General features: G+C 44.2%; 75 protein-coding genes, 1 tRNA gene and 2 pseudogenes (1 of these 78 cut by a window edge). 50 read left to right on the top strand and 28 right to left on the bottom strand.

Translation table 11 applies throughout. The annotated features are described in order from the left end of the window. Positions 1-209: 209 nt before the first annotated feature. The 9 genes from O9X84_RS06095 to O9X84_RS06055 form a co-directional block, all read right to left on the bottom strand. Positions 210-770: an EF-hand domain-containing protein gene (locus O9X84_RS06095; protein WP_269518746.1), complete on the bottom strand. Its 561-nt coding sequence runs from the start codon at positions 768-770 to the stop codon at positions 210-212. 449 nt (positions 771-1,219) lie between these two features. Then, positions 1,220-1,759, bottom strand: coding sequence for an acyloxyacyl hydrolase (locus O9X84_RS06090; RefSeq protein WP_269518745.1), 540 nt, complete (start codon positions 1,757-1,759; stop codon positions 1,220-1,222). Between the two features lie 170 nt (positions 1,760-1,929). After that, complete coding sequence (locus tag O9X84_RS06085) at positions 1,930-2,754, bottom strand: transporter substrate-binding domain-containing protein (RefSeq protein WP_269518743.1); 825 nt, start codon at positions 2,752-2,754, stop codon at positions 1,930-1,932. A gap of 66 nt (positions 2,755-2,820) precedes the next feature. Beyond that, positions 2,821-5,979: an error-prone DNA polymerase gene (locus O9X84_RS06080; protein ID WP_269518742.1), complete on the bottom strand. Its 3,159-nt coding sequence runs from the start codon at positions 5,977-5,979 to the stop codon at positions 2,821-2,823. 7 nt (positions 5,980-5,986) lie between these two features. Beyond that, a complete protein-coding gene (locus O9X84_RS06075) occupies positions 5,987-7,483 on the bottom strand; it encodes a Y-family DNA polymerase (RefSeq protein WP_269518741.1) in 1,497 nt (498 codons plus the stop codon). Then, on the bottom strand, positions 7,483-8,187 hold the full coding sequence (imuA, locus tag O9X84_RS06070) for a translesion DNA synthesis-associated protein ImuA (RefSeq protein WP_269518740.1): 705 nt from the start codon (positions 8,185-8,187) through the stop codon (positions 7,483-7,485). Before imuA ends, O9X84_RS06075 begins: the two co-directional genes overlap by 1 nt. 382 nt (positions 8,188-8,569) lie before the next feature. Then, positions 8,570-9,082 (bottom strand): hypothetical protein, encoded by a 513-nt coding sequence (locus O9X84_RS06065; RefSeq protein WP_269518739.1) that lies wholly within the window; start codon positions 9,080-9,082, stop codon positions 8,570-8,572. After that, positions 9,079-10,836: a DUF885 domain-containing protein gene (locus O9X84_RS06060; protein WP_269518738.1), complete on the bottom strand. Its 1,758-nt coding sequence runs from the start codon at positions 10,834-10,836 to the stop codon at positions 9,079-9,081. The genes O9X84_RS06065 and O9X84_RS06060 overlap by 4 nt, the downstream gene beginning before the upstream one ends. A gap of 39 nt (positions 10,837-10,875) precedes the next feature. Beyond that, entirely contained in the window at positions 10,876-11,211 is a 336-nt protein-coding gene (locus tag O9X84_RS06055) for a DUF1820 family protein (protein ID WP_032097277.1), read from the bottom strand. Between the two features lie 189 nt (positions 11,212-11,400). Between O9X84_RS06055 and O9X84_RS06050 the strand changes: the two genes are divergently transcribed. After that, positions 11,401-13,068 (top strand): M28 family metallopeptidase, encoded by a 1,668-nt coding sequence (locus O9X84_RS06050; RefSeq protein WP_269518737.1) that lies wholly within the window; start codon positions 11,401-11,403, stop codon positions 13,066-13,068. A 62-nt stretch (positions 13,069-13,130) separates the two neighbouring features. On the opposite strand, the gene O9X84_RS06045 is transcribed toward O9X84_RS06050, so the two are convergent. The 3 genes from O9X84_RS06045 to coaBC form a co-directional block, all read right to left on the bottom strand. Further along, positions 13,131-13,883 carry a glycosyltransferase family 25 protein gene (locus O9X84_RS06045; protein ID WP_269518736.1) on the bottom strand — a complete coding sequence of 251 codons (753 nt, stop codon included), beginning with the start codon at positions 13,881-13,883 and terminating at the stop codon, positions 13,131-13,133. A 55-nt stretch (positions 13,884-13,938) separates the two neighbouring features. Continuing rightward, positions 13,939-14,526 carry a nucleoid occlusion factor SlmA gene (gene slmA / locus O9X84_RS06040; RefSeq protein WP_269518735.1) on the bottom strand — a complete coding sequence of 196 codons (588 nt, stop codon included), beginning with the start codon at positions 14,524-14,526 and terminating at the stop codon, positions 13,939-13,941. A gap of 192 nt (positions 14,527-14,718) precedes the next feature. Continuing rightward, positions 14,719-15,933 (bottom strand): bifunctional phosphopantothenoylcysteine decarboxylase/phosphopantothenate--cysteine ligase CoaBC, encoded by a 1,215-nt coding sequence (gene coaBC, locus O9X84_RS06035; RefSeq protein WP_269518752.1) that lies wholly within the window; start codon positions 15,931-15,933, stop codon positions 14,719-14,721. A gap of 187 nt (positions 15,934-16,120) precedes the next feature. Between coaBC and radC the strand changes: the two genes are divergently transcribed. The 5 genes from radC (at position 16,121) to O9X84_RS06010 (ending at position 20,944) form a co-directional block, all read left to right on the top strand. Then, positions 16,121-16,798, top strand: coding sequence for a RadC family protein (gene radC / locus O9X84_RS06030; RefSeq protein ID WP_269518734.1), 678 nt, complete (start codon positions 16,121-16,123; stop codon positions 16,796-16,798). A 94-nt stretch (positions 16,799-16,892) separates the two neighbouring features. Further along, positions 16,893-17,261, top strand: coding sequence for a hypothetical protein (locus O9X84_RS06025; protein WP_269518732.1), 369 nt, complete (start codon positions 16,893-16,895; stop codon positions 17,259-17,261). A gap of 130 nt (positions 17,262-17,391) precedes the next feature. Then, complete coding sequence (locus O9X84_RS06020; protein WP_269518730.1) at positions 17,392-18,084, top strand: YjbF family lipoprotein; 693 nt, start codon at positions 17,392-17,394, stop codon at positions 18,082-18,084. Then, entirely contained in the window at positions 18,081-18,845 is a 765-nt protein-coding gene (locus O9X84_RS06015; protein ID WP_269518728.1) for a capsule biosynthesis GfcC family protein, read from the top strand. The genes O9X84_RS06020 and O9X84_RS06015 overlap by 4 nt, the downstream gene beginning before the upstream one ends. Next, positions 18,842-20,944, top strand: coding sequence for a YjbH domain-containing protein (locus tag O9X84_RS06010; RefSeq protein WP_269518727.1), 2,103 nt, complete (start codon positions 18,842-18,844; stop codon positions 20,942-20,944). Before O9X84_RS06015 ends, O9X84_RS06010 begins: the two co-directional genes overlap by 4 nt. On the opposite strand, the gene O9X84_RS06005 is transcribed toward O9X84_RS06010, so the two are convergent. Continuing rightward, on the bottom strand, positions 20,907-21,035 hold the full coding sequence (locus O9X84_RS06005) for a hypothetical protein (protein ID WP_269518725.1): 129 nt from the start codon (positions 21,033-21,035) through the stop codon (positions 20,907-20,909). The genes O9X84_RS06010 and O9X84_RS06005 overlap by 38 nt on opposite strands. Positions 21,036-21,475: 440 nt before the next feature. Here O9X84_RS06005 and rpmB point away from each other — a divergent pair, with 440 nt between their 5' ends. The 4 genes from rpmB (at position 21,476) to mutM (ending at position 23,469) form a co-directional block, all read left to right on the top strand. Then, complete coding sequence (gene rpmB / locus O9X84_RS06000) at positions 21,476-21,712, top strand: 50S ribosomal protein L28 (RefSeq protein ID WP_032094753.1); 237 nt, start codon at positions 21,476-21,478, stop codon at positions 21,710-21,712. An 11-nt stretch (positions 21,713-21,723) separates the two neighbouring features. After that, positions 21,724-21,879, top strand: coding sequence for a 50S ribosomal protein L33 (gene rpmG, locus O9X84_RS05995; protein WP_013786148.1), 156 nt, complete (start codon positions 21,724-21,726; stop codon positions 21,877-21,879). 315 nt (positions 21,880-22,194) lie between these two features. Continuing rightward, a complete protein-coding gene (locus tag O9X84_RS05990; protein WP_269518724.1) occupies positions 22,195-22,656 on the top strand; it encodes a hypothetical protein in 462 nt (153 codons plus the stop codon). A gap of 3 nt (positions 22,657-22,659) precedes the next feature. Further along, on the top strand, positions 22,660-23,469 hold the full coding sequence (mutM, locus tag O9X84_RS05985; protein WP_269518722.1) for a bifunctional DNA-formamidopyrimidine glycosylase/DNA-(apurinic or apyrimidinic site) lyase: 810 nt from the start codon (positions 22,660-22,662) through the stop codon (positions 23,467-23,469). Between the two features lie 46 nt (positions 23,470-23,515). Here the strand turns inward: mutM and coaD are convergent, their stop codons facing one another. Next, complete coding sequence (gene coaD, locus O9X84_RS05980; protein ID WP_032094750.1) at positions 23,516-24,004, bottom strand: pantetheine-phosphate adenylyltransferase; 489 nt, start codon at positions 24,002-24,004, stop codon at positions 23,516-23,518. A gap of 168 nt (positions 24,005-24,172) precedes the next feature. Next, positions 24,173-24,901, bottom strand: a complete 729-nt coding sequence (locus tag O9X84_RS05975; protein ID WP_269518720.1) for a 3-deoxy-D-manno-octulosonic acid kinase — start codon at positions 24,899-24,901, stop codon at positions 24,173-24,175. A gap of 122 nt (positions 24,902-25,023) precedes the next feature. Between O9X84_RS05975 and O9X84_RS05970 the strand changes: the two genes are divergently transcribed. From O9X84_RS05970 to glpG, 8 genes are all read left to right on the top strand, one after another. Next, positions 25,024-26,028, top strand: coding sequence for a glycosyltransferase family 9 protein (locus tag O9X84_RS05970; RefSeq protein WP_269518719.1), 1,005 nt, complete (start codon positions 25,024-25,026; stop codon positions 26,026-26,028). Between the two features lie 102 nt (positions 26,029-26,130). Continuing rightward, entirely contained in the window at positions 26,131-26,601 is a 471-nt protein-coding gene (locus O9X84_RS05965; protein WP_269518718.1) for a hypothetical protein, read from the top strand. Continuing rightward, a complete protein-coding gene (locus tag O9X84_RS05960; protein ID WP_269518717.1) occupies positions 26,598-27,773 on the top strand; it encodes a hypothetical protein in 1,176 nt (391 codons plus the stop codon). Before O9X84_RS05965 ends, O9X84_RS05960 begins: the two co-directional genes overlap by 4 nt. Positions 27,774-27,781: 8 nt before the next feature. Beyond that, positions 27,782-30,265 carry a putative bifunctional diguanylate cyclase/phosphodiesterase gene (locus O9X84_RS05955; protein ID WP_269518716.1) on the top strand — a complete coding sequence of 828 codons (2,484 nt, stop codon included), beginning with the start codon at positions 27,782-27,784 and terminating at the stop codon, positions 30,263-30,265. A 140-nt stretch (positions 30,266-30,405) separates the two neighbouring features. Continuing rightward, complete coding sequence (locus O9X84_RS05950) at positions 30,406-31,602, top strand: glycine C-acetyltransferase (protein WP_269518715.1); 1,197 nt, start codon at positions 30,406-30,408, stop codon at positions 31,600-31,602. Beyond that, positions 31,599-32,624 (top strand): L-threonine 3-dehydrogenase, encoded by a 1,026-nt coding sequence (gene tdh, locus O9X84_RS05945; protein ID WP_269518714.1) that lies wholly within the window; start codon positions 31,599-31,601, stop codon positions 32,622-32,624. Before O9X84_RS05950 ends, tdh begins: the two co-directional genes overlap by 4 nt. Next, positions 32,624-32,935 carry a thiosulfate sulfurtransferase GlpE gene (glpE, locus tag O9X84_RS05940; protein WP_269518713.1) on the top strand — a complete coding sequence of 104 codons (312 nt, stop codon included), beginning with the start codon at positions 32,624-32,626 and terminating at the stop codon, positions 32,933-32,935. The genes tdh and glpE overlap by 1 nt, the downstream gene beginning before the upstream one ends. Positions 32,936-33,166: 231 nt before the next feature. Continuing rightward, a complete protein-coding gene (glpG, locus tag O9X84_RS05935; protein WP_269518712.1) occupies positions 33,167-34,069 on the top strand; it encodes a rhomboid family intramembrane serine protease GlpG in 903 nt (300 codons plus the stop codon). Positions 34,070-34,101: 32 nt separating this feature from the next. Here glpG and O9X84_RS05930 read toward each other — a convergent pair whose 3' ends face one another. Further along, entirely contained in the window at positions 34,102-34,518 is a 417-nt protein-coding gene (locus O9X84_RS05930; protein ID WP_269518711.1) for a flagellar basal body-associated protein FliL, read from the bottom strand. Between the two features lie 308 nt (positions 34,519-34,826). Here O9X84_RS05930 and O9X84_RS05925 point away from each other — a divergent pair, with 308 nt between their 5' ends. Together O9X84_RS05925 and ubiA are read left to right on the top strand one after the other, a co-directional pair. Then, a complete protein-coding gene (locus O9X84_RS05925) occupies positions 34,827-35,423 on the top strand; it encodes a chorismate--pyruvate lyase family protein (protein ID WP_269518710.1) in 597 nt (198 codons plus the stop codon). Positions 35,424-35,446: 23 nt separating this feature from the next. Continuing rightward, positions 35,447-36,307 carry a 4-hydroxybenzoate octaprenyltransferase gene (gene ubiA / locus O9X84_RS05920; protein ID WP_269518709.1) on the top strand — a complete coding sequence of 287 codons (861 nt, stop codon included), beginning with the start codon at positions 35,447-35,449 and terminating at the stop codon, positions 36,305-36,307. An 83-nt stretch (positions 36,308-36,390) separates the two neighbouring features. Here ubiA and ubiK read toward each other — a convergent pair whose 3' ends face one another. Further along, positions 36,391-36,639 (bottom strand): ubiquinone biosynthesis accessory factor UbiK, encoded by a 249-nt coding sequence (gene ubiK, locus O9X84_RS05915; RefSeq protein ID WP_269518708.1) that lies wholly within the window; start codon positions 36,637-36,639, stop codon positions 36,391-36,393. Positions 36,640-36,759: 120 nt separating this feature from the next. Here ubiK and rep point away from each other — a divergent pair, with 120 nt between their 5' ends. After that, on the top strand, positions 36,760-38,775 hold the full coding sequence (rep, locus tag O9X84_RS05910) for a DNA helicase Rep (RefSeq protein WP_269518707.1): 2,016 nt from the start codon (positions 36,760-36,762) through the stop codon (positions 38,773-38,775). Positions 38,776-38,843: 68 nt separating this feature from the next. On the opposite strand, the gene O9X84_RS05905 is transcribed toward rep, so the two are convergent. Continuing rightward, positions 38,844-41,444 (bottom strand): sensor domain-containing phosphodiesterase, encoded by a 2,601-nt coding sequence (locus tag O9X84_RS05905; protein WP_269518706.1) that lies wholly within the window; start codon positions 41,442-41,444, stop codon positions 38,844-38,846. A 104-nt stretch (positions 41,445-41,548) separates the two neighbouring features. Continuing rightward, a complete protein-coding gene (locus tag O9X84_RS05900) occupies positions 41,549-41,956 on the bottom strand; it encodes a c-type cytochrome (RefSeq protein ID WP_032094734.1) in 408 nt (135 codons plus the stop codon). Between the two features lie 246 nt (positions 41,957-42,202). Between O9X84_RS05900 and O9X84_RS05895 the strand changes: the two genes are divergently transcribed. From O9X84_RS05895 to O9X84_RS05885, 3 genes are all read left to right on the top strand, one after another. After that, positions 42,203-42,279 (top strand) — tRNA-Arg (locus O9X84_RS05895). 202 nt (positions 42,280-42,481) lie between these two features. Next, positions 42,482-43,678, top strand: coding sequence for a zinc metallochaperone GTPase ZigA (gene zigA / locus O9X84_RS05890; protein ID WP_442864513.1), 1,197 nt, complete (start codon positions 42,482-42,484; stop codon positions 43,676-43,678). 1 nt (position 43,679) lies between these two features. After that, positions 43,680-44,321, top strand: a complete 642-nt coding sequence (locus O9X84_RS05885; RefSeq protein ID WP_269518703.1) for a DUF1826 domain-containing protein — start codon at positions 43,680-43,682, stop codon at positions 44,319-44,321. 387 nt (positions 44,322-44,708) lie between these two features. Here O9X84_RS05885 and O9X84_RS05880 read toward each other — a convergent pair whose 3' ends face one another. Beyond that, a complete protein-coding gene (locus O9X84_RS05880; RefSeq protein WP_269518702.1) occupies positions 44,709-46,046 on the bottom strand; it encodes a nitrate regulatory protein in 1,338 nt (445 codons plus the stop codon). A 427-nt stretch (positions 46,047-46,473) separates the two neighbouring features. Between O9X84_RS05880 and O9X84_RS05875 the strand changes: the two genes are divergently transcribed. From O9X84_RS05875 to mobA, 13 genes and pseudogenes are all read left to right on the top strand, one after another. Further along, positions 46,474-47,337, top strand: coding sequence for a formate/nitrite transporter family protein (locus tag O9X84_RS05875; protein ID WP_269518701.1), 864 nt, complete (start codon positions 46,474-46,476; stop codon positions 47,335-47,337). A gap of 3 nt (positions 47,338-47,340) precedes the next feature. After that, positions 47,341-49,050, top strand: a complete 1,710-nt coding sequence (locus tag O9X84_RS05870) for a bifunctional protein-serine/threonine kinase/phosphatase (RefSeq protein ID WP_269518700.1) — start codon at positions 47,341-47,343, stop codon at positions 49,048-49,050. Positions 49,051-49,347: 297 nt separating this feature from the next. Then, the gene (gene nirB / locus O9X84_RS05865) at positions 49,348-51,897 is read left to right on the top strand and encodes a nitrite reductase large subunit NirB (protein WP_269518699.1); all 2,550 of its coding nucleotides are present in this window, start codon (positions 49,348-49,350) and stop codon (positions 51,895-51,897) included. Between the two features lie 9 nt (positions 51,898-51,906). Continuing rightward, a complete protein-coding gene (nirD, locus tag O9X84_RS05860; protein ID WP_269518698.1) occupies positions 51,907-52,263 on the top strand; it encodes a nitrite reductase small subunit NirD in 357 nt (118 codons plus the stop codon). 23 nt (positions 52,264-52,286) lie between these two features. Beyond that, positions 52,287-53,768: pseudogene (locus O9X84_RS19635) on the top strand (molybdopterin-dependent oxidoreductase); the annotation flags it as partial. Between the two features lie 3 nt (positions 53,769-53,771). Continuing rightward, positions 53,772-54,410 (top strand): annotated as a pseudogene (locus tag O9X84_RS19630) (molybdopterin oxidoreductase family protein); the annotation flags it as partial. Positions 54,411-54,578: 168 nt separating this feature from the next. Next, positions 54,579-55,067 carry a (2Fe-2S)-binding protein gene (locus O9X84_RS19625; protein ID WP_442864512.1) on the top strand — a complete coding sequence of 163 codons (489 nt, stop codon included), beginning with the start codon at positions 54,579-54,581 and terminating at the stop codon, positions 55,065-55,067. Next, a complete protein-coding gene (gene cobA / locus O9X84_RS05850; protein ID WP_269518696.1) occupies positions 55,064-55,963 on the top strand; it encodes a uroporphyrinogen-III C-methyltransferase in 900 nt (299 codons plus the stop codon). Before O9X84_RS19625 ends, cobA begins: the two co-directional genes overlap by 4 nt. 393 nt (positions 55,964-56,356) lie before the next feature. Then, the gene (locus O9X84_RS05845; RefSeq protein ID WP_269518695.1) at positions 56,357-57,760 is read left to right on the top strand and encodes a CmpA/NrtA family ABC transporter substrate-binding protein; all 1,404 of its coding nucleotides are present in this window, start codon (positions 56,357-56,359) and stop codon (positions 57,758-57,760) included. A gap of 107 nt (positions 57,761-57,867) precedes the next feature. Beyond that, complete coding sequence (locus tag O9X84_RS05840) at positions 57,868-58,785, top strand: ABC transporter permease (protein WP_269518751.1); 918 nt, start codon at positions 57,868-57,870, stop codon at positions 58,783-58,785. A 29-nt stretch (positions 58,786-58,814) separates the two neighbouring features. Further along, positions 58,815-59,663, top strand: a complete 849-nt coding sequence (locus tag O9X84_RS05835; RefSeq protein WP_269518694.1) for an ABC transporter ATP-binding protein — start codon at positions 58,815-58,817, stop codon at positions 59,661-59,663. Between the two features lie 91 nt (positions 59,664-59,754). Then, positions 59,755-60,966 carry an alginate export family protein gene (locus tag O9X84_RS05830; protein ID WP_442864509.1) on the top strand — a complete coding sequence of 404 codons (1,212 nt, stop codon included), beginning with the start codon at positions 59,755-59,757 and terminating at the stop codon, positions 60,964-60,966. A gap of 15 nt (positions 60,967-60,981) precedes the next feature. Continuing rightward, the gene (gene mobA / locus O9X84_RS05825; protein ID WP_269518693.1) at positions 60,982-61,614 is read left to right on the top strand and encodes a molybdenum cofactor guanylyltransferase; all 633 of its coding nucleotides are present in this window, start codon (positions 60,982-60,984) and stop codon (positions 61,612-61,614) included. Position 61,615: 1 nt separating this feature from the next. Here the strand turns inward: mobA and O9X84_RS05820 are convergent, their stop codons facing one another. The 3 genes from O9X84_RS05820 to O9X84_RS05810 form a co-directional block, all read right to left on the bottom strand. Beyond that, the gene (locus tag O9X84_RS05820; protein ID WP_269518692.1) at positions 61,616-62,389 is read right to left on the bottom strand and encodes an Npun_F0296 family exosortase-dependent surface protein; all 774 of its coding nucleotides are present in this window, start codon (positions 62,387-62,389) and stop codon (positions 61,616-61,618) included. Between the two features lie 244 nt (positions 62,390-62,633). Then, complete coding sequence (locus O9X84_RS05815; RefSeq protein WP_269518691.1) at positions 62,634-63,869, bottom strand: ABC transporter permease; 1,236 nt, start codon at positions 63,867-63,869, stop codon at positions 62,634-62,636. Beyond that, positions 63,863-64,579: an ATP-binding cassette domain-containing protein gene (locus O9X84_RS05810; protein ID WP_269518690.1), complete on the bottom strand. Its 717-nt coding sequence runs from the start codon at positions 64,577-64,579 to the stop codon at positions 63,863-63,865. The genes O9X84_RS05815 and O9X84_RS05810 overlap by 7 nt, the downstream gene beginning before the upstream one ends. 93 nt (positions 64,580-64,672) lie before the next feature. Between O9X84_RS05810 and O9X84_RS05805 the strand changes: the two genes are divergently transcribed. Genes O9X84_RS05805 through O9X84_RS05795 form a run of 3 tightly spaced genes read left to right on the top strand, consistent with a single transcriptional unit; the run spans position 64,673 to position 66,369 of the window. After that, a complete protein-coding gene (locus tag O9X84_RS05805) occupies positions 64,673-65,236 on the top strand; it encodes a DUF3299 domain-containing protein (protein WP_269518689.1) in 564 nt (187 codons plus the stop codon). Positions 65,237-65,244: 8 nt separating this feature from the next. Beyond that, a complete protein-coding gene (locus tag O9X84_RS05800) occupies positions 65,245-65,682 on the top strand; it encodes a hypothetical protein (RefSeq protein ID WP_269518688.1) in 438 nt (145 codons plus the stop codon). Positions 65,683-65,697: 15 nt separating this feature from the next. Continuing rightward, entirely contained in the window at positions 65,698-66,369 is a 672-nt protein-coding gene (locus O9X84_RS05795; protein ID WP_269518686.1) for a DUF3299 domain-containing protein, read from the top strand. Between the two features lie 37 nt (positions 66,370-66,406). Here the strand turns inward: O9X84_RS05795 and O9X84_RS05790 are convergent, their stop codons facing one another. The 4 genes from O9X84_RS05790 to O9X84_RS05775 are packed head-to-tail and all read right to left on the bottom strand — an operon-like array spanning position 66,407 to position 68,302. Further along, positions 66,407-66,802 carry a MerC domain-containing protein gene (locus tag O9X84_RS05790; protein WP_269518685.1) on the bottom strand — a complete coding sequence of 132 codons (396 nt, stop codon included), beginning with the start codon at positions 66,800-66,802 and terminating at the stop codon, positions 66,407-66,409. A 21-nt stretch (positions 66,803-66,823) separates the two neighbouring features. After that, positions 66,824-67,225, bottom strand: coding sequence for a MerC domain-containing protein (locus tag O9X84_RS05785; RefSeq protein WP_269518684.1), 402 nt, complete (start codon positions 67,223-67,225; stop codon positions 66,824-66,826). Beyond that, positions 67,218-67,706: a Fur family transcriptional regulator gene (locus tag O9X84_RS05780; protein ID WP_269518683.1), complete on the bottom strand. Its 489-nt coding sequence runs from the start codon at positions 67,704-67,706 to the stop codon at positions 67,218-67,220. Before O9X84_RS05780 ends, O9X84_RS05785 begins: the two co-directional genes overlap by 8 nt. Next, positions 67,703-68,302: a ZrgA family zinc uptake protein gene (locus tag O9X84_RS05775; RefSeq protein ID WP_269518681.1), complete on the bottom strand. Its 600-nt coding sequence runs from the start codon at positions 68,300-68,302 to the stop codon at positions 67,703-67,705. The genes O9X84_RS05780 and O9X84_RS05775 overlap by 4 nt, the downstream gene beginning before the upstream one ends. Before the next feature lie 118 nt (positions 68,303-68,420). On the opposite strand from O9X84_RS05775, the gene O9X84_RS05770 reads away from it, so the two are divergent. The 4 genes from O9X84_RS05770 to O9X84_RS05755 all read left to right on the top strand — a co-directional run bounded on the left by O9X84_RS05770 (position 68,421) and on the right by O9X84_RS05755 (position 74,365). Continuing rightward, positions 68,421-70,961 carry a TonB-dependent receptor gene (locus tag O9X84_RS05770; protein WP_269518680.1) on the top strand — a complete coding sequence of 847 codons (2,541 nt, stop codon included), beginning with the start codon at positions 68,421-68,423 and terminating at the stop codon, positions 70,959-70,961. 31 nt (positions 70,962-70,992) lie between these two features. Then, positions 70,993-72,378 (top strand): 5-methyltetrahydrofolate--homocysteine methyltransferase, encoded by a 1,386-nt coding sequence (locus tag O9X84_RS05765; RefSeq protein WP_269518679.1) that lies wholly within the window; start codon positions 70,993-70,995, stop codon positions 72,376-72,378. Positions 72,379-72,462: 84 nt separating this feature from the next. Beyond that, entirely contained in the window at positions 72,463-73,314 is an 852-nt protein-coding gene (locus tag O9X84_RS05760) for a 5'-nucleotidase, lipoprotein e(P4) family (RefSeq protein WP_269518678.1), read from the top strand. 28 nt (positions 73,315-73,342) lie between these two features. Then, positions 73,343-74,365: a CobW family GTP-binding protein gene (locus O9X84_RS05755; RefSeq protein WP_269518677.1), complete on the top strand. Its 1,023-nt coding sequence runs from the start codon at positions 73,343-73,345 to the stop codon at positions 74,363-74,365. Between the two features lies 1 nt (position 74,366). On the opposite strand, the gene O9X84_RS05750 is transcribed toward O9X84_RS05755, so the two are convergent. After that, positions 74,367-75,269, bottom strand: coding sequence for a LysR substrate-binding domain-containing protein (locus tag O9X84_RS05750; RefSeq protein ID WP_269518676.1), 903 nt, complete (start codon positions 75,267-75,269; stop codon positions 74,367-74,369). A gap of 98 nt (positions 75,270-75,367) precedes the next feature. Between O9X84_RS05750 and O9X84_RS05745 the strand changes: the two genes are divergently transcribed. The 6 genes from O9X84_RS05745 to O9X84_RS05720 form a co-directional block, all read left to right on the top strand. After that, a complete protein-coding gene (locus tag O9X84_RS05745) occupies positions 75,368-76,492 on the top strand; it encodes a TauD/TfdA family dioxygenase (RefSeq protein WP_269518675.1) in 1,125 nt (374 codons plus the stop codon). 10 nt (positions 76,493-76,502) lie between these two features. After that, positions 76,503-77,129, top strand: coding sequence for an HD domain-containing protein (locus O9X84_RS05740; protein ID WP_269518674.1), 627 nt, complete (start codon positions 76,503-76,505; stop codon positions 77,127-77,129). Positions 77,130-77,600: 471 nt separating this feature from the next. Next, the gene (locus tag O9X84_RS05735) at positions 77,601-79,001 is read left to right on the top strand and encodes a sugar porter family MFS transporter (protein ID WP_269518673.1); all 1,401 of its coding nucleotides are present in this window, start codon (positions 77,601-77,603) and stop codon (positions 78,999-79,001) included. A 519-nt stretch (positions 79,002-79,520) separates the two neighbouring features. Further along, positions 79,521-82,427, top strand: coding sequence for a TonB-dependent receptor (locus tag O9X84_RS05730; RefSeq protein ID WP_269518672.1), 2,907 nt, complete (start codon positions 79,521-79,523; stop codon positions 82,425-82,427). 69 nt (positions 82,428-82,496) lie between these two features. Then, positions 82,497-84,059 carry a tryptophan halogenase family protein gene (locus tag O9X84_RS05725; protein WP_269518671.1) on the top strand — a complete coding sequence of 521 codons (1,563 nt, stop codon included), beginning with the start codon at positions 82,497-82,499 and terminating at the stop codon, positions 84,057-84,059. Positions 84,060-84,068: 9 nt separating this feature from the next. After that, positions 84,069-84,302, top strand: the beginning of a protein-coding gene (locus O9X84_RS05720) for a SapC family protein (protein ID WP_269518670.1). Its footprint extends 501 nt past the window's final position; only the first 234 of its 735 coding nucleotides appear in the window; the start codon lies at positions 84,069-84,071; the stop codon falls past the right edge of the window.

Raw genomic sequence — 84,302 nt, 5'->3', positions numbered from 1 at the left:
GATAGGGCATTCATGGTTGTTTGGTCTCAGTGATGTTTGGCGATTGATCTGATCACCAAACGTCATGAATGTTCCCTTCTTTTTTATCTCACTGATTTTGCTATTTTATTTGTGGGGATACCTCAGGGTCAGAACCCATTTTTGCAGTCGCTAACAATGAACGATGCTAGACGTATGGAAATAAATGTGGTTCTGACCCCCTTTATTGCTTATTCAGATTCTATTTTTTCGAAATATGCACGATATTCAATTCTAGTGATTTCTTTATCACCATTAGTGTCCATATCTGAAATATTTCCTTCCACTTGACTAGCCTCCAGCTCCTTCGTTGAAAGTGAACCGTTACTATCCTTATCAAGATCCGTGAACCTGCTGTCAGCGGTGGCAGACATTTGAGAACGAAGCTCTTTATTCTTTTCAGAGATCATTTCACCACCTTCTAATGCTGACATCTTCTTTTGTTCAGACATTAAAGGTTGTGCTGCAGTTTGCGTATTTGCTGATGTAGTAGTGTCGTCATTGAACATACTAGGCTGTTCATTTACGAAAAGATTAAACTCTGCACGGCTTACTTTGTTATCGCCATCAGTGTCCATTTTCGTTAGTAGTTTGGGATGTAAGGTACCTTTAGCTTCGGCTTTAGTGACAAATCCGCTGCCGTCCATATCGAGTGCGCTAAAGCTTTTCTCGATCTTAGTTTCGTGATGGCTTGCCAAAACTGATGTTGAAAGTACAGTTCCTATTACTACGGTAAGCGTGGCAATTTTCATAATATAAATCCTTCTATGTCTATAGTGTCTCAATTTACAGAGTTGACCATTAATGAGCTAACCTACGAGATACAAATTACCAGTATCTCTATAAATCTTATTTGTGTTTAAGCATTTACTTTTAACTTTCCAATTTTTCACATTAGGTAATTCACGACTTGTGCCAAGAGCTTAACCTGCTGTTTTTATTGTTAATTTAGTAGAGCTATCATTATTTTTTCTGTCAAAGATTGTTAAAAGGAAACAGTTTATGAAAATGCTGCATAGCAGCGACATAGCAGCGACATAGCAGCGACATAGCAGCGGCATGGCAGCAGCATAGCAAAGGGCATAAAAGGCATATCAACAATGATACATTGATGGGTAGGTGAGCTTAATATACTGTGTTGTGATGAAATGTGCTTAGCGTAAAGTTCACGACCATAGGGCTAAGCACACGTTATTTTGATTTAAAAATGGTAGGCGTAGGATAGGTTTAGGAAGTCTAAGCCAGGGTTATCACTATTCAATCCGCCGTTTGAAAAATGCATGTACCTCACAGCGATATGCTGTGTTTCATCTAATTCAACATATACACCAAGTCGGTCTTCAAACTGATAGTTAGAGCCAATGTCTTTACCAGCCACTTCTTGATCGCCGATATAGCTTGCACCAATACCGGCTTCAAAGTAGAGAGGGTAGCGATCAGCGATGGTTGTAATTTGTTTCATAAATACAGGGGTTAACGAAACTGCATAGCTTGTGCTTCTTGTATTATTCTCTCCATATTCCCACACTACTGCGCTAGCTTCCCAGTAGAGTTTTAAATCACCAAACCACTGGGTAGTAATATTTTGGGTAAATGGCCGATAGGCAAACCTAAATCCATCTATTCCATCAAATCCGTGCATGTAATCAGCACTTACAGTTTGTTTGGCCGAAAGGGTATTGGTGGTAAATAGTAATGAAGGGAAAAGTAAAACGTAGAATAAAAGTGTAAAACGGTTCATATGTACTCCTTAATGATAAGAAGTTTTAGCAAAAAAGTGGCCAAGTAAGATAAATCAATAAAAACAGTGTTTTACAGGTTTGTTGGAGAGCGAGGTGGTGATTTCTATAGTTAGATTTTCTCAGCTAAAGAAGTTTTTACACAGTGCCCAAATACTTGCACTCTAAACACTTAATTTGCGAGTGCTGGGTCTTTTTTCCATATGTCACTTGGACTTAATTGTTGCTCATTCACTAGTGAGTCAAAGAGTTCAGAGAGTGGTATTATTGAATATTTAATTCTTATGCTTTCTATCAGTTTAGGATTGGATGTAATAAAACGGTTGAGTTCGTCAATGATAGTCTGCTGCCTTAGGGTGGAAATACTAAAGGAGACTTCATTGTGTGGTAGGGTGAGGTCTAAAGTAACATCATCATATTGTGGTAAAGATGCAGTTGAAAATTGAGCCACGTGATACTCTAAATCTAAAGCATCAACTTTTTCTTGTTGAAGTAAGGCAAATCCCTGCGGTACATCTTTTACTGAGGTGAGTAAGGTGTCGCCATTATTGACTCTCTCTTGCCAGTTTACGGGGGTAAAACCGAGTGGCATGGCGAGGTTCTTTACTGCCGCTATGCCTCTGCCTGCTTTCTTCTTTTTTACAATAGTACCGGTTACCGCTTGAGTCAGAGGGAGCGAAAAGCTTTTATCATTATTGTTAGTAATATTGTTATACCATCTTTTGCTATCAGGATAGACGAAGTCAATATTCCCTTTTGCTAATTCCATCTGAAGCCTTCTGATTGGTAGAGCGACATAAATAAATTCGTGGCCTGTTGCGTCAGAAAAGGCTTCAAGTATTGCCCATCCAACGCCCTTATCCACATCTGAATCGAAATCGTAATGGGGAAAATAAGATAAGTTTTGAGCGCCCACAATAAAACGTTCGGCAAAAACACAAGAGCTGCCTACCAAGCTAAATACTGTAAAAGCAAACGCCGCTACCCATTGCTTCAAATTATACTCCAAAAAGAAATTACTATTTAAGTGGCACTAGCTTCTATGAAGATAACACAGATTTCTTTAATGAAAATCGCGAGATGGAATAATAATCGATCCTAGCCAAGGGGTTCTATCAATCAGTTTGCCTGCAATAACGTGTACAACTCCTTCTTTAGAATGTTCAACAATACCGTTGACTTGTAGCAGTTTGGCTTTCAAAAATACTTTCTGCTGAGCTCTAGCAGTGGCTTGCCACACAACAACATTCACATTACCCGTATCATCTTCCAAGGTAAGGAAAGTAACGCCAGATGCTGTACCAGGCGCCTGCCTACCAGTTACAGCGCCAAGTATGCTCACCACTGAACGGTTTGGTTTATGAGAAAGGGTGTGTGCCCAGCTAATCTTCTTAAGGTTTTTATGTTGTTTGAGCAATGAGATAGGGTGATTATCAACAGATAGCCCAGTGGCTGCATAATCTTCAAGCAAGTTTTGGGCTGCTGAGGGAGCATTGCACAAAGGTTGAGAAGATTGGGAAGGTAGAGAGGGTTGGGAAGGTAGAGAGTGCAGCGGCTCACCGTCTTTTGCGCTTTTATTGTCAGCATTATGGTTTGATGTAACATCTTCAAAGAGGGGAAGGCTGGCTTGGCTATCCATCATCTGCCACCGAGTTTCATACCTATTGCCAGAAATTAACTTAAAAGCATCGGCACTTGCGAGCGCCTCTAATTCGTTACTACGTAGCTTTATTTGCCTAACCTGATTTACACTGCTAAAGCCATTTTTAGGGCGCTGACTAACGACGGCATCAGCGCCTTCTTTACTAAGCCCTTTAATGAGAGTTAATCCTAAACGCAGTAGCTTTTGTTCACCATCTATCACCATTATATGTTCTACATTGGAATTATTAACGCAAGGCGGTAATACTTTAATACTGTGTCGTTTAGCATCTTGAACTAATTGCGATGGCGTATAAAAACCCATAGGCCAACTGTTGAGTAACGCCACGTAAAATTCCACGGGGAAATAAAACTTTAGCCAGCAAGACACATAGGCTAATACTGCAAATGATGCAGAATGAGACTCAGGAAACCCATAACCCGCAAAGCCTTTAATCTGCTCAAATAGGTTGTGCGCAAAAGTACTGTCATAGCCTTTATCCGTCATTCCCTTAATTAATTTATCTCTGAATTCAAATATGCGACCGTCTTTTTTCCAACTAGCCATTGCTCTTCGCAGCTGATCAGCTTCGCCGCCACTAAACCCTGCCGCCACCATGGCAAGCTGGATGACTTGCTCTTGAAAAATGGGTACACCCATTGTGCGAGATAATACGTTTTCAACTTCCTTGGAAGGGTAGGTCACTGTTTCATTACCATGACGTCGAATAAGATAGGGATGTACCATATCGCCTTGAATTGGACCTGGCCTTACTATGGCGATTTGCACAACAAGGTCGTAATATTTACGGGGTTTAAGGCGCGGTAACATCGTCATTTGAGCCCGTGACTCTATTTGAAAAACGCCTACGGTATCGGCTTGGCAAATCATATCAAAGACTTGTTTGTCATCACCTAGCTTAGTAATAAAGGGAATGCTCACGTCTACTGGAAACTGCTTATTGATGAGTTCAAATGTTCGGCGTATCGCGCTCAGCATACCAAGGGCCAGTACATCCACTTTAAGTAAGCCAAGGGTTTCTATATCGTCTTTATCCCACTGAATAATAGTACGTTCTGGCATTGCTGCATTCTCAACAGGAACCAGCTCGTATAGTGGCCCTGCGCTTATTACAAAACCTCCCACGTGTTGTGAAAGGTGTCGGGGTGTGCCTAACAACTGTTCTGTTAAATCAATAAGAAGGCTCACCCTTTTATTACTAGGGTCTAAACCAAGGTCGGCTAACTGAGACTTCCAAGGAATTACCTTGTCCCGTCGATTAATTTGCTTTACGACGAAGTCGAGTTGAGATTCACTGAATCCTAGTGCTTTACCCACGTCTTTCAAGGCCGACTTAAAACGGTAGCAAATTACAGTAGCCGCAATAGCAGTCCGCTCTCTGCCGTACTTTTTGAAAATGTACTGAATGATTTCTTCGCGTCGTTGATGTTCAAAATCTACATCGATATCGGGAGGCTCGTTGCGCTCTTTTGAGATAAACCGTTCAAAAAGAACATTGATTTGGCGAGGATCTACAGCGGTTATTTCAAGGCAATAACACACGACAGAGTTAGCAGCTGAGCCTCGGCCTTGATATAAAATACCCTGCTGTTTAGCAAACTGCACAATATCGTAAATAGTGAGAAAGAAGTATTCGTACTCTTGCTCTTTAATGAGTACTAGCTCTTTTTCTATAATTTGCCTTATCTCGGGCTGTAAACCTTCAGGAAAGCGCAGTTTAATTCCACGTTCAACACACGCCCGTAAATATGAGGTTGGTGTGTAGCCCGAAGGCACCAATTCTGCTGGATATTGGTAGCGTAATTCGCTCAGTGAGAAATGACATTGTGAGGCCAGTTTATTGGTATTAGCAACCCACTTTTCAGGATACAGTTTTTTAATTTTCTGCGTGGTTCGCAAGCTTCTTTCTGCATTACTCAGCGCGGCGCGCCCTATTTCATCTACAGGCTTATGTGTTCGTGTGGCGTGCAACACATGCTGAAGTGGTAAGCAGTCACTATGGTGCATAAGTACACCGGTACAGGCTATAACTGAATATCCATATGTTGCGTGAAGATAGTTATAGTTTTCAAACCTATGATGATCTAATCCATCGAGTAGTCGCTGCGCACCAATATGAACCTGAATCGCCGACTGCTTTTCTAGCCAGCTTGCCCAGTGGTCGTCGTACTCCTTTTTACCGGACGGCAGCCATATAAACTGGCAATGCTTAATGGTGCGCAAATCCCACTCTGCCAGTTTGTATTCGCCTTTTTCAGAGCGCCTACGGGCATTAGTAATAATTCGGCATAACTCGCTGTACGCTTCTTTACTTGGGCATAGCAATACAAAAGAAAGAGACTCATCAAATACAAAGTAGCTACCTATAATAAGTTTTATCGGTAAACGCTGATGAGTTATCTCATCAAATGCGCGTACCACCCCCGCCACCGAGCACTCATCGGTTATAGCAATAGATTGGTAACCTAAAAACGAAGCGGTAGTCACTAACTCGGCAGGGGAAGATGCACCCGTTAGAAAGCTATAATGACTTTGACAAAAAAGCTCGCTGTAATTCATAACAACCCTAACTGAAAAGACCCTGTGCCCACCACTGATTATCTTCGTCTTTAAATATCAGCATGCGCACTCCATATAAGGTTTGAGCAATAAAATAGTCACGTTTTCGAGGTGTTTCATGCCACCATTCACTGTGAAGTCTTACAGGTCCAAAGCAGACTTTCGTTGATTGAGTGAGTGGTTTGGGGCTGTCGAATAGAAAAGTGGGAACAATGTCTGAAGTAAATGTTGATGCAGGCGTGCTAGATGAAATTTCAGCATTCGACATAGTCTCAAACTGATGTGTATCTGACACTTTTGGCTGAAAAGTACATTCTTCCCCTAATTTTGCGTTCAACCGTCCAATTAATTGTTTCTGAGCTACCTCGTTAAAGCGATTGCTGAAAAAGTCACCATTGCTGCCTTCAATCGTTTCGACGTTGTCGCAGCGCAGGGTTATCGACACTGCTGGCTCAGGTAACACTTCGTTCTCAATACGCAGTGTGAGTAACGACAGCCAGCTGTCGACGGTGCTTTGTGGTAGCGCTGACTTTATTTCTAACTGCGTTGATGGGTGCTCTCGAAAATCAATTTGAAAGCAGAGTGTGGACGTTTGTAAATTTCTGGCGCGTAAGTAGTGGGCAAGGTAGCCCAGCAGCTTTTCCATAAAAGGAGTGAGATGTTGCGTGTTTTCAACATCAAAAGGGAGAAGCGTAAAGTGCTCAAAGTGCTCTGCAGGCCGAAAAAGGGTGACATGAGGAAAGGTTTCTCCCCGTAGGGCAGTGAGGTATGAAATGGTGTTGTTATCGAATCGTCTGCCAAGTTCATGTACAGGCATGGCAAGTAATTGATGAACATGACGTATGCCCACACGAGTCAGCGCTTCTTTTGTTTTTTTATCCAACGCAGTTAATGACAGCGAGCATTGCGATAACCTATGTTTGATGTTGTCACAATCACACTCATAGTTATCAACGCCATTTAAAGCCAGTATTCGTGCGGCTTCAATAGACCAAGCTGTAGCGAAGTGGTAGCTCACTTTTGATAATTTAAGTTCATGGGTGATAGTGCTCCACAGCTCTTTGTGACCGCCATAGTAATGCACTAAATTATCAAGTCGTATAGCCAGTGTATTGTGGGTGTCTAAGACAATATCGGAAACAAATGGATAAAGTTGGTGGGCTAGTTGTACAAGAGTGAGGCGTTCATTGTCTTCACTAAAAGGAATAATACATACTTGAGGACATAATGCGGCAGCCTGAGCAAGCCCGTGGCCTATCTCTATACCTTGCTGAAGTGCCCCGTTATTTCGCTGAACAATGCGATTTGTTTTTTCACAATAAACAATAACAGCCGGTATTTGTGTTTTGCCCGGTTGGTGTAGCCCATTCGCCGATTCACCTGTTCTTTTATGTCGTACTTCGTTTTGCGTGTTGTATTGAGGGCTATTGCCCGCACTCAAACTCGCTTTTTCATGCGTATCCAAGGTGATTTGATGAAAATACAGGTAGGCCCACAACATCATTAACTCACTGAGTGAAGTACATGACGTTTTACTTTGTTATGTTCAACTGCCCACTTGATTGCTCGGTTGTTCGCAGTCCAGTCGTTATGTATGGCAATATTATCTTTTGGCCAGCCGTGGCGCTGCTTTAGCACGCTGACTTCCAACGCCTGTTGTCGATAGTTAAGGCATAAATCTAGAGAGATAGGTAATGTCTGCAGTGCTGCGCTGTTGAGCATACTGCTTCTGTTAGGACTGGTGAAAAGAAGACAAAGTGCATCGTTATGTGTTGCTGCTACTTGTAGACGTCTAGCTTCCTTTGTATTTACCCCATTGCTCCACAAAATAACGCAATGGCAGGCCGTACTCTTCAAACACTGTTCAGTTGCCCACAGTGACTCTTTTTCAGTACTGGGCTTTATAATTAAAACCTGTTTAACATCAATTCCAAATGTTGCTAACCAAGGGGTTTGAATATCTCCTGGCGGGTTTACAAATACAATCATCTTATGCGAGCGTTGCTTGCTGATGACTTGTTTGAATAGAGAGAGTTCGCCAATGCCAGTTAGTGTGCGTATACGAACCACGCCAGAGGTTGAAACGCCACCGTTTAGCGCTTCATCTAGCTGATCAAAACCCAACGAAAACCGCTCTTCTTGCTGACTCTGCTCTCTAGCCCGCCAAATATGCGGGTGGTTTTCCAACGTAGATAATGACTTATTCATAACACCAACTAATACTGTATATGTGTACAGTATTATAGTGAGAGGTAAAGTCTTTTCAAGATAAACCGGCGCCTTTCTACTTCGTAGCTTGCTAACCTACTGATTATTTTAAAAAGGGAAGACATTAAATTTCACTTCACACTTTTTATGAGCGAGAAACTGATAATAAAGACAGACATAAAAACTGCCCGATGAATGTGGCAATAAAAAAGTAATAAAGAAAAAAATGGGGACTTTAATAGCACTAATAACGAAAAAGCTGCCTGTAACAGCAGCTTTCAATTATTGCGCATTAGTTAAGTGACTTATACCCAGTTATACCGAGGCTCAGTTATGACGACAATAGGTTATGCCGAGAGTAGGTTATGCTGAATCTGGGCCGTTAGGATGCCTTTTTAGCTTGTGCTGCGTCTTGAGAGTCGCTGCTGCTTTTTACCGAAGTGACAGCTTGGCAAAACGCTATAAATCCATCGGCTGTGTTCTTAGACCACAACATTCTAAGGTTACTGGGTAAGTCTTTTACAACGAGCTGTATTCCTTCTAAAGAAATCTCTTCATTACTTAACGCTTTTTTAAGAGACTCTTCCAGCGAATCGCCTTTTTCGCAGCAGTTCATCACAATGGTTGAAAAGTACGTCATCAAGGGTAACAAAGCATTATACTGATCTTGATTAATAAGCCTGCTTTTATACAGGCTCTGCAAACGCTGCGTCAGGTTTTTTTCCAAAGCATCAGTCACTAATACCAGGTTGCGCTGAGCGTAATTGACCTTGCTGTTGCTCTGCTTATTGGAAGAGCGGGAAAGTATTAATTCTTTCTGAAAGTTTTGGGTGCGTAGCACGAAATAAATCAAAAGCAGAATGAGTACCCCGATAACACCAAATGCAACAATCATAGTTTTTTAGCCTTTTGTTCCTTTATAAACGTATTAATACGCTGTTCTAAGATGAAAAGTGGAACTGAGCCATTCTCTAATACAGCTCGGTGGAATTTACGAACGTCAAAGTGTTCGCCTAATTCTGCTTCTGCTTTTCCACGCAGCGCTTTTATTTTTATTTCGCCTATTTTGTAAGACAGCGCCTGGGCAGGCCACGATATATAGCGGTCAATCTCAGTATTAACGTTGTGCTCAGATAATGCGGTATTTTCCATCATATAGTCTACCGCTTGCTGACGACTCCAGCCCATAGTATGCATACCTGTATCAACGACTAAACGGCATGCACGCCACATTTCATAACTTAAACGGCCAAAGTTATCGTAAGGGTCTTCATAAATGCCTGCTTCAATACCAAGAAATTCTGAATATAAACCCCAGCCTTCACCAAATGCCGAAATATACGTATTGCGGCGAACCATGGGAAGATCCTCAAGCTCTGCTGCTAATGATATTTGTAAATGATGCCCTGGCACAGCTTCATGAAGGGTTAATGCAGGCAGTGCATACAAAGGGCGCTTATCAAGAGCATAAGTGTTTACCCAGTAGTAGCCGGGCTGATCGTCCCTACTTGGGTGAATATAGCGCCCAGTGGTGTACTTTGGCGCAATGGCATCTGGCACTGGAGCAACACCGTAGGGGGTTCTGGGTAGGTATTCAAATAATTCCGGCAGTTTGGCATCCATTTTTTTAGCAATAAAAGACGCCTCTTTCAGCAGCTCTTCCGCGCTGGTGGCATAAAACTGAGGGTCTTCCCGTAAAAATGTAATGAATTCGTTTATTGAGCCATCAAACGCTAAGTCATCAACAATCTGCTGCATTTGCGCGCGAATTCTCGCTACCTCAGATAAGCCCAGTTCATGGATCTCTTTTGGGCTCATATCTGTGGTTGTGTAATGTTTAGCTCTGTTTGCGTAATAGTTAACACCATCAGGCCATTTCTCTGCGGCTATGTCATCTCGAGCACCAGGAATATAGTCCTTCACCATAAAGTCATAAAACGCTTGGTAAGCCGGTAGTACAAAATTGCGTACTGCTTGCTGGCCTTGTTTTTTCAATGCTGCTTTTTCTGTGTCGCTAAAATAGTCTGGAAAACGAGTAAAGGGCCCGTAGAAGCTGCTTTCTTTCACGTCGCTCACTAAATACGTTGAAATAGAATCTTCGAAACCGTTAAGTACGGCGCTAGGTTGGGTATATCCCTCTGCTAATGCCTGTTTCATATAGTCAATTTGCTGCTTGAAATAGGGTTTTAGCGCCTGTAAGCGACTGATATACGCCTCGTAATCTGCTACGCGCTTAAACGTAGACAGGTTTGGCAAAGACGCCATGGCGCTGTGAAAACCGTATTCTGAGTTAATGGGAACAAGGTAAGAGCGATACGTGTACTGGTCTATATAGTTTGCCAACCTGTACCGCTGCATCAATAAAGCAATAAACGCATCTTGCGATAAATTGCTTCTTTCATAATGCGCCAGTTGGTTTTGGAACTTAAGCCAATTTTTATGCTGACCACTCAGCCCTTCAGGAGATATATCAGGCAGTGCATGCGCAAGGTTTGTATTACCTTGGCGAGAGGCAAGCAGTGGGGATACAGACATTTCATACTGCCAAATGTTATCGAGCAGTGTATACAGACTTTTATCATCATAGCTTTTGGCTGATAAGCCGAGGCTGCAAAGTAAAAGCGTAGCGGCAAGAAGCAAGCGATACATAAGGGTCTCCGGTAACCTTAACCGGAAAACCCCGGCGCGTTACTCTTTAGTTGGTGTATAAATTGGACTAGGAAATTGAGTTACTTTATCAGATTTGTTTTCTAATTGAGTAATTTTGGCAGAACCTTTTTTCTTTACAGCGTCAATGCGCAAGACATTGTGCATAGGAATATAGGTTTTTGTGACTTCTGCAAATTCAGATTTTAACTTTTCATGGCTAGGGTCGAGTACTACGCTGGTATGCGTATCCCAGACAAAATCCCCAATTTCAACAAAGCCAAATAGACTTCCTTGCATGAGAGTTTTTACATATAGCTCGTATCGCTCACCATTGCTGATGAATTGAATACGATATAACAATGCTTCGTTAGACATGGACAGCTCTTATCAGTTAAAAATTACGATTAAATTTTATAACGACTCTACTATGCGAGCAATGGCAGAAAACCCGTGTTAAACAAAATGGGTTGCATAGCAATGCCCCTATGAACTGAGTTAACATGTTACTTACAGCGACAAGCATGTAATAAACATTTTTGCGTAATAAAAATTTGGTGAACTAAAATGATAAAAAAACTACTACTAGGTAGTGCAATAACGGCAATGACTTTCGCCGCGAGTGCACACAATCATTCAACGACAGAACATTCCTCAAAAGCCCATGCATCAACTGAGGGGGCATTTAGCCCAGATACTCAGCGAATTAAATCTCACCTTTTCTTTTTAGCTGACGATTTACTAGAGGGACGTGATACCGGCTCTCGTGGGCACGATATTGCTGCGCTTTATATTGCAACAGAGTTTGCCAAATATGGTTTAACGCCGGCCGGCACTGACGGGTTTATTCAAGATGTATCATTTCGCAAGGCAAACTTAGTTCAAGAATCTCCTCAGTTTACGTTGACGAAAAACGGCAGTACCGTAGATTTCGCCTATCCAAAACAATACCTTGCTGGTCCTAGCTTATTGAACGTAGATGCGAAGGTAAGTGGTGAAATGGTCTTCGTGGGCTACGGAATTGTTGCCGACGAACTGTCGCACAACGATTATGAAGGCGTAGATGTAGACGGAAAAATTGTTGTTGCGCTAGCGGGTAAGCCGAGTGATTTCCCATCAGAAGAAGGGGCGCATTTTGCATCGGGTTATCAAAAGCAAAAGTATGCTGTAGACAATGGTGCCATTGGCATGATCACTATTACTACCCCGAAAAATGAAAAAGTGCGTCCTTATCAAAGCCGTTTAAGTTACATCCATACACCACGCATGGCATGGCTAAACGATGACAATGAGCCGGCAAACAGTTTTCCTCAGCTTAAAGGCGGCGCTTACATGAGTGAGGGGGCTGCTCGCACGTTATTTGAAGGCGCTGAGCGCAGTTTAGACGACGTTTATGCTGACCTTGAGGCTGACAAAGTACCAAAAGGTTTTGCGTTACAAGGCACCGTGGATATCAGTAAAAAGAGTGTGCATGACACCATCACAAGTCCTAACGTAGTTGGGATGTTAGAAGGTTCAGATCCGAAGTTAAAAGATGAATACGTCGTATTTTCTGCTCACTCTGACCACATAGGCTTTGCGAAAACCGTTAAAAAAGACAACATCAATAACGGCGCGATGGACAATGCCTCAGGCACCTCAGTGATGCTAGAAACGGCTCGCCTTTTCAGTGAGATGAGTGAAAAGCCTAAGCGTTCTATCTTGTTCGTTTCTGTAACGGGTGAGGAAAAAGGACTGCTAGGTGCCGACTATTTCGCACGCAACCCTACGGTACCAGTAACGTCTATGGTGGCTAATGTGAACCTAGATATGCCTATTCTTACCTATGAGTTTGCGGATGTTATTGCATTTGGTGCAAACCACAGCGATTTGCAGCAATCGGTGGAAAAAGCGGCGGCAAATGCTGATATTGAACTAAGCCCAGACCCATGGCCTGAACAAGCCCTGTTTACGCGCTCAGATCACTATGCGTTTGTTAAGCAAGGTGTTCCTTCGGTGTTTATGGTGCCAGGTCTTAAATCAAAAGATCCCAGTGTAGATGGCAGCAAAGTGTTTGGGCAGTTTTTGTCGACTCACTATCACAAGCCTAGCGATGATATTAACCAACCCTTTAATTGGAAAGCGGCTGAAACCTTTACCAAGGTGAATGCTCAAATAGGTTGGACGTTAGCCAATCAAGAAGATAAGCCTCAGTGGAATGAAGGTGATTTCTTTGGGGAAACGTTTGGTAAATAAGTTTGCTACACGATGAAACAAACACTAATCGGTATCACCTATAGGTGATACCGATTGTATCGTTATTCTCCCAAGCGGATAATTTTCGTTAAATCTGCTGAAATTTTTTTGCGTTCAAAATACATTTTTACACGAAATTTAAGGTTTCTCCAAAAAGTACTGTGATTTGAATGTCGCCCACTGTTTACTGCTTCGATTTCACTATTAAATGTTTTGTCTTGAGTAAATGGGTAAGGACGAATACCTGTAACACTGATCCCTACTTCGCTATGAATCTGCATATCTACATCTACTGCTCTAAAAAACAATTGGCGCTGAAGAAGCTTTTTTGCACCTGATAGGCTTAATGCATATGCTGCAGCACAATTTGGGACTTTTAAAAAATTACCAATCGAAGTATTACAATCCAATGATTTTGAATCGACAAAGGCCTTATTGCGACTATCAAACAACTTTATCATTTCCCAGCCACGAAGTTGATCGATGTGCTGCAGGATACGAGGAAGTGTTACATCTATACATAAATCGTCTTCCAAGATTAGGCAGTATGGCATTTTCTCTTCAACCATTTTCTGCCAGATCCTTTTATGGCTTATATAGCAACCGATTTCTCCAATCGTAAGATTCCTGTGGTGATGTTTGCGATTTGCAACAGGATCGTACCATAGCTTTATTTCATCCTCGCTGAGTTCACATCCCACTGTAGCATCAAAGCGAGTTACACTGAGCCCAAGCTCTTTTAGGTTTGACGATGTCGACTCCCAACGCTCGCTCGAACATTTCATGTTGATTACAAATATAGGAAAGCTATTCATACAAATTTCACGGGTAAAAATCGTAATCTACTGTGTCAGTGATATAGGTGTTTTTCTATACAAACATTTGTTTAAAGGCTGCCCACTGCTCGTTGAACTGCTCGGTAGGTTTGCGTGTGAATCCGCTTCTGATAAACAAGTTTATGCGCCCATCAGTGTAACAAATTAGCATGTTTGCAATAATGGCCTCATCGGCAGAAAGGGTTTTACCTTCTCTGAGTTTTCTCTCTCTAAGCACTTGCTTTAACTGAGTTTCTAGGCGCTCAAAAAGTTTTGCGATACGGGCTCGTAACCTATCTTGTTCTCCCATTAACGCATCTCCATTAAGAATACGGGTTATACCCGGGTTTTTTTCTGCAAAACCAAGGATAAGGTGCAAAATCATTTGGCAACGAGTTAACGAGTCTTTTTCTTCGTTTACAATCTTGTTGATGCGCGTAAACAAGGTTTCTTCTATAAACTCAATAAGACCTTCGAACATACGAGCCTTACTTGGAAAGTGACGATAAAGGGCGGCTTCAGAAACCCCCACTTTTTCCGCTAATTTTGCTGTAGTTATACGCTGACCTGGGTTGGTTTCTAGCATTCCAGCAAGTGCTTGCAGAATTTGCGCTCTGCGATTTGTTTTTTTGACTGCAGGCATGACGAAATGACTTCCTCCGCAACCGAGTAAGTTCTACCCGGGTTCCTTGTTAAGTTGGCTAATGCCAAAACGTTATCGTTTTATTGTTATTATTTATCAAGCCTACCACTTTCTGTTGTGGCAGCTTTCTTAAACCGTGTTTCTATTAATCAGCATGTTGAGTTGCTGTTATCGACACATTAAAGATGTCGTTTAATTTTTTTCGATTTCACTAAGCCGTGTTGTTATCAGCGATATTAATTGATGTGCTAATTCACTTTTGCTGGTGGCGGGTAACTTTTTATCGCCTCCGTTCCACAAAACATGAAGTGCGTTGTTGTCGCTATTAAAGCCTAAGCCGTCTGCTGTTATGTCGTTAGCCGCTATCATATCAAGCTTTTTATTGGTCAGCTTTTGGCGGGCATATTGCTCAACATCTTGGCTTTCAGCCGCAAAGCCTACGCAAAACGGTCTGTTATCTTTACGTGAAATTGTAGCTAGAATATCAGGGTTTTTTGTAAAAGTAAGTGTTAACTCATTATCTGATTTTTTGATTTTATTTTCAGCCACACTTACCGCTTTATAATCGGCTACCGCAGCTGTACTGATGAAAATATCTGCCTTGTGCGCGAATTGTTCACAAGCATTTAGCATATCATCTGCCGTAGTAACATCTATACGCTCGCATCCTCGTGGTGTTTGAAGCGAAACTGGGCCTGCCACCAAGGTGACTTCAGCCCCCGCGTTCACGGCAGCTTCTGCAATAGCGAACCCCATTTTTCCAGAGCTATGGTTAGATATATATCGCACGGGGTCCAAAGGCTCTCTTGTTGGCCCTGCTGTAATTAAAACGTGTTTGCCACGAAGCTCAGCAACTGCGTGCCGGTTGACTGTTTGACTTACAATAGAGGCAATTTCTACTGGCTCCATCATCCTTCCTGCGCCCAAATCTCCACAGGCCTGCTCGCCGCTTGCTGGACCAATAAAATTAACTCCGTACTGGGCTAATCGTTCTACATTATGCAGTGTCGCCGGCGCTTTCCACATTTGTTGATTCATTGCGGGTGCAATAAACACGCTGGCTGTGGTGGCAAGATACAGTGTAGTTAATAAGTCATCCGCCATACCAATGGCTAATTTGGCCAATACGTTTGCTGTGGCCGGGGCAATAAGTAATATGTCTGCCCACTTCGCCAGTTCGATATGTCCCATTGCTGCTTCTGCTGCGGGGTCTAGCAAATGCTGGTGAACTGGATTACCCGATACAGCTTGAAGAGATAACGGACTGACAAACTCTGTTGCCGAGGCTGTTAGTACAACGCGTACGTTAGCGCCTAAAGCGGTGAGTTTGCGTACAAGATCGGGTGTCTTATACGCTGCAATGCCGCCAGTAACGCCAAGCAGTACATTTTTATTTGCAAGAGACATAGTCATATAAATACGGATTGAAACGAATAGTAGTGATACACGCATACTAAACTATCATGAAGCTAAAATCTGGGATAGGTAAACAAAAGTAGGTGTGTAGATTTCACTCATAAACCCGCCTTGAAGACAGTCGCTGCTGATTTGAGTTTTCGATATAACATGCTTTCACGTTAACTAGAGTAAGAAAATGACGATTAAAGCATGGCCATTTGGTGAGAGACCAAGAGAAAAGTTGCTAACTTCGGGGGCACAGAGTCTCAGTGATGCTGAGTTAATTGCGGTGCTATTTGGCAAAGGAGTAAAAGGAAAGTCAGCAGTAGAGCTTGCCCACGACATGTTAAACGAGCTTGGTACATTACGAGAGGTTGTCACTGTTTCAGAAGAGCGCTTTACATCGTTAAAAGGTATTGGCCGCTGCAGCTATGCGCAATTTCAAGCCGCATTTGAGATTTTTCGTCGCAATTTAGAAATACAGCTTACGCGGCAAGATGCATTTCATAATGTCGATGACACAAAACAATATTTACAAGCTAAGCTTAGAGATTGCGAGCAAGAAAAGTTTGCTCTTTTAATGCTCAACAGTCAGCATCAACTTATCGCATTTAGAGTGATGTTTACTGGCACAATAAATAGTGCAGCGGTGTACCCCAGAGAACTGATAAAGCAAGTGATGAAAGACAATGCTGCCGCTGTGATCCTGGTACATAATCACCCTTCTGGTATAGCAGAACCAAGCCATGCAGACATTCGATTAACGAGCGAGATCAAAAGTGCAATGGGAATGATCGACGTGCCTGTTCTAGATCATTTTGTTGTTGGCGACAAAGAAACTATTTCTTTTGCACAAAGGGGCTTGCTATCATAGCAACTTAAGTCATTTTTTTTGATTATATTCTAGTCAAAGCGTTCGGAATGATTTAACATAGGATATTAGTGGGTATTTTTATTAAAGGACTGTTATGAAAAAGTCGATTATCGCATTATTTGCAGCTGCAACAATGGTAGCTGGTGTTAACGCGCAAGATGGTGAAGGTGGCGCAGGTACTGGCGGCGCAGGTGCTGTAACTGGCGGAACTATAGCCACTGCAGCAATTGGTTTAGGTATTGCTGTTGGTATTTCAAACAACGCCTCGGCTGATGCACCTACTGTAGATCCAACTGATCCAACTGATCCAGTTGCTCCTACCTGTGAAGGTTCAGATCCACTAGTAGACGATGTATGTGTTGGTACAACTAACACTGTAACGGTTACTACATCTGGTACAACCACAGCAACAACTACAGTAACTGTTCCAGTGACATTTACTTACGCTCCGACAGTACAGTAAATAAAACGTATTTTTTAAAAGCCGCTTTAATTAGCGGCTTTTTTATTGCTAAAACGTTATAAAAAACAGTTAAAACAGTTAAAACAGTTAAAACAGATATACCTAATTTCCCTTTCGTCGGCGCATTCAAATGAAATCATATTTTTCCTTGGCCACTATTGGCTTTCTTATGCTCACTATTTCTGGTTGTTCAACAACCACGCTTGCTTACTACAACACGTTAAAATTAGCGCTAAAAGACAGAACGGTAACCTATACCGTTGAAGAGATCGCGAATAGCAAAGCCGATCTTATGCAGATTAAAGCCGGAGACCGTGATAATGCCTCATTGGCGTTAGCTTATATAGATGGCGATCGCTATCGCTGGGTTTCGGCTGATAAAGTCATCTTCACTATGCATCACGGTATTATTGTTAAAACAGAAGGGTTAGATAACGACATCTTCTATACGGGTAACCTTCAACACAATCCATTGGGTGGAAACGATACGCTTAATTTTAACTGGAAGCGTAAAGTCGATGTGTCTGAGGTCGGTTTTGGACTAGCTGTAGATTCAGCATGGCGTGTAGAAGGTGAAACAAGCCGCACCTACTTTGACTACTCAGTTCCCCTTATAAAAATAGTAGAGACAGTGTCGTTCCCTGACTATACCCCCTTTATTGATGTAGGGCTGTCGTGGGAAAACACGTATTTTCTGCATAAATCCACCAAAGAGCTTTTGGCTTCAACACAAAAGTTTAGCCCTATTGGGGATACCTACGAAATGGTGTACTTAAGCCGCATTGTTCGTCAGATGAATAAGGCAGGAGCAGAAATACAATGAAAGGGCTAAATTACATTCTATTTGCTGCTATCGCGCAGTTTTTAAGTATGACTTTTTCGCAGGCTGCTGCAGCTCAAAGCGACCTGGTTACAATAATGATCAACAAACAAACCTATCAATTTGATAGAACCATTAGGTTATCGAGCGCACTGTCAATTGTTGCGGACAACGGGCAATGGTACTGGCCGACAGCTGCAGCATTTGATTTGACCAACCCTAAAGCAGAGCATGAAAAAGAAGTGGTGTTGTCTAGCATTAGGGAGTTGTTAACTCACTTCGATAAAACCAGCAACACACATAAAGCGCTGAACAGCTTATACGGGCAAGTGGCACAGTGGACGGTGTCTACCCGTCTAGATATGCCCATATCCTATAACCGGTCTCGTTTATTTTTTGAAGATAATCCTATGTTTCAGCCCGGCAAGTATTGGTTGCGACTGAATGGTCGGCCCAATGTGCTTCATTTTTCTGGTGCGGTAGTGAAACCCGGTGCATATCAACATCAAAGCGATACGTCTGTTTACACAGCGTCGCACAAATTGGCTAAACTTGATGATGCAGACAAGAGTATTGTTTACGTTATACACCCAAATGGTGAAGTTGAGCCCAAAGGCGTTGCCTATTGGAATCTTGACTTTTCACAGTTGATGCCGGGCAGTCAGGTTTACGTACCTGTTTCATCAGAGCTATTCAGTAATAAAATAAATCAGCTTAATCAGCGGGTTGCCGCTTTAGCAGTACACAGGGTTCTTCCTCAATGAGTGCGTATTTTCCTTCAAAAAGAACAACACTAGCGCTGGTTGTGGGCAGTGTGTTATCGACAACAACGCAAGCAGACACGCAAATAAACGTAACGCCTTCACAAATGGTGCAAGGTGGTAACGGTCTTATACAAACGCCAACGGCTCGTATGCGCGAGCAAGGCGGCATGGCTATAAATTACACCGATAATGGAGAATATCGTTTTTGGTCTGTGAATATACAGCTCTATGATTGGATGGAGGCGACTGCTCGTTATACCGATGTGCGTACACAGCTCTATAGCCCAGTTGAATCATTTAGCGGAGACCAAACGCTCAAAGACAAAGGCTTAGACGTTAAGTTTAGGTTGTGGAAAGAAAGCTATTACTTACCGGATATTAGCGTTGGGTTTAGAGATTTTGGTGGAACCGGCTTTTTTGAAAGTGAATATATCAACGCCAGTAAATCTGTAGGCCCGTTTGATTTTCATTTAGGGTTGGGATGGGGCTATCTCGGTACTGCGGATGATATTTCTAATCCGTTTTGCGAGCTAAGAGACAGTTTTTGCGAACGCCCTGGAGGCTTTTCCGGTAGAGGCGGAAAAGTAGATTACGATCAGTTCTTCAAAGGTACAGCCTCATTTTTTGGTGGTATTGAATATCAAACGCCTTGGGAACCGCTCACGTTGAAGCTAGAGTTTGAAGGGAATGATTACTCCGAAGACCGGGCTGGTGAACTTGAACAAGATTCTCGTTGGAATATTGGTGCGGTTTATCGATACAAAGACGTCGACTTTTCTTTTAATTATCAGCGTGGCAACACCATTGGGTTTGGCTTAACGTATCGCTTCAATATGAATACAGCCTCGCAGCTGAAATTCGATAAAGAGCCGCGGTCGTTAATGGCAAGGCGCCCGCCTAAAAAGATTGAAGACGTTAATAAATCAGCACTGTATAACGACATGTTTCGCGATGCTGGCTTTGTACTTTCTGATGCAGAATTAAATGAGAACGAAGCAACGTTTTATGGCACGCAAGTGAATTACCGAGATCAAGACGAAGCAATAGAGCGAATTGGTCGCGTAGCGGCCTCTGAGCTGCCAGATACGGTAAAAACCTATCATATTGTAGATAATCGTGGCGGTCAGCCAATGGTCGATACTCAGGTAGACGCTGAAGCCTTTATTGCAGCAGCGCGCTATGAATCTGTAGATGCTGATATTAAGCAAACCTACATAAGAACTGAACCTTCTCAAGAGGTATTAGACGCTTATGAACCTGAAAATACCAAAGGGTTATTTTATAGCGCAGACTTTTTCTTTACTCAGTCTTTTGGTAACCCAGAAGATTTCTACCTCTACCAAACTGGTTTTTTACTAGGCGGTGGATATGCGTTTGACGAGAAATTTTCAGTACGAGGTAGTGCTCGTGTAACCTTGCTTGATAATTTCGATAAGTTTAATTATCTAGTCGATAATGAAGAAGTCGCCTTGCCCAGAGTAAGAACGCGGGTAAGAGAGTATGTTTCTGAAAATGACGTATGGCTAGATACTGCTATTTTGCATTACAAGGATAGACTATCTGAAAATCTATTTGGGCAGGCTTATGCGGGTTATCTAGAAACCATGTTTGCTGGTGTCGGCGGCGAAATAATGTATCGCGAAGTGGATAGTAATATCGCCTACGGCTTAGATATTAACTATGTAAAGCAGCGCGACCCGTTAAAACAAATGGCGTTGGAAGACTACGACGCTATCACCGGACATGCGAGTGTGTATTGGAAGCCCGAATTTTTAGATGACACCCAAATAACCGTGAGTGCAGGGCAATTTCTTGCAAAAGATAAAGGTGTGAATATTGATTACGCTAAGCGTTTTGACAGCGGAATTATTGTGGGCGCATTTGCAGCTTTCACGGATGTATCGTCAGAAGAGTATGGGGAAGGGAGTTTTACGAAAGGCTTCTATATCTCAATTCCAACCGACTTATTTTTGCTACAGCCCTCAAAAGGACGTGGTTTCTTCCCTTGGGTACCCATCTCTCGAGATGGCGGTCAAATGCTACAGCGACCTGCAAGGTTAATTAATCAGACCGAGATAAGAGCGCCGTTTTACGACTAGAAAAGGGAGCTTTGCTCCCTTTTATAAAATTCAATTCCTCAGAAGAGAAACCCACAGTAAGAAGATTGCCGTGGGCTTTTGCTCGCTGCAAAATAGGTACACAACCAACGTGGAGTACATCAAATATGCCAAATACAATTACTCTTCGCGAGATTATTCCTATCTTTGCATAGTCGTTTTTTATTACAGATGCTTTTTATTTTAGTGACGTGCTCGAGCTTGCGTGATATGTTTGCGCCCACTTTATTTGTAGCTTTTGTTGAGCCAACTGCTCAATGTAAATTAGCACAAAAATAATCGGGTGTGGGTTGCGGTTATTAATTAAAGTACGGTAATTAGTAGTAGAAATGCCGAGATCGTAGAAAAAGCAGTTAAAAATTGAGCTTTTTTTACTTTTTTATTGAAATGATCCTGCCTTTGCTGTATAAAATGCGCCCTCTAATTTATAGTAATACGCCTTTTGACCCAACGACTATTTGAGTGGTGGGAACGACTGGCGCGACAGTTATCGTTGTTCTGGAGACAAATACAATGTCAAGAGTATGCCAAGTAACAGGTAAGCGTCCAACGGTTGGTAATAACCGTTCACACGCAAGAAATGCGACTCGTCGTCGCTTTTTGCCAAACCTTCAAACTCACCGTTTTTGGGTTGAGAGCGAAAGCCGTTTTGTTAAACTACGTTTGTCTGCGAAAGGCATGCGTATCATCGATAAGAAAGGTATTGACTCAGTATTAGCTGATGTTCGTGCCCGTGGTGAGAAAATCTAAGGAAGCCGACAATGCGCGATAAAATTAAACTAGTTTCTTCAGCAGGTACAGGTTTCTTCTACACTACTGATAAGAACAAACGTAACATGCCAGGCAAAATGGAGATCAAAAAGTTTGATCCTGTTGTGCGTAAGCACGTTATGTTCAAAGAGGCAAAAATCAAGTAAAGCCCTTTTAGAAAGAGCACTTGCTTTTGTCTCCACGAAAACCCGGCTTTTGCCGGGTTTTTTGCGTTTATTCGGTCACACGTTCTCAGTACTGATTGCTTTTCCGTTTTTCAGTGCATAACAAATCATAGTCGCACGTTGAGAGAAAAGCAGAAGCCGCGAGATCGTGGTGAGATCCTTCCCCCCAGCAAACATGACAGAGCCTTGAAATGTCCAAACTCGTGCAACAAAGATCAACACGCCCTAGTATCTTAAGAATTGAGGCTTTACTATAACTGCTCTAAAACTCCTTTTTCGTTGTAACGGGCATAGGCAATGGCAAAACTTTCACAGCGGGCAATGAATAACGTGGTCATCGTTGCCATGTTGGTCATGATTGCTTTGTTTAACATTGACAGCTTACGTCCTCAAAAAGATATCTCAGAAGTACGCAGTTTATTGCCGCAAAACGCCTATGTGTTAAAAATAGAGCATGACGACAGCCAGCTTGTTAGGAGTGGTCAGCAGTGGCGTCAACGCAGTACTGAGGGTAACCTTTCAATTAGTCCAGACGCACAAATAGGCGGGTGGCAAGAAGCGCGTCTTCGTTATTTAACTTCCCTTAAAAACGATATATCGGACATAGAGCCCCTTGTAGTTGTGGTGTGGCTGGCGGGTGAAACAAACGGTCGGGTTTACGCCTTTTACCCCACGCCTTCTGTCACCGTAGTGAAAGTAGACAATAATTGGTATGCATTAGACAATGTGTCCCTGAGTACATTGCTCCCATGGATATAACCAATGCCTGAGTTACCAGAAGTTGAAGTGAGCCGTTTAGGTGTATCACCGCATTTAATCAACAACACTATCGCAAACGTCATTGTTCGCGAGAGAAGGATGCGCTGGCCTATACCTGAAGAGGTTTCATTGGTGGTAGGACACAAAGTTAACAATGTTACGCGCAGAGCTAAGTACCTGTTAATTGAAACGGCCGTGGGAAGTTTGGTTTTACATCTTGGCATGTCTGGCAAACTACGGGTAATTGATGCGTCAACACCGCTAATAAAGCACGACCATGTTGATATTGTCCTAAACACTGGGCAATGTTTGCGCCTTAACGACCCTAGGCGCTTTGGTGCGGTGTTATTTCAAACACCTGATACGCAACTTGGTCTATTAGATAATTTAGGCCCAGAGCCGCTTACGGAAGCCTTTGATGAAAATCGTCTCTATACACTGTCTCGTAGTAGAAAAAGTCCTGTGAAAAGTTTCATTATGGATAATGCAGTTGTGGTTGGCGTGGGGAATATTTATGCAAATGAAGCGTTATTTTTAAGTGGTATCGACCCTCGCAGGCAAGCAGGTCGCGTAGGTGCAGAGCGTTATAAGCGTTTAACCCACAATATTAAACAGGTATTAGCGAAAGCAATCGCGCAAGGGGGAACCACCCTAAAAGACTTCGCGCAAACCGATGGTAAGCCGGGCTACTTCGCGCAGCACCTTAATGTTTACGGTAGGAAAGGGGAAGACTGTGAGGTGTGCGGGAACCCAATTCAAAGCAAAGTCATCGGGCAGCGCAATACCTTTTTCTGTATTCACTGCCAGCGGTAACGGCTCTTTTGCTCGCTTTTGCAAGCAGAATCAGGCGTCGGCAGAGCTATTTTTTCTTGCCTAATCGCTCTTGCAGGGCAGCCTCTACAACAGGGTGACAAAATCCGCTCACGGCACCGCGGTGAAGGGCAACTTCTTTTACTAACGTAGACGAGATAAACGAATTTTCCTCGGCAGGGGTGAGAAAGACACTTTCCAATTTAGGGTTAAGGCGTCTATTCATATTCGCTAGCTGAAATTCGTACTCAAAATCCGATACTGCTCGCAAGCCGCGAATGAGTATGGTGGCGTTTTGCTCATCAGCAAAGTCTGCAAGCAATCCGGTAAAACCTACTACTTCAACGTTAGGAAGGTCGGCGGTAACTTGCTTAATCATTTCCACACGCTCTTCTAGCGTGAACAAAGGCTTCTTACTCGGGTTTGATGCAATAGCTACAATCACGCGAGAAAATAATTGTGACGCTCGTTCAATAAGGTCGGCGTGCCCGTTTGTAATCGGGTCGAAAGTACCTGGATAAAGTGCTCTAGTATGCATGTTGTCGAATCTTTTTAGTTGTAAAATGAGTGTAGAGTAAGAGTAGAGTTAGGTTGTAGCGTAACTATTTAATACATCCGCGCCTTCAATGTAACACAGTTGTATCATAGTTAGGCGCTATTCCCATCGCTCTTATACTTGTCGCTGTATTGGCCAATATGAGTGTCGTTATGCTTTTCTGGCTGTTGACGAGTAGCCATCCAAACAATACTGCCATTCATCCATTGACCAATGAAAAGTGGCGTTCTTCTCTTTTTCTTTAAGCAGTGAGCGCAGTAATCTGTTGAGATTGCCGGCTTTCCATTGATGTCCTTGACGTTTCCGACAGCGGTCAAAATCAATGAGCCAAATGGCGTGCTTGTCATCCATCATAATATTGCGAATATTGGCATCGTGGTGGTACACCTGGCAGTTGTGCATTGCCGCCAGTGCGCGACCAACGGCGTGCCACTGATTTTGCTCAAGAGGCTCACGACACAGTACTCTGTGTAAGTCTTGGCTACCTGGTATTCTCTGTGTGATGAGATCCCCGCGATAAATAATACCTCTGCGGTGAATACGAGCGGCAACGGGCACGGGAACATTGAGTCCTTCTTTACGCATGTCAGAAAGTAGCCTGAACTCTTCAAAAGGACGAGAGGATTCAACCCCCAAAAACACATATTGATCACTCAGCAGCTTGCCAATAAGCCCGCCACGTTGGAAGTGTCGAAGTACCCAGCTGTGGTTATCATGCTCTATAAAAAGCGTTGTGCCTCTTCCTCGTGCATGGCCGACAATTTTATCTTGAAACTGCCAATACTCGTGGGTAAAAGTATCAATACTCGGTTCACCAATAATGGCGCTGTCGTATAGAAAGTGGTGACCGGCACCTAAGTCTCGTCGTATTGTCGCCATGTTACTCACAACTTATGGTAAATTTAACATTCTAACGGTTTATTAAAGTTTTTCAGCAACAGTTTTTCAGCAGTAGTTTTTCAGAAAAAAGAGAGCGCTAAGTGGGAAAGAAGATTTGTATAATGCGTTTATCTGCTATCGGCGACGTGTGTCATGCGGTTGCCATGGTTACTCGAATTCAAACTCAGTGGCCCGATGCCCAAATAACCTGGGTGATAGGAAAAGTTGAGCATCAACTCGTTAAGCTAATGCCTAATATACGCTTTATCATTTTTGATAAAAAGCGTGGCAAAGCGGCAGTAAAAGACCTTGAACAGGCGGTAAAAGGCGAGGTATTTGATGCCTTACTCATGATGCAGGTGGCTTTGCGAGCAAACTTAGCGTCTCGCGTCATAAAAGCAAAACAGCGTATAGGGTTTGATTGGGCTCGCAGTAAAGAGCTGCATTGGCTGTTTGCTAATAAACGCATATCGGCAAACCAGCATGCGCACGTGCTTGATGGGTTTATGGATTTTGCAGATGCATTGGGCGTTCCTCGTGTAGAAAAACCAGCTTGGCGTATTCCCGTTTCCGATGAAGTTAGTGAATGGGGCCTACAACAGGCTAAAGACCTTGGTAAGTATGTCGTTATTGCCCCCGCAGCGAGTAAGGCTGAGCGAAACTGGTTGCCAGAGCAATACGCGCGTATTGCCGAATATATTCAAAACAAAGGTGTTAACGTGATTCTGTGCGGCGGACCTGGAAGTTTAGACCGTGAAACTGCAGATGCAATAAAACAAAAAACAGATATCAACTTACAAGACTTTACGGGGAAAACGTCGTTGCATCAGCTGCTTATGTTGCTAAAGCACGCAATATTAGTTGTTGCGCCAGACACGGGGCCTGCACACATGGCAACCACTGTTAATACGCCAGTTGTGGGGCTTTATGCCCATTCAAATCCGTTGCGAACCGGGCCATATAATAATCTCAACAATGTCGCATCGGTTTACGATGAATGCATTAAAGAGCAAAAAGGCAAGGCGTGGCAAGAGTTGCCATGGGGCGTAAGAGCGAAAGGCGATAACCTCATGCAAAGAATTTCTTTCGAGCAAGTAAGAGAAAAAGTTCATCAATACATCGCATAGCGTACTTTTTACTGGGTAAATTGTTCAGCTTTTATCTACACTGTAATTATCTCACCCTATATTGCACTTTGCCTTTGTTTAAAAACAGGGAGCTGTTACTGAATGAAAACACCCTCGATAAGGCCGCTCTTAGAGTCTTTATCCCATATTTCTTATCGTACATTTCTTATTGTTATGTCTCTTTTTGCGACACCTTCTTTTTCATACGCCGATGACTTGAAGGTTATGGCGCACGAGAGCGTCTCCATATCTCAATTGAATCGCTCTGAGCTTCGTCAAATTTTTACTGGCCACCGTCAACATTGGCAAAACGGCAAAAAAATTACCGTTTTTGTATTACAAGATAACGACGAATTACATAAGCAGTTTTGCCGAGACATATTGCAGATGTTCCCTTATCAGCTATCTCGCTTATGGGATCAACTAACCTATTCAGGGCAAGGTGTTACGCCCGTAAGAGTGTCGTCATACGACGCTTTAATTGAAGCACTAGAGTCAACAGAAGGAGCTATCGGCTATGGTGATAAAAACGATATCGTTAAGCTGCGACGTATTGAGGTAGAAGAAAAATGAAAGGATTAATCTATTTTTCCTTGTTAGTGAGCAGCTTCGCTGTTTTCTCAGCTGATTCGGATTTCGCATGGCACGGTTACGCTTCCCAGGGGATAACTCAGTCTAACAGCAGTAGCTTTATCACTGACAGCGACGCTGTTACTGGTGAGCTTACCGAAATTGGTATTAACGGGCTTTACAGGTTGTCCGAAAATTTATCTATTGCAGGGCAAATAAATTACCTAGACGGCGGAAATAGGTTTGAACAAGGCGCACGTCTTGATTACCTATTTGTCGATTGGAAGCTTCCCGACTTAGGCGGCGGATGGCAAGCTCATATTCACGCCGGTCGCTTTAAAAACAGGCATTGGCTTTACTCAGTCACCCGTGATGTGCCGCAAACCCGCTATACCGCGGTACTGCCCCAATCTGTTTATTTTGATGGTTTTCGCGATATTGCCCTTGGCAGTAACGGCATATTGACCAGTTTTACCCACTATGGACAACACAATATTTGGGAATTGAACTGGAGCTATGGGCGCTCTAACATCAATTCGTCGCAACGAGACTTTTTATTAGGTGAAGAGGCGAACGGCGAGGCGAAGCAGGATTTTGTTCATCAAGCGAGTGTATTTTGGCAGCCTGCTTCCATGGCGTGGAAAGTGGGAGTTAGCTGGCTTAACTCAGACTTTAGCTATACCCCTTCACAGCAAGACAACCGTTTGGCTGGGGAGGCGAATGTAGAACGCTTTATGCTTTCAGCACAGTATTTTTCTGAGCATTGGGAAGTGTCTATGGAACTGCTGTCAGAAGCCCAGCACAGCAGGGGCTTATTTGCGCCAGACTTTAACGATAAGCGTCGAGGTGATGGCGGGTTTATCCAGTTCAGATATTTGTTCAATAGTCAGTTTAGCGGGCTAATCGGTTACGACACCTACGTTAATGATGTTAACGACAGAGACGGAAAACGTCTGGAGCAATTATCTAATGGTGCCGTACCTGCGTACTTTGGTTATCAAGACACTACTACCTTAGGCTTACGTTGGGACATCGCGCCTAAATGGCGGTTACAGGGTGAATATCATTGGGTTGAAGGGGCAACGAGGGTAGTAAGTTTGCTCGATCGCAATGTAGCAGAGCAAGCGGATAAAAACTGGCAAATGTGGTCGCTACAACTGATGTACTGGTGGTAACAAGCAATATGAAGGTTAAAGTATCATTTACTACCAAAACGATTGCTATATTAATGGCGATGGTGCTGACCGTAACGGTAGTGATCTCGGTGGTGCTGATACAAGAGTCGGAAGCGAGTTTGCTTTTGCAGCAAAAAGAAAACCAGATAAGTCACCAGCGGCGTATCCGGCTTTTTGAAGAGGTACTGCATAACCGCATGATTAATCTCATTGATATTGTTAGTCAGCAGCGAGACTTGCAAAGCAAAAATCTTGATGAGCTTCAACGCACACTCCAAAGTCTCTCGGAATACTTTACTCTTAACTTTCAAGTAGAAGAACTTCTGTTGTTTGATGAATCTGGTGCTGTAGGCACTAACGTTAGCCATTCGCGTGAAGAAGTAGTGCAATTAGTCAGCTCAACACGAGCTAGTTTTGAAAGTCGTTCAACGATTGTTTGCGACAAAGTCTGCACTCACTATATGTCTATTCCCATTATGAGCGAAGGTGAGACGGTGCCTGTCGTGGTCGTATCTACGTCAATGCGAGAGCTGCTGTACCTGTTTAATCGTGCCGCGGGGGTACACAAAGTAGCCATTGTGCAAATTTCACAGGCATTACAACAAGCAGAAGCGGCGTCAACTATTGCTGAAAACGTTATGACGCCGTCGATAATGCTAGCCAGTCAATTGTCTGCGGCTAATCGGGAGTATCTACAGCAGGTTTTTGAGCGGTTGCCCGCTGATTGGTCAGTGAACCGCTTAGTGACAAGGGGCAGTAATATCACCCTCAATAAAGAGCAGCTGCTTGTTAGTTTGCTACCATTTTCAAAAGGCAACGCCAACCGTCCTTATCTGCTACTTGTTCAGGATGTTACAGCAGCTGTGCAGCAGACAAATCAATATCAAGCCGTTGTAGTCGGCTCTGCCGTTATTTTATTTATTATATTTTCGATATTGCTATATCTGTTTTTAAATGGGTACAACCAGCGATTACTGTCTATCAGCGAGCGGCTTCCCATGTTGGCAGAGCACAAATTTACTGAATTTCATGCTAACGCCGCTAAACAGCGAAAGGTGTCAAGCTTAAAGCTAGTAGACGAGTTAGATGTTGTAGAAAGCGCAGCAAATAACCTGGCAAAGCAGCTAGAAGACTTTGATGGTCAAATGGCAATTAACACAGCCAAGCTAGAAAAAATGGCCATGTTTGATGTGCTTACTGGCTTGCCCAACCGTAATATGCTGACCTTTCAAATTGAAAAACAGCTTGCTCGCTCTTATCACGATGAAAAGCTCGTTGCACTGATGTTTATGGACTTAGATGACTTTAAGAAAGTGAACGATAGCCACGGTCACGATGTGGGCGATGCGCTATTAAGAGCCGCGGCTATGCGAATATCACGGCCTATTCGGGAGACAGACATCGCTTCTCGCTTCGGTGGCGATGAGTTTGTGGTTTTGCTTTCAGACATAGAAAGTCGCTCTCAGGTAGACGCTATTGCCAATAAGCTGCTCAGTGAATTCGCTGAGCCAATCGTTATTAATGGGCAGAAATTCTATATCTCTGTGAGCATAGGTATTGCCATTACCAGCCAAGCCCTAGCTACGCCCGTTGAGCTTTTGCGGCACGCCGATATTGCAATGTACGCAGCAAAGTCAAAGCAGGGTGCAGCCTACCGAGTGTATGAAGCGAAAATGAATTTGGCGGTCATGCAAAAGGTAGAGTTGGAATCTGAAGCTCGCGAGGCGCTTAGAGGTAATCAGTTTAGCCTTGCATTACAACCGCAAATTGAAATGCATACCGGTAAGCTCATTGGTTTTGAGGCGCTGCTTCGTTGGTTTCACCCTACTAAAGGTGCTATTTCGCCTGCCGACTTCATACCGCTCTTAGAAAATACGACTTTTATGCTTGAGCTAGACTACTGGGTTATTGCAAGAGCGTGCTCTCTTACCCAAGAGCTTGGTCACAGCGGCTATCGCAATATGAAAGTGGCCATAAATGTGTCGGCAGGACAATTTATCGACCCTAGTTTACCCGACTATCTTTACCAGCAAATAAGCCGCAATGATTTAGCGCCAGAGCAGATATGTCTTGAGCTTACAGAAACGGTACTTGTTTCTGATATCGATAGAGCTCGCGCTATTATGAACACAATTCATGAAATGGGATGTATGCTGGCGATTGACGACTTTGGTACCGGTTACTCTTCACTGAGTTATCTTAAATCGTTGCCTGCTGACTTTATTAAAATTGACCGCTCTTTTGTTTCCAACATCACCGACGATGCCGACGACAGAAATATCGTAAACTCCACGGTATCCATGGTACGCAACATGGGAATGCAGGTAATTGCAGAGGGCATAGAAACGCAAGCACAATACGATTTGCTGTGCGAATTTGATTGCGATTATGGGCAAGGCTTTATGATTAGTAAACCTATCCCAGAACAACATATTTGGCGCGAGTTGAGCACAAATGTTAAAGACGGTCACTGGAAACCGCCTCAAACTTAGCTTACGGCAGCAAGACTTAAAGGCAGGTGTGCTAAATAATTTACACACTTTATCGGCTTTCCTATCAAATAGAGCGTATCACTGTATATTCATCCTGAGGCTTTTACTAAAATACCCTTTTACGAATTTCGGAGAACGGCATGTCAGCGGCATTTATTTCCCATTTGCAATCGCAAATTGAAACCACCAAACAAGATGGTTTATATAAAAAAGAACGCGTGATCACATCTCAGCAGCAGGCTGATATCGATGTGGCTAATGGTGACCATGTCGTCAACTTCTGCGCCAACAATTATCTTGGTTTAGCAAACAATGAAAGCTTAATAGAGGCTGCCAAGCAAGGATTGGATACTCACGGTTTCGGCGTTGCTTCGGTGAGATTTATCTGCGGCACGCAGGATATTCACAAGCAGCTTGAAACGTCTATCAGCGAATTCTTAGGCACAGAAGACACCATTCTTTACCCGTCTTGTTTTGACGCAAACGGTGGGTTGTTTGAAACCATTCTTGGTCCAGAAGATGCCATTATTTCAGATGCCCTTAATCATGCAAGCATCATTGATGGCGTTCGCTTGAGCAAAGCAAGACGTTACCGCTATGCAAATAACGACATGGCAGCATTAGAAGAGCAGCTTATCAAGGCAAACGAAGAGGGCGCTCGCTTTAAAGTTATTGCTACCGATGGTGTATTTTCTATGGACGGCGTTATTGCCGACTTGGCTTCTATTTGCGACCTCGCAGATAAATACGATGCCATGGTAATGATTGACGATTGCCATGCTACCGGTTTTCTCGGGGAAAACGGCCGCGGAAGCCACGAATATTGTGGCGTTTTAGACCGCGTAGATATTATTACCGGCACCCTAGGTAAAGCGCTTGGTGGCGCCTCAGGTGGTTATACGTCGGGTAAAAAAGAAGTGGTTGAGTGGTTGCGTCAGCGCTCACGCCCTTACTTGTTTTCAAACTCAGTAGCGCCTCCTATTGTGGCAGCGTCGCTTAAAGTATTTGAAATGATGAAAGAGGGCGATGAACTTAGAGCCAAACTATGGCGCAACGCAGAACATTTCCGCAGTCGTATGGAAGACGCTGGCTTTACGCTGTCAGGTAAAGACCACGCTATTATCCCGGTTATGCTTGGCGATGCCCGTTTAGCGAGTGACATGGCAGACAAGCTGTTAGAGAAAGGTATTTACGTTATTGGGTTCTCTTATCCCGTGGTACCAAAGGGGCAGGCGCGAATTCGCACCCAAATGTCTGCGGGACACTCTATTGAGCATGTAGACAAAGCCATTGACGCGTTCATAGAAATTGGCCGCGAAATGGGAGTGATTTCATGAAGTCATTGGTAAAAGCAAAAGCCGAGCGCGGCATTTGGTTAGAAGACTCGCCAAAACCCGAGGTGGGGCACAACGACCTGTTAATAAAAATTCGCAAAACCGCTATCTGCGGCACCGATATGCATATTTACAACTGGGACGAATGGTCACAAAACACTATTCCCGTGCCTATGGTTGTGGGTCATGAATATGTGGGTGAAGTGGTTGGAATGGGTCAAGAAGTTAAAGGCTTCGAAATAGGCGACAGAGTGTCTGGTGAAGGTCATATTACCTGTGGGCATTGCCGTAACTGCAGAGCGGGTCGCAGACACCTTTGTCGCAACACCGAAGGGGTAGGGGTTAATCGCCCTGGCGCCTTTGCTGAGTTTCTTGTTATTCCTGCTTTTAACGCGTTTAAGATACCTCATAATATCAGCGATGAACTTGCGTCAATTTTCGACCCGTTCGGCAATGCGGTGCACACCGCGCTCAGTTTTGACCTTGTTGGCGAAGACGTGCTGATTACCGGCGCGGGACCCATTGGTATTATGGCAGCCGCTGTTGCAAAGCACGTGGGCGCACGTCATGTTGTCATTACAGACATCAATCCATATCGTCTAGCCCTTGCTGAAAAAATGGGCGCTACCCGTGCTGTCAATGTGTCTAAAGAAGACCTGAAAGATGTCATGAACGACTTAGGGATGACAGAAGGCTTTGATGTGGGGCTTGAAATGTCGGGCGTGCCTGTTGCGCTTCGCGATATGCTAAATAAAATGAATCACGGCGGTAAAGTCGCCATGCTTGGTATCCCGCCAAGTGATGTAGCCATCGACTGGAACCAAGTTATCTTCAAAGGACTCGTGATCAAAGGCATTTACGGTCGCGAAATGTTCGAAACCTGGTATAAAATGGCAAGCCTGCTTCAAAGCGGTTTAGACCTTACCCCAATCATTACTCATACTTATAGCGTAGATGACTTTCAGAAAGGGTTTGATACCATGGGGTCAGGGCAATCAGGTAAAGTTATTTTGGACTGGCAATAATGACCACATTTTCTCATATCAGCGTGCAAGACGTTGCTGATTTTTCGGGCACGGTATCTATTGTTGATATTCGCGATCCACAATCTTACGCGAACGGGCACATGCCTAACGCAGCGCCGCTGAACAATGACAATTTCGCTACGTTTGTAGAGCAAACGCCGAAAGACACGCCTGTTGTTGTGGTGTGTTATCACGGTGTGAGCAGTCAGCAAGCTGCCCAAGTTATCGCGCAGCAAGGTTTTGAAACGGTATACAGCATGGATGGGGGCTTTGAGGCCTGGCGTTTAGCTAACCCAGTAGAAACAGAGTAAACCACCCATTTAGTTAGAAGCTTAATGAAGGTGCTCATCTCAACACGCCCTAGGGTGTGATGAGATGAGCACCTTTATTTTTATCCTTTCCCTCATAACGCTTTATCAATACACTTGTTCAATAGATAAACTGGTCTACCGTGTTATTTTCCTTTTTACACCCATGTTTATTGTATTCATATTTATTAGATTCGGTATTTCGAGTCATGTGTTTTGGAGCTACCTCAGCCTATGGGCCAACCATTAATCGCGTTCAATCAGCAAAGTGCTGCGCACCTTCTCGCCAATTATCTTAATAGCCAAGGGGTTACTGCTTCTGTTAAACAACAGGCTTCATCACAACAGTCTGCATCGTCAGAGTTTGTTGTATTTATTGATGATGCTGAGCACACCGCGCAAGCAGAGCTTATAGCTAAAGACTTTATTGCAAACCCAGGTCACCCAAAATATCAACAGGCAGCATGGGACAATGGTCAAAATGTTCAGCTAGCAGCGTCGCCCAGCGGGTTTTCCGTTAAACACATTGCCGCAAATGCTATTTCAGCGCCATTTACGTCTTTGGTGTTTATTCTGTGCTTATTGGTTTACGGCTTATCTTTGCTAGGACTATTTGCGCCTATTGCACAACATTTGCTGATGCAGCCTTTTGGCCTGCTGGCAGAAAACCATCAGTGGTGGCGGCTATTAGGCCCGGCATTTATACATTTCAGTGTGTTGCACATTGTGTTTAATTTATTGTGGTGGAGTATGCTTGGCGCCAAAATAGAGCGTACTTTTGGTATTACTATGCTCATCATTGTTTTTATAGTGTCAGCGGTAGTATCTAATGCGGCTCAGGCGCTATTTAGTGAGCCAGTGCAGGCTAACCTATTTCTATTTGGTGGCCTTTCTGGTGTTGTGTATGCCGTTATGGGATTCGTTTGGTGGCTAGGTTGGCTGCGCCCCAGTTGGGGGCTATCGTTACCCAATTCTATTGTAGGCTTTATGTTGGTGTGGCTAGTACTTGGCTTTGCGGACACACTCTTTGCTAATGTATTGGGGGTAAACATGGCAAACGCTGCGCATACGGCGGGTTTAATCACCGGATGCTTACTGGCTGCAATGCTCAGTTTAGGTGCCAAAAAGCCTGGCTGAAGAGGGCTGGCGAGCAATCGATGTTGTATAGACTAATCGCCCTGATATAGATACTTGGTAAATATCACGTTTTTGATCACTTCGCCGCCAGTCTCTTCTTTCATGTGCTCTTTTAATGCTTTTAAAAGCGCTAATCGAATGTCTTCACGGCCCGTAAGAGACTTCACTTTTTCAGCGGGCTGTTGACCAAATATTTCGATAGCAGTAGAGCGTAAAAGCGGCATGTGATGCTCTGCAATCTCTAACTGATCAACGTCATATACCATGAGCTCAACCTGAACACGAACATAACCCAGCTTACGGGCGCTGTCGCTAATGTAGTTAGTGACGATTTCTGGTTCAAGGCCAATATAGGCAAAACTTGATTTCTCTTGTGCTTGAGCACTAAACGAAGTGCTTAGCAAAAGCGCACTTACCGCTAAACAATGTAAAATTAAAGACTTAAGCATGGGCGAACCAAAAAAGAAATGAATTGAAAACAGCCTTATTGTAGCAAAGCTGAAGTTAAACGCACTACTGCAAAAGTAGTACGCCTTTTTAAACGTAAAAAATACTGGAAGAGGCCAGCCTTTATGAGCGATGGAAATACAAAGTTTGGTCTTTCCTAGCGATTACAGCGCAAAAATAAATGTTATGATGCCAGTAGTAAAGCGAAATACATTCTTAAGAGTGTTAATAGCGCTAGCAGTGAGTGTTTTGTAGTGGTTCTTTTGAAGTGAGTCTTTGTAAATGAGTCTTTGTAAATGAGTGCTTTAGAGTGAGTCTTATCGCCGACTTTCCCATTGGGCTTGCCGTTGATTGGCTTTCTTTAGCAGAAGTAAACATACCTGAGCCAAGGTTAAAAAACTGGCTGCTGGATACTGGCTCTTTAACCGAAAGAGTGCAGTCGGCTTGCGGTGAATTTTCGCTGCAGCTTTTAGGGCAGCAAACGTTAGAGCCTCACAGCACTGAGTTACCCCTGTTACAAGCGAACGGGCAAACAACCTATCAAATACGAGAGATTGTTTTATGTGGTGATGAACAGCCTTGGGTATTTGCTCGCTCAGTGATTCCTCAAGCTGTTATAGACGCAGAACTGTCTAACCTAGGCAGTGAACCATTAGGCAAACGATTGTTCAATGACAAGCGATTTGTACGCTCTGAGTTTCAAGTATGTACGCTACCTTATGCGCAGTTTCCTCAGCACCTCGCTGAACAATCAAGCTCGCAATTAAGTACGCAGTTAAAAAACAATACAAAGCAAAACTTGTGGGGTAGGCGGTCTGTGTTTACCTTTGGGTCTCATCATTTGATTGTTGCAGAAGTGTTTCTTCCAGGCTCACCGGCTTACGGGCAAAATAATCTTCAGAAATAAGTGGTAAAAAGAGAAACGTGAACATGACACAGCACAATTGGGGCGCATATGCCCGCCTAATGCGCCTAGATAAACCCATCGGTTTTTACCTTTTATTGTGGCCCACATTATGGGCACTGCTCATTGCCTCGCAAGGAATGCCGACGGTTGATATTGCCGCTATTTTTATCGCTGGGGTTATTGTGATGCGCTGCGCAGGATGCGTTATTAACGATTATGCCGATAGAAAAGTAGATGGCAGTGTTAAACGTACGGCAGGGCGGCCGCTTGCCACTGGCGAGGTAACTGCTAAGCAAGCATTGCAGCTGTTTGCAGTACTCATTGGTATCGCCTTTATTCTAGTACTTTTCCTAAACTGGCAGACCATTGCACTGTCGGTTGTTGCGCTGCTGCTAGCAGCATCGTACCCATTTATGAAACGCTACACGCACTTGCCGCAGGTGGTACTTGGTGCTGCATTTGGCTGGGCTATTCCGATGGCGTTTATGGCGGTGTTAGAAACTGTACCCGCTTATGGCTGGTGGCTATTTATCGCAAATCTTACCTGGACAGTGGCCTACGATACCATGTATGCCATGGTCGATAGAGATGATGACGTGAAAATAGGCGTAAAGTCTACTGCTATCCTGTTCGGTCAGTACGATGTAATGATTGTAATGGCGTTGCAGGCATTCACGTTGGTTACTTTATGGGGTGTTGGTTTGTCGATAGAGGCGGCATGGCCTTATTTTCTAGCGGTGCTATTTGCAGCGCTACTGTGTGTTAGACAGTATCAGCTAATCAAGCGAAAACAACGAGACGGCTGCTTTACCGCGTTTTTAGAAAATCACCTAGTGGGCTTATCAATTACCGTAGGGTTGGCAGTTAACTACCTGCTTTATTAGCAGCGTATGCAAGCGATAACAAGACACAAAAAAGGCACATAAAAGTGCCTAGTGTACATCGAGATTACTGGCTGTCTAGGCTATTAGCTATTAAGCTTGGTTTCAAGCTCTGCAATACGAGCTTCCATCGCCTCTAGCTTTTCGCGAGTTCTAATTAGTACCTGACTTTGAATATCGAACTCTTCACGGGTAACCAAGTCGAGTTTAGAAAGCTGAGACTGCAACACAGATTTAACTCGTGTTTCTGCGCCTTCGGCCATATTTTTTACGCCCGGTGGAACGGCATCAGCAATCTGTTTAGCCAAATCTTCGAGTTTTTTCGGATCCAACATGGATTTCCCTTATAATACGCAGCTCAAATTAGTGTCACTATTCTATCGGTATCGACACGACATGCAATCAAAACTGTGAACAATGCTGGTACTGCCTGTTAACCCTGTTTTAGGAACAAAATGAAACTAAATGAAGCTCAAGAGTCTGCCGTTACCTTCGTATCGGGTCCATGCTTAGTGTTAGCCGGTGCAGGCAGTGGTAAAACTCGCGTAATCACCAACAAAATTGCTCATTTAGTTCGAAACTGTGACATGCCCGCTCGCTATATCGCTGCGGTAACTTTTACCAACAAAGCGGCTAGAGAAATGAAAGAGCGAGTGGCGCAAACCTTAGGCAAGCCAGAGGCGCGAGGGCTTAAGGTTTCAACATTTCACACACTGGGCCTAAACATTATTAAATCCCACGTGAAAGACTTAGGGCTCAAGCCGGGCTTTTCCCTGTTTGATGACAAAGACTCTCTGTCTCTTCTTACCGATCTTACCGCCGATACCTTAGACGGCGACAAAGACCAGTTGAAGCTACTGCAAAGCTGTATTTCGAATTGGAAAAACGACTTAGTACTTCCCGATGCGTTATTAAAACAAGCACAAAGCACTGGCGAACAAGAGTTTGCACAAGCCTACAGGCGCTACCAAGACAATTTAAAAGCCTATAATGCGCTAGATTTTGACGATCTTATTTTATTGCCTACGCTGCTGTTAAAAACAAACGAGCAGGTTCGAGCTAAGTGGCAAAGCAAAATACGTTACCTACTTGTTGATGAGTATCAAGATACTAATACCAGTCAGTATGAACTAGTGAAGCTACTTGTTGGTGAGCGCTCTCGGTTTACTGTGGTAGGCGATGACGACCAATCTATCTATTCATGGCGTGGTGCCAAGCCACAAAACCTGAATTTATTGCAAAAAGACTTTCCCCGTTTAAACGTCATTAAGCTGCAGCAAAACTATCGCTCTTCAGGGCGTATACTGCATTGCGCGAATATCTTAATTCAGAACAACCCCCATTTATTTGATAAAACCCTGTTTTCAGAACTTCATTACGGTGAAACGTTAAAAGTCATTGAAGCCAAAAACGAAGAACACGAAGCTGAGCGGGTGATTGCAGAGCTATTAGCTCATAAGTTCATGAACCGAACTAAGTTCAAAGATTACGCTATTTTATACCGTGGTAACCACCAGAGTCGTTTGTTTGAAAAGCTCCTAATGAGCAACCGCATCCCTTACAAAATAAGTGGAGGCATGTCGTTCTTTGGGCGCACCGAAGTGAAAGACATCATGGCCTACTTAAGGCTTCTGGTGAATCAAGACGATGACAATGCACTGCTACGTATTATCAATACGCCTGGACGTGGTATCGGTCGAGCCACACTGGAAAAATTGGGCAATTTCGCAAATAGCTTGGGCGTGTCTATGTTCGAGGCTGCAACACATAACAATCTAAACAGCGTATTGCCCGATAAGGCGTTTCATTCGGTGTCGGGTTTTGCTAGGTGGGTTGTAGAGCTATCTGATAATGCAGAGCGCGGCAATACGGCAGATGCAGTAAGAAGCATGATCCGTACAATGGGTTATGAAGAGTGGCTATACGAGTCGAGCGCAAGCCCAAAAGCTGCTGAAATGGCTATGGCTAACGTCAGTACGCTTTTTGGTTGGGTTACCGATATGCTTGAGGGGAACGACCTCGACTCCCCAATGACACTTACTGAGGTAGTAAACCGTCTAATACTTCGCGACATGATGGAGCGTGGTGAAGAAGATGGGGAAAGCGACCAGGTACAGCTGATGACACTGCACGCCTCAAAAGGCTTAGAATTTCCTATTGTGTTTCTTGTGGGAATGGAAGAGGGGCTGCTGCCTCATCAAAGCAGTGTAGATGAAGACAACGTAGAAGAAGAGCGGCGATTAGCATACGTAGGCATAACGCGGGCGCAACGAGAGTTAATATTTAGTTTAGCGAAAGAGCGACGACAGTTTGGTGAGGTAATTCAGCCAGAGCCCAGCCGCTTTTTATTTGAACTACCGCCTGATGACATTCAGTGGGAAAACCAAAAGCCCAAAGCGACTAAAGAAGAGCGTCAACAAAAAGCGCAGGTGGGTATTGCAAACTTAAGAGACATTTTGGGTAAAAAGTGAGGCAATGTTGAGTTGCTCTGCACTCGCGGAGATTGCTAACGTATTGGCACTTAACAGTATAGTAGCGCTTAGTCGGTAGCTTTCTTCATATCAAGAACCACAGCGCGTTGCAGGGTTTTACCTTGGCCGTATACACATTCTATGTCGTTTAATGCACTAAGCTGAGAGGGGGAATCTACGCCTTCTGCAATTACATTAAACTTCAAATGTTCTGAAATTAGCATTACCGACTGAATAAGCTTGAGGTTACGCTGAGACCGAGGCAATGATTTTACAAAGCGATGGTCAATTTTAATAAAATCGAAGGGATAGGCAAATAGGTAGCTTAGCGAGGCCAAACCACTACCAAAGTTATCAAGCACTAGCGTAACGCCCGCACGTTTTAGCTTTTTAATCGCCGGCAGTATAAACTGCGAGCGACGATTTAAATCATTCTCGTCAAACTCGAACACTAACCGACTTGCTTTAATGCCTGTATCAGCAATAACTTCGGTCATCTGATTTACCATTGAAGGCTGAAGCAAATGATTAATTGAAACGTTTACGGCAATCCGCTCTATCGCGTTGTCGGTATCTTCAAAGCGCTTTACCAGTTCACATGCTTTAGCTAACTGAAAGAGATCCAAGTCTATAGTTAACCCGCTGTGCTCTGCCACTTGCCGGAATTGTTCTCTCGCAATCTTTCCGTACGTTGGATGCGACCAGCGTAAGTACATCTCTTGGTACAATGTGGTGTTGTCGGTGAGATTGATGACAGGTTGTAAGAAATAATCAAACTCTTCATCTCTTAGGGCACGTCTAAATTCGTTTTCTAGCTCAAGCTCTTCAATCAGGCGTTCCCGCATGCTCTTGTCGAACATGACATAGCGGCCACGGCCTAAGGTTTTAGCTTGGTACATGGCAGCGTCGGCGTCGCGCAAAACTTCATCAGCACTGTTATAGTAAGGCTCAAGGAGGGCGATGCCGATACTGGCGCCCGAATACATTTCACGGCCATCAAGTAAGAAAGGTTCTGATATTGATGCAATGATACGACTTGCCACTTCCTCGACATCTGCGTTTTCATCAAAGTTATCGAGTAACACAACAAACTCATCGCCGCCTAATCGAGCCAGTAAATCGTGGCCGCGAATGCACAGTGCAATGCGCTTAGATACTTCAATTAAAAATTCATCGCCTGCGTGGTGGCCGAGAGTGTCGTTAATCACTTTAAAGCGGTCGAGGTCAATAAACAGAACAGCAAACATATTTTCGGTATACCGCTGTTTGCTTGCCACTGCGAGCTCCAGACGACTGGTAAACATTGCTCGGTTTGGCAAGTCAGTTAGCGAGTCGTGATGGGCGTCGTGAATGAGCTTGAGTTCAATTTCTTTACGCTCATCTATCTGTTGCTGTAAAAAAGAGTTTGCGCGATTGAGTTCTGCGGTACGCTCCTTTACTCGTTCTTCAAGTTGCATATTGTATTGTTGAATGGCTTCTGTATTGCTTTTGCGTTCCATAGCCACGGCAATATGGTGAGAGACAAAGCGTAAAAGCTCTTGATCACGAGCGGTGTATTTCGCATGTTTTCCGTACGTTTGAACGGCGATTACACCGACTATATCGCCATCGACAACAAGTGGAGAGCCCAACCATGAATTCGCACTTTTCAGCATCTTTTGCGCAACGGTCACATCAAGTTCGCCGCTCTCAGCAAGTTGCAGTACACGGGGCGGGTTTATTAACTCTGCCTGTCCGGTGCGAAGCACGAACTCTGTTAAGCCAAAACTGAGAGGTCTAGGGTCAATGCTTGCCTGGTTAATGTCACTGAAATACGGGAACTCGAGCATGTTTTGCTCTTTATTCACAATCGCAATATAGCAGTTTGGTGCGCTTATCAGCCTAGCGAGGATTTCATGCAAGCTTGAGTAAAATACACTCATGTCGCCTTCAAGATTGGCGGCGAGTTCAGAAATTTCAAACAATGCTTGTTGTAACGATTCTACTTTTTGGCGTTCAAGAATTTCTTCTTGTAAGTCATCGTTAGTTCTTCGTAGCTGGCGCGTTCTATCGCGTATAGTGCGTTCGGTAAGCTCTCGGTTTTTTACTCGGTCTACTGTGGTAACAATGTGCTGTGATACGAACAGCAAAACCTCTAAGTCTTCTTGCGTATAGTGCACACCTTCATCGTAAGTCTGAACAACCATTGCGCCAATAACTTGGCTACCGCGCTTTAACGGAACGCCAAGTAACTCAGAGGGCGGGGAGCCAACCAATTTAAAACCTAGCTCGTCAGCAAACTTGTGATCTTGGTCTCGCTGGTAAAAAAGATAATTGCCTGATTTAAGAATGTACCCAGTCATGCCGTCCATAAGTGATTCGGCGGGCAACTGTCGCACTGTCTGTTCGTCAAATTCATCAACGAAATAAGAAAAATCGACAATATTGCTTTCAGGGTCGTAAAAAGCGACGTAGAAGTTATCGGCATTCATAAAATCACCAATGATTTCATGAATGGAGGTGTAGAGGTGGTTGAGGTTACTTACAGAACTGGCGAGTTCTGAAATATCAAAAAGGGCTTTCTGAACACGTTCAGCGCGCCTATACTTATCTGTAAGCTGTTGAAGTTGCGGGATAAGCTCCCGCAGTTCTTCTTCAGACAGCTCAGATTGAGTCGAATTCGATGACATTCCGATCGCCAGTGTAAAATTAACAGTTGATTAAGCGGTTTAACTTACCCTATCCACGAATCAAACGCTAATTTTTCAAATAGCTTAAACTACCAGCTAGGTGTTTAAATACCTTCAATCATATATTCGATTGCGGCTTTAATATCGTCTTCTGAACAGTTTCCACACGTACCCATTGGAGGCATTGCGTTGATACCATTAATTGCATTTTGCCATACGCCGTCAAGGCCGCGGTCGTCTAGGCGAGGTTGCCAATCTGCAGCAACTTGAAATTTAGGAGCACCAAGAACACCTGCGCTGTGACACGCTACACACGCAGAGTTGTAAATATCTTCGCCAGATTTAGCTCCGCCAGCAGCAGCGGTATCGCCTTGTGCAGCGGCACCGGCAACGTGTACTTTACCAAGTGGCTTAATACGATCTGCAATTTCATCGTTACTCATTTCTTGCGCTTGCGCCGCAAAAATAGTTAGCGCCGTAGCAGCAACAGTTAACCAAGTCTTTAATTTCACATCTGTCTCCAGGCAATGATGAATTTGTTTACAATATAACTGGCCAGATTATAACGGTAAATGGCGGCTGAACAACTATTAGAATCCAATTACCTATAAAAAGTAAGGATTTTTAACAATCGAACATCGATTAGATAGAAAGAAAAGAACAAACTAGTTGATGCCTGCCCATGGCCTAAGTATCATTACGGCGCGTTTGCTAATGTGTTTATTAACATTCATTAATTTCTACAAACGTCATTTTTAGCACCTGTAGCTCAGCTGGATAGAGTGTCGGCCTCCGAAGCCGAAGGTCGCGCGTTCGAATCGCGCCAGGTGCGCCATCTTCTCATAGCTCCGTATTTTTCGCTCACTATCAAATTCATCATTGCCATTTAAAAGTGGTTATAGCGTTTACAACATAAATCTTTATTGTTATGTTATAACATAATTTGGTGGTGGCGAATGAGCAGTTTCAATGCAAAGTTCTCTGCTGACTCACTATTAGAATTTACTCTTTGGGCTCTAACGTAGGCTAAAAGCATGATGCAAAAAAAGTTACCAGTAACGGTGCTATCTGGATTTCTAGGTGCAGGCAAAACCACCGTGTTAAACCATATTCTTAATAATAAAGATGGGTTAAAAGTTGCGGTTATTGTTAACGATATGAGCGAAATCAACATTGATGCAGCAGTGGTGCAAAATGAAATAAGTTTCAACCGCGCTGAAGAGAAGCTTGTTGAAATGAGCAATGGCTGCATATGCTGCACGCTTCGCGAAGATTTACTGGAAGAAATTAATCGTTTAGCCGCAGAAAATAAGTACGACTACCTTGTTATTGAGTCCACGGGGATCTCTGAACCCCTGCCAGTAGCAGAAACCTTCACCTTTGCTGATGAAGAGGGTGAAAGCCTCTCAGACGTTGCAATGCTGGACACCATGGTGACTGTTGTAGATGCGCTAAATTTTCTGAAAGATTATGACGAAGCGAAATCACTTCAAGAAGTGGGTGAAAGTTTAGGTGAAGACGACGATCGCAGCATTGCCGATTTATTGGTCGAACAGATTGAGTTTGCAGATGTGATCTTGATTAGCAAAACGGATTTGGTATCAGAGCAGGAGCTCAATCGCTTACAAAGCATTTTGAGTACGCTTAATACTGAAGCCCAACAGATCCCCATAAAAAACGGCAATGTGCCAGTAGCCAAAGTATTGGCGACGGGCAGATTCAGTTTTGAAAAGGCGCAGTTAGCGCCTGGCTGGCTCAAAGAAATGCGTGGAGAACACGTCCCTGAAACTGCAGAGTTCGGTATCAGTAGTTTTGTATTTCAAGCAAGACGCCCTTTCTACCCACAAAAATTCTATGATTTTATACACAGCAAAGAAATAGCGGGAAAGCTTATCCGCTCCAAAGGTTTCTTTTGGCTAGCAACACGCCCACATTTGGCGGGCAGCTGGAGTCAAGCTGGCGGAATGGCGCGCTATGGAGCGGCCGGCCTTTTCTGGAAAGCGGTACCGAAAGAGGAGTGGCCGGATGATCCCGAGTACCTCGAATCTATTCAGCAGCAATGGGAAGAGCCCTTTGGCGATATGCGACAAGAACTGGTGTTCATTGGCCGGGGGCTCAATAAGCAAGACATTATCAATCGTTTGAATGATTGCTTGCTGAGCGAAAGCGACCTGCTAAAAGGAAGGGCAGAATGGTCAACACTTCCCGATCCATTTCCATCTTGGGGACACTAACATGCTTGCGCTAAAAGAAAATACTACATGCTCTTGGAGCAGTGGACAGTCTCCTATCGTACTTGGCGATATTATCTGCGATACAAAAAGCGTCACCATTTGGGAGCGAGAGAAAAATGATGCTATCACTCGCTACTTTGAGGCGGTTTTTACATCGTTAGGGTTAGGCCTAAAAGGTGTGTTTGAGGTTAATACCCTTAAGCAGCAGCTAGACATTATGCTGCCTAAGCACGATGGCAAAGCTGAAGTTATCGATGATATTTATTTACTGACCGATATGCTTACATGTTTGTTCGATTGCAAAGAAGTGGGTCTTCGGCTAGTGCCGCTTACCTCAGCAATGTGTCCTAGCTTTCATCGAGACAATATACCCGTGCGCCTTGTTAACACCTATCTTGGTGTTGGAACTCAGTGGCTTCCGCTAGAGCAATTGCGCCCAACGCCTTTTGCTGAAAGTCAGCAGCATGTATCGCAAACGAATTTTGGTATGTACTACAAACACAACGACATTCAAACAATGAATGCGTTCGAGGTAGGTATGCTAAAAGGTGAGGCTTGGCATGAGTCGTTAGGAGCCGTGCATCGTTCATGTCCTGTTGCAAAAGGCGAAAAAAGAGTGCTACTCACATTAGATCCAATGTGAGCGTTTTATTGCATTTAATTAAATTAAATTGAAAATTTACTCTCCCACTTGATGAATTGGGTCCGCTGGACTCAATTCATTTTTTTGCTTCCTCGCTTTTATATCTTCTTATTATTATCGACTGGAACAAAGCTAGCTTACCGCTGGGGTCCTTAGGCTACGTCAATGCCATAGGTTGGGTTGCTATTAGCGCTGTGTCTGTGCTTATCGCTCCATTAGGTGCGAAACTCGCGCATAATTGAAATCCCAATATGCTAAAACGCACATTCGGGATATATCTGGTGATTACAGGTGTTTTCATGCTGCAAAAGAGCGTGATATCCAACTCTTCTAACTCGGTATTAAAAGAGAGTTGTTGTGTATCAACTAACATCGAAGAGTACTAAGTTAACGTAGGTTGTCTAGCATACGCTGGGCTAACTCCGCTATTCGTATATTTTGGTCCATGGCCGCAGACTGCAGCTTTTTGTATGCTTGGCTTTCGCTAAGCTTCCCTTGCTGCATTAATAGCAACTTTACTCTATCAATGGCTTTTTGATCATTAAGGGCTTGTTTGGCCCCATTTAATTCGTTCGCAATATCTTGAATGTGCTGCGCTTGCTGGCGAATTAAGTCATAAAACGACTTGTGTGCAGAGAGTGATGTTGAGGTAATTCCTGAATCACTATGAGTGCCTGCCATAGAGAGACCTTTAACGGTTTTATCGTAAATCATCGAAACGGGTGTATCGCTCATTGAAGGGCTGCTATTTAAAGCGGCAATCAGCAGTTCGTTGTTACGCAGCTCCTCTTCGGCTTGGGCAATTCTTAGTGTGGCTTTTTCTACCAGCCTATCGGTAATGTGTTCTTCTATGTCTTGCATCGCGTCAATTCGCAACGTGGCGATGTCATACCAAATTTCGCTAAGCTCAGCAGTGCAGGTGTCATTCTCACCAAGCTCGCAAATCATTTTACGTAGTCGATTAAGATGTTCGGCGTGGTCACTTTCTAATTGTTGCTGCCACATAGAGAGTTCAGTGGCATCGGCAAATTTAGTAAACGTCTCAAACGAGTGATCTTGCGAGTCTGTCAGTGCTGTTATTCGATCGCATAAAGATTGCTTGAAATGACTGGAAGAGAATCCAATTGCCCCACAAGCACGCTCTTGTCCAGCATACTCTTTACCTTGAATAAAGTTAAATAACGCGACTAGAAGGCGGGTGATAGCAGGGTCGTTAGCAACGTCAGCGGCTTCAAAAATTACATCAATCAAAGCAGCAATTAGGCGGCAAAATGCATTAGTTGATTCGGTAGGTGTCAGTTGTTGTAATGCCACTTTGCTACGCAAATCCTTAAGATTGTCCATACCTTGCAGCGCAAATGTAATGGTAGTTACCAATCGCATGGTAAGTCCATTATCAGAATTAGACAGGTATAAAGCGTTAAGCAAGCTTCGAAGTGTATCTTCACTCATCTCGCTAGCCATTTCTTGTTGCGACCTTTGGGTTGCAAAACGCTCACCTTGTGAGCATAAGAAAACATTGCTCATACCACGCTCTCGCTGCAGTTGATGAATCATCTCCGTTACCGCTTTCACTATTTTGCAATTTGATGACAAGTGTCGCAGTGACTGTATTTCTTGATGCTTGGCTAATAAAAAGAATCGCTTAGTGATATCGCTATGATGACCCATCGTGAAGTATCCAGAAAAGAGATACTTAGGATAAGCAAATGTTGTTCCTTTCAATCAAATTGCTAAGGCTCCACATCGAAATGCCCTATATCAGTACCTAGGCGCCACTATTGACAACGTAAAGTAAAAACAGTGTCGGGTTCAGTAAAGCAATCACAGGTATAGCGCTACCTTATGCTCCAAATTAGTGCGCTTTTTCTCGAGATAGGTGCAAAAGAGACGCTTAAATTAAGTAAGCTCATTCTTACCGTTGAGTAATTATCTGTTATACATAAGAATTTCATTTAAAGGTTTGCGCGTTAACATTGGCATTAATATTGTTACCACTATGGTGAACAATGCAGGTTGTTTAAGAACAATATTCGGATAAAGGCGTCCGCAACTTATTTTTTAGGAAATAAGGGCGGGCGCTTTTTTGTGCCTGAAATGTAGGTAAAGAATGTTTCTAAAGAATTAATTTCAATAGATTAGGTGGTCCAAAATGGCGTATTTACTTCCTTCTGAATTTGCAACCAAGATGGTTGATGCAGGCGAATCCAAGATATACATGTCTACTCGCGACACACTCATTCGCGCTTTTATGGCGGGTGCCATTTTGGCGTTGGCCGCTGTGTTTGCAATAACTATAGCGGTTCAAACAGGGGTGTTTTTAATTGGTGCAATACTCTTCCCTGTAGGTTTTTGTATGTTGTATCTCATGGGGTTTGACTTGCTTACGGGTGTCTTTGTGCTTACTCCGCTGGCTTGGCTGGCAAAGCGACCGGGCGTAACATGGCCACAAATTCTCCGCAATTGGGGCTTAGTGTTTTTAGGGAATTTTGCAGGCGCGCTGAGCGTGGCATTTATGATGTCGTTTGTTTTCACCATGGGCTATAACATTGATGGCGGTGCTATAGCTGCAAAGGTGGCGGGTATCGGTGAAGCCAGAACGTTAGGGTATGCAGAGCACGGCGTTGCTGGCTGGTTTTCTATTTTTATTCGCGGCATGTTGTGTAACTGGATGGTATCGCTTGGTGTTGTTGGCGCAATGATATCTACTCACGTAAGCGGTAAAGTGTTGGCAATGTGGATGCCTATCATGCTGTTCTTCTTCATGGGGTTTGAGCATTCGGTGGTTAACATGTTTTTGTTTCCGTTCGGCTTAATTATGGGTGGCGAGTTCTCAGTGATGGATTACTTTATTTGGAATGAAATTCCTACCGCACTCGGTAATTTAGTGGGAGGCTTAGCGTTTACTGGTTTAACTATTTATTCGACACATGTGCGTACCGCGCCTAAACGCATTATCGCTACCGGTGCTAGCAACAAAACAGTGCTTGCAGCAAAAGTGAATGACAAAGTATAAACCGTGATCACCCTTCGACACGGTGCCTTTTCGAACAAAGGCACCAAACCGATTAATCAGGACCACCACTGTGTAGTGGTGCCCGATTTTTCGCCATCTTCAAATTTTGATGCTATCGCCATTGTATCTGACGGAATAAGTAGCAGTCAGGTGAGTCAGTATGCAAGCAACCTTGCTGTTGAATCGTTTGTACGTGAATTCGCGTTAACGAGTAACGTGTGGTCTTTGTCGAGGGCGGCACAACATGTATTACGTAGTATAAACATCGAGCTTTACATAAAAAATCAACAAAGCCCTTATTTTGAAAACCTCGATAAAGGGTATGTTTGTACATTTAGTGCAGTTGTTTTGAAAGGGCAGTCTGCGGTAATACTGCACTGCGGTGACAGCAGCATTTATCACGTCCACCGCGGTGAAGTAACGCTTTGTACCCGACAACATCGAGAAACCGGCGAGGGTAAAAATACTTATTTAAGTAATGCACTGGGTATTCGGCCTAACTTAACCGTTGATATTGCCACCCTAACGCTAGCGCCTAACGATATGTTTGTATTAATGACAGATGGCATAGCGGATACCTTGTCGCCAAAAACATGGTACGCAATACATCAACATAATACATCTAGTTCAGATTTGGGGGCGCAGCAAATAGCGCAAGCAGCATTGAATGCAGAGTGTGAAGATAACGTCACGGTAGCGCTGCTTGACGTAGTGTCCATTGCCAAAGAAGAGCAAGCAACTTACACCTCAAATGGCTTTCTTCCTTTTTTAGATACACCCAAGTCGATTGATGTAATAGACGATTGGATAATACAGCGGCAGTTGTATGCCAGTGAGCGCAGTCTGGTTTTTCTTGCTAAGCATAAGCTCCATAATCATCAAGCGGTGTTAAAAATTCCTGCAAAGTCGATGCACGATAACGAAAGCTTTTTAGATGAAATGGTGAAAGAGGAGTGGATTGCCGCACGCGTACAGCATGACAATGTTCTTAAAACCTACAAGTGCCCCTTTACACGACATTACTTTTATATTGCCATGGCGTACACACCTGGAATTAGTTTACGCCAATACCGAAACGACATTGGTAGTGTTCCTCTTACTAAAATTCGAGACTGGAGTACGCAAATTGTTAGCGGCCTAACGGCGCTGCATCGGAAAGACGTGCTTCATCAAGATATTAAACCAGATAACATCATGGTTGATGAAAACGGTAAAGTCACACTGGTCGACTTTGGTGCCGCGAGCATAGCGGGTTATCATTTTTCGCATAGTGATGTGCAGCTTGCCATTCCTGGCGATCTATTGTTCACCGCTCCGGAATACTTTGTTGGGCTATGGCCCGATGAAAGCTCAGATCAGTTTTCTTTAGCAGTGGTCCTATACTTTTTACTCAGTGGCGAGTATCCCTACAACAGTAACGTTGCCAAGAAAAGCAACTACGCAGGTTTACTTAAATTGCGTTATATCAGCTTGCTACAACGAAACATCGCCGTTCCCATGTGGATTGATGAAACGCTGAAACGGGCTTGTCATCCTAAAGCGTCGAAACGCTATCCGAGCTTGTCTGAATTTCTGTACGACTTAAATCATCCTAATCCGTCTTACCGCAAAAGCTTGCCACTGATGGAGCAGCATCCAGTGCGGGCATGGAAAACCATATCTGGCGTATTGCTGGTATTACTCCTTGCTATGCTTGTTGTTCATTTTACGTAACCCGAACCCTGTTTGAGAAACGGCGCTCAGTATCAAAGGTATGCACCATAAACTGTCTTCTTTGCTTATTCGTGGTGCGATATCAACGGGTTTATGCCAACGTTATTTTGCTAAGTCTTTGTAATATAGCGATGAAAAGCATTGGCACTATACTTGTATTATTATTTACATAGTCTCGACTAGGTACCTGTGTATCATCGAGTAGCAACATATTTAACAATGTACTTAATCAGGCAACGAAGCCCACAACCAGGAATGGTTGTGGGTTTTTTTTTGCTTAAAATAAAGGTGAACGAGATGACGCTTTCCTCACAGCAGCAACAACGCATCGTGATAATTGGCAATGGTATGGTTGGCCATCACTTTGTTGAGCAACTTATAAACAGCAAAGCTGACTACCATATTACCGTGTTAAGTGGAGAGGGCCGTTTAGCTTACGATCGCGTTTACCTATCGTCCTACTTTACGGGTAAAACCGCAGCCGATTTAGCGCTTACCGACGAAAAAACATATAAACAGTGGGGAGTAAATGCCGTTACCGGTGCGTGGGTAACGGATATTGATCGTACTCATCAAGTCGTCACCACTAAAGACGGTACTGTCTACCCCTACGATAAACTGGTGTTAGCGACAGGCTCTTATCCTTTCGTGCCTCCTATCCCCGGCAACGAGCAAGAGCATTGCTTGGTGTATCGCACCATTGAAGATCTTGAGTCTATTAGTGCCTCTGCCGCACAAAGTAAAATAGGCGTAGTGGTGGGAGGCGGCTTACTGGGGCTTGAAGCAGCCAATGCGCTTAAATCAGCAGGATTAGAAACGCATGTGGTTGAATTTGCACCTCAACTAATGGCGGTGCAGCTTGATGCAATGGGGGGCTCGCTACTAAAAGATAAAATTGAAGCGCTCGGCGTACAAGTACACACACAAAAAGCCACTGAGATTATTGAGGCTGGTGAGCAGTGCCGCTACCGAATGAAGTTTTCTGATGGTTCACACCTTGAAACCGATATGGTGTTATTTTCCGCCGGTATTCGACCTAGTGATCAGCTAGCCCGTGAATTTGAATTAGCCGTAGGTGAACGCGGCGGTATTGTTATCGATAATCAATGTAAAACCTCCGATCCTAATATATATGCTATTGGTGAATGTGCATTGTGGGAAAAGCGTATTTACGGGTTAGTAGCGCCAGGATACGCCATGGCTCGCGCCGCCGTTGCCAGTTTGACCAACAATGAAGGCGAATTTGCAGGTGCGGACATGAGTACCAAGCTTAAACTAATGGGCGTTGAAGTGGGGTCTATTGGTGATGCTCATGGCAATACCTCAGGGGCGTTGGTATACACCTACCACGACCAACCTGCAGGCGTGTATAAAAAGCTTGTTGTCGATGAAGCTAAAGCACAGGTATTGGGCGCGGTGCTTATCGGCGATACCAGCGATTACGATACCTTGTTGCAATATGCGCTAAACAACATTGCGCTGCCCGATGCGCCAGAGGCGCTTATATTACCGTCCTCAGGAGACAAGCCCTTGTTAGGGGCCGATGCTCTTGGCGACAGCGCCACTATTTGTTCATGTCACAACGTATCTAAAGGCGATATTGTTGAGGCTATAGAAGGCGGTAGTTGCTCTTTAGGCGATATAAAATCGTGCACAAAAGCCAGTACAGGCTGTGGAGGGTGTTCGGCATTACTTAAAAACGTTGTCGATGCTGAACTAGAGAAACGGGGCGTAGAAGTATCTAAAGCCATTTGCGAACATTTCAATCACACTCGCCAAGAGCTCTATCATCTTATTCAAGTAGAAAATATTGAGACGTTTGATGCACTGCTTGAAAAGCACGGTAAAGGGTTAGGCTGCGAAATTTGTAAACCGGCCGCTGCTTCAATATTTGCGTCGGTATGGAATGACTATATCCTTCGCCAGGCTCATCAGCCACTACAAGACACCAACGATACGTATCTTGGCAACATGCAGAAAGACGGTACTTACTCTGTTGTGCCGCGGGTAGCGGGTGGTGAAATTACCCCAGATAAACTGATTTTGCTGGGCGAAGTTGCAAAAGAATACAACCTCTACACTAAAATAACGGGCGGTCAGCGCGTTGACTTATTTGGCGCACGCGTAGAGCAGCTCCCTGCAATTTGGCAAAAACTAGTGGCTGGTGGTTTTGAGACCGGACATGCCTATGCGAAGTCGTTGCGTACGGTTAAATCCTGTGTGGGCAGCACGTGGTGTAGGTTTGGTGTACAAGACTCTGTTGGCCAAGCTATCGACTTGGAAAACCGCTATAAGGGCCTACGCGCACCACATAAAATAAAATTTGGTGTGTCGGGCTGTACGCGGGAATGCGCGGAGGCTCAAGGAAAGGACATTGGCATTATAGCAACGGAAAACGGTTGGAACCTTTACGTTTGCGGTAATGGAGGGATGAAGCCACGCCATGCCGACTTATTCGCTACCGATTTAGATGATGCAACACTGGTGAAATACATCGACCGCGTACTAATGTTTTACACAAAAACGGCCGACCGCCTGCAACGCACATCGGTGTGGATGGAGAACCTCGAAGGTGGGTTGGACTACCTCAAGTCGGTGGTTATCGACGATTCGCTTGGTATTTGTGACGACCTTGAGGCTCAAATGCAACACATTACCGACAGCTATCAGTGCGAATGGAAAACCACCATTGAATCGCCTGAGGCGCTTAAACGGTTCCGCCAGTTTGTAAACAGCGACGAAACCGACTCAAACATTCAGTTTGTTACCGAAAGAGATCAAATTCGTCCTGCCACCAGCGCCGAAAAATACGTAGGTCAACAAGCCATTCCAGTAGACATCATTTAGGAGAAATTTATGCAGGCTCAGGCTGAGGTATTAACAACGTGGAACGATGTGTGTCATACCGACGATCTTGTCACAAATAGTGGGGTGTGCGTGCTGCTTGAGGGTAAGCAAATAGCTCTTTTTAAAATTCAGATTGAGGGAAATACCCAATATTTTGGTGTTAGTAATTGGGACCCGATTGGGCAAGCTAATGTTTTGTATCGCGGTATTGTGGGCACTTTACAGGGCAATATTGTAGTGGCATCGCCACTGTACAAAGAGCATTACGTACTTGCCACGGGCCAATGCTTAGAACGAGATGATGTCAGCATACAATCATATGAAGTACGGGTTGAACAAAACCGTGTTTTTATCGCGACGTTATAGCACTTTAGCGAATTAGATTAATTATGACTACAACACCAACAGCTACTTTACCCAACCACGCTTGCCAAGACGACAGGTTGCTGCAAACTACGTGTCCATATTGTGGCGTTGGATGTGGTGTCGATGTTATTCAGCGTGGTGGTATGCAAGGGCAGTTAAGCCAACTTACGGGAAGCCCTGAACACCCTGCGAATTACGGCCGACTGTGTATTAAGGGTACCCACTTATTAGAAACCCTTGATAAGCACAAACGCTTAACTCAACCTCTTGTTTTTGGTCAAGTAGCTACATGGGACACGGCAACCAACGAGATTGCTGGGCGTTTAAGGCAGATTATTGAGCAGCACGGGCCCGATGCTATTGGGTTGTATGGATCGGGGCAGTTGCTGACAGAAGATTACTACGTGGCCAATAAGCTGATGAAAGGCTTTATTGGCACGGCGAATATCGACACAAATTCGAGACTATGTATGTCATCGGCGGTGGTGGCCTATAAGCGCGCCTTTGGTGAAGATATTGTGCCCTGCAACTACGACGATCTAGAGCATACTGACTTACTGATTTTGATAGGCAGTAATGCGGCGTGGACACACCCTGTACTTTATCAGCGCATTGAGCGCGCTAAGCTTAGAAACCCTGCAATGAAGGTGGTCATCATCGACCCTCGTCGCACCGACAGCAACACGCTAGCCGACCTACATATAGCTCTTCGGCCAGGCTCCGACAGCGCCTTATTTTGCGGTTTGCTACATTACTTAGCAGACAATAACGCCTTAGATAAGCCATTCATTGAAGCATCTACAAAAGGCTTTGATGATGCACTAGATGCTGCGTCACAGTGGTCGCTGGCAAAGGTTTCTGACGCATGCGATGTACCACAGAAGCACTTAAAAACCCTGTTTAGTTGGTTTGCTAAATTGCCGCGAGTCATCAGTTTCTTTTCGATGGGTATTAATCAGTCAACTACTGGTGTAGATAAAGGAAACGCGATTATCAACTGCCACTTAGCCAGCGGAAAAATAGGACGAGAGGGGTGTGGTCCGTTTTCAATTACCGGCCAACCCAACGCAATGGGCGGGCGAGAAGTCGGTGGTTTATCTACTATGCTGGCGGCGCATATGGATATTGAGAACCCTGAGCACCACAACACGGTAAGTTCGTTTTGGCAGGCGCCAAATTTAGTGACAAAGCCGGGCTTAAAGGCAGTTGATATGTTTCAGGCTGCTGCCGATGGCAAGCTTAAATGCTTGTGGATAATGGCAACCAACCCCGTAGCAAGCATGCCAAATAGAGCACTAGTTGAAAAAGCACTGCTCAATTGTGAATTAGTGATTGTGTCTGAGACTGCGGCTAAAAATGATACGCTGCGCTTTGCTGATATTGTATTGCCCACTACAGGATGGTCTGAAAAAAACGGCACCGTTACTAATTCTGAGCGACGCATCTCAAGGCAGCGCGGCTTACTAGCCCCTGTTGGCGAGGCAAAACACGACTGGCAAATCATCAGTATGGTAGCCCGTGCCATGGGGTTTAACGATGCCTTTAATTACCATCATCCGCAGCAAATTTTTAACGAGCACTGCGCGTTAACCTCTGCGAATAATAATGGTAGTCGTGCGCTTGATTTAGGCCCGCTTTCCAATTTGACGGCAGCTGAGTATGACGCGTTGCGGCCTCAGCAATGGCCCCTTGAATCGGCACATCGCATAGGCCGCGAGCGATTATTTTCAAATGGTGAGTATTACACCAAAGACGGCAAAGCCCGTTTTATGGCAATAACGCCTCAAAAACCCGAACAACAAACCAGCACGCAGTACCCTTATATTCTTAATACAGGGCGGGTACGCGATCAGTGGCACACCATGACGCGCACTGGCAACGCGTCACGTTTACTTAAACATATCGATCGGCCCTGGCTAAGTATTCATCCAGATGACGCAAAACTAAAAGGTATTAGCGAAGGTTCGCTCGTTGAACTTCACGCGGCTTGCAGTGACAGTATCAAGGTAATATTACCTGCCAAGCTGGATGATAGGCAGCGAGTTGGCGAGTTGTTCGCTCCTTTTCACTGGTCGGCCACGTGGGGGTCGCATTGCAAAGTGGGTGCACTTCTTAACGGGGCAAACGATGCACTATCAGGTCAGCCTGAGTTGAAGCACGGCGCGGTCAGCGCTACTTTGTTTAACGCTGCCACAACGGGTATCCTTTTTGGTGAAAGCGCTTTGGTTGATGTTATAAAAACGTCATGTTTTTACTGGCTCGATACCACCTCAGGCAGTAAAGCGTATACCCAAATTGCCGACATTATCTCTCCAATGCCGTTATTAAATAAGATGATGCCGCTGCTGCCACAGCATACCCAGTGGTATACCTTTCAATGCGAAAAGCAAAGCACTTTAGTCGCCACACGGAAAGGAAAAATGGTGTTGAGTATCATGCTCAATACAACGTCGGTATCTATTCCTACCGAGTGGCTAGAAAATTTATTTCACAGCGACCATGCGCTTACTCAGGCACAAATAAACAGCTTATTACACCAGCAGCCCGACGAAGCCTTTATGTTAGGTAAGATTGTATGCAGTTGTTTTAGCGTGCGAGAAAAAACCATTACTACAGCCATTGAGCAAGGCAATAACAGTGTTAGCGGCTTAGGTGCTGAACTTAAATGTGGAACTAACTGTGGTTCATGTAAAACAGAGTTGGTGTCATTACTTTCTGCTAACAACAAAGCCAGCACGTTATCTGTATCCAACAATGATGACACTCCGACAAAAACGTCGGTGACAGAGGAAACCCTATTATGAACGCTCGATTACATGCTTTCTCTGGTGCTTTACATAGCGCCCTATTTCGTATTCAAAACGCGTTTGTTAACCGCGATACACGTATTGACTCGACTACGCCACCTAGTACGCGAAATGGTAGAAAAAATATGGCCGAGGGCGAGGTGTTTATCGTTGGTGCCGGACCCGGTGACGCCGAGCTTTTAACCCTTAAAGCGCACCGCCTTTTACAAACTGCCGATGTGGTATTGTTTGATTGGTTGGTTAGCCAGTCAGTATTAGACTGTATACCGCGGCATATCAGTAAAGAGTTTGTGGGTAAGCGGTGCGGTAAACACAGCATGCCGCAAGCTATGATTTGCCAGCGATTGGTTGAACTTGGCCTTGAAGGCAAGCGAGTAGTGCGACTTAAAGGCGGCGACCCTGCCATTTTTGCGCGTACGAGTGAAGAAACAACAGCGCTTCACAATGCGGGTATCAAGTTTGCCATTGTGCCTGGCATTACGGCGGCCTCTGGCGCCTCTGCCTATACGGGTATTCCCCTTACCGATAGACGATTTGCTCAGTCGGTAAAATTTATGACCGCGCAATTTCAAAACCCAGAAAAACAGGCCGATTGGGCCGCTATTGCCAGCAGTGCAAAACATGAAACAACCGTTATTTACATGGGGCTTAAGCGGTTGCAGCAGCTATCTGAAAAGCTTATCAACGAAGGTATAGATAGTGCAATGCCTGTCGCTGTAATAGAAAATGCGTGTTGCCCTGAGCAGCAAGTGGTCACCGGTACAATAGCCACTATTTATCAACGAGTTCTTGATGCGGTAGTTGCGGGTCCTGCACTGGTAATTATTGGTGAGGTGGTAACGGCGCGACAATATGTGTCGGCAGAGTTAATGAACGAGAGCGCAGTAAAGTAGTAGAGGTATTGTTAGCTCGAAGCCCCATCACCTGGCGTTGAGAATACAATAGTAATGTATGATTATTGTGCAGCAAATGCACTACATTCAGTCATATCAACAAGTGTAAAAAGAAGTTATTAAGCTAAGGGTATGAAAAATAGAGCTTTATTTTTTTGGCACTAAACGTGAATAGTATAAGGTAAGTCGTGTTGTTGAGGGTGTTTGATTCACCTTTGTCATACACAGAAAGCTCAACCACAGTACGTGTTTTTATTAAAACGAGCTTTCAAACAAAATTTAGTGTTTTGCTACTTCGTCATAGTAACAAAACATTCGGCAACGAAGCCTACCCGCTATTGATAACACGGTTATCCATAGCGGGTGGGTTTTTTTTTGGCTAAAGGAAAGTAAATGTTATCAATCATTGCAAATAAGAAACGTAGAAACCCAGCTGGCTCACTCTCTCTAGTCGCTGCATTATTTTCAGTATCGCTGTTGACCTCTGTTACTGCAGTCAGCGCGCAAGAACTTGGATGGCCAGAAAAAGAAGAACTTAAATTTGGATTTATTAAGCTAACCGATATGGCGCCACTGGCAGTAGCGTACGAGAAAGGATACTTCGAAGACGAAGGCCTGTATGTCACATTGGAAGCGCAAGCAAACTGGAAGGTTCTGCTAGACAGAGTGATAGACGGACAGCTTGATGGTGCGCATATGTTAGCCGGGCAACCACTAGGTGCCACCATTGGTTATGGTACGCAGTCGCATATTGTTACTGCATTTAGCATGGACTTAAACGGCAACGGCATTACTGTGTCAAACGATGTATGGGCCGAGATGAAAAAGGCTATTCCTCATGAAGATGGGAAGCCTGTTCACCCTATCAAAGCTGATTATCTAAAACCTGTTGTAGACAATTATAAAGAAGCGGGTAAACCATTTAAAATGGGCATGGTGTTTCCGGTTTCTACGCATAACTATGAACTTCGCTATTGGCTAGCCGCAGGGGGCGTTCATCCAGGGTATTACGCACCGCACAAAGGGGATACCTCAGGTCAAATCGATGCCCAAGCATTGCTATCTGTAACGCCACCACCTCAAATGCCTGCCACAATGGAAGCTGGCACCATTAACGGTTACTGCGTAGGTGAACCTTGGAACCAGCAGGCGGTATTTAAAGACATTGGTGTACCGGTGATCACCGATTATGAAATTTGGAAAAACAACCCAGAAAAAGTATTCGGTGTGAGCAGTCAGTGGGCTGAAGAAAACCCAAACACGCACATTCGTGTGGTAAAAGCGATGATTCGTGCTGCTATGTGGCTTGATGCCAACAATAATGCCAACCGTCCTGAAGCCGTAAAAATGCTCGCGAAAAGCAGCTATGTAGGCGCCGATGAAGAGGTTATTGCCAACAGTATGACTGGCACTTTCGAATACGAAAAAGGCGATAAGCGCGATATACCTGACTTCAACGTATTTTTCCGTCACAACGCCACCTACCCCTACTACAGCGATGCTATTTGGTACCTCACACAAATGCGTCGTTGGGGCCAAATTTCTGAGCCTAAATCTGACAATTGGTATTTAGACACTGCCAAAAATGTCTATCGCCCTGATATTTACACCAAGGCTGCACAAGCACTTATCAAGGATGGACTAGCCAAAGCGTCAGACTTCCCCGACTTTGCTTCTGAGACTGGTTTTAAACCGCCGCAAACTGAATTTATCGACAATGTAACGTTTGACGGAACAAAGCCAAACGGTTATCTCGAGCAATTTTCAATTGGACTTAAAGGCGACACGGTACTTTAACCGTGTCGAACTAGGCATATAGAGACATAATCATGAGTAAATCGGTACAGGCGGTAAGCCAAATTGGCCAGCTAGACGGGAAAAGCAGGATAACGAGCCTTGTTTCAATGCTACCTAAATTGCTCATGCCACTCGTCGGTATTCTATTATTTTTAGCCGTGTGGAATGGCGTTTCAAAATCTATTGATACGTCGCTAGGGCAATTTCCAGGGCCGGCACAGGTATGGGAGCAGAGTATTGTGCTGGTGAACGAGCACAATGCGCAGCGAGATAAAGCCGCGGCCTTTTACGAACGTCAAGAGGTGCGAAATGCCCAGCGCGTAGCGCAAGATGAAAGCTACGTGCCTAAAATTCGCGAGTTTACTGGCGCGCCCACGTTTTTCGATCAAATTTGGACTAGCTTATACACGGTCATGGTGGGCTTTTTTATTGCTAGCATTATAGCGGTGCCGGCAGGTATTTTGTGCGGCCTCAGTAAATCTGCTTACGCTGCGATGAATCCGCTTATTCAAATATTTAAACCAGTTTCTCCCTTGGCCTGGTTACCGTTGGTAACAATGGTAGTTAGTGCCCTTTATGTCAGCAACGACCCCGTGTTTTCGAAATCGTTTATCACCTCGGCAGTTACCGTGTCTTTGTGCTGCTTATGGCCAACGTTGGTGAATACGGCAGTAGGTGTTTCAAATATCGATGCAGACTTAGTTAACGTGAGCAAAGTTTTGCGATTAACGCCTTTAAAGCATGTACAAAAAATTGTGCTGCCAGCTTCTATTCCAATGATATTTACGGGCTTGCGCTTGTCACTAGGCATTGGCTGGATGGTGCTGATCGCTGCTGAAATGCTGGCTCAAAACCCTGGGTTGGGTAAGTTTGTGTGGGATGAATTTCAAAATGGTAGTTCTGAATCGTTAGCCAGAATTATGGTGGCAGTTATTACCATCGGTATTATTGGTTTCATGCTCGATCGTTTGATGTTAGCCGTTCAGCGCTTCGCAAGCTGGGATAAAAACGCGGTGTTGCGATAAGTTAGCAACGCTTAGAAGAGGAATAAATTATGCAAAACAAACATTTAGAGCTATCGCAAGTGGGTATTGATTTCCCCACTCCTAAAGGACCGTTTACCGCACTGACCGATGTAAATCTGAAAATAAGAAAAGGCGAGTTTATTTCTCTAATCGGTCATTCGGGATGCGGCAAGTCAACAGTATTAAACATTGTTGCAGGCCTACATCAGGCTACGAATGGCGGCGTTATTTTAGATGGCAGCGAGGTAAAAGAGCCTGGGCCAGAACGTGCTGTTGTGTTTCAAAATCATTCGCTGCTGCCGTGGCTATCTGTGTATAAAAACGTGGAACTCGCGGTTAAACAAACGCAGAAGGGTAAATCAAAAAAAGAGATCCGCGATTGGATTTTGCATAACCTTGAGCTAGTTCATATGACTCACGCGCTTGATAAGCTTCCGTCAGAAATTTCGGGAGGCATGAAACAGCGGGTGGGCATTGCTCGTGCCCTAGCCATGGAGCCAAAAGTATTGCTGATGGACGAGCCCTTCGGCGCGCTAGATGCACTTACCCGGGCGCACTTACAAGACTCATTAATGGATATTCATGCCGAACTTGGTAACACGGTTATCATGATCACGCATGATGTGGATGAAGCCGTGTTGCTTTCTGACCGTATCGTGATGATGACAAATGGGCCGTCGGCCACTATTGGCGAAGTTCTTGAGGTAAATCTACCTCGCCCTCGAGACCGTTTAGCACTGGCGGACAATCCAGAATACAACCATTACCGGCATGAGGTACTTACCTTTTTGTATGAAAAGCAAAAAAAAGTTGAGCCAGTTTCAAATTACAAAAAAACAAAGCAAAAGAACGCAGCAAAAAATAGCGACGCTGCATAGCACTTAATAGCAACAAATAATAAAAACAATAAGTTAGCTCGACTCTTTGAGGCCGGGTCAGGTTTTCTCACACTCAATTTAGGAATTCACTATGAAAATTGCAGCAAAAATAGGTAATCAGGCGGTACTCTCCATTGGAATTGCAATGGCGTTAGCGCCAATTGCTCATGCGGCAGACTGGTATGAAGCGCTGTCAGACATCAAAGCAAGTGCAGACTTTTACTTACGTTATGAGGGTGCGTCTCAAGATAATGCGCTAAGTGACGCCAATGCATTAACGTTGCGTACTTTTGCTGGTATTGAATCGGGAGAGTACAACGGCTTCTCGTTTAAAGTGGAAATGGAAGACAGCAGAATAGTACTCGGGCAGGGTGACTATACCGTCGGTCCAACAGGTTATAATGTTGGTGAATATTCTGTGATTGCAGACCCCGAAACCACCGAGCTTGATCAAGCCTATATTCAATACAGAAGTGACAACATCAAAGTAAAAGCAGGGCGGCAGGTTATCGCGCTTGATACGCATAGATTTATTGGCAGCGTGGCCTGGCGTCAAGACCGTCAAACCTTCGATGGTATATCTGTTAACTATAAAGTGAGCGATAACATTAACGCTTTCTATGCTTATGTTAATCAGCGAAATCGTATCTTTGCAGAAGCCGCAGACTTTGATTCAAAGGACCATTTTCTTAATGTTAGCTACAGCAACAACATAGGTAAATTAACCGCCTATGCGTATTTACTTGAAATAGATAACGATACCGACAATGCATTAGATACCTACGGTATTCGTTATGCGGGCTCGTATGCAACCGATTCTGCTAAATGGCTATATACCGCAGAAGTTGCTACGCAAAGCGCTGAAAATGCAACTAACGACTTCGATGCCAACTATCTATTGTTAGAAGCCGGTGCAGTAGTGTCAGGCATAACCGCAAAGCTAGGCTATGAAGTACTAGGTTCTGATGAGGGTAACTATGGGTTTGCCACGCCCTTAGCCACTTTGCATAAATTCAACGGTTGGTCAGATCAATTCTTAGGTACACCTGCGCAAGGGTTAAAAGACCTGTCGGCGACTATTTCAGCTAAGTTTGCAGGAGGGAAATGGACCGCCATTTACCATCAGTTCGATGCCGATGAAGCATCTGTAGCAATTGATGATTTAGGCAGTGAAATAAACCTGTTATACACGACCAAAGTGGCCGAAAAATTTAACCTTGGTGTTAAATACGCCAGCTATTCAGCAGATGACTTTAGCGTAGATACCGACCGAGTTTGGGTGTGGGTTTCAACTAAGTTTTAAGGATGCGTATTCGCTATGCCACCGGTAACGGATGACAAAAAATTAGCTATATCGCAGGCGCAGCAATGCCTTGGCTTTATTTTGGCTGGTGGACGTTCTTCGAGAATGGGCACAGACAAGGCAACGGTCAGCGTTGCCGGGCGTAGCATGTTGCACACTGCTCGCGATGTAATGAGCCAGACGCAGGTACACCACCATGTTGTAGTAGGTGGTCGTTTTGCTGATGTTCATGAAAGCGCTGAAGGGTTAGGGCCCGGACGGGCCATTTGCGAACTCATAATGAAGTCGTATTCGCTATGTATTGAGAGTGATGACTATCAAACGAAACGCAACGATGTAAAGGGGTATGCTTTATTCATTCCCCTCGATATGCCTTTTTTACAACCCAACACCCTAACTACGCTTATCCAACTATCTCAACAACATGAGCGCGCCTATTTTTATGCGCAATACTACCTACCGCTGGTTGTGCCCATCTCGGCAAGTAACTCAACTAAACTGAGTGAACTCGTTGTGCAAAAGCCTTCGCCGTCGGTACGCAATGTTATACATGCGGTTAGTGCTAGCGCCGCAAAATACAGAGGCGATGAACAAGAATTTGCCAATATAAATAGTCCAGCGGAATTAGCTGAAGTGCAACACCTATAAATTAAACATTTTCTTGTAGGTATTTTGACTTAAGCGTTATCGCCTTTTTGCGAAAGGCAAATAAAGCCAAAGACAGCAAACCTATACTCATGGTTGATGGGGCTGGCACCGTTGTAACGCCTAACGTTGACACCGTCAAACCCGTTTGGCCGAGAATACTCGCATTAACCGTATGATTATCGGTTTCAAAGTTACTGCCGTAGAACGTGATAGATTTCATCGCGTCTACTTGAGAATCAGCAAATAAATTCACAAACGCAAAGGGTTGCCAGCTAGCAGCATATTGAGCCGGTGATGCAGGGTTTAGCCAAAATGGATTGCCAAAGTGAAGAGATGACAACGCAGGCGAGCTGAGAATATCAGAGGTGGTAAAATCAAGAGTTTGCTTGCTGGTCTCTATAGAAAGCTTATTGCGATCATCACCTGCGCTCCACCAAAACCCGAAGTAGCCTACAGGTTGTTTAAAAGTGAGGGTTAAACTACTACCGCCGCCTGGTACATAAAGATATTTGCCGTTTCCACCTGCACCGCCCCACATATTCGCATTATTAACAGACACACCACCGGACGTTGTGGAGTAGGTGCCAAACGCCGTGGTATACGCATTTAAAAATGCGCTGCTAGCTACGGTGTCAAAGTCTTCAAGTAGCGTGTTTTGGCTTGCCGAGGTTAATGCCAGTGTTGGCGATTCAAGTGTGAGTATGACTGCCGCATTGGTGGCACTGCTTAATAGGGCAACGAAAGCTAAAATAGATATTTTTGAACGCAAGGTCATATGAATTTTTCATCTAAACGGTAAATTTCACATGAGATAGCGATATCCATGCCACAATAATAAAGCAAATAATTTCAGTGCCTTAGGCTTTTCTGGCAAAGTGGCGCTCTACCTTGCGTTTCTCGTTTTGCAATATGATTCTCAAAAAGAAAAAGCCTGATTATCACAGGGTGAATTCAGTTTGTATGCCGATAGAATAATTCTGTGGTTGTCGGCCAAAACATCGTTACAGTTACCCTACTAGTTAACTGGGTGAAAGTTGGGTATTAAGGGCATTTTTGTAAGCTTCAATGGCTGGGGCAAGGGCTGCAAGTACAATGGCTACAAAAACACATACACCTAATATAGCCACGTCTAAAGAGAATATATTGGCGCTTAAAAACAGGCCGTAATGTTGAATAAGCCAGTCTGAGAGAGTAGCAAGAGAGACTGAAACCAACGCACAAGCTGCGCCAAATGCGAGTCCACCAATCAAAATTGCTTCATAAACAATAAGCTGAAAAATGATTGCAGGTGATGCACCTAACGTTCTTAACACCGCAATTTCTAACCGTCTTTCATTCATAGATGCAATTAACATCGTCGATAGACCAAATAGGGATGATAGAAGTACAAGGAAGGCGGTGACTCTTAATAGGTTTTCGATATTGCCCATAAGCTGCCACAACTGGGTCATTGCTACCCCGGGTAGCACAGCCATTAAACGGTCATCTTTAAAATTATTGAGCTGGCGCTGTAGTGTAAAAGTAGCAAATCGATTTTCTAGTCCAACTAAAACCGCGGTAATAGTAGACGGGGTGAGAAGATCAGTTCGCCCTTGCTCCACAATTTGCTCAAGTTGAGATGGGGGCAGGTGAATAGCCTCTATTGCGGCCAGACTAACATGGACAGTTTTATCAACTGGTGTTCCCGTTGGTGTTAAAATGCCGCGAATGGCAAAAGGTGCGTGCTCATGATTTTTAAAACTCGTGGAACCAATGCCATGAGAAATCACAATGCTATCGCCTAGCGAATAACCCAGCGATTGGGCAACTTCAGAGCCAATAACGACATCGAACAGACTTTCAAATGGTTGACCGTGTGTAAACTTAAGTGAATCTTCCTCACCAAAACGATAATGCGTAAAATACTCGCTGCTGGTTCCCATTACTCTGAAACCGCGATGCGAATCGCCAAGCGAAATGGGTATAGTCCAGGCTATGCTTTTATGCTCTTTAAGCATGTTGTAACTACTAAGCTGAATATTATTAGTAGGGCTTCCTAATCTAAACACTGAATACAGTAACAAGTTTAGCTCGCCGCTTGGCGCGCCAACGATAAGATCGGTGCCTGAAATTGAACGATTAAAACTGCGCTTAGCTTCAAAGCGGATATGCTCAACGGCAATTAATACTGTGATGCTTACTAGCAAAGACAGAAACGTCAATACTACGGTTTTTTTACGACTCTTGAGGCTTTGCCACGCAACGGTTCTTAGCATGACAAGCCTTCTTCACCCCAACGACAGATGTCTGTGACGGCGAGATGGTGCTTAAAAAATTGTCGAAGAGAGGGGTCGTGACTAACAAAAATCATTGTTGACTCAAAGGACTGTGAAGCAGACATCAGCATTTGCATAAAGCCGTCCCGTGCGTTTGCGTCGAGCGCTGATGTGGGCTCGTCAATTAACAATAACTGGGGTGAATTAATTAACGCGCGCATGATAGCCACACGCTGTTGTTGGCCAACACTTAACTGTGACACTGTTTTTGACAAAATAGCTTCAGGTAGCTGTAAGCTCGCTAACATCACTAAAAGTTGGTCGGTAATATCGACTGAGCGTTTGGCAAAGTAAGACGCTAATTCAACGTTTTGTCGTACCGTTAAATAAGGAATGAGATTGAACTGTTGAAAAACTATCCCTATATGTCGAGCGCGATAGCTGTCTTGCTGTTTTGGCGTTAGCGTATTCAGCTGCGTATTGTTCAGCGTTATCGTGCCGTGTTGAGGTTGGGCAATACCCGATAACAAACTTAACAATGTCGATTTTCCACTGCCAGAGTTGCCGTGTAAAAAAGTATGCTGGCCTTTTGGCAAAGACCAGCGATCGCATAGAAACGCCGATTGACGAGATGGATAGCGGTAAACAACATCAGCCACATCAACGGCATTTGAAGAGCTAGGTGAGGGCGATGGTGTTGTTAACTGCATAAAACGTATCAAAAACGAAAATTGAACCTATCCTCAATGTTATGTTATAACGTATTTAACATTCAAGCTGTGATTACAAAAAGACAGTCAATTGTGAAATATTTCGTTAGCGCAATTATATTATCAGTCCTGCTGGCCAACCTATTTTTATCTACTGCGATTGCGTCAGAAGATGTATTTGAAGAAATTGAGTGGACTGATTTAATACCAAGAGATGATTTGGCAATATTGCTAGACCCTCCTGAGTTTTTACTTGGCATCGAAGATGGCAGTGAAAATGACAACATGGAAACATTGGCTGAGAAGAGTCAAGACGACGCTAAAACCAAACGCTTTAATGAAGCGCTTAAATCAGAGCGTGTAATTACCGAGTTCGATGGTCGTAAAATTCGTATTCCTGGTTTTATTGTGCCGCTTAAAAACAACGCCCAACAACAGGTGACAGAATTTTTTATTGTTCCCTATTTCGGTGCTTGCTTACATTTACCACCACCGCCTCCCAATCAAATAATCCACGGTCGTTGGCCAGCAGGAATAGATGTTGAAGACCTGTCTATTCCAATGTGGTTTGAAGGGGAAATCGATATTAAGAAAACATCGAGTGAAATGGGGACATCGGTATACGATCTCAGTCTTACTCGGTATCTACCTTATTAGGTAAAGCAATGATGAAACATATACTATTTACCATGGTTTGTTTGTTTTCTGTGTCTGCACTTGCTTGCGACTTGCACGGTCAACCTGGGTTTGGGCTTTATGGCCATATGAATTTTTCTAACAGCGTATACAGTAGTGATAGTGAGGAAATGCTTGTCCTTACCCTTGATGAAAAAAGGGAGGTTAATCAGGGGGATCAAACTACCCTCGATATTCAATACACTGCCCCACTGCGTTTTCGTAGCGTTATTGTTGAATTTGTTGCAAGCGAGGGGATTAATATTGTAAGCCCCAGTTCGGTGACTCTTGACCGTCTTCGCGGCAACATATCGTTAGAGTTCAATGCCGCCGAGATGGGGGAGCATACCATTGCGGTAAACGTCTCTGCTAACGAGGAAGGTTATCCCTATTTTGCTCAGCAAAACATAGTGATTAACGCCAATTAACCATTGAAGTCGGTAATGCCATCCTCTTTTAACTATTCTCGTCTTTTTCTGTGGCTGTTCGTCATTACTGCTGGGCTACTCGGCGGGCATTTGGTTGCCACACACTATAAACGTGTCATTGCACTGGTGACGCCCTCTGATGTTGTGTACAAAAACGCTGTTGATTGGTATGAGGAAGACATTCATTTCTCCCTGACACCGTGGGAAGTGCTGCTTCCAGAACAAGAGAAAAAATTGCTAGAAAAATATCAGGTGAAGGAAGCAAAAACGGTAAATGACATAACGGCTCAACTACTTAATTCAATAGAGTCGGCTAGCGATCCGCAGTATCGACAGGCATTAGTGTCGATGAACACGGTTGAAGAGTTAGCAGGGCAGCACATATCCATTTCTGGCTTTCTAGTGCCTATCGACTTTTACCCAAACAAAGACGTAAAGCGATTATTCGTAGTCCCTTATTTTGGTGCTTGCATACATTATCCGCCGCCGCCACCAAATCAAATGATTTATGTTCAGCTTGAGCCCGGGTTTAATACCTTTGACATCAATCAGGCTTACACGCTTAAAGGTAAATTAACCACCGCATTGTATGAAGATGTAGCCGGCACGTCGGCTTATGTGCTAAACACAGCGTCGATAAGCACGTTTACCGGCCAATCCGATACGTTTAGAAGTCATTCGCGTTAATAGTAGGACAGAAGACATTTTTTTGAGACTGTACTGTTCACCGTTTTTTTGTTTCAGACGGTAAATGTCGTAGCTTTGCATTAAAAAAGTGAGCAGCGGCAATCACTGACGAACCTAATACAGTAAGACTAATCTCTCCCCATTCCCCCAGCAAATCGTGACCTAAAGTCGCCGTAGACACCAAAATAAATAGCCCGACAATGCCCGTGAAAAGCACTGGTATGTTTCGATGATGGCGAAAGCCAAGACCAAGTACAAGGATGCTAGGTGGCAAAATGAAATACAAAATAGCCTGATGAAATTGCTCATCTGAAAAGAACGTAAAGAGTACTGATGGAAATAGCGTTAAAAATACAGGGAGCACCAGGCAATGCACTACGCAAATTGCCGATAGTCCAATGGCCAGTTTGTCTCCAACGACTTGTAACTTCATTATATTCTCCAAGGCAGAGTATTACGATTGTGAGACTTCAACGGCTTTATGGTGCTTCAGATTAAACAAATGACCTACCACCAATAAAATAGAACCAAGCACTGTCATTGCAATCTCGCCCTCGTGCCCAAAGTGGTCATGGCCTACAGTCGCTGCCACAAGCAAAAGTGCCAGCCCAGAAACGGCGAACAGTAGGGTGTTAAGACGCCTGTGTTTAGTAAACCCCCAAAAAATCGCGATTAAACTAATGGGAGTAACACACACTAATAGCCACACGTGTAAGGCTTCGTCTTCAAACAATGCAAGTCCTGTTAGATAGGGTGTAAATATTGCCAATAACGGTGGCAGCAGGCAGTGCAAAAGGCACAACCCTGAAATGGTAACCGCTGACTTATCTGCTAATTTGATTGCAGCATTATTCAATGACGTTCTCCTTTTGATGTGAAATGTGCGCGCATTGCTCGCACACCCCTGTTAGCTCGATATGTGGCAAAATATCGCAGTAATTCGCCTCCGATACTCGTTCATAAATAGGGTGTACCAGCGTGTTTGGTGCGCGCTTTTGAATCGTTTTTTGACAGTTTTTGCACACGATAAAAATAGAGAGTTGCTGCGTGCTTGGCCTCTGCTGACAAGCAATAAATTTATTCAGAATATTTAATCGATACGCAACACCCGCTTGCGTCAACCAATCAAGAATACGGTAAACAGAGGCTGCAATAATGCTCTCGGTATATCGTTTGTTATACCGATCAGTGAGTTCATAAGCTGATAACGGCTTTGTTGTTGACAGCAGAACGGCAAGGACATTGCACCGTTTAACCGTGGGTTTATTTGCGCTACTTTCAATCAAGCTTCTGGCTTTCGCCACATATTTTGGCGTGCGCTTGGCTACTGTCATCATATCCTCACTGTCGCCGTTTTTATGGTCGCAGTTTGACTGCCTTGCCCTACATTAGTAGCCCAGACAACGTTAAGACTGTTTATGCTAGGAATATGATCAAACAGAGTCAGCGTGATATTTGAAATATCCGGTTTGCACTTAAGCGTTACTGCTATTTCAACATCGTTGTGCTCTGGCGCCTTTTTTTCCTCGTGAGCTTCGCTGTGCTCATGGGCCTCGCCGTGCTCATGTGCTTCGCCGTGCTCATTTGATGAGTTATGATGGCTGTCGTGACCTGCGCTATGGTCATTGTGACCTTCATCATCAAACGGAAAGTTCACATCATGAGCTTGAATACTGCAACCCGCTGGTACTTGTATTAAGTGCTTTGCATCATTAAGCAAGTGCTTACGAGATAGGACGATGTCGCGCTGCTTATCGTTTTCAGGTTGATGCTCGAACCCGAAAACATCCGCTGCGGGAAGCTCGTAGTGAAAAAGCCACACATTGTTATCCTGAGCGATAAACAGCGAACCTGCTCCGTGAACGTGGACATTTGCTAAAGATTGTCCGGAAGCACAGATGAACAACAGTAAATAAAGGCGCTTAAAGATCATCGTTACCTCGCAAGGTGGTTTTTGTGAATAAGGCGTTGCCGATGTAATTGATATAATATAACATTACTGAAAATTAACAAGTGTTATAGTATAACATATCAACTCAGAGAGGGAGTGGATGAGAAAGTTATCCAAGGTTGCTTTGATAGTCTGTTCAAGTCTGTGCGCGACAGCTACTGCTCAAACTATTCAAGGTCAAGTGACTAACAAAAAAGGTTTGCCCGTAGCTGGAGCGCTTATCGAATTAGAAGGTTCTGGTTTAGAAGTGACCACCGATGAAAATGGCAAGTTTGTCATCGAAGATGCGAGCAAAGGCGTAAAAGAATTACATATTCGAGCATCTGATTACGCTCACCTCCACAAAGACATAACAGTAAGCAGCGACGACAGTACTGAGGTATCGTTTGTCCTTGAGCGAAGCCCTATTGAAGTTATCGACGTGTATGCTTCGCCCATCCATTTATCGTCTATGGAGTCGGCAATACCGGTAAATGTTTTAGGCGGAGATTCGCTTCGTAGAGAGCAAGCTGCAACGCTAGGAGACACGCTAGAGCAACTACCAGGAGTTCACACTAATTTTCACGCAAAAGTAGCGAGTACTCCGATTATTCGAGGCCTCAGTGGCCCCCGTGTCTTAATTGCGCAAAATGGGTTAGATGTAAGTGATGTATCACGGGTTGGCCCAGACCACTCTGTTGCTTCAGAGGCATCAACGGCTCAGCAAATTGAGGTGCTGCGTGGTCCAGCAACGCTGTTCTATGGCAGTGGTGCCATTGGCGGTGTGGTCAATGTAGTAGACAAACGCGTTCCAACTAGCACCGACACTCAAGGCGAGTGGTTAGTGCAGCATAGCAGCGTTGACGATCAAAACTTAGCCAGTTTCAACGCCACCACAGGCACTGGTAATGTGGCGTTTTATGCCGATGGCTTCTTCAGAGATGCCAATGATTATGAAGTACCAGTCAATCCAGAATTAGAGCATGACGACCATGATGAAGATCATGACGAAGAACACGACAGCGCGAATACCGTTGCCAACAGTTCCGAAGAGTCTTCAGGCTTCACATTGGGTACAAGTTATTTGTTAGACAACGGATATGTTGGTATATCGGTTGAAAAGTTTAATCGTGAATACGGTATTCCCGGTCATAGTCATGGTGAAGAAGAACATGATGATCACGACGACGAGCACAATCATGACGACGAGCACGACCATGGCGGCGAGTCTGAGCATGGCGACGTGTTTGCTGATTTAGAACAAACCAAAATTCAATTATTGAGCGAGCTTACGTTCGAAGACTCAATTCTCAGTAAGGTGAACATGCGCGCTGGGTATACCGATTATGAACACGCAGAAATTGAAGCGGGCATAGCCGGTACAACGTTTAAAAATGAAACCTACGAGCTACGCCTAGATTTAATGCATCAAACTTTTGCAGGTTTCAACGGTGGCCTTAGCATTCATTACAAGGCAAGTGATGTAGAGGCGCAGGGAAGTGAAGCTTTCACGCCGCCATCAGAAACAGAAATGCTAGCACTGTCGTTACTAGAAGAACGCCATTTTGGTGATGTACTGCTGCAATTTGGTGGGCGTATTGAACGGGTTACGTTAAATGCTGACCAAGTATTACTTCCCACCATTGACGCTCATGGACATGATGACCATAGCGGTGATGAAGACAGCCACGATCATGACCATGATGCTCACGACCATGACGACCATGGACACAGCGACGCCGACATAACCCGTGCTTTTTATGCCGATCATGAGTTTACTCCCATGAGTTTATCAGCCGGTATCGTATGGGACTTTACGCCTGGATATAATGTAGGCCTTTCGGTTTCTCGTTCTCAGCGTGCACCTTCTGCGTCTGAATTGTTGTCCTTTGGCCCGCATATCGGTACGCGAACGTATGAAGTGGGTGCCCTCTTTGCACTTGAACAGCATAATGGCGAGTCGGAAATTACCCTGACCGACGACGTTATTGATTTGGAAACCGCAAACAATATTGATCTGACATTCAGAAAAACCCAAGGCGATGTCAGCTTTATTGCCAACCTCTTCTATAACCAGATTGATAACTATTACTATCAAATTAATACAGGTTTGTTTGCCGACGATGGCCATAACCACGACCACACAGATGAACATGAGGGGCACGCTCACGAGATGCATGCTTCAGAGTCAGAAGATGACCATTCTGGCGAACTGCCCGTGTTCCTATTTCAAACTGATGACGTGATCTTACATGGTTTTGAGGCGCAAATAGCTTGGCAGGTAACCGATTCATTTAAAGCATCTGCATTTGGTGATTTTGTGCGAGCACGCTTGGAAAATGGCGGGGATTTGCCAAGAACGCCACCCCTTCGTTTTGGCACGCAGCTTAGCTATGAAAATGAAGCGCTTAGTGCGCATCTTGATATTACACGCTTCCAATCTCAAGACCGTATCGCCGATTTCGAGACGGATACCGACGGCTACACGCTGGTAGATCTACACGTGACCTACGATTTAGCCATTTTCGATCAAGATACCTCTCTCTTTTTCCGCGGCGAAAACTTAACGGATACCGAAGCCCGTGTTCATACCTCATTTTTAAAAGATATAGCACCTCGTCCAGGTCGAAACTTGACCGTTGGCATACAGGGCTATTTCTAATTTAAAACCAATTTTTAGTAAGGAACGAAAAATGAATTCAAACAAAAAACTCAGTGCTCTCAGCATTGCAATATTAAGCGCATTACTTACTGGGTGCGGTGGCGATGCAGAAACACTTATTATCGAACGGGATCCAATTGTAGAAGCGCCAGACGACTCAGATGGTGGCGAAGGCGCAGCACCAGAAGATGACTTTTTAATAGAAAGTGCTGGGCGCTTGGCCGTAATGTCTGATATGGCGATAACAATTGTTGATTTAGACGACGGCATGCAGCTTGATACGTTTAGCTTAACGTACGATGGCAGCAGCATGTATTCATCAGCTAACTCACGATATGTGGTGGTATCGTCTCGTAATAATGACGTAGTAGAGTTTATCGACGGTGGGCTATGGCGAGAAGATCATGTGGAGCATTTGCATGACTACGAGCAAGCCCCGGTAATGAGTGATTTTGTGCTAACGGGAAGCCGACCAACTCATGTAGGTTCATTTGATGGGCAGATGACGGTTTTTTACGATGGCGACAGTGAGGCGGGAGTTCCCGCGTCAGTTCACGTACTAAATGACGGGGATATTACGTCTGAGAGTGACGCGATACCGACACTAGATTACAGCGTCAACATGCATGGAGTTGCAAAGGCTCATGACGACATTCTGCTTTCTACTATTCGCAGAGACGATAGTGAAAGTACTTCAAATACAAAAATATTGCCCGATCAAATTGGCGTCTATCATCTGCACGATGGCGAGTATGAGCTAGAGCAAACACTCGAGCAAGCTTGTCCTGACTTACACGGTGCAGCACAAAACGAAACCTTCTTTGTATTTGGTTGCGCTGACGGGGTTATTATTGCGCACGCCCACGATGACGATTTTGAGTCTGTTAAAGTTGATAATATTCCTGAGCTAGACGGACTCAGAGTTGGGTCTGTATACGGGCATAAAGAAGCAGAATTGTTTCTTGGTGTGGCCAGTTCACGTGCCACGGGAGAGCTAGTACTAGTAAGTATCAACCCATCAAGCAATGAAATGGAAGTAGTAGATTGGCAAAGTGAGGCTGACGCTAGCCCACTTTCATATGCCTTTTCGTACGATGGGGAAGCCCTGGTTATTCTTGACGACGCAGGTTATGTATCAAAGTATGAGCTACACATGCATGACGGCGAGGTAGAGTTTGAATTTGAAGGGCAGCTACAGATTGCTGAAGACGATGTAAGCAGCATGCCACAAGGCACGAACTTTTCCATGACCATGGCACAAAATGATCATCTACTGTTTGTCGCAGACCCTATTGCTCAGCACGTTTTGCATATCAATATAGACACGTTGGAAATAGAATCTGATACAGAGCTAGATGTGGTGCCATCAGGTATCGTGTGGGTAGGTATTGAAGAAGACGAACACGACCACGATTAATCGTCTTATTTAGTACATGCTAGGTATAGTGGTACTGAACTCAATAACGCTATGCCTAGCAAGTGAAAAAAGGAATATACAACCATGCGCTATTTACTAACAAAACTGACTGTCGCGTTTATCGCCGTTGGATTAAGTGCTGGCTGTACCTCGGCAGCTAAAAACGGTATTGCGGGTGAAAGCCAACCTGTTAGTGACAGTGACCGTTCTTTATCAATAGCGACACAGGATGTAACCCTTAACAAGGGTGACCTTCCTCTTTCTAATTCCGTTAAATGGCAAACTATGTCTAAGGAATATCAAACCATTGCGCGGGGAACCTACCAGTTAGCCGAAAAGGCAATAATGCAGATGGAAAAGCCTGCAGAGCCTTGGGTTGTGGTAATGGATATTGATGAAACCGTATTAGATAACAGTGCTTATCAGGTAGGGTTAGATACCACAGGAGAAAGCTACTCCAAAGCAGGGTGGGCTAACTGGGTTAAGTCTGAAAAAGCCACATTAACACCAGGAGCCGCAACGTTTATTGAAATAGTGTTGCGGGAAGGCGGAAAGATTGGGCTCATTACCAATAGGGACGCCAGTCTCAATGAGCACACATGGCGCAATCTGTTAGAGCACGGTTTGCCACTCACTGCACAAAATGCCTGTCTTTTAGGTCGCTCTCAAGCTGATATTACTGCCGTTGATAACGAATCTTTTCTTAACGACAAAGACTTGCGCAGGTCTCACATTGCCTCGGGCAATGCCAAGTGTTTTAAACCGAACAATAGCACGGTTACGTGGAATAAAAGCCACAAAATAGTGATGCAAATTGGCGATAACATCGAAGACTTTAAGCAAGTAACACAGGAGCATGCCGACGTTGATGTTGTGCTTACTGAGCTCAATAAAACGTTGTTTTTATTACCAAACCCTATGTATGGGTCGTGGTAATAAATAAAAATAAAGGCAAGTTAACACCATGCTTAAAAACATACCTACCAATATCATTACAGGCGCGCTGGGTGCCGGAAAAACCACTCTTATTCAGCAATTATTAGCGAACAAACCCGCTGATGAACGATGGGCTGTGCTGGTTAATGAGTTTGGTGAAGTGGGTATCGATGGAGCAATGCTAGCACCCACGGCAGATGGCGATTCCAACACGAGTGTGTTTATCAAAGAAGTTCCTGGTGGCTGTATGTGCTGCACGTCGGGTTTACCTATGCAAATTGCCCTTAACTTTTTGCTCGCAAGAGCAAAACCTCACCGGTTACTGATTGAACCGACGGGGTTAGGTCATCCTAAGGAAGTACTGCAAACCCTCATGCAGGAACATTATCGAGATGTGCTTAATGTGCAGGCTACACTGACATTAATTGATGCGAGAAAGCTTGAGAATAATGTATGGCGTAATCATCCTACTTTTCAAGAGCAGCTAGAAATCGCAGATACCATAGTGGCTACAAAGACGGATTTATACCAGAGCGACTATTCAGATATGTTAAAGGGTTATGCAGGTGAATTAGGTGTTACGTCTACACCCATTATTTATTCTGAAAAAGGAAAAGTAGACGTCAGTATTCTCAAACAGCGCTCATTATTTAGGGAAACCTTTAACAGTGAAAAAGTGCACCACCACGCTAATAAGGCATCCCCGTCTAAAGCGTTACAGGCACCGCCGGAAGGAACGTTAAAAATTGCAAATCGCGGCGAAGGCTACCACTCAAGAGGGTGGCTGACTTCCGCTAATCGGCAGTTTAATTTCGAGCGTTGCAAACAAACCTTTAGCGCATTAAATGCAGAAAGACTAAAAGCGGTCATTCATACCGACAAGGGCGTATTCAGCTTTAATATTGTGGATGGCGATTACCAAGAGCGCCTACTAGAGGGCGCTGCTGATACAAGGATTGAGCTCATTTCAAGTGATGCTGATGTAATTGAACAATTCGCTGAACGTATTGAAACGGAGTTAGCGATTACCGACAGTATTAGTGCTTGTTAACTTAGGCATCATTCACCAGCCATTTAATAACGTTGCCTATGGCGAAAGTGGAGTGATAGTTGGAGCAAATGGTATAGCCACGGCCTGGCGACGTTAAGCTAGGGCCAAGTGGAATGAGCTTTCCCTCTTCGATAAACGAAGTGATTAAGCCTTTCCAACCAAGGCATAAACCTTGCCCAGCCACAGCGGCCTCAACAATTAATGGGAAATTGTTATAACGAAACACAATAGGGTTGGTGGAAGGCTTTATTTTTACGCCCTTCGACCAGCTTTTCCAATTAGGCCAGCGAGGGTCGTCAACATCCTTGTGAAGCAAAGGTATATTGCTTAAATCAGTCAGGTTTTGTCCAGCTTTAAGGCCCAGCTTGTCGGCAAGCTCAGGTGAGCACACCGGAAAAACCTCCTCCTCAATCATCATATGTTCGTATTCATATTTACCCGCCAAGCTTGAATAGTGAAAAACAATGTCTGCTTGTGAAGCGAGAAGATCAGATAAGCTGTTTGTTGGCTGAATTTCAAATAGGTAATCGGGAAAGGCTTGCTGTAAACGCTGCAGCCTTGGCATTAACCAATGAAACGCAAACCCAAAATAGGCGCTGATAGAAATTTTGGTTCTAAAATCGTTAAAGTCAGTTTTTGCGCTATCGGTAGCTCGCTGAATAGTGGCAAGGGCCTTTTCTATTTCATTATAGTATTTCATGCCGGCCATGGTGGGAGACGTAGGTTTGTGCTCCCTATTAACTAACACACCGCCAAGTACCTCTTCCAATGCACGTATTCGCTGCGACACCAGGGGCTGGCTTATGCCTAATTCTTCAGCAGCAAGGGTCATCGAACCGTGCTTTACGGTAGCATCAAACGCAATAAGGCTATTCAGTGTTGGTGGTTCGTTGCGCTGCTTCATAATGAATTTGCATGTTTCCTATAAGTCATAGCTACTGTGTTGCTAGGTAATTTTGCTTGATACTCGCAGCCTGACATTTCACAGAGGAAAAATCAAAAGTGCAACAGGTGCAAACACTCAATTACCGCATAGATGAACAACAAGCTCGCGTACTGGCATCGGTAGATGGACAAGAAATTTCATTACCAGCGCTGTGGCTAAGAGAACGTTGTCAGGATACAGAAAACGTGGATAAGACAACCAAACATCGCCTGTTCGATCCGCATCAGCTAGATACCGATTTAGCACTCACACGGGTGGAAAAGAGAAGTGAACTGCGCGCCAGCTTAACCTTCAGCGATGGGTACAGCGGTGAGTACGACCTCAGCGAGTTCAACGCCGATTTCGATCATCTTGATGGCGCTCCAGCCCCACGTCCTTGGAAAAGTGATATCGATAAGTCGGTTTTTCATGTGGACTATCATTCGCTGCATTCAGATAAAGGGCTTATTGCAGGAATTGAAAAGTTTCTTACCTATGGCGTTATCATTGTTGATAACGTGCCGCAGAATCTTGAGGCCACCATTGAGGTTGCCGAGATTTTTGGCCACGTAAGGGAAACCAATTTTGGTAAATCTTTTGAAGTTTATTCCCGCCCTAATTCAAGCGACTTAGCGTATCGTTCTGTGCCACTTGGGCCGCACACCGACAACCCGTATCGCGACCCAATGCCAGGAATTCAGTTACTGCATTGCTTACAAAACCAGGCGGGTGAGGGCTTATCAACGCTGGTGGACAGTTTATCTGTATTAGAGCAGCTAAAGAAAGAGCAGCCAAAGGGCTACAAAATGCTTAGCGAAGTGCCGGTGCGTTTTCGTCATTTCGATAGTGAAGTCGATTTGGTTGAGCGTCGCACCATTATTGAATCTGATGCGACCGGAAAAGTAACCGGCATTGCCTACAGCCCGCGTTTAGACAATTTACCCTTGTTAAGCGATGACGACCTTATTACTTTTCACAATGCTCGTAAGCGCTTGGGTCAGCTACTGAGTTCGCCAGAGTTTGAGTGGAAATTCTGTTTGCAGCCTGGTCAGCTTCAAATGTTTCACAATACCCGCGTGTTACACGGCAGAACAGGCTTCGATCCAAACAAAGGTTTGCGTCACCTGCACGGCGCTTATATCGATTACGATGCACCGAAAGGGCGTTATAAGTTGTTAAAGCAAAAAATGATTGGTCAATAGGGGGCGCTGTATGGAAACCGTAGTATTCAAACAAATGAAAGACGGCACAAAAGAAGAGTTCGAATTTCTTGATAAGCACGAAGATGAGTTTACCAAAGGGCTGCCCGATAGAATTTTAAAGGCGCTAGCGCAATTAGAGCATACGCTTTCTGGCTATCAGGTGTCGCGATTAGAGCACTCGTTGCAATCGGCGACGCGGGCAGAAGAAGACGGGGCAGATGATGAGATGATCCTTGCTGCCCTTATTCACGATTTAGGCGATGATTTAGCGCCGCACAACCACTCTCAGTTTGCGGCCTCTATTTTACGTCCTTACGTGCGCCCTGAAGTGACGTGGGTCATTAATCAGCACGGCTTGTTTCAAAATTTCTATTACGCCCATCATTTAGGTGGCGACAGAAATGAACGTGACTACTTAAAAGACCACCCGTGGTATCAGTCGTGCGTAGATTTTTGTGAGAAATGGGATCAGGCGTCTTTCGACCCAGACTATCCCACCAAGCCACTGTCGCACTTCGAGCCTTTAGTTCGCCGTATTTTTACTCGTACTGCGTTCGACCCACAATATGTTGGTAATCAAACTATGGGAAAAAGTGCGGTAGACATTGCTATGTCTGGGGTAGAGCCTAAATCGTAATATAGCCTTGCCGAGTATCGTGCTGCAAAATTTATTGCATAATATACTCGGCAACTTTAGAGAGACTATTAATGGCACAACTACCTGCATAGCTATTATTTTTGTTTTTAAATTGTTAATTAAAAGTGGGGGATTTTACATTTTATTTCGTCTTCATAAATTAATGGCAAAAATGCTGTTAATTTATAGTTGGTCGTAGTTGGCACACCACAATATATAAAACCATTATTTTAAATAAGCACTGGAGCACCCCCATACACAACATGGTAGAGGGGGAAACGGAATTGTTAGTTTGATTGTAGCAATTAAGGCCTCTTCTATCTGTGTTTACGGCGCTAAAGCTTAAAACTCTGCAAAGGTTATTGATATTAATAGGTAATGCTTTACCAAAGTAGCATTTCTTAATCGAAAAAATGCACGTGAGTGACGCCGACTACGAAATTTTCAGACGTCAAAAAGTGAAACTAATTAATGAACAATAACTCCCAAAAAGAAAATCTACTTTTTATTGTACTTATCAGCATGGCGGCGACTATCGGCGGCTTTTTGTTTGGTTTTGACAGTGGTGTGATAAATGGCACCGTCGATGGATTAACAATGGCTTTTAAAGCAAAGTCGATTGGTCAAGGCTTTAACGTTGCAAGCATGTTGCTAGGCTGTGCAGTTGGCGCCTTTGCTGCTGGCACATTGGCTGATCTACTGGGGCGTAAAGGCTTATTAGTCATCGCCTCTGTATTTTTTGTTATTAGTGCATGGGGTTCAGGTATTGCGAACAGTTCAGCTGAGTTCATTTTCTACCGAATTCTCGGTGGTTTAGCTGTTGGTGCGGCGTCGGTTATGGCTCCGGCCTATATCGCTGAAATCGCACCCGCTCGTATGCGTGGCAGCCTTGCCACTATTCAACAAATAGCAATAATTTTTGGCCTGTTTAGCGCATTTATTAGCAACTATTTCCTCGCCAACGCAGCGGGTGGCTCAACACAAGTTTTATGGTTAGATTATCAAACGTGGCGCTGGATGTTTTGGGTTGAACTTGTTCCAGCAGTAATCTTTTTTGTCTGTTTGCTTGTTATACCTGAAAGTCCGAGATTTTTAGTGATAAAGGGTAAGCACAAAGAAGCAAAAGGCACACTCATCAAGCTTCATGGAGAAGACCAAGCAAAACAAACCATAGATGAAATCGAGAAATCACTGACAGCCGTTCATCATCAACCAAAACTCTCAGATCTTATGTCCGGTGGCAAAGTCCGAACCATTGTTTGGGTGGGAGTTGGCCTCGCTATGTTCCAGCAACTAGTTGGTATTAATGTGGTGTTTTACTACGGCGCCGTATTGTGGCAAGCGGTAGGCTATTCGGAATCTGATTCTCTAATGATAAACGTTATTGTTGGGGCTGTTAGCATTATTGCCTGCGTCATCACGATTAGCCTTATCGACAAACTGGGAAGGCGGCCATTCTTGATCATTGGTTCAGCGGGCATGACTGTCAACTTGTTAACGCTCGTATGGGTTTTCGCTAATGCTGGTGTTGCAGAGAATGGCAATTTAATCTTAGGTGGTAATGGCACGTTGGCTTTAATTTCTGCCAACGCTTATGTATTTTTCTTTAATCTTTCATGGGGTCCAATCATGTGGGTGATGTTAGGAGAAATGTTTCCAAATCAAATTCGAGGCTCCGGTTTGGCGATAGCTGGGTTCGTACAGTGGACAGCAAATTTCTTAATAACTATGACCTTCCCTATAATGTTAACAAGCATTGGTTTGGCAAGCGCATACGGATTTTATGCGCTATGCGCGTTATTATCAGTGGCCTTTGTTGTGACGATGGTCAAGGAAACAAAAGGTAAAACATTGGAGAGTATGCAAGGTTAATTCAATTTATATTACCAATGTATAAATCAGAAATTTCGAATGTAACAAGCGCTCAGAAATTGCGTAATGGGGCTTGGACAATCTATAAATTCAACTTCATTTGCGAGCAGCGTTAAGTTCTGCTCGCCAATAGGGTACTGGCGCATCTTCATTTAGCGCATACGTAAGCGACAATTTCTCATTCAACGCTATTGCTGCCATCCTACTCGTTTGCCCTAGATTGAAATTAAAAGGGCCACATCAAAGTAATTGCTTTTCAAGCAACTCGAAACACAAACCCTAAACATGTGAAGCTTTAGCTATCTTGGCAAAGAGCTCGGCGGCCTAGACTAAAATACCTACCCACTCCTTTGTTTAATATTTGTTAAATAAATATGGGGGATTTTACAATTCGTATCGTCTTGATGGATTAGCAGTCAAATACTGTTGATATATAAACGTTTGTGGGGTGCACACCACAATATTAAAAATAAATGCCAGTACTTTAAAAAGTACCGGAACATTAGGACACACAACATCATGTATAGGAAAACCAAGCTTGCTTGCTCAGTTGCAGCAGTTTTAGCCTCCGCTATTTATACAACTAGTGCATATGCTCAAGACATCCAACCCGACAAAAATGTAGAAGTGATTGAGGTAAATGGTATTCGTTCATCAGTAGCAAAATCGATGGACGTCAAACGAAGCTCTTCCGGCGTTGTCGATGCGATTAGTGCAGAAGATATAGGGGACTTTCCCGATACCAACTTAGCTGAGTCACTTCAGCGAATCACCGGTGTATCAATAGATCGTTCTGGGGGTGAAGGACAACTTATAACCGTGCGTGGTTTTGGCCCACAGTTCAATACTGTACTAGTAAATGGTCGACAAATTGCGTCTGAAAATGATTCCCGTGCGTTCAGTTTCGACACGATAGCATCTGATCTGGTAAGTAGCCTCGATGTTTACAAAACCTCTACTGCCACTATGCAATCTGGTGGAGTCGGCTCAACTATAAACATCAACACGGCGCGCCCATTTGCGTTAAATGGTTTTAAAGTGGCTGGTTCTGTAAAAGGGATCTACGACGAAAATAGTGAAGAAACAACACCGCAATTCTCTGGGTTAATTAGCAATACCTTCAACGATGAAACGTTTGGTGTGTTGCTTGCAGTTTCTCATCAAGAACGTCAAACCCGATTAAACCAAGCTCAAATGGATGGGTGGCTAGAAAATGTAGGTGTGCCTAACCCTGTTACACGAAGTGGTGAAAGTTGGGCAGGTAATGTTTTCTCTCCACGTAATTATGACCATAAAGTAACGTTTGAAGAACGTACCCGGACCAATGCTAATTTAGTACTGCAGTATGCACCAAACGATAAGTTAGTTGTCACTGCTGATGCACTTTACTCAGACTTCGACGTGGAATCTGAAGCTACTTCCTATGGTCATTGGTTTACCGCTCCTAATATTCAAGGCGTCGGCGATGATGGTAGCTTGTTTGATGAAAACGGAAATAGACGCAGTCCAACAGTGGACGAGAATGGCACCATTATAGATTTGTATCAGGAAGTGGGGCTGGCTACTGACATGCACGCCAAAACTTTTGATCGCCTTACCGATACCTATGCAGTGGGTTTAAACTTTGACTACCAATACTCTGATAACCTTAATCTAGCGTTTGATTTAAGTCATTCAGGTGCGGAACGTGAAGCCAATAATGGCGGTGGTGATCAGCTTTCACTGATTGGATATGCAAACCGCGTAAGATTCCAAGTAGACGATGGTATTTTGCCTGTTGCGAGTATGTTTGCATCACCCAACCAAAATATATACAGCGGCCAGCAAGAGCTCGATGGAGCTATTATATCTGGCCCAGATGGCTTTCCCATCTATAACGCTGCACTTGGCCCCGACGGCGTCAGTAATCATCTTGATGAGGCCAATAGCCGTGCTCATGTTATGTTAAGAAGGGGTTGGGCAGTAGAAGACGAAGTAAGTCAGTTACGTTTTGACGGTGAGTATGTTACTGACGGTGGTGGCCTGACAAAAATTCGCTTTGGTGGCCAATACAGCACAGAAACGAAATCGCTGACACGATGGGACAATGAAGGCGTAGGAATTCACTGTACTTATTGTGGCTATCCAGATTTGCCGGAAATTCCCGCCGGCTCTCAAGATGTGTTTGATGCTGGAGGCGACTTTCTTTCTGACGTAAGTGGAAGCGGGCGTATGCCTACCTCATGGCTTGCTCACGATGGCGAAGCAAATTTTGCCTTTCTAGAAACCTACTATCAAAATGTGAACGGTGAAGCGATTAGTTTTGATGCTGTTCGCCGAAACAATAGCTTTGAGGTCGAAGAAGATATTCTCTCTACTTACCTAGAAATGGACTTTGAAGGCGAAGTCGCTGATATGTACCTGAGCGCCACAGCAGGTCTTCGATATGAATCTACTGACGTCATGGTAAATGGCACACAAGCGCCAATTACCGGCTTAACCATTCTCGATCAAACAGAGATGTTAGCGGGCTTCGGTGATGCACAGAGTATTGCGGCAGAATCTGATTATGATGTGTTATTACCCAACTTTAGCGTGCGCTTAGAAATAACAGACGATTTAATCGCACGTTTAGCCGCATCATCGACACTCACTCGTCCCACGCTTAATAGTATGTCGCCGGTTACGGTTATCACAACCACCCGCCAAGGTGGAGATTTAACGTCTACAAGTGGGAATCCGAGCTTGGAGCCCTTCCAGTCAGACAATCTAGATCTTTCATTGGAGTACTATTATGGCGAGGCAAGTTATGCATCGGTAGGGTACTTCAGAAAGTTGGTATCCAACTTTATTGTTAATAGCCAAGAAGATAAAACATTCACATTAGCTGATGGCTCGACACTTACCGATCCATCCACTGGCGCTGACACAAGTGCTGCAGATGCCGCAGATGGAGAAGCAGTATTCACTAATTCGCTACCAAATAATGGTGAAGATGCTACGGTATATGGTTTCGAATTAGCACTGCAACACACCTTCGACAATGGTTTTGGTATGCTGGCCAACGGTACTATTGTTGAGAGTGACGCAGAGCTTGATCCATTTAATTTAGATCAAGTTTTTGCACTTACTGGGCTAAGCGATTCATATAATTTGGTTGCGTTTTATGAGACTGACAGTTATCAAATTCGCCTTGCTTACAATTGGCGTGATGAGTTTGTACAGTCTTTAACACAAGGTCAGGGTGATGGCCCTACAATCGTTGAATCTTATCAACAGCTTGATGTTAGCGGTAGTTACAAAGTGACTGACAACATGGAAGTTTTCTTTGAAGGTATCAATTTAACCGAAGAGTTTGTGCATAAAAGAGGTCGCTTCTCTAATCACTTGTTACTGGTAGAGGACAGTGGCAGACGTTGGGCACTCGGTTTACGCGGAAGTTTTTAATTTCGCGTAGCGATACATCACATGTTGCGGCTATTGTTTGGTAGCCGCTACTTTAAGGTAGGATAGCAAGTGAAAAATTTTCCAATAACACGTATTGTCGTCGTGGGTGGCGGTAGCGCCGGCTGGTTGACTGCAGGTCGGATTGCTGCTGAACATCAATGCGCTTCGTCTGAGCGTATTCAAGTGACGCTAGTAGAAAGCCCGAATGTGCCTATTATCGGGGTTGGCGAAGGTACTTGGCCCACAATGCGCTCTACACTCATAAAACTGGGCATCAGCGAAACCACTTTTATCAAAGAGTGCAACGCCACGTTTAAGCAAGGCGCAAAGTTTGCACAGTGGCGTACTGGTAAGAAAGACGATTTTTACTACCACCCGCTAATGCTTCCACAAGGGTTTAGCAAGGGTAATTTAGGACCCTATTGGCAAACAACACAAGATGACTTAGGCGAGTCTTTTTCTCACGCCGTTTGTTTTCAAGAAGCCATATGTGAAGCAGGCTTAGCGCCTAAGAGCATTCGGCATGCTGAATTTGCAGGCACCGCAAATTACGCATACCACCTGGACGCTGGCAAGTTTACGCAGTTTCTTACTAAACACTGCCAAGAGAAGTTGGGGGTAAAACATATACTGGCCGACGTTAGCGATATTGTTAGTCATGAAAACGGTGACATTAAATCCCTTCTCACGCAGCAAGCTATTACAATAGAGGGCGACCTTTTCGTTGACTGCACGGGCTTTAAATCTAAACTTCTGGGTGAGCACTTCCAAGTGCCTTTTATACCCTGCGACGATGTCCTTTTTATCGACCGAGCAATTGCTGTTCACGTGCCTTATGAACAGGAAAGTAGTCCTATTGCTTCCCATACTATATCCACAGCCCAAGATGCAGGTTGGGTATGGGACATAGGTTTACAGTCGCGAAGGGGTGTAGGCTATGTTTATTCAAGTAAACATCAAAGCCAAGACGACGCTTACGAGCGTCTAGAGAGTTACGTGAACCTCGATAACAAAGGCCTATTCAATCAGCTCAAGCCTAAAGAAATCACTATAAAAAGCGGTCATCGAAAATGTTTTTGGCAGAATAACTGTGTTGCTGTAGGGCTATCTGCAGGTTTTTTAGAGCCGTTAGAAGCATCAGCGCTTGTTCTCGTAGAGCTTTCCGCTACCATGATTGCAGAACAACTTCCAGCAAACCGCCAAGTAATGGACCTAATCGCAAAGCGCTTTAACGATACGTTTAGTTATCGCTGGCAACGTATTATCGATTTTCTGAAACTTCATTACTGCTTAAGTCAACGGGACGACAGCGAATTCTGGCGGGACAATCGCGAAAGCACTTCAATACCCGAATCATTGCATGAGTTATTAGATCTCTGGCAGTACCACCCGCCTTCAGACCTTGACTTCACCAGCAATAATGAAGTGTTTCCTGCAGCGAGTTATCAATATGTGCTTTATGGCATGGGGTTTAAGACCCAGCTTCAACCTCATCAACAGTGGGTTGATATTCATTTTGCAAAACAGCAACTCGCTCAAAATCAAAAGGTGCGCAGCATGCTGGTAGAAAAATTACCGGCACATCGCGAACTTATAAACAAAATTAATCAATTTGGCTTGCAGGCCGTGTAAGGAGAGCCCATGACGAATATGGTGGCTATAAACAATCAACATCATGCTAATTTACGAATTACCGAGCATGCTCATACTCAAGGTGCCAATCAGCATCTGGTGCCGATAGTGACTTCTGAGATAAATAAACTCATCGTTCACTATCCCGTTGTACTGACAAAATTTGATGACACTGGAAAATTCGGTTTATCAGCCCTATTAGGTTTTGAAGAGGGTGAAAATCTTTTCTGGCAGCAAGGTAGG

It is taken from the genome of Alteromonas sp. BMJM2, from assembly GCF_027257845.1.
In the GTDB taxonomy this organism is placed as follows: domain Bacteria; phylum Pseudomonadota; class Gammaproteobacteria; order Enterobacterales; family Alteromonadaceae; genus Alteromonas.
Note: the sequence above shows the minus strand (reverse complement) of the source record. Positions and strands in the feature narration are given on the sequence as shown.

What these genes read in the sequence shown, in the direction of transcription:
- O9X84_RS06095 (WP_269518746.1), bottom strand. Translation starts at nt 770, where the DNA reads ATGAAAATTGCCACGCTTACCGTAGTAATAGGAACTGTACTTTCAACA.
- O9X84_RS06090 (WP_269518745.1), bottom strand. Translation starts at nt 1,759, where the DNA reads ATGAACCGTTTTACACTTTTATTCTACGTTTTACTTTTCCCTTCATTA.
- O9X84_RS06080 (WP_269518742.1), bottom strand. Translation starts at nt 5,979, where the DNA reads ATGAATTACAGCGAGCTTTTTTGTCAAAGTCATTATAGCTTTCTAACG.
- O9X84_RS06075 (WP_269518741.1), bottom strand. Translation starts at nt 7,483, where the DNA reads ATGATGTTGTGGGCCTACCTGTATTTTCATCAAATCACCTTGGATACG.
- imuA (WP_269518740.1), bottom strand. Translation starts at nt 8,187, where the DNA reads ATGAATAAGTCATTATCTACGTTGGAAAACCACCCGCATATTTGGCGG.
- O9X84_RS06065 (WP_269518739.1), bottom strand. Translation starts at nt 9,082, where the DNA reads ATGATTGTTGCATTTGGTGTTATCGGGGTACTCATTCTGCTTTTGATT.
- O9X84_RS06060 (WP_269518738.1), bottom strand. Translation starts at nt 10,836, where the DNA reads ATGTATCGCTTGCTTCTTGCCGCTACGCTTTTACTTTGCAGCCTCGGC.
- O9X84_RS06055 (WP_032097277.1), bottom strand. Translation starts at nt 11,211, where the DNA reads ATGTCTAACGAAGCATTGTTATATCGTATTCAATTCATCAGCAATGGT.
- O9X84_RS06050 (WP_269518737.1), top strand. Translation starts at nt 11,401, where the DNA reads ATGATAAAAAAACTACTACTAGGTAGTGCAATAACGGCAATGACTTTC.
- O9X84_RS06045 (WP_269518736.1), bottom strand. Translation starts at nt 13,883, where the DNA reads ATGAATAGCTTTCCTATATTTGTAATCAACATGAAATGTTCGAGCGAG.
- slmA (WP_269518735.1), bottom strand. Translation starts at nt 14,526, where the DNA reads ATGCCTGCAGTCAAAAAAACAAATCGCAGAGCGCAAATTCTGCAAGCA.
- coaBC (WP_269518752.1), bottom strand. Translation starts at nt 15,933, where the DNA reads ATGTCTCTTGCAAATAAAAATGTACTGCTTGGCGTTACTGGCGGCATT.
- radC (WP_269518734.1), top strand. Translation starts at nt 16,121, where the DNA reads ATGACGATTAAAGCATGGCCATTTGGTGAGAGACCAAGAGAAAAGTTG.
- O9X84_RS06025 (WP_269518732.1), top strand. Translation starts at nt 16,893, where the DNA reads ATGAAAAAGTCGATTATCGCATTATTTGCAGCTGCAACAATGGTAGCT.
- O9X84_RS06020 (WP_269518730.1), top strand. Translation starts at nt 17,392, where the DNA reads ATGAAATCATATTTTTCCTTGGCCACTATTGGCTTTCTTATGCTCACT.
- O9X84_RS06015 (WP_269518728.1), top strand. Translation starts at nt 18,081, where the DNA reads ATGAAAGGGCTAAATTACATTCTATTTGCTGCTATCGCGCAGTTTTTA.
- O9X84_RS06010 (WP_269518727.1), top strand. Translation starts at nt 18,842, where the DNA reads ATGAGTGCGTATTTTCCTTCAAAAAGAACAACACTAGCGCTGGTTGTG.
- rpmB (WP_032094753.1), top strand. Translation starts at nt 21,476, where the DNA reads ATGTCAAGAGTATGCCAAGTAACAGGTAAGCGTCCAACGGTTGGTAAT.
- rpmG (WP_013786148.1), top strand. Translation starts at nt 21,724, where the DNA reads ATGCGCGATAAAATTAAACTAGTTTCTTCAGCAGGTACAGGTTTCTTC.
- O9X84_RS05990 (WP_269518724.1), top strand. Translation starts at nt 22,195, where the DNA reads ATGGCAAAACTTTCACAGCGGGCAATGAATAACGTGGTCATCGTTGCC.
- mutM (WP_269518722.1), top strand. Translation starts at nt 22,660, where the DNA reads ATGCCTGAGTTACCAGAAGTTGAAGTGAGCCGTTTAGGTGTATCACCG.
- coaD (WP_032094750.1), bottom strand. Translation starts at nt 24,004, where the DNA reads ATGCATACTAGAGCACTTTATCCAGGTACTTTCGACCCGATTACAAAC.
- O9X84_RS05975 (WP_269518720.1), bottom strand. Translation starts at nt 24,901, where the DNA reads ATGGCGACAATACGACGAGACTTAGGTGCCGGTCACCACTTTCTATAC.
- O9X84_RS05970 (WP_269518719.1), top strand. Translation starts at nt 25,024, where the DNA reads ATGCGTTTATCTGCTATCGGCGACGTGTGTCATGCGGTTGCCATGGTT.
- O9X84_RS05965 (WP_269518718.1), top strand. Translation starts at nt 26,131, where the DNA reads ATGAAAACACCCTCGATAAGGCCGCTCTTAGAGTCTTTATCCCATATT.
- O9X84_RS05960 (WP_269518717.1), top strand. Translation starts at nt 26,598, where the DNA reads ATGAAAGGATTAATCTATTTTTCCTTGTTAGTGAGCAGCTTCGCTGTT.
- O9X84_RS05955 (WP_269518716.1), top strand. Translation starts at nt 27,782, where the DNA reads ATGAAGGTTAAAGTATCATTTACTACCAAAACGATTGCTATATTAATG.
- O9X84_RS05950 (WP_269518715.1), top strand. Translation starts at nt 30,406, where the DNA reads ATGTCAGCGGCATTTATTTCCCATTTGCAATCGCAAATTGAAACCACC.
- tdh (WP_269518714.1), top strand. Translation starts at nt 31,599, where the DNA reads ATGAAGTCATTGGTAAAAGCAAAAGCCGAGCGCGGCATTTGGTTAGAA.
- glpE (WP_269518713.1), top strand. Translation starts at nt 32,624, where the DNA reads ATGACCACATTTTCTCATATCAGCGTGCAAGACGTTGCTGATTTTTCG.
- glpG (WP_269518712.1), top strand. Translation starts at nt 33,167, where the DNA reads ATGGGCCAACCATTAATCGCGTTCAATCAGCAAAGTGCTGCGCACCTT.
- O9X84_RS05930 (WP_269518711.1), bottom strand. Translation starts at nt 34,518, where the DNA reads ATGCTTAAGTCTTTAATTTTACATTGTTTAGCGGTAAGTGCGCTTTTG.
- ubiA (WP_269518709.1), top strand. Translation starts at nt 35,447, where the DNA reads ATGACACAGCACAATTGGGGCGCATATGCCCGCCTAATGCGCCTAGAT.
- ubiK (WP_269518708.1), bottom strand. Translation starts at nt 36,639, where the DNA reads ATGTTGGATCCGAAAAAACTCGAAGATTTGGCTAAACAGATTGCTGAT.
- rep (WP_269518707.1), top strand. Translation starts at nt 36,760, where the DNA reads ATGAAACTAAATGAAGCTCAAGAGTCTGCCGTTACCTTCGTATCGGGT.
- O9X84_RS05905 (WP_269518706.1), bottom strand. Translation starts at nt 41,444, where the DNA reads ATGTCATCGAATTCGACTCAATCTGAGCTGTCTGAAGAAGAACTGCGG.
- zigA (WP_442864513.1), top strand. Translation starts at nt 42,482, where the DNA reads ATGCAAAAAAAGTTACCAGTAACGGTGCTATCTGGATTTCTAGGTGCA.
- O9X84_RS05885 (WP_269518703.1), top strand. Translation starts at nt 43,680, where the DNA reads ATGCTTGCGCTAAAAGAAAATACTACATGCTCTTGGAGCAGTGGACAG.
- O9X84_RS05875 (WP_269518701.1), top strand. Translation starts at nt 46,474, where the DNA reads ATGGCGTATTTACTTCCTTCTGAATTTGCAACCAAGATGGTTGATGCA.
- nirB (WP_269518699.1), top strand. Translation starts at nt 49,348, where the DNA reads ATGACGCTTTCCTCACAGCAGCAACAACGCATCGTGATAATTGGCAAT.
- nirD (WP_269518698.1), top strand. Translation starts at nt 51,907, where the DNA reads ATGCAGGCTCAGGCTGAGGTATTAACAACGTGGAACGATGTGTGTCAT.
- O9X84_RS19625 (WP_442864512.1), top strand. Translation starts at nt 54,579, where the DNA reads ATGCCGTTATTAAATAAGATGATGCCGCTGCTGCCACAGCATACCCAG.
- cobA (WP_269518696.1), top strand. Translation starts at nt 55,064, where the DNA reads ATGAACGCTCGATTACATGCTTTCTCTGGTGCTTTACATAGCGCCCTA.
- O9X84_RS05845 (WP_269518695.1), top strand. Translation starts at nt 56,357, where the DNA reads ATGTTATCAATCATTGCAAATAAGAAACGTAGAAACCCAGCTGGCTCA.
- O9X84_RS05840 (WP_269518751.1), top strand. Translation starts at nt 57,868, where the DNA reads ATGCTACCTAAATTGCTCATGCCACTCGTCGGTATTCTATTATTTTTA.
- O9X84_RS05835 (WP_269518694.1), top strand. Translation starts at nt 58,815, where the DNA reads ATGCAAAACAAACATTTAGAGCTATCGCAAGTGGGTATTGATTTCCCC.
- O9X84_RS05830 (WP_442864509.1), top strand. Translation starts at nt 59,755, where the DNA reads ATGAAAATTGCAGCAAAAATAGGTAATCAGGCGGTACTCTCCATTGGA.
- mobA (WP_269518693.1), top strand. Translation starts at nt 60,982, where the DNA reads ATGCCACCGGTAACGGATGACAAAAAATTAGCTATATCGCAGGCGCAG.
- O9X84_RS05820 (WP_269518692.1), bottom strand. Translation starts at nt 62,389, where the DNA reads ATGACCTTGCGTTCAAAAATATCTATTTTAGCTTTCGTTGCCCTATTA.
- O9X84_RS05815 (WP_269518691.1), bottom strand. Translation starts at nt 63,869, where the DNA reads ATGCTAAGAACCGTTGCGTGGCAAAGCCTCAAGAGTCGTAAAAAAACC.
- O9X84_RS05810 (WP_269518690.1), bottom strand. Translation starts at nt 64,579, where the DNA reads ATGCAGTTAACAACACCATCGCCCTCACCTAGCTCTTCAAATGCCGTT.
- O9X84_RS05800 (WP_269518688.1), top strand. Translation starts at nt 65,245, where the DNA reads ATGATGAAACATATACTATTTACCATGGTTTGTTTGTTTTCTGTGTCT.
- O9X84_RS05795 (WP_269518686.1), top strand. Translation starts at nt 65,698, where the DNA reads ATGCCATCCTCTTTTAACTATTCTCGTCTTTTTCTGTGGCTGTTCGTC.
- O9X84_RS05790 (WP_269518685.1), bottom strand. Translation starts at nt 66,802, where the DNA reads ATGAAGTTACAAGTCGTTGGAGACAAACTGGCCATTGGACTATCGGCA.
- O9X84_RS05780 (WP_269518683.1), bottom strand. Translation starts at nt 67,706, where the DNA reads ATGATGACAGTAGCCAAGCGCACGCCAAAATATGTGGCGAAAGCCAGA.
- O9X84_RS05775 (WP_269518681.1), bottom strand. Translation starts at nt 68,302, where the DNA reads ATGATCTTTAAGCGCCTTTATTTACTGTTGTTCATCTGTGCTTCCGGA.
- O9X84_RS05770 (WP_269518680.1), top strand. Translation starts at nt 68,421, where the DNA reads ATGAGAAAGTTATCCAAGGTTGCTTTGATAGTCTGTTCAAGTCTGTGC.
- O9X84_RS05765 (WP_269518679.1), top strand. Translation starts at nt 70,993, where the DNA reads ATGAATTCAAACAAAAAACTCAGTGCTCTCAGCATTGCAATATTAAGC.
- O9X84_RS05760 (WP_269518678.1), top strand. Translation starts at nt 72,463, where the DNA reads ATGCGCTATTTACTAACAAAACTGACTGTCGCGTTTATCGCCGTTGGA.
- O9X84_RS05755 (WP_269518677.1), top strand. Translation starts at nt 73,343, where the DNA reads ATGCTTAAAAACATACCTACCAATATCATTACAGGCGCGCTGGGTGCC.
- O9X84_RS05750 (WP_269518676.1), bottom strand. Translation starts at nt 75,269, where the DNA reads ATGAAGCAGCGCAACGAACCACCAACACTGAATAGCCTTATTGCGTTT.
- O9X84_RS05740 (WP_269518674.1), top strand. Translation starts at nt 76,503, where the DNA reads ATGGAAACCGTAGTATTCAAACAAATGAAAGACGGCACAAAAGAAGAG.
- O9X84_RS05735 (WP_269518673.1), top strand. Translation starts at nt 77,601, where the DNA reads ATGAACAATAACTCCCAAAAAGAAAATCTACTTTTTATTGTACTTATC.
- O9X84_RS05730 (WP_269518672.1), top strand. Translation starts at nt 79,521, where the DNA reads ATGTATAGGAAAACCAAGCTTGCTTGCTCAGTTGCAGCAGTTTTAGCC.